This is a genomic window from Mesorhizobium sp. Primo-A (assembly GCF_003997175.1).
Taxonomy (GTDB): domain Bacteria; phylum Pseudomonadota; class Alphaproteobacteria; order Rhizobiales; family Rhizobiaceae; genus Mesorhizobium; species Mesorhizobium ciceri.
The window spans coordinates 101,260-216,172 of sequence record NZ_RZTG01000013.1 but is presented as its reverse complement, the minus strand read 5'-3'; the positions used below and the strand labels follow the sequence as shown (position 1 = coordinate 216,172).

At 61.0% G+C, this 114,913-nt stretch carries 107 protein-coding genes, 4 tRNA genes and 1 pseudogene (1 of these 112 cut by a window edge); 57 read left to right on the top strand and 55 right to left on the bottom strand.

The features are described from left to right. The 9 genes from EOC83_RS24295 to EOC83_RS24255 form a co-directional block, all read right to left on the bottom strand. Positions 1–54 carry the beginning of a tetratricopeptide repeat protein gene (locus tag EOC83_RS24295; RefSeq protein WP_013531284.1) on the bottom strand. The gene continues 786 nt to the left of window position 1, outside the view, so 54 of the gene's 840 nt are visible here — the first part of the coding sequence; its start codon is at positions 52–54; its stop codon lies off the left edge, out of view. After that, the gene (ilvD, locus tag EOC83_RS24290) at positions 41–1,765 is read right to left on the bottom strand and encodes a dihydroxy-acid dehydratase (RefSeq protein WP_024503842.1); all 1,725 of its coding nucleotides are present in this window, start codon (positions 1,763–1,765) and stop codon (positions 41–43) included. The genes EOC83_RS24295 and ilvD overlap by 14 nt, the downstream gene beginning before the upstream one ends. 306 nt (positions 1,766–2,071) lie before the next feature. Then, positions 2,072–3,292 carry an OmpP1/FadL family transporter gene (locus tag EOC83_RS24285; protein ID WP_013531282.1) on the bottom strand — a complete coding sequence of 407 codons (1,221 nt, stop codon included), beginning with the start codon at positions 3,290–3,292 and terminating at the stop codon, positions 2,072–2,074. A 358-nt stretch (positions 3,293–3,650) separates the two neighbouring features. Continuing rightward, a complete protein-coding gene (locus tag EOC83_RS24280) occupies positions 3,651–6,434 on the bottom strand; it encodes a valine--tRNA ligase (protein ID WP_013531281.1) in 2,784 nt (927 codons plus the stop codon). A gap of 218 nt (positions 6,435–6,652) precedes the next feature. Continuing rightward, entirely contained in the window at positions 6,653–7,471 is an 819-nt protein-coding gene (locus EOC83_RS24275) for a PopZ family protein (protein WP_013531280.1), read from the bottom strand. 215 nt (positions 7,472–7,686) lie between these two features. Next, a complete protein-coding gene (locus tag EOC83_RS24270) occupies positions 7,687–9,078 on the bottom strand; it encodes a TolC family outer membrane protein (protein ID WP_063168121.1) in 1,392 nt (463 codons plus the stop codon). 181 nt (positions 9,079–9,259) lie between these two features. Next, positions 9,260–9,928: a protein-L-isoaspartate O-methyltransferase gene (locus tag EOC83_RS24265; RefSeq protein WP_024503837.1), complete on the bottom strand. Its 669-nt coding sequence runs from the start codon at positions 9,926–9,928 to the stop codon at positions 9,260–9,262. Positions 9,929–10,018: 90 nt separating this feature from the next. Then, a tRNA-Cys gene (locus EOC83_RS24260) sits at positions 10,019–10,092 on the bottom strand. 288 nt (positions 10,093–10,380) lie between these two features. Beyond that, positions 10,381–10,638, bottom strand: coding sequence for a hypothetical protein (locus EOC83_RS24255; protein ID WP_024503836.1), 258 nt, complete (start codon positions 10,636–10,638; stop codon positions 10,381–10,383). 224 nt (positions 10,639–10,862) lie between these two features. Between EOC83_RS24255 and EOC83_RS24250 the strand changes: the two genes are divergently transcribed. Both EOC83_RS24250 and EOC83_RS24245 read left to right on the top strand, forming a co-directional pair. Continuing rightward, a tRNA-Asn gene (locus tag EOC83_RS24250) sits at positions 10,863–10,937 on the top strand. Positions 10,938–11,095: 158 nt separating this feature from the next. Then, the gene (locus EOC83_RS24245) at positions 11,096–12,364 is read left to right on the top strand and encodes a DUF6538 domain-containing protein (protein WP_063168122.1); all 1,269 of its coding nucleotides are present in this window, start codon (positions 11,096–11,098) and stop codon (positions 12,362–12,364) included. On the opposite strand, the gene EOC83_RS32880 is transcribed toward EOC83_RS24245, so the two are convergent. Both EOC83_RS32880 and EOC83_RS24240 read right to left on the bottom strand, forming a co-directional pair. Further along, positions 12,346–12,519, bottom strand: coding sequence for a hypothetical protein (locus tag EOC83_RS32880; protein WP_158515785.1), 174 nt, complete (start codon positions 12,517–12,519; stop codon positions 12,346–12,348). The genes EOC83_RS24245 and EOC83_RS32880 overlap by 19 nt on opposite strands. A gap of 73 nt (positions 12,520–12,592) precedes the next feature. Next, positions 12,593–12,814, bottom strand: coding sequence for a hypothetical protein (locus tag EOC83_RS24240; protein ID WP_063168124.1), 222 nt, complete (start codon positions 12,812–12,814; stop codon positions 12,593–12,595). A gap of 317 nt (positions 12,815–13,131) precedes the next feature. Here EOC83_RS24240 and EOC83_RS24235 point away from each other — a divergent pair, with 317 nt between their 5' ends. Beyond that, positions 13,132–14,292: a hypothetical protein gene (locus tag EOC83_RS24235; RefSeq protein ID WP_063168125.1), complete on the top strand. Its 1,161-nt coding sequence runs from the start codon at positions 13,132–13,134 to the stop codon at positions 14,290–14,292. 149 nt (positions 14,293–14,441) lie between these two features. Here the strand turns inward: EOC83_RS24235 and EOC83_RS24230 are convergent, their stop codons facing one another. The 10 genes from EOC83_RS24230 to EOC83_RS32875 all read right to left on the bottom strand — a co-directional run bounded on the left by EOC83_RS24230 (position 14,442) and on the right by EOC83_RS32875 (position 28,291). Further along, the gene (locus EOC83_RS24230) at positions 14,442–15,056 is read right to left on the bottom strand and encodes a recombinase family protein (protein WP_063168126.1); all 615 of its coding nucleotides are present in this window, start codon (positions 15,054–15,056) and stop codon (positions 14,442–14,444) included. 216 nt (positions 15,057–15,272) lie between these two features. Next, on the bottom strand, positions 15,273–16,124 hold the full coding sequence (locus tag EOC83_RS24225) for a DUF3037 domain-containing protein (RefSeq protein ID WP_063168127.1): 852 nt from the start codon (positions 16,122–16,124) through the stop codon (positions 15,273–15,275). Beyond that, positions 16,121–16,912, bottom strand: a complete 792-nt coding sequence (locus EOC83_RS24220) for a HipA family kinase (RefSeq protein ID WP_206617027.1) — start codon at positions 16,910–16,912, stop codon at positions 16,121–16,123. The genes EOC83_RS24225 and EOC83_RS24220 overlap by 4 nt, the downstream gene beginning before the upstream one ends. A 206-nt stretch (positions 16,913–17,118) precedes the next feature. After that, positions 17,119–19,017, bottom strand: coding sequence for a DUF262 domain-containing protein (locus tag EOC83_RS24215; protein WP_063168129.1), 1,899 nt, complete (start codon positions 19,015–19,017; stop codon positions 17,119–17,121). Positions 19,018–19,129: 112 nt separating this feature from the next. After that, entirely contained in the window at positions 19,130–19,654 is a 525-nt protein-coding gene (locus EOC83_RS24210) for a hypothetical protein (RefSeq protein ID WP_127224114.1), read from the bottom strand. Between the two features lie 45 nt (positions 19,655–19,699). Beyond that, entirely contained in the window at positions 19,700–22,390 is a 2,691-nt protein-coding gene (locus EOC83_RS24205) for a DEAD/DEAH box helicase family protein (RefSeq protein ID WP_063168131.1), read from the bottom strand. Next, positions 22,387–24,066, bottom strand: a complete 1,680-nt coding sequence (locus EOC83_RS24200) for a site-specific DNA-methyltransferase (RefSeq protein WP_063168132.1) — start codon at positions 24,064–24,066, stop codon at positions 22,387–22,389. The genes EOC83_RS24205 and EOC83_RS24200 overlap by 4 nt, the downstream gene beginning before the upstream one ends. 13 nt (positions 24,067–24,079) lie before the next feature. After that, complete coding sequence (locus EOC83_RS24195) at positions 24,080–25,135, bottom strand: phospholipase D-like domain-containing protein (protein WP_082826468.1); 1,056 nt, start codon at positions 25,133–25,135, stop codon at positions 24,080–24,082. Next, a complete protein-coding gene (locus EOC83_RS24190; protein ID WP_063168134.1) occupies positions 25,123–28,035 on the bottom strand; it encodes an SNF2-related protein in 2,913 nt (970 codons plus the stop codon). The genes EOC83_RS24195 and EOC83_RS24190 overlap by 13 nt, the downstream gene beginning before the upstream one ends. Before the next feature lie 82 nt (positions 28,036–28,117). Further along, positions 28,118–28,291: a hypothetical protein gene (locus EOC83_RS32875; RefSeq protein ID WP_158515786.1), complete on the bottom strand. Its 174-nt coding sequence runs from the start codon at positions 28,289–28,291 to the stop codon at positions 28,118–28,120. Between the two features lie 826 nt (positions 28,292–29,117). On the opposite strand from EOC83_RS32875, the gene EOC83_RS24185 reads away from it, so the two are divergent. Beyond that, entirely contained in the window at positions 29,118–30,497 is a 1,380-nt protein-coding gene (locus tag EOC83_RS24185; RefSeq protein ID WP_063168136.1) for a tyrosine-type recombinase/integrase, read from the top strand. Positions 30,498–30,738: 241 nt separating this feature from the next. On the opposite strand, the gene EOC83_RS24180 is transcribed toward EOC83_RS24185, so the two are convergent. Continuing rightward, on the bottom strand, positions 30,739–31,773 hold the full coding sequence (locus EOC83_RS24180) for a hypothetical protein (RefSeq protein ID WP_127224115.1): 1,035 nt from the start codon (positions 31,771–31,773) through the stop codon (positions 30,739–30,741). Positions 31,774–32,375: 602 nt separating this feature from the next. Here EOC83_RS24180 and EOC83_RS24175 point away from each other — a divergent pair. Both EOC83_RS24175 and EOC83_RS24170 read left to right on the top strand, forming a co-directional pair. Further along, positions 32,376–33,149, top strand: a complete 774-nt coding sequence (locus EOC83_RS24175; RefSeq protein WP_342030137.1) for a hypothetical protein — start codon at positions 32,376–32,378, stop codon at positions 33,147–33,149. 49 nt (positions 33,150–33,198) lie between these two features. Then, complete coding sequence (locus EOC83_RS24170) at positions 33,199–34,626, top strand: hypothetical protein (protein ID WP_127224116.1); 1,428 nt, start codon at positions 33,199–33,201, stop codon at positions 34,624–34,626. 205 nt (positions 34,627–34,831) lie between these two features. Here the strand turns inward: EOC83_RS24170 and EOC83_RS24165 are convergent, their stop codons facing one another. Beyond that, positions 34,832–35,641 (bottom strand): thermonuclease family protein, encoded by an 810-nt coding sequence (locus EOC83_RS24165; protein ID WP_181172675.1) that lies wholly within the window; start codon positions 35,639–35,641, stop codon positions 34,832–34,834. A 244-nt stretch (positions 35,642–35,885) separates the two neighbouring features. On the opposite strand from EOC83_RS24165, the gene EOC83_RS24160 reads away from it, so the two are divergent. Continuing rightward, a complete protein-coding gene (locus EOC83_RS24160; protein ID WP_063168140.1) occupies positions 35,886–36,695 on the top strand; it encodes a sulfite exporter TauE/SafE family protein in 810 nt (269 codons plus the stop codon). Here the strand turns inward: EOC83_RS24160 and EOC83_RS24155 are convergent. Together EOC83_RS24155 and EOC83_RS24150 are read right to left on the bottom strand one after the other, a co-directional pair. After that, the gene (locus EOC83_RS24155; protein WP_063168141.1) at positions 36,689–36,931 is read right to left on the bottom strand and encodes a DUF982 domain-containing protein; all 243 of its coding nucleotides are present in this window, start codon (positions 36,929–36,931) and stop codon (positions 36,689–36,691) included. The two genes, EOC83_RS24160 and EOC83_RS24155, sit on opposite strands and share 7 nt — an antisense overlap. Further along, entirely contained in the window at positions 36,931–37,122 is a 192-nt protein-coding gene (locus EOC83_RS24150) for a hypothetical protein (protein WP_063170253.1), read from the bottom strand. Before EOC83_RS24150 ends, EOC83_RS24155 begins: the two co-directional genes overlap by 1 nt. 953 nt (positions 37,123–38,075) lie before the next feature. On the opposite strand from EOC83_RS24150, the gene EOC83_RS24145 reads away from it, so the two are divergent. The 8 genes from EOC83_RS24145 to EOC83_RS24110 all read left to right on the top strand — a co-directional run bounded on the left by EOC83_RS24145 (position 38,076) and on the right by EOC83_RS24110 (position 44,454). Further along, positions 38,076–38,639, top strand: a complete 564-nt coding sequence (locus EOC83_RS24145; protein WP_063168142.1) for a recombinase family protein — start codon at positions 38,076–38,078, stop codon at positions 38,637–38,639. A gap of 486 nt (positions 38,640–39,125) precedes the next feature. Beyond that, a complete protein-coding gene (locus tag EOC83_RS24140) occupies positions 39,126–39,746 on the top strand; it encodes a sigma factor-like helix-turn-helix DNA-binding protein (protein ID WP_063168143.1) in 621 nt (206 codons plus the stop codon). A 701-nt stretch (positions 39,747–40,447) separates the two neighbouring features. Continuing rightward, positions 40,448–40,864, top strand: coding sequence for a hypothetical protein (locus EOC83_RS24135; protein ID WP_063168144.1), 417 nt, complete (start codon positions 40,448–40,450; stop codon positions 40,862–40,864). Positions 40,865–41,329: 465 nt separating this feature from the next. Continuing rightward, entirely contained in the window at positions 41,330–41,794 is a 465-nt protein-coding gene (locus tag EOC83_RS24130) for a hypothetical protein (protein ID WP_127224117.1), read from the top strand. Positions 41,795–41,883: 89 nt separating this feature from the next. Beyond that, positions 41,884–42,273, top strand: coding sequence for a hypothetical protein (locus tag EOC83_RS24125; protein WP_127224118.1), 390 nt, complete (start codon positions 41,884–41,886; stop codon positions 42,271–42,273). Positions 42,274–42,611: 338 nt separating this feature from the next. Beyond that, positions 42,612–43,079: a hypothetical protein gene (locus EOC83_RS24120; protein WP_063168148.1), complete on the top strand. Its 468-nt coding sequence runs from the start codon at positions 42,612–42,614 to the stop codon at positions 43,077–43,079. Further along, the gene (locus tag EOC83_RS24115; protein WP_063168149.1) at positions 43,066–43,602 is read left to right on the top strand and encodes a hypothetical protein; all 537 of its coding nucleotides are present in this window, start codon (positions 43,066–43,068) and stop codon (positions 43,600–43,602) included. The genes EOC83_RS24120 and EOC83_RS24115 overlap by 14 nt, the downstream gene beginning before the upstream one ends. 606 nt (positions 43,603–44,208) lie before the next feature. Beyond that, positions 44,209–44,454 carry a hypothetical protein gene (locus EOC83_RS24110; protein WP_063168150.1) on the top strand — a complete coding sequence of 82 codons (246 nt, stop codon included), beginning with the start codon at positions 44,209–44,211 and terminating at the stop codon, positions 44,452–44,454. A 505-nt stretch (positions 44,455–44,959) separates the two neighbouring features. Here the strand turns inward: EOC83_RS24110 and EOC83_RS24105 are convergent. The 3 genes from EOC83_RS24105 to EOC83_RS24095 all read right to left on the bottom strand — a co-directional run bounded on the left by EOC83_RS24105 (position 44,960) and on the right by EOC83_RS24095 (position 46,315). Continuing rightward, a complete protein-coding gene (locus EOC83_RS24105) occupies positions 44,960–45,259 on the bottom strand; it encodes a DUF982 domain-containing protein (RefSeq protein ID WP_063168151.1) in 300 nt (99 codons plus the stop codon). 43 nt (positions 45,260–45,302) lie between these two features. Beyond that, complete coding sequence (locus EOC83_RS24100; protein ID WP_063168152.1) at positions 45,303–45,758, bottom strand: hypothetical protein; 456 nt, start codon at positions 45,756–45,758, stop codon at positions 45,303–45,305. 68 nt (positions 45,759–45,826) lie between these two features. Continuing rightward, positions 45,827–46,315: an Hsp20 family protein gene (locus EOC83_RS24095; protein ID WP_013531273.1), complete on the bottom strand. Its 489-nt coding sequence runs from the start codon at positions 46,313–46,315 to the stop codon at positions 45,827–45,829. Positions 46,316–46,538: 223 nt separating this feature from the next. On the opposite strand from EOC83_RS24095, the gene EOC83_RS24090 reads away from it, so the two are divergent. The 3 genes from EOC83_RS24090 to EOC83_RS24080 all read left to right on the top strand — a co-directional run bounded on the left by EOC83_RS24090 (position 46,539) and on the right by EOC83_RS24080 (position 48,320). After that, the gene (locus EOC83_RS24090) at positions 46,539–46,970 is read left to right on the top strand and encodes a cupin domain-containing protein (RefSeq protein ID WP_024503833.1); all 432 of its coding nucleotides are present in this window, start codon (positions 46,539–46,541) and stop codon (positions 46,968–46,970) included. An 85-nt stretch (positions 46,971–47,055) separates the two neighbouring features. Then, positions 47,056–47,826 carry a copper homeostasis protein CutC gene (locus tag EOC83_RS24085; protein ID WP_063168153.1) on the top strand — a complete coding sequence of 257 codons (771 nt, stop codon included), beginning with the start codon at positions 47,056–47,058 and terminating at the stop codon, positions 47,824–47,826. Further along, positions 47,823–48,320, top strand: a complete 498-nt coding sequence (locus tag EOC83_RS24080) for a GNAT family N-acetyltransferase (RefSeq protein WP_063168154.1) — start codon at positions 47,823–47,825, stop codon at positions 48,318–48,320. The genes EOC83_RS24085 and EOC83_RS24080 overlap by 4 nt, the downstream gene beginning before the upstream one ends. Before the next feature lie 260 nt (positions 48,321–48,580). Here the strand turns inward: EOC83_RS24080 and EOC83_RS24070 are convergent, their stop codons facing one another. The 5 genes from EOC83_RS24070 to EOC83_RS24050 all read right to left on the bottom strand — a co-directional run bounded on the left by EOC83_RS24070 (position 48,581) and on the right by EOC83_RS24050 (position 55,506). After that, positions 48,581–49,960, bottom strand: a complete 1,380-nt coding sequence (locus EOC83_RS24070; RefSeq protein ID WP_013531269.1) for an OFA family MFS transporter — start codon at positions 49,958–49,960, stop codon at positions 48,581–48,583. A gap of 247 nt (positions 49,961–50,207) precedes the next feature. Further along, complete coding sequence (locus EOC83_RS24065) at positions 50,208–51,230, bottom strand: acyltransferase (protein WP_013531268.1); 1,023 nt, start codon at positions 51,228–51,230, stop codon at positions 50,208–50,210. Between the two features lie 405 nt (positions 51,231–51,635). Continuing rightward, positions 51,636–52,433, bottom strand: coding sequence for a xanthine dehydrogenase family protein subunit M (locus EOC83_RS24060; protein WP_063168155.1), 798 nt, complete (start codon positions 52,431–52,433; stop codon positions 51,636–51,638). Positions 52,434–52,546: 113 nt separating this feature from the next. Beyond that, positions 52,547–54,895, bottom strand: a complete 2,349-nt coding sequence (locus EOC83_RS24055) for a xanthine dehydrogenase family protein molybdopterin-binding subunit (protein WP_027160446.1) — start codon at positions 54,893–54,895, stop codon at positions 52,547–52,549. Between the two features lie 113 nt (positions 54,896–55,008). Further along, positions 55,009–55,506, bottom strand: coding sequence for a (2Fe-2S)-binding protein (locus tag EOC83_RS24050; protein ID WP_013531265.1), 498 nt, complete (start codon positions 55,504–55,506; stop codon positions 55,009–55,011). A gap of 263 nt (positions 55,507–55,769) precedes the next feature. Here EOC83_RS24050 and EOC83_RS24045 point away from each other — a divergent pair, with 263 nt between their 5' ends. The 7 genes from EOC83_RS24045 (at position 55,770) to EOC83_RS33320 (ending at position 63,448) form a co-directional block, all read left to right on the top strand. After that, positions 55,770–56,954, top strand: a complete 1,185-nt coding sequence (locus tag EOC83_RS24045) for an FIST signal transduction protein (RefSeq protein ID WP_050580471.1) — start codon at positions 55,770–55,772, stop codon at positions 56,952–56,954. A 14-nt stretch (positions 56,955–56,968) separates the two neighbouring features. Beyond that, a complete protein-coding gene (locus EOC83_RS24040) occupies positions 56,969–58,309 on the top strand; it encodes a hybrid sensor histidine kinase/response regulator (RefSeq protein WP_013531263.1) in 1,341 nt (446 codons plus the stop codon). A 99-nt stretch (positions 58,310–58,408) separates the two neighbouring features. Beyond that, the gene (locus tag EOC83_RS24035) at positions 58,409–61,039 is read left to right on the top strand and encodes an RHS repeat-associated core domain-containing protein (RefSeq protein WP_063168156.1); all 2,631 of its coding nucleotides are present in this window, start codon (positions 58,409–58,411) and stop codon (positions 61,037–61,039) included. Between the two features lie 109 nt (positions 61,040–61,148). Then, positions 61,149–61,658, top strand: a complete 510-nt coding sequence (locus EOC83_RS24030; RefSeq protein WP_063168157.1) for a sel1 repeat family protein — start codon at positions 61,149–61,151, stop codon at positions 61,656–61,658. Between the two features lie 62 nt (positions 61,659–61,720). Beyond that, entirely contained in the window at positions 61,721–62,242 is a 522-nt protein-coding gene (locus EOC83_RS24025; RefSeq protein WP_127224119.1) for a hypothetical protein, read from the top strand. Next, positions 62,239–62,727 (top strand): hypothetical protein, encoded by a 489-nt coding sequence (locus EOC83_RS24020; RefSeq protein WP_127224120.1) that lies wholly within the window; start codon positions 62,239–62,241, stop codon positions 62,725–62,727. Before EOC83_RS24025 ends, EOC83_RS24020 begins: the two co-directional genes overlap by 4 nt. A 550-nt stretch (positions 62,728–63,277) precedes the next feature. Further along, positions 63,278–63,448, top strand: coding sequence for a hypothetical protein (locus EOC83_RS33320; RefSeq protein ID WP_206521361.1), 171 nt, complete (start codon positions 63,278–63,280; stop codon positions 63,446–63,448). Between the two features lie 156 nt (positions 63,449–63,604). Here the strand turns inward: EOC83_RS33320 and EOC83_RS24010 are convergent, their stop codons facing one another. Continuing rightward, entirely contained in the window at positions 63,605–64,288 is a 684-nt protein-coding gene (locus EOC83_RS24010; RefSeq protein WP_024503826.1) for a response regulator transcription factor, read from the bottom strand. A 175-nt stretch (positions 64,289–64,463) separates the two neighbouring features. Between EOC83_RS24010 and EOC83_RS24005 the strand changes: the two genes are divergently transcribed. The 3 genes from EOC83_RS24005 to EOC83_RS23995 all read left to right on the top strand — a co-directional run bounded on the left by EOC83_RS24005 (position 64,464) and on the right by EOC83_RS23995 (position 66,973). Next, a complete protein-coding gene (locus tag EOC83_RS24005) occupies positions 64,464–65,159 on the top strand; it encodes a fumarylacetoacetate hydrolase family protein (protein WP_024503825.1) in 696 nt (231 codons plus the stop codon). A gap of 4 nt (positions 65,160–65,163) precedes the next feature. Continuing rightward, a complete protein-coding gene (maiA, locus tag EOC83_RS24000; protein ID WP_024503824.1) occupies positions 65,164–65,814 on the top strand; it encodes a maleylacetoacetate isomerase in 651 nt (216 codons plus the stop codon). A gap of 118 nt (positions 65,815–65,932) precedes the next feature. After that, positions 65,933–66,973, top strand: a complete 1,041-nt coding sequence (locus tag EOC83_RS23995; protein ID WP_063168158.1) for a zinc-dependent alcohol dehydrogenase family protein — start codon at positions 65,933–65,935, stop codon at positions 66,971–66,973. An 18-nt stretch (positions 66,974–66,991) separates the two neighbouring features. Here the strand turns inward: EOC83_RS23995 and EOC83_RS23990 are convergent, their stop codons facing one another. After that, positions 66,992–67,882 carry a DMT family transporter gene (locus tag EOC83_RS23990; RefSeq protein ID WP_063168159.1) on the bottom strand — a complete coding sequence of 297 codons (891 nt, stop codon included), beginning with the start codon at positions 67,880–67,882 and terminating at the stop codon, positions 66,992–66,994. Between the two features lie 104 nt (positions 67,883–67,986). On the opposite strand from EOC83_RS23990, the gene EOC83_RS23985 reads away from it, so the two are divergent. Both EOC83_RS23985 and cml read left to right on the top strand, forming a co-directional pair. After that, complete coding sequence (locus tag EOC83_RS23985; RefSeq protein ID WP_063168160.1) at positions 67,987–69,390, top strand: PLP-dependent aminotransferase family protein; 1,404 nt, start codon at positions 67,987–67,989, stop codon at positions 69,388–69,390. A 234-nt stretch (positions 69,391–69,624) separates the two neighbouring features. Beyond that, positions 69,625–70,821: a CmlA/FloR family chloramphenicol efflux MFS transporter gene (cml, locus tag EOC83_RS23980; protein ID WP_063168161.1), complete on the top strand. Its 1,197-nt coding sequence runs from the start codon at positions 69,625–69,627 to the stop codon at positions 70,819–70,821. A 49-nt stretch (positions 70,822–70,870) separates the two neighbouring features. Here cml and EOC83_RS23975 read toward each other — a convergent pair whose 3' ends face one another. Then, on the bottom strand, positions 70,871–71,764 hold the full coding sequence (locus EOC83_RS23975; protein ID WP_063170254.1) for a LysR family transcriptional regulator: 894 nt from the start codon (positions 71,762–71,764) through the stop codon (positions 70,871–70,873). Positions 71,765–71,892: 128 nt separating this feature from the next. Between EOC83_RS23975 and EOC83_RS23970 the strand changes: the two genes are divergently transcribed. After that, on the top strand, positions 71,893–73,347 hold the full coding sequence (locus EOC83_RS23970; RefSeq protein ID WP_063168162.1) for an MFS transporter: 1,455 nt from the start codon (positions 71,893–71,895) through the stop codon (positions 73,345–73,347). A gap of 37 nt (positions 73,348–73,384) precedes the next feature. Here the strand turns inward: EOC83_RS23970 and EOC83_RS23965 are convergent, their stop codons facing one another. From EOC83_RS23965 to EOC83_RS23955, 3 genes are all read right to left on the bottom strand, one after another. Next, complete coding sequence (locus EOC83_RS23965; protein WP_013531248.1) at positions 73,385–73,882, bottom strand: MaoC family dehydratase; 498 nt, start codon at positions 73,880–73,882, stop codon at positions 73,385–73,387. 190 nt (positions 73,883–74,072) lie between these two features. After that, positions 74,073–74,501, bottom strand: a complete 429-nt coding sequence (locus EOC83_RS23960) for a phasin family protein (RefSeq protein WP_024503818.1) — start codon at positions 74,499–74,501, stop codon at positions 74,073–74,075. A 111-nt stretch (positions 74,502–74,612) separates the two neighbouring features. Then, positions 74,613–75,908, bottom strand: coding sequence for a DUF445 domain-containing protein (locus EOC83_RS23955; protein WP_063168163.1), 1,296 nt, complete (start codon positions 75,906–75,908; stop codon positions 74,613–74,615). Between the two features lie 276 nt (positions 75,909–76,184). On the opposite strand from EOC83_RS23955, the gene rirA reads away from it, so the two are divergent. After that, on the top strand, positions 76,185–76,649 hold the full coding sequence (rirA, locus tag EOC83_RS23950) for an iron-responsive transcriptional regulator RirA (protein WP_013531245.1): 465 nt from the start codon (positions 76,185–76,187) through the stop codon (positions 76,647–76,649). Positions 76,650–76,772: 123 nt separating this feature from the next. On the opposite strand, the gene EOC83_RS23945 is transcribed toward rirA, so the two are convergent. From EOC83_RS23945 to hemP, 5 genes are read right to left on the bottom strand one after another with little or no spacing between them, the layout of a single operon-like run. Beyond that, on the bottom strand, positions 76,773–77,564 hold the full coding sequence (locus EOC83_RS23945) for a heme ABC transporter ATP-binding protein (protein WP_063168164.1): 792 nt from the start codon (positions 77,562–77,564) through the stop codon (positions 76,773–76,775). 6 nt (positions 77,565–77,570) lie between these two features. Further along, on the bottom strand, positions 77,571–78,668 hold the full coding sequence (locus EOC83_RS23940; protein WP_063168165.1) for an iron ABC transporter permease: 1,098 nt from the start codon (positions 78,666–78,668) through the stop codon (positions 77,571–77,573). A gap of 11 nt (positions 78,669–78,679) precedes the next feature. Further along, a complete protein-coding gene (locus EOC83_RS23935; protein ID WP_063168166.1) occupies positions 78,680–79,588 on the bottom strand; it encodes a hemin ABC transporter substrate-binding protein in 909 nt (302 codons plus the stop codon). Between the two features lie 11 nt (positions 79,589–79,599). After that, positions 79,600–80,661: a hemin-degrading factor gene (locus EOC83_RS23930; protein ID WP_063168167.1), complete on the bottom strand. Its 1,062-nt coding sequence runs from the start codon at positions 80,659–80,661 to the stop codon at positions 79,600–79,602. A gap of 23 nt (positions 80,662–80,684) precedes the next feature. After that, positions 80,685–80,891, bottom strand: a complete 207-nt coding sequence (gene hemP, locus EOC83_RS23925) for a hemin uptake protein HemP (protein WP_063168168.1) — start codon at positions 80,889–80,891, stop codon at positions 80,685–80,687. A gap of 198 nt (positions 80,892–81,089) precedes the next feature. Here hemP and EOC83_RS23920 point away from each other — a divergent pair, with 198 nt between their 5' ends. From EOC83_RS23920 to EOC83_RS23905, 4 genes are all read left to right on the top strand, one after another. Continuing rightward, positions 81,090–83,288 carry a TonB-dependent hemoglobin/transferrin/lactoferrin family receptor gene (locus EOC83_RS23920; RefSeq protein ID WP_082826469.1) on the top strand — a complete coding sequence of 733 codons (2,199 nt, stop codon included), beginning with the start codon at positions 81,090–81,092 and terminating at the stop codon, positions 83,286–83,288. A 5-nt stretch (positions 83,289–83,293) separates the two neighbouring features. Further along, entirely contained in the window at positions 83,294–83,737 is a 444-nt protein-coding gene (locus EOC83_RS23915) for a hypothetical protein (protein WP_063168170.1), read from the top strand. Between the two features lie 91 nt (positions 83,738–83,828). Continuing rightward, on the top strand, positions 83,829–84,845 hold the full coding sequence (locus tag EOC83_RS23910; protein WP_342030138.1) for a TonB family protein: 1,017 nt from the start codon (positions 83,829–83,831) through the stop codon (positions 84,843–84,845). A gap of 62 nt (positions 84,846–84,907) precedes the next feature. Next, entirely contained in the window at positions 84,908–85,222 is a 315-nt protein-coding gene (locus EOC83_RS23905) for an antibiotic biosynthesis monooxygenase (protein ID WP_027039045.1), read from the top strand. Positions 85,223–85,337: 115 nt separating this feature from the next. Here EOC83_RS23905 and putA read toward each other — a convergent pair whose 3' ends face one another. Continuing rightward, positions 85,338–88,952: a bifunctional proline dehydrogenase/L-glutamate gamma-semialdehyde dehydrogenase PutA gene (putA, locus tag EOC83_RS23895; RefSeq protein WP_063168171.1), complete on the bottom strand. Its 3,615-nt coding sequence runs from the start codon at positions 88,950–88,952 to the stop codon at positions 85,338–85,340. A gap of 163 nt (positions 88,953–89,115) precedes the next feature. Between putA and EOC83_RS23890 the strand changes: the two genes are divergently transcribed. Continuing rightward, entirely contained in the window at positions 89,116–89,568 is a 453-nt protein-coding gene (locus tag EOC83_RS23890) for an Lrp/AsnC ligand binding domain-containing protein (RefSeq protein ID WP_013531233.1), read from the top strand. 1 nt (position 89,569) lies between these two features. Here EOC83_RS23890 and EOC83_RS23885 read toward each other — a convergent pair whose 3' ends face one another. Together EOC83_RS23885 and EOC83_RS23880 are read right to left on the bottom strand one after the other, a co-directional pair. Further along, on the bottom strand, positions 89,570–90,769 hold the full coding sequence (locus EOC83_RS23885; RefSeq protein ID WP_063168172.1) for a cytochrome c peroxidase: 1,200 nt from the start codon (positions 90,767–90,769) through the stop codon (positions 89,570–89,572). Positions 90,770–90,776: 7 nt separating this feature from the next. Then, the gene (locus EOC83_RS23880; protein WP_024503807.1) at positions 90,777–91,226 is read right to left on the bottom strand and encodes a FixH family protein; all 450 of its coding nucleotides are present in this window, start codon (positions 91,224–91,226) and stop codon (positions 90,777–90,779) included. Between the two features lie 152 nt (positions 91,227–91,378). Here EOC83_RS23880 and EOC83_RS23875 point away from each other — a divergent pair, with 152 nt between their 5' ends. After that, complete coding sequence (locus EOC83_RS23875) at positions 91,379–92,299, top strand: sugar kinase (protein ID WP_063168173.1); 921 nt, start codon at positions 91,379–91,381, stop codon at positions 92,297–92,299. A gap of 11 nt (positions 92,300–92,310) precedes the next feature. On the opposite strand, the gene EOC83_RS23870 is transcribed toward EOC83_RS23875, so the two are convergent. From EOC83_RS23870 to EOC83_RS32870, 4 genes are all read right to left on the bottom strand, one after another. Further along, complete coding sequence (locus tag EOC83_RS23870) at positions 92,311–93,333, bottom strand: aldose epimerase family protein (protein WP_063168174.1); 1,023 nt, start codon at positions 93,331–93,333, stop codon at positions 92,311–92,313. Between the two features lie 92 nt (positions 93,334–93,425). Further along, positions 93,426–94,883, bottom strand: coding sequence for an NAD-dependent succinate-semialdehyde dehydrogenase (locus EOC83_RS23865; RefSeq protein ID WP_013531228.1), 1,458 nt, complete (start codon positions 94,881–94,883; stop codon positions 93,426–93,428). Positions 94,884–95,073: 190 nt separating this feature from the next. Next, positions 95,074–96,024, bottom strand: coding sequence for an AEC family transporter (locus tag EOC83_RS23860; RefSeq protein ID WP_063168175.1), 951 nt, complete (start codon positions 96,022–96,024; stop codon positions 95,074–95,076). Positions 96,025–96,094: 70 nt separating this feature from the next. Then, positions 96,095–96,328 carry a hypothetical protein gene (locus EOC83_RS32870; protein ID WP_032898557.1) on the bottom strand — a complete coding sequence of 78 codons (234 nt, stop codon included), beginning with the start codon at positions 96,326–96,328 and terminating at the stop codon, positions 96,095–96,097. A gap of 20 nt (positions 96,329–96,348) precedes the next feature. On the opposite strand from EOC83_RS32870, the gene EOC83_RS33315 reads away from it, so the two are divergent. The 10 genes from EOC83_RS33315 (at position 96,349) to EOC83_RS23810 (ending at position 104,203) form a co-directional block, all read left to right on the top strand. Beyond that, a complete protein-coding gene (locus EOC83_RS33315) occupies positions 96,349–96,651 on the top strand; it encodes a hypothetical protein (RefSeq protein ID WP_244514304.1) in 303 nt (100 codons plus the stop codon). Continuing rightward, complete coding sequence (locus EOC83_RS23850; RefSeq protein ID WP_063168176.1) at positions 96,648–97,196, top strand: histidine phosphatase family protein; 549 nt, start codon at positions 96,648–96,650, stop codon at positions 97,194–97,196. The genes EOC83_RS33315 and EOC83_RS23850 overlap by 4 nt, the downstream gene beginning before the upstream one ends. Before the next feature lie 227 nt (positions 97,197–97,423). After that, positions 97,424–97,497, top strand: a tRNA-Tyr gene (locus EOC83_RS23845). Between the two features lie 2 nt (positions 97,498–97,499). After that, positions 97,500–97,569 (top strand) — tRNA-Asn (locus tag EOC83_RS23840). 352 nt (positions 97,570–97,921) lie between these two features. Continuing rightward, a complete protein-coding gene (locus tag EOC83_RS23835; RefSeq protein ID WP_063168177.1) occupies positions 97,922–99,064 on the top strand; it encodes a slipin family protein in 1,143 nt (380 codons plus the stop codon). Between the two features lie 230 nt (positions 99,065–99,294). Beyond that, positions 99,295–99,576 carry an acyl carrier protein gene (locus tag EOC83_RS23830; RefSeq protein ID WP_010909964.1) on the top strand — a complete coding sequence of 94 codons (282 nt, stop codon included), beginning with the start codon at positions 99,295–99,297 and terminating at the stop codon, positions 99,574–99,576. Between the two features lie 56 nt (positions 99,577–99,632). Then, on the top strand, positions 99,633–100,823 hold the full coding sequence (locus EOC83_RS23825; protein WP_063168178.1) for a beta-ketoacyl-ACP synthase: 1,191 nt from the start codon (positions 99,633–99,635) through the stop codon (positions 100,821–100,823). Between the two features lie 43 nt (positions 100,824–100,866). Next, positions 100,867–102,144, top strand: coding sequence for a beta-ketoacyl-ACP synthase (locus EOC83_RS23820; RefSeq protein WP_013531223.1), 1,278 nt, complete (start codon positions 100,867–100,869; stop codon positions 102,142–102,144). A gap of 36 nt (positions 102,145–102,180) precedes the next feature. Beyond that, entirely contained in the window at positions 102,181–103,209 is a 1,029-nt protein-coding gene (locus EOC83_RS23815; protein WP_013531222.1) for a zinc-binding dehydrogenase, read from the top strand. 4 nt (positions 103,210–103,213) lie between these two features. Continuing rightward, positions 103,214–104,203 (top strand): lipid A biosynthesis lauroyl acyltransferase, encoded by a 990-nt coding sequence (locus tag EOC83_RS23810; RefSeq protein WP_027160475.1) that lies wholly within the window; start codon positions 103,214–103,216, stop codon positions 104,201–104,203. A 61-nt stretch (positions 104,204–104,264) separates the two neighbouring features. On the opposite strand, the gene EOC83_RS23805 is transcribed toward EOC83_RS23810, so the two are convergent. Together EOC83_RS23805 and EOC83_RS23800 are read right to left on the bottom strand one after the other, a co-directional pair. After that, the gene (locus tag EOC83_RS23805) at positions 104,265–104,693 is read right to left on the bottom strand and encodes a L,D-transpeptidase (RefSeq protein WP_013531220.1); all 429 of its coding nucleotides are present in this window, start codon (positions 104,691–104,693) and stop codon (positions 104,265–104,267) included. A gap of 4 nt (positions 104,694–104,697) precedes the next feature. Then, positions 104,698–104,904, bottom strand: a complete 207-nt coding sequence (locus EOC83_RS23800) for a hypothetical protein (protein ID WP_127224121.1) — start codon at positions 104,902–104,904, stop codon at positions 104,698–104,700. Between the two features lie 8 nt (positions 104,905–104,912). Between EOC83_RS23800 and EOC83_RS23795 the strand changes: the two genes are divergently transcribed. The 5 genes from EOC83_RS23795 (at position 104,913) to EOC83_RS23775 (ending at position 111,279) form a co-directional block, all read left to right on the top strand. Next, positions 104,913–106,193 carry an acetylornithine deacetylase/succinyl-diaminopimelate desuccinylase family protein gene (locus EOC83_RS23795; protein ID WP_063168179.1) on the top strand — a complete coding sequence of 427 codons (1,281 nt, stop codon included), beginning with the start codon at positions 104,913–104,915 and terminating at the stop codon, positions 106,191–106,193. A 161-nt stretch (positions 106,194–106,354) separates the two neighbouring features. Then, positions 106,355–107,833 (top strand): ABC transporter substrate-binding protein, encoded by a 1,479-nt coding sequence (locus EOC83_RS23790; protein ID WP_063168180.1) that lies wholly within the window; start codon positions 106,355–106,357, stop codon positions 107,831–107,833. A 13-nt stretch (positions 107,834–107,846) separates the two neighbouring features. Beyond that, entirely contained in the window at positions 107,847–108,794 is a 948-nt protein-coding gene (locus tag EOC83_RS23785; protein WP_063168181.1) for an ABC transporter permease, read from the top strand. Continuing rightward, positions 108,791–109,660, top strand: coding sequence for an ABC transporter permease (locus EOC83_RS23780; RefSeq protein WP_063168182.1), 870 nt, complete (start codon positions 108,791–108,793; stop codon positions 109,658–109,660). Before EOC83_RS23785 ends, EOC83_RS23780 begins: the two co-directional genes overlap by 4 nt. Continuing rightward, a complete protein-coding gene (locus tag EOC83_RS23775) occupies positions 109,657–111,279 on the top strand; it encodes a dipeptide ABC transporter ATP-binding protein (RefSeq protein WP_013531215.1) in 1,623 nt (540 codons plus the stop codon). The genes EOC83_RS23780 and EOC83_RS23775 overlap by 4 nt, the downstream gene beginning before the upstream one ends. Positions 111,280–111,300: 21 nt before the next feature. Here EOC83_RS23775 and EOC83_RS23770 read toward each other — a convergent pair whose 3' ends face one another. Then, a complete protein-coding gene (locus EOC83_RS23770; RefSeq protein WP_063168183.1) occupies positions 111,301–111,732 on the bottom strand; it encodes a TerB family tellurite resistance protein in 432 nt (143 codons plus the stop codon). Positions 111,733–111,879: 147 nt separating this feature from the next. On the opposite strand from EOC83_RS23770, the gene EOC83_RS23765 reads away from it, so the two are divergent. The 4 genes from EOC83_RS23765 (at position 111,880) to EOC83_RS23750 (ending at position 114,311) form a co-directional block, all read left to right on the top strand. Beyond that, the gene (locus tag EOC83_RS23765; RefSeq protein ID WP_013531213.1) at positions 111,880–112,665 is read left to right on the top strand and encodes a TSUP family transporter; all 786 of its coding nucleotides are present in this window, start codon (positions 111,880–111,882) and stop codon (positions 112,663–112,665) included. A gap of 51 nt (positions 112,666–112,716) precedes the next feature. Continuing rightward, the gene (locus EOC83_RS23760) at positions 112,717–112,887 is read left to right on the top strand and encodes a hypothetical protein (RefSeq protein WP_082826471.1); all 171 of its coding nucleotides are present in this window, start codon (positions 112,717–112,719) and stop codon (positions 112,885–112,887) included. Between the two features lie 101 nt (positions 112,888–112,988). Next, positions 112,989–113,819, top strand: a complete 831-nt coding sequence (locus EOC83_RS23755) for an AraC family transcriptional regulator (RefSeq protein ID WP_063168184.1) — start codon at positions 112,989–112,991, stop codon at positions 113,817–113,819. 72 nt (positions 113,820–113,891) lie between these two features. Further along, on the top strand, positions 113,892–114,311 hold the full coding sequence (locus EOC83_RS23750) for a VOC family protein (RefSeq protein WP_063168185.1): 420 nt from the start codon (positions 113,892–113,894) through the stop codon (positions 114,309–114,311). A 12-nt stretch (positions 114,312–114,323) separates the two neighbouring features. Here EOC83_RS23750 and EOC83_RS33310 read toward each other — a convergent pair. Beyond that, positions 114,324–114,913, bottom strand: a pseudogene (locus EOC83_RS33310) (cobyric acid synthase CobQ); the annotation flags it as partial.

The following is a 114,913-nucleotide window of genomic DNA, read 5'->3' as shown; positions in this document are numbered from 1 at the left end:
GGCCACGACCAGTGCCGAAAAGACAGATGACCTCAACAACTCAGATGTCCGCATAACAGTGTGTTTCTTTCGCACCGCCCGGATGGGTCACCGCGCCATCGCGCGCTGGCCCCACCGTCTGTGCATATTTCCATATCGCGCCCGACTGATAATCGGTCGCGCGCGCCTTCCATGTCTTTGCCCTCGCCGCCAGTTCGCTATCGGACAACGCCACGTCGATCGTGCCGTTCACCGCGTCGATCGAGATCACGTCACCATCCCTGAGCAGTCCGATCGGGCCACCCACGGCTGCTTCGGGGCCGACATGGCCGATGCAGAAACCGCGCGTCGCGCCCGAGAAGCGCCCGTCGGTGATCAGAGCCACCTTGCCGCCCATGCCCTGGCCGTAGAGTGCTGCCGTCGTCGACAGCATCTCGCGCATGCCGGGGCCGCCGCGCGGTCCTTCGTAGCGAATGACGAGAACCTCGCCTTCCCTGTAGTTGCGATGCGTCACCGCCTCGAAACATTCCTCTTCTGAATCGAAGCAGCGTGCCGGCCCGGAGAATTTCAACTCCGCCATGCCCGCGACCTTCACGATCGCGCCTTCGGGGGCCAGGTTTCCCTTCAAGCCCACGACACCGCCGGTTTGGGTAATGGGTCTGTTGGCCGGGCGGACCACATCCTGATGCTCATTCCAGACAACGTGCTGCATGTTTTCGGCCAAAGTGCGGCCAGTCACCGTCATGCAGTCGCCATGCAGATAGCCGTGGTCGAGCAGGGTCTTCATCAGCAGCGGAATGCCGCCGGCCTCGAACATGTCCTTGGCGACATATTTGCCGCCCGGCTTGAGGTCGGCGATGTAAGGCGTCTTCTCGAAGATCTTGGCCACGTCGAACAGGTCGAACTTGATGCCGGCCTCGTGCGCGATCGCCGGCAGATGCAGTGCCGCGTTGGTCGAACCGCCGGTAGCCGAGACCACGGTCGCCGCATTCTCCAGCGCCTTCAGCGTGACGATGTCGCGCGGCCGGATATTTCTGGCGATCAGCTCCATGATCTTTTCGCCCGAGGCGAAATTGAACCGGTCGCGCATTTCATAGGGTGCCGGCGCGCCGCAGGAATAGGGCAGCGCCAGGCCGATCGCCTCGGCGACGGTCGCCATGGTGTTGGCGGTGAACTGGGCGCCGCAGGAACCGGCCGAGGGACACGCGACCTGTTCGATCTCAAGCAGTTCGTCATCGCTGATCGTGCCGACCGAGTGCTGGCCGACCGCCTCGAAAACATCCTGCACGGTGATCTGGCGGCCGCGATAGCTGCCGGGCAGGATCGAACCGCCATAGATGAAGATCGACGGCACATTGAGCCGCACCATGGCCATCATCATGCCGGGCAGCGACTTGTCGCAGCCGGCGAGCCCAACCAGCGCGTCGTAGCAATGGCCGCGCATGGTGAGCTCGACCGAATCGGCGATGACCTCGCGCGACACCAGGGACGACTTCATGCCCTGGTGACCCATGGCGATGCCATCGGTGACGGTGATGGTGCAGAATTCGCGCGGCGTGCCGCTGGCGGCCGCGACGCCCTTCTTGACCACCTGCGCCTGGCGCATCAGCGAAATGTTGCAGGGCGCCGCCTCGTTCCAGCAGGAGGCGACCCCGACCAGCGGCTGCGCAATCTCGGCCGCCGACAAACCCATGGCATAGAGATAGGAACGATGCGGCGCACGCGCCGGACCGACGGTCACATAGCGGCTAGGGAGCTTAGCCTTGGAGATGACTTTGGCGTCCATACTCTTCCTTGCCCCATCTTCCCTGCAAATGGGGCGGAGCGGCCTGCCCCCTCGCCGAGCCTTTTGGCGCGTGTCCCGAGACAAGATCGAGGTGCGCCGGGTTTATGGCGGGAAATGGGCAATTTCCTCAGCCTGACCTCTACCGCAGGGGTTGTTCAGAAAGTGTTGCCAAAACGTCACAATAGCAGGAGGGCGACAACAGCGCGGCTTATGTGCACGCGGCCTATATGAATGGCGCACGGGCAAGAGCCGCCCAAATGAAAAAGGCCGGGTATTGCCCGGCCTTTTTGTAAAATTCTCAACAGGTTAGAACTTGATCTTGATACCGCCGGAAAATGCCGTGACCAGATCGTTGCCAAAATCGTAGGTGGCGTCGTCACCAATAATTTTTCCGTTCTCGCCAATCACTATGCCGGAATGACCACTGGTGAGCACACCGACTGCACCGGCCAGGCGAACCTCAATGTTGGGCTTCGGCGTATAAGCGACGCCGCCACCCAGCGTCCAGGTGTCGGTCTGCGCGCCGAAGCCATGCGAGGTGCCGCGATCCCAAGTCAACTGACCGGCTCCACTCCACTGATCGTTGAACTTGTGGCCGATACCACCTGATACGGTCCAGCCATCACGATACATCAGGTCAAGGGAGGTTGCCTCTGCCGGGCCGTTGGTGAAGCAAAGTGAGGACGGAGCCCCCACCGGGCAGATAGGAACGCTCTGCAGCAAACTCCAGTTCACCCACTTGATCGAACCGAAGGCAAGCCAGCCGGGAGCGATACCCGACTGCAACTTCAGCTCCACGGAATCAGGCATGTACTGTGTTGATCCGTAAATATCGGTAACGCCTCTGCCAATACTGGTGAGGTCGAGCGCACCCGAGATATTGTCGAGCTTGACTTTCGAATTGTAGACAAGGCTCGCGCGCAACGCGATGTCGGGGATTTCATAAGCGACGCCTGCGCGCCAACCCCAGCCACTGGCCTCGAGATCGACACGGCCTGTCAATGCTGGGAGTACGTTTACCAAGCTTTCTTTGAATCCCGAGATGTCTTGGTAAAACAGCCCGCCGATAAAACGAAGTTGGCCCTTGCCCGCATCAAATTTATAAGAGCATGTACCAGCGTAGTTGTTGCTCTTGATATCGGTTTCCGTATTGGAAAGCGCACCATTCCACATGCCAGGTGCGGTATGCGCGCCCCAGGGCTGCGAATAATCGACCATACAATCCACGCCTTGCACGACCTGGACCTTCATTCCCACGCGCGGAACCCAATAGCCCTCGGCTCCGTCGGCCGAGGTGCCCAAGCCGAGATCGGCTCCGCCTGGACCGCGCGCATTCTCGTACTTGCGGTCCGGCATCACATAGGTCGCTTCCGCTTCGGTCGCGAACGGAGCCGGATCGAACAGCAGATCGATATCGTAGCCGCCACGCTCCAGGCCGCCGGCATGTGCCGGATTCATCGCCGTCCCGATCAAAGCCAGCGAAAAGCAGCCCGCCCCCAGCAGCGCCTTCAGTCGCAGAATAGTCATGAAATGTCCTCCCCGAATTCGAGTGCACCAAGCTAGAACCAATTCAGGTTAACGGTGCAACAACGAATTCGCGGGCGTACATGTACACACTGGCCAGCCGCATTTTCGAGGAAATGCAACCGGGTGCGGCAAGGCCGAAAAATGGTCTGTGAAGGCTGAGCGGCTCTCAAAAAACAGGGAGAACCATCCAAAAAGGCTCGAAAACAGGCCTTTTTTGGGCTCCAGGAGCCCCATTGTTACATTATGGCAACAATGGGGCTAAAACTTCCGTTTACGTCAATATTAACGCAACGGAATGCTGATTTTCCAGGCGGAAAACCAGCATTTTAGAGGGGTCTAAAGTCTCCCGAATCTACCCTCAGCCGGCGTCGCGAACCCTGGCCAGCGCGATCGACAGCTTGTCCTGTGCATCGCGGTATTCGGCGAGCTTTTCACGCTCGGCATCGACGATCTCGGCCGGCGCGCTGGCCACGAACCTCTCGTTCGACAGTTTCTTGTGCAGGCGCGCGATCTCCTCGGTCACCTTGGCCAGTTCCTTCTGCAACCGTGCAGCCTCGGCGGCGAGGTCGATCAGGCTGCCAAGCGGCAGGCAGATCGTCGCCTCGTTGAGCACGATCTGCGCCGAACCCTTGGGCGCGATATCGGCAAGCGAGATGTCGCCGACCCGCGCCAGCCGCTTGATCGCCGACTCCTCGCGAACGAGGCGCTCGCGTGTCACATCGTTGGCGCCGACCACGACGAGCGGTGCGATGGCTGCCGGCGGCACGTTCATCTCCGAACGCACGGAGCGGATGCCGGAGACGAGGTCGACCAGCCAATTGATGTCGGCTGCAGCCTCGGCGTCTTCGAAGTCCGGTGACGGCCACGTGGCATGGCACAGCAGCGAGGGGCGTTGCTTGCCTTCGCCAGCGGTCTGCGCCCACAGTTCCTCGGTCATGAACGGCATCATCGGATGCAGCAGCTTGTAGATCTCGTCGAGCACGAAGGCGACGCAGGCTCGGCTTTCGGCTTTGGCCGCCTCGTCGGTTCCCATGAACACCGGCTTCAGCAGTTCCAGGTACCAGTCGCAGAACAGGTTCCAGACGAAGCGGTAGGCGGCGCCCGCCGCCTCGTTGAAGCGGTATGAGGTGATGCCGTCGGTGATCTCGCGCGCCGCCCGCGTCAGCTCGGTGAGGATCCAGCGGTTGACCGCCAGCTTGGCGTCGTTCAGCCAGAAATCGTCATTGCGCGCGACCTCGTTCATCTCGGCAAAACGCGTCGCGTTCCACAGCTTGGTGCCGAAATTGCGATAGCCGGCGATGCGCGCCGGATCGAGCTTCACGTCGCGGCCTTGTGCCGCCATCACCGTCAGGGTGAAGCGCAGCGCATCGGCGCCGTATTCGTCGATCAGGTCGAGCGGATCGATGACGTTGCCTTTCGACTTCGACATCTTGGCGCCGTTCTTGTCGCGCACCAGCGCATGGACATAGACGGTGTGGAACGGCTCCTCGTCCATGAAGTGCAGGCCCATCATCATCATGCGGGCGACCCAGAAGAAGATGATATCGAAGCCTGTCACCAGCACGTCGGTCTGGTAGTAGGTCTTCAGCTCGGGAGTCTCATCAGGCCAACCCAGCGTCGAGAACGGCCACAGCGCCGACGAGAACCAGGTGTCCAGCACGTCCTCGTCGCGGGTCAGGATCTCGCCCGGCTTGAAGTTCTCCAGCTTGTCCTCGACCCAGGCCTTCCACGGTCCTTCCAGCGCCAGATAGAATTCGATCGCGGCGCTCAGCGCCTCTTCCTCGGTCTTCTCGACGAAGACGCGCCCATCCGGCCCGTACCAGGCCGGAATCTGGTGGCCCCACCAGAGCTGGCGCGAGATGCACCAGGGCTGGATGTTCTCCATCCAGTCGAAATAGGTCTTTTCCCAGTTCTTCGGCACGAAGTTCGTGCGACCTTCGCGCACTGAAGCGATTGCCGGTTTGGCCAGCTCCGCCGCATTGGCATACCATTGCTCGGTCAGGAACGGCTCGATCGGCACGCCTCCGCGATCGCCATGCGGCACCGCATGGCGATGCGGCTCGACCTTTTCGAGGAAGCCGCCCTCTTCCATCAGCTCGACGATCTTCTTACGCGCGACGAAGCGATCGAGGCCGTCGAGTTCGTCCCAGACCGCCTGGCGCTCCGGCGTCACCTCGAGGCCGGCAAGGAAATCCTCATTGTCCCTGAGACTTACCGCCGCCTCCGTGGTCAGGATATTGATCGCCGGCAGCTTGTGGCGCTTGCCGACCTCGAAATCGTTGAAGTCGTGCGCCGGCGTGATCTTGACCGCGCCCGAACCTTTTTCCGGATCGGAATACTCATCCGCCACCACGGGAATCCTGCGGCCGACGATCGGCAGGACGATGTTCTTGCCGACCAGATGCCGGAAGCGCTCGTCGTCGGGATGCACCGCGACGGCCGTATCGCCCAGCATCGTCTCCGGGCGCGTCGTCGCCACGGTGATGAAGGTTTTCGGGTTTTCCGGGTCGAAGACCTTGCCTTCGACGGGGTAGCGGAAGTGCCAGAGATTGCCATTGACCTCCTGCTGCTCGACCTCGAGATCGGAGATCGCGGTGAGCAGCTTGGGGTCCCAGTTCACAAGACGCTTGTCCTTGTAGATCAGCCCTTCCTTGTAGAGCGTGACGAACACTTCGAGCACCGCCTTGGACAGGCCTTCGTCCATGGTGAAGCGTTCGCGTGACCAGTCGGCCGAGGCGCCGAGCCGCTTCAGCTGGTTGAAGATGGCACCGCCGGATTCGGCCTTCCACTCCCACACTTTCTCGATGAACTGTTCGCGGGTCAGGTCGCGGCGATGGATCTGCTTTTCCATCAGCTGCCGCTCGACCACCATCTGCGTGGCAATGCCGGCATGGTCCATGCCCGGCTGCCACAGGACGTTCTTGCCGCGCATGCGCTCGAAGCGCACCAATATATCCTGCAGCGTGTTGTTGAGCGCGTGTCCCATATGCAGCGAGCCGGTGACGTTCGGCGGCGGGATGACGATGGTGAAGGCCTCCGCCCCCTCCTCGGCCCCGGCACCGGCGCGAAACGCGTCGGCCTCTTCCCAGACTTTGGCGATCTTCGGCTCGACGGTTTTGGCGTCGTAGGTCTTTTCAAGCATGGGAAAATGGTCCGCGCTGTCGGGAGTTTGCTGGTCCGGTGTAAATCGGAAGGTTTTGGCCAAGTCAACCGCAAGGGCTGTCTCGGACCCTCACAACCAGATAGGCGCGGCCTCAGTCATTTCAACGGAACGCGATCCGTCGTCCTGCCGACAACGACTTCACCAAAAGAAACGGCGCCACGAAGGCGCCGTTTCCTCTGGGCAATCGGCATGGGGAACTACTGCGCCCCGCGCGCCACGCGCTCGATCTCCTCGCGCACCAGCCTTTCGACCAGTGTCGGCAGATTGTTGTCGAGCCAATCCTGCAGCATCGGCCGCAGCATCTCTTCGGCCATCTCGTCGAATGTCTTCTTGCTGCGGCTGGCAAACGCGTCGGAAAGCTCGCCAAAGGCAGCCGCGACCTGACGGCCGGTGTGCTCGGAAACGATCGCCGGACGCGGCGCGTCGCTGGCCGCCACCGGCCGCACCACGCTTGCATCCGGACGAGACGGCTCGGTAGCCGGTTTCGCGGCCGGTTCATCCCCTGGAGCCTCCACGGACGGCTGGGCAGCCGTCTTGCGTGCCTCGCTCCGGTCCGACACCGCCCTGGCCTGCTCGCCAACCGCGGCGATCTCGCGACGCCAATCGGCGATGGAAGCGTCGGCGACAGGACGCGATATTGGCGCTTCAGCCGTGATTGGCTCCGCTGCAACGCGGGCGCTGACCTCGGCGAGTGTCATCGATGGCCTTGCCGGGCTGGGATCGGGGCGCACCGGCGTTTCCATGCGCGCCACCACCGGCTCGGCCGGCGGCAGCTGTGACTGGACTTCCGCCAGCGTGACAGGCTTCCTGCCCTCGGGGGCGGCATGCAGGTCGGCACGAAAAGCTTCCACGTCGGGGGCTGCATAGGCGCTCGACGCGCGCTCCAGATCCTGGCTCAGCTCATCGGCGTCGCCCGGCTGCTTGCGGCCGCCGTCGCTGTCCTCGATGATCCGCCTGATGGAAGCCAGTATCTCTTCCATGGAAGGTTCGCGCTGTGCGCTGCTTGCCGTTGCCATCGTCACATCCGCCGCCCTTGTGACCCCTGTTGGGTTTTCCGCTCCGGCAGAGCCGGATCGAATCATGGCCACAGCGTAACCGACGGATCGCCGCACGAGAATCCCCAATCTGGGGACTTGTGGGATTTCAACAGATTAGCGCCATCTGAACCCGAGAGCCGCAGCGCGAAAGATCCTGCTCAAGCAGGGAACACGGCCAGTTCAGGCCGAACGCCTCAGCGGCCGTCCGGCGTGCGCAGTCCGTACCACTTGTCCTTGACCGCGTTGTAGTGCTCTTCAGGCTTGTATTTCGCTACCTGCAAGCCAAGGCGGTCGACGGACAGACGGCCGGTCGCCTGCAGGATGGCGTAGCTCGCCACCACCACATCGTGTTCGTAACCGGCCTGGTTGATCTGGGCGGTGATGACCGTCGCCTGCGCATTGAGGACGTCGAGCGTGGTGCGCTGGCCGACATTGCGCTCTTCGATGACACCGTTCAGTGCCAGCTTCGCGGCTTCGATCACTTGCCTGTTGGCCGTCAGCTGCTGCTGCGCGGCGGTGTACTCGGTCCAGGCGGCGGTGACGGCCTGGCGCACCTGGTCGCGGCTGACATCGACCTGGATGCGGGCCTGGCTGAGCGATTCCTTGTCCTGGCGCACGATCGCCGAGGTGCGGCCACCCGAATAGATCGGGATGGTCAGCGTTGCCCCGACACTGGCCGAATTGGTCGTGCCATCCTGCGAACCGACACCCGGCAAAGGCGAGGTATTGCGATAGGCGCTCGAAACGCCGGCGGAAGCCGACAGCTGCGGCAACAGCGCACCTTCGGCCGACTTCACCGAAAACGCCGCGGCATCGACCAGATGCTGCGTGGCAAGGATGGCCGGATGCTCGTTCGAGGCCACCCCGACGGCGGCGGCGAGGCTCGACGGCAACAGCTTTGCCACCGGCGAAGCGCCCTTGAGTTTGCCCGGCTCGTCGCCAACGATCTGGCGATAGAGCGCCGCACTTGCCAGCGCCTGCGCCCGGGCAGCACTCAGCGACGCCACCGCGGCGGCGCGCGAAGCGTCGGCCTGGGCGACATCGGTGCGCGTGCCTTCGCCAACTTCGAAGCGCGAACGCGCCGCGCGCGCCGTTTCGGTCAGGAACTGCAGGTTCTGCTCGGTCAGCACGGCGACCTGCCGGTCGCGAATCACGTTCATATACGCTTGCGCCGCGCTGAACAGGATGCCCTCTTCAGTGTTGCGCAGGCTTTCGACCGAGGCCCGGACCTGCGCTTCGGCGGCAGCGACATTGTTCCTGGTCTGAAAGCCGTCGAACAGCGTCTGGTTGATCTGAACGCCAAAATTGCCGGTGGTCAGCCGCACGCTTGAATTGGTGCCGTTGAGATGGCTGCTCGAATAATCGATATCCGCCGAGCCGGTGACAACCGGGCGGTAGCCCGACTTGGCGATGGCGACACCCTCGTCGGTGACGCGAACGCCGGCACGGGCCGAATTCAGTGAAGAATTGTACTGGTAGGCCTTTGCAAGCGCGCCGGAGATGGTTTCGGCTGAAGCGGCCAGTGGGGACAGCATGGTCGCCGAAACGAGGACGGCGGTGAAAAGTGACTTGCGTAAAGACGGCACGGTTAAACCCTCATTCGTTTTCCATGGGAACCGCGCCGCGCCTGCTTCTCTCATAGATCAGCCGGCGCCGCGTGTTCGTGTTCCCTGCTGCTCACCCCCAAAGTGCCCCCAGTTTGGCATCAGCAGCGATCGTTCAAATGCAAGCGACCATGACAAAGCCTCTGCTGCAAGGCCAAATCATTCAGAATTCGAAAGCACGAATGCGTTCAAACCCCGGTAGTGGCTTAATTGCCGCATTAAATGCACGTCTTCCGGTTACAACCCCCCCGGCCTTGAAAAAGAGACGGGCCACGCCGGAATTGCCCTGCCCTTCGACGGCGACGAGTCGGCCGCCTTCGGCAAGCTGGTCGAGCAACGGGGCCGGCACTTCCGCGACACTGCCACCGATAAAGATAACATCATAAGGCGCCTTGGCGGCATGCCCCTGCGGCAACGCGCCCTGGACGACGGTCACATTGCCGCAGCCAAGCGACGAAAGCGTCGATCTGGCGGTTTCCGCCAGCGCCGAATCGTTTTCGAGCGCCACTACGGACCCGGCCAGCCGCGACAGGATGGCCGAGGCGTAGCCCGTTCCGCAACCGACATCGAGCACCGAATCGGTCGGGTTGATCTCGGCCAGCTGGATAAGCTTGGCCAACGGCGACGCTTCCATCAGGTAGCGCGAACCGTCCGCGCCGGCTGCAATGCGGATGTCCTCGTCGATATAGGCGAGATCGCGCTGGGCGGCGCCGACAAACATCTCTCTTGGGACGACAAGCATTGCATCGAGTAGCGGCGCGCTGGTCACATCTGTGGTGCGGACCTGGCCGTCGACCATCTTGACGCGTAGTTCGGAGAAATCAGCGCTCATGTCCCAACCAGTCCGCTTGCCGCGCCAGAACCGCGGTCCATTGTGTCAGGAACTTCAGGCCCCTGCGCTGCCGCGCGGGGGCCCGGGCATTGGAGGCCTCGCCCGGAATCGAACCGGGGTGCAAGGATTTGCAGTCCTCTGCGTAACCACTCCGCCACGAGGCCTCATTGCTCCCGGCGTTCCACCCGGTTCCAATAGGTTGCGGCGAAAATGCCGTCAAGCGGCCACCTTGCATTCCGAACGGTTTCCTCGCGTCAGTCCGGACGGCGTCCGGCAAATCATCGGACCGCTTTATTAGCGGACAGTTAAGCATAGCCTGATGGGAGAAGAAACGCATCCTGTCGCCGCATGACAGGGCAAGGCTTGCCTCGGCCGCGGCTGTTCTCAAGCAGATCCGTGAGGCACTGGAAGAGCAGGCCGCCCACTGAAACACCACCTTGCGCTATCGGCGGTCAATCGGGCCGGCGACGCCGTTCCCACCAGACGACAAAGCGACGCCGGTGACGGCGGACCATGGCGAATTCATAGGACAGCACCAGCAATCCGAGCGGAACCATCCAGAAGCCGAGGATCGGCAGGAAACCGAGGATGCCACCGATGGTCAGCAGGATGCCGATCGTGATTCTGAGCCCGCGCGAGCGCGGCATTTTGAACTCGCGCCCGAAAACAGAGATTTTGCGCGCCGGCATCTGGTTGTCTTGTGCTGTCATCGTCTCGAAAGATTGACCCGTTTCGATCGTTCGCAAGCATGCTCAAACCAAAGCCGCCGCCGCGCTTTCGGTTCCATATCCCTGCCAAGACGGCTAATATGAGGGCATCCTTCGACGATTGCGAGAAAGGCCTATGCGAAAAAGCCTCGGAAAAATGTGAAAAGCTTCTTTGCAAAGCCGAAAAGGGCAGCTATAGGCTGCGCCACTCACATAAGAGCCTCCGTTCCCCGGTAGCTCAGTGGTAGAGCAACCGGCTGTTAACCGGTTGGTCGCTGGTTCGAATCCGGCCCGGGGAGCCAATTTCTGTGCTTTCAGCGCATTGCCAGACTTTCCAACGCTTTGGTTTAATTGAATAATCCGCGCCGACAGCGTCAGGTGATCAATCGGCACGCGGAATTTTGCTAAACATCCTGCTGCACATATTGCCATACACAGGCGCAGCGCGCATGGTAGCGGTATGAACGTCAAGCGCCGCAATAAGACCTTCCACATCGTCCGCCGAGTGCCTAAGCGCTATGCTGCAATCGAGCCGCGCACTCAAATCTGGATCAGCCTTCACACGGACTCCGAAACGGTTGCGCGACAGAAGGCTCCAACCGCATGGGCGCATATGGTCGAGGGCTGGGAAGCTACCCTTGCCGGCGCAACCGACGATGCCGAGCGACGGTTTGCAGCGGCGAAGGAACTGGCCGCCGTGCGCGGCTACAACTACCTGCCCGCTGATCGCATCGCCCAACTCCCCCGCGAAAAGCTGCTCGAACGTGTCGAGTCCGCCCTGAAGCTCAATGGCGATGCTGCCAAGATCGAGGCGCGCGCCGTGCTGGGCGGCGCTCCCGAACCGGGGATCAAAATCAGCAAGGCACTGGAGTTGTATTGGGGCTTTGCCAAGCAGGACACGATAGGCAAGAGCGAGGATCAGCTTCGCCGCTGGGAGCACCCCCGCAAACGTGCCATCGCCAACTTGATTGAAGAGATCGGCGACAAGGAGCTTTCAGAGATCACCGGAGACGACATGCTCGACTTCCGCGAAACATGGATGGAGCGGATAGCGGCCGGCGATGCCAAGCCCGACACTGCTAACAAGGATTTCCAGCACATCGGCAATATCCTTCGCACCGTGGTCAAGATGAAGCGGCTAGGGCTGGTCCTGCCGCTGGACGGCCTCACCTTCAAAGCCGACAAGGAGCGGACCCGCCCGCCTTTCTCGGTCGACTGGATCAAGACCAAGCTGCTTGCCCCCGGCGCGCTGGACAGCTTGAACACGGAAGCCCGGTGCATCCTGCTTGGCATGATCAACACCGGCTATCGCCCCGGCGAAGCGGCCGGGCTCATGCCGCACCACATCCGCCTGGATGTTGACGTGCCATATATCAGCATTGAGCCGGAAGGCCGGCAGCTAAAGAACAAGGTGAGCGAGCGTGTCATTCCGCTGGTAGGCGTGTCGCTCGAAGCCTTCAAGCACTGCCCGCAAGGCTTTCCGACCTATCGTTTCAAGGACAAGATCAGCGACACGGTGAACAAGTACCTTCGGGAACACGACCTGTTAGAGACACCGGAACATGTTCTCTACAGCCTGCGGCATTCTTTTGAAGACCGGATGATTGCCGCCAAGGTAGATGAGCGTATCCGGCGCGACCTGTTCGGCCATGCGCTGGGCAGGGAACGCTACGGCGAAGGCGCGACGTTGGCGCACAAGCGCGACATCCTTCAGAGCTTCGCCCTTTGAGCAGCGACGATTGCCCGCGCCCGGGCGATGGGGTCTCCCCTCGCCTCTTCGGCCGCGATTTCCGCCTCTAGCCGCGTGAAGATCGGCGCATAGATCGCATCTTCGACCACAAGCGACGCAACGAACGCGTGGGCGGCTTTGAGCCGGGCCAGCATGGACCCGTGATCGTCGGCTATGGTCGAAGAATGCAGCATGGCTTGGGCAACTTTTTTGAAACCGGGTGCAAACTCAGCGGCGCACGATATGCGCACCGATCCAGATGGCGGGCCAGGCAACCAAGAAGAGCGCCGCCGCGACCAACGCGGCCGGCCGGAGCCGCAAGAGATCGTCGACCACGGCGCGAGAGTTCGCCGCCACTGCCGGGCTGGCGTCGCGATTGGTGACGATGCCCTGAAGGAAGAGAACGCCCCCGGCTACCCAAAGCGCCGCGACCGGAAAAATGATGTCCATGAAAATTCACGCCCGTTTTGACCACGACCGGGAGTCTGGCACAGTTCGCCCGAATAGCAACACGAGCGCACGTCTGGCCCAGAAGCTTTCGCACTGCCATACGAAGTCTTCGTCAACACATTGCTTTGATTTTGCAACTTGTTGCAAACTTTTCCTGCCGATTACACTTCAGAAGCACTGTCGATTTGACCACGCTCATGGTAGATATGGGGTGCGCTGGTTCACGCTGCGCCGCGTGGACTGTCAACAGGGGCGGTGCCGCATTTTTCCTTGGTCGGATGGCGGTGCCGCCCCTCTCAGACCAAGGAATAGACCAAATGTCCCCTCACCTAGCCTATTCACGCCCTCAATCCGCCGATGCCACCACCGACGCGGACAACACCAACAATCCCCCAGACATCGACACGACAGAGCCAGTGCAGCAGCCGGACCAAAAGGAATGGCGGATGCACAGCCACTACAGGCCGGAGAATTGGCCATTGTCTCGCACGATTTCCCAACAGGGCATCATGCGGCAATACATCCGCGTCTGGCGTCACTACATACCGGTGGGCACGCGAGACACGATCCTGATCATCATCGACAAAACCGTGAACTGGGGCGTGAGCACGTGCTGGCTCACCTACAGGCAGATAATGCAGGCGAGCGGGCCGAAGGAAACGCAAGCCCGAGGGCATATCCAGTGGTTAGAGGCCGAGGGTTTCATCACGGTAGAGCACTCCCCCGGCAATGCCAAAGGTATGCGCATTACTCTCAACCTCGACTGGGAACCGTCCGACCCACCAGTGTCGCAAAAGGCACTCCCACGGAAAAGTGTGGGGGCAACTCCCACGGAAAACCGAGGGGGCAGGAAGGTGACCCCCACGGAACACCAAGGGGCTACCCCCACGAAAAGCCAAGGGACTACCCCAACGGAAAACCGAGGGGCATTTAGAGAGAACGTTTCAGAAGGAACCGCAGAAGGAAATTCAAAGCTCAGAGGGAATGATTACTCGCCGCCTGCCGGCAACGAGGGGTCGGCCCCGAAAACCGAAACGTCTCATCCTATCCGGCAACGCGTTCGCCCGGTCGTTCAAGGCGCTTCCGGGGAAAAGACGCCTCCGGCGAAAGAGAACCCCCCGGTTCCGGCCGCCCCCCTTTCCGGCCCTAATCAGTCCCCCCTTGACCAGACGGTTGTCCGGCTCACGCTGGAGGCAATCGAGGAGACGTTACACCGGTCTGCCGAACAGCATTGGCCGAACATTGCGGCACCGTGGCCGGATGACCAGCGCCGGGCGGTTGCGCAGTGTATAGCGACGAACTGGCGGGGGGCGCCCGGTGAGGCACACAGGTTCGCCGATTGGGTGGTGGCCACATGGTCCAACATCGAATTGACCTACGCTGGGCCGGAATACCCCGAAGCCGGCTTCATCCATCGGCACAACGTGTCGCTCTGTCGGACTTTCATGGCTCACCTCGGTAGATCGAACACTCAATGAAGCCAATGCACACTAGCCGCGATGCTCCCAGAAACTGCCGTCTTTGGAGCTACAAAAGCCGCAACGGCCCTTCGCATGAGTCTGCCACCGGGAGACTTTGCAACCGGGTGCAAAATGTCGCGGCCGAAAATTTCGGGCATCCGGCAGTCTTACCCCGCCACTCCCTTTGCCAACCTCGCCAGCGTTGACCGAGAGCATCCCGTTGCCGAAATGATGGTGCTCCAGCTTTGCCCGCTGGTGAGCATGCTTTGGATCGCTTTATTGCGGGCCTTGTCCTCAGGCCGGCCACGATATTTTCCCTCGCTCTTGGCTTTCGCGATACCCTGCGTCTGCCTACGCCGACGATCCTCGTAGTCTTTCCTAGCGACTGCCGCGATCACATCGAGCATCATGTTGTTGATTGCGTCTGCCATGCGGGACATGAACTCATCGGCATTCCCCGATGCCATGCCCCATGATGTCGGTAGGTCGAGGGCGACAACCTTGATGTGTCGATCTCTAATTTCGTCCTTTAGCTTATTCCAATCTGCACCGTTCAGCCTGCTGAGGCGATCCACCTGCTCGATCAGCAGGATGTCTCCTGGTTGGCAATCCGAGAGGAGTCGGAAGAGTTCCGGTCGTGCGAGGGAGGCCCCGCTTTCATTCTCCACATAGGTAGCGGCGATTTGCAGTCCACGTTCCTTGGCAAACGTGAGGAGGTCACCTTTGGCTCGGTTGGCATCCTGCTCTTTCGTTGAGGCTCGGAGATAGGCGCGGACGAACATATGAGGCCCCGGTTCGATATGAATGGTCTCATATTGTCTGGTACGATTAGGGTGGTCAAACGTTATTATCGAACCACCTAAAAACGCGGTCCGCTAAAGGCATACTCAAATGATTTTCGACGAGACAGAGTTGTGTGCCTAATCCTCGCCCCTCACGATCGTGAGCCGTTCCGACATGGCTGCTGATTAGCCATGCGGAGGCTGCACCATCACGGATCAAATCCGCTGATTGTGCGACCGAACTTCATCCTCGATTTCATCGACCAATGAGGCGATCTGCGTTTCCTCAACGATCTCCGGTGCGAATGGAGAGCCACGTAAGATCTCAAGCGCGTTTTTGTAGACAGGCATAAGCTGACGGTTCTCTGGCGCACCCACAATGAAATGCAGCTTCAACGGCTCTTGCGCGTCATCTGCGACAGCAGCAAGATGCCCACGCCAGCGACGGACCTTGTCCTTAATCCCATCAGCATCCGCCAAGTCTAACGACAACGGTTCATAGGCATGCCAACTGCCGTTCTTCCATGCGTGCTTGAACTCGATACTATCCGCTTTGCTGGATAAGACCTTCTTTTCCAGTTCCACGTTCAGATTCCGCTCGGCTAGCATGGTACGGACGGGCCGCCAGATATCCTCGTCAGTCTTCCTGGCCTTCACGGTCACATCGTAGCGGCCAACAAATCGCTCATAGAGACGCTCGAAGGTCTTCGATGGATCGTTGGTCACACCGGAGCTGACAGGTGACCATTGTAGGGAACTGTCGTCATTCGGTACGATTGACTTGGCGTAGGAGTCCAGTCCGCGATCTTGCCTGAACAGACCCTCCTTGGGCAGCATCTTGGAAGCGCCACGCATACCCCGCTCGACACTCCGCATAGCAGCCACGAAGGCCTCGCGATCGAGATCCGGGAACACGCTTTTGATACGGCCTATGGTCTTTCGCGTGCGCCACCTCAGGATGCCCTCACGTGAGACATGCAAGATCACGCCAACGTTCACGAACTCCCCGGTTACGATGTCGTGGACATAACGCAGGACAATGAAGTTGTAGGGATGGCGATCGCTCATTTCAGTATCCTCCGCACTTCATCCAAACACCCGTCGATGTTGTCTCGTGCATCTCGAATTAGCTTAAGCGCTGCGTGAACGGCGGCCTCCGAGCCAGCCCACTCGTCCGGAACTGCGGTCTGATAGCTCGCAATCACCTCATCTGACAAGTTAACCCAGCGATCCTTGATGAGATCATAATCAACATCCCGCCCCTTCAATCCCCCAACGAAAATATGGGCTCCTGGCACTCCGACCCAACTCAGGCCACCTAGTGTCCAGGGCGGCTTCCAGAACAGGAGTTGCTCAGTCATGAAAGCCAGCTCGTGATCGAATATCCGCAGATTGTCGCCCTTCACCAAGCAGTTGGGATTCCCGTCGCGTCGATCCGGATTCTGGATGATCGCATCGAAGATCAGAATACCAGTTGCGTCAGGCATCATTGTGTCAGTAATCAAATTGCCTTTCGCCCATGCTGCAAACTGGTTGGGAACACGCAGTGATCCGAATCCGACAGGTGAGCTCACGCCAAGCTTCTGGCGAACAGTCTCGTCTGAAACAGACTCTATGAACTCAGGGGGCAGCCGAACCCAATAGGGACGGGGAACAGGCAATCCGAGGTCCGCAGCCAAGCAGGCACCTATGCTCTCCCGAGACAAGCTCGACACCCCGGCATCGCATCCGCTGGATAGCTTGCAGAAAACCTCGACGGTCTCTCCTGCCGCATCCTCGCACATCAAAAGGATCGGAGCGGTGCGACCCTGAGAGGCCGGGCGCAGAAACTCTGTTGCCGTTACACTCTCCAGCAATTCACCCCCCCACAGGGACGGCGCTGTTGGCCATCCCTCTCCCTCAAAAAACTATGATCAGTCACACCAACTCCGCGGCCTGCGCGTACGCCGACACCAGCGTCGAGCTCGGCTTCACGGCATCATGCGGCACAAGCACATAGGACGACGGTTTCCGCCCATTCCCTAGCATGCTCGTTCGCATGGTGAACCCATTTCCGCGCCGCCTATTCCGCAGCGTCGGCCTGCTGCGTCAACGCGTGCCCTGCGCCTGCGTTCTGATTATTCTGCTCAGCAATCGTCGGGCCGGACCATATCGAAAGCGCCGTATCGAACAGCGCGCTTCCACGGTGTGAGACGGTCTCCTCATCCCATGCCTGGTACTGATGGAGTTCCCGGTTCAGCGCGAGCGCCGTGTGTGCTCTCACAGCAGGCATCTTGGTCGAGAACGATCCGTTCGAAGCCGACGTGTTCAGCTTCTGGGTCAGCAGTGTGAGGTTGCCGAGCTTGTTTATGATCTTGTCGCGGTCAACCTCGCGAGCAACCTGGTCAATATCCACCTCGCCGGCCGCAACGTGATCAAAACCCGGAACGGGCCAATTCTCGCGCCATTTTTGCGGCATGATGTGTTCGAGCGTCAAATCGCTCCGGATGGCGACGACTTCGCTGCGATCGTTCCTTTTCTGGTGTTCAAGCGCCTCGAACAGATACCGAAGGCGCGGCTGACGACTCCCTTTGTATTGGTCGCGACCAAGCCATTGCGCCTTCCATTCGCTGTCTGGCGGGAAACGGATCGCATCCGCCTGACTCGCGGACAGCAATTGATGAACACGCGCGACTGACACTTGGCCGCCCGCGCGAAGCTTTGCGATCATATCGACAAAGAACTTGTTGTAATTGGCGGTCGTGAGGCCGCAGATATCGCGCCTGACGATATAGGATTCGATCAGCCGGAGAGCATCGGGCAGCTCGCCTTCGTCCAGCGCGCTTTCGCCCGCTAGATAGAGCACGAGAGGCATGGCCGTTGACACGTCGAACGCCTTGGTAAAGCGCCCGAAGCGTCCCAAAGGATCATCGGTCGACTGATCCGATAGCCGTCGATGAACTGCCGCGCTTGCTGCGATCGATTCGAGCTCAGCTTTGATGGAGGTGAACGGCGTGAGGTCCAAAATCCATCTGCGATAGGATTCAAAGAGATCGTCGACCGAAACGGTCTCCGCTTTCTTCATTGTAAGGTGGTCGACAAGCAGCCAATCCAGGCGGGACTTCGTCTGACGACCGCGTGTATCCCCTTCCTTCCAGAACCAACCGTCGAGCGGGAGCCAGAAATCCTGGTACAGGCGGTCTACATTCAGAGAACCCTTGGTCTGTCCCAACCCTTTCGCTCGCTGAAAGATGAAGTTACGCATGAGATCACCGGCGGTCAGATCGACTCCCCGGCTGTTAAGCGTTTCGAAGATCGTCTGAGCGTCATCGCCACCTTCAAGTTCGATTGATACTGCTGCCAACCCGACGCGTAACGCCTCAAACAACTTCTCCATGCGAAAGGCATCATATTCACCATTCGGCCGGACGTGCTTTTCGATGCGATCCTTGAAGAACGCATGCGCCGCTACCGACGGGCGAACCACACCCTGCTCATCATCCAAACGGAAGGTTGCCGCATCCGACTTGTCCTCAGCGTCAACCACTCCGATGAAAGAAGCACGGTCGGTGAGTGACGGCCAAAGCTTGAACCGCTCGACTTCTGGCTGCTCCATTACACCATCGTTGAAGATGTACTTGGCTACCTCGTCCGCATATTCGGGTGAGTGGCAGGCTGCCACGTCCCTTAGGGCGGTCAGGAGCAACTGGAAGGTCGTAAGGCGCTGTTGGCCATCAATGACCTCAAACGCCTGCACCTGCTTGCCGAACGTTTTCACCTGCGAGATCACGATCGCTCCCATGAAGTGGGGCGCAGATAACACGCCTTCCGCCTCAAGCTTTGCCGCAGCCCGCTGAATATCCTCCCAAAGCAACTCCAGTTGGGGGGTCACTTTCCAGGCGTATTGCCGCTGATACAGCGGAATCAGGTAGCGTCTCTTACCGTCAAAAAGCTCTATGATCGATCTTGTAAATGGTCGCATTAGCCCTATTCGCCCCTAATCGAGTGTGCTTATAATTCGCTGAGCCAAACTACACTTATAGTTTTAAGCTATCCTCGCGCCTTCACCTGCGTGTCCCAATCAGCCGCTTTATCTACGAGAGAAGGATTGGATCAACAACATCGCTGGGCGATGGCTTGTCTGCCCGTTCGGTCGCCCTGTCGACGAGTTTTTCTAGTTCTCGGGCGAAATTGAACGGCCGCTGCTTTGTGAAAATCGGCGTGAGCGTCCAGAAGGGATTTTGAACCGCCGAAGGACGATCAAAATTCTTGTCCTTGCATAGAGAGAATTTTCCGGTGCCGTCCGTGTCGACCCTTCCATAACGGCGAAACCATTCGCTGATCGCCGATTTGTAAACTTCCTTTTCGACGGCATTCAGCAGAGAGTGAATGACCCGAACATCGTTGTGCCGCTTCACATGATCGAAAATTCCTAGCGCCACTTCATGGATGATCTTTTTCTCCGAAGATCCTCTTAGCTTGGTGCCATCGTTGCTCTGCAAGGTCGAAGAATATTTCTTTTCCAGTTTTAATAAGCTCTCTGGCGGCGTTCTGCTCTTGTCGCGTTTGAGGTCAGCCAGGAGTTTGAAGATCGGTCTTTCATGATTCATTCTGGTCACTGGACCGATGCCCCCTCGGGCCTTTTCAAAACCTTGGTCACGCCCTCAAACAAGCTCCCCTGCCTGCGAATAGGCCGAAACCAGCGAGGCCAGCGTCGCGCTTGGCTTCACCGCGTCATGTGGCACGAGCACATAAGTCCACGGCTTTCCGCCCGTATCCCTGGCGTGCTCATTTGCGTGATGCACCCATTTCCGGGCAGCCTTGGCCTTCGCCTGAACAATCGGGTCGGCCATCTCATTCTTCGCCTTGATCTCAATGATGAACTTGTCCTTGGTAGTCTCGACCACGAAATCCGGCTCGTATGACTGCCCGGACGCGTATTCGATCCTGAACTGACCGATTGCGGGTTTCATCCAGCGCAACACTCCGGCTTCGCTGGCAGCCTCCACGATGACCGCGAATTCCCGCTCTGTGTCGGAGTCGAATTTCTGGTACGGATAGCAGCACTTGGCGAAACCTTCGAAGACATATTTTGGTGTAAGGTTGAGCGGGCTGACTGGCGTTCGGAAATCCCGAACGAATGCCTCGCTGGGGACGTTGTAGGCCTGGGGCTTCATCACGACGAAACCCCTTGAGACGCTAGCTCGGTAATCGGTCGGGGTCTCCCAATAGTGCGTCATCATCTGCTGGAAAATGAACCTGGCGAGATCTTTGCCGTGCGTCAAAAGGACGTTCTCCACGTCCTCGGAGGTCGCAAGGTATGATTGAAGCCGCGCCACCATCTGCCCCGCCAGCTTGAACAGAAGCTCGCTCTGCGTGTCGTAATCGACCTCTGGCATGTCCATGAGATGGCGGACAACATAGCTCTCTAAGCGTTCTTCCTTCGAGCCTTCCACCGTGCGAGCAAGGAAGGCGCGCGTCTCGTCGCGGAGTCGTTGGACCATGATCTGATCGGAGAGCGGCTGCCTGGCGATTGTTTCGAGATTCGAAAGGTCGAAATCCTTGAATCCAAAATTTACCTGCGTCGTCGGCAGCACGACGATTTCGGGAATCGAAATCGTGTGCATGACGATCTGTTTCGTGACTTTAGCGACGGTCGCTGCGACATCGGTTTTTCGTTCGAAACTTTCGAACCATCGCTGTTCAGGTGCCATGACCGCCTTCACGATGCTGGTGATTTCAGCCTGTATCTCTGGCGTGTCGAGTTTTTCGATCCCGGTCTTGATCCGGCGTTCGAACTCGCGCTGGATCACATCCCAAGCGACTTTCGCTACCTCACGCTCTTCCTGGGTCTCGAAGACGTAAGACGTTTGTTCGGATTCCTCAAACGCTCCCGCTTTTCCGGTAAGCATCGTTTCAACATTCGAAGGAGCTTCGACCACATGCGCGCCGAGATTCGACACGTCGCCGCTGCCGCCGACAATGACGGTCTTCCTAATCGAGATGAGCGAGTCCGGATCGCGCGCTGCCTTGATTACGTCGTCGAACCTGTCATGCGCGATGACGGTCAAGCGATCGACGGCTTCCACGCCCGTGCGCTGGCCATAAGGCAACCGCAGGCCACGTCCAAGCGTCTGCTCCGTCAGAATGTCGGAAGCCGATGCGCGCAATGGGACGATCGTGTAGAGGTTGGTTACGTCCCAGCCTTCCTTCAGTTTGTTGACGTGAATGACGATATCGGTCGTCGCATCATGCTCCAGTGCGACAAGCTTCTCGGTCGCCTCTTCAGTCTCCTCCGCGCGCGTTCCGGAATGAACCTCGATCACGCGACCCTGGTAGCGCCCCCGAAAGAAACCATCCGATTCCAGGTATCGCCGGATTTCGCTGGCGTGCGTGGTGTCTTGCGCCACGACCAACATGAAGGGATGGACAAGCTTGCGCCCGGTCTGTTGTGCATAGATCGCTAGCTCTGCCTTAGTGTTTTCATGGCAGTGAATCCCGTCCTCAAGCTTCATCCGTTCAAGCTGTTCCGGCGTGATGCTGTCGACGCGAAACCCTTCGCGAGTGGCGACGGCCGGGTCTTTCACATAGCCCTCGGCCATCGCCTGTCCAAGCGGGTAATCGAGAACCACGTTCTTGAACGCAACCGATTTGGCTCCAACCGAACGTGGTGTCGCCGTCAATTCGAGGCCGATAACAGGTTTCAGTTCGGCAATGGCGTTCATGCCCGCCTTGGCGCGATAGCGGTGCGCTTCGTCCATCAAGAGGACAAGGTCCGGAAGGGCCGACAGGTACTCGAAATAGGACTCGCCGATATATTCATGGAGCTTACGGATGCGCCCCTGCTCCTTGTTCACCTTGTCGATGTTGAAGATGAACACGATAGCGGTCTGGCCCAGAAGGTCGCCACGCACGGCGTAGCCGCGTTCCCAGTTGTCCCCGGTCTCGACTATGGGCGGAAGCTGCGCGAATTCAGCGATGCCCCGGAATACGTATTTTGAGGAGTTCTGCCGACTGAAATCGTCGACGAGCTTGTCGTAAATAGTGGTGTTCGGTGCGAGGATAAAGAAGTGCTTCGACCGTCCTGAGAGATAGAGATAGGCAATGAAAGCGCCCATGAGGCGCGTCTTGCCGACCCCTGTCGCAAGCGCGAAACAGAGCGACGGGAAATCGCGCTCGAAATCCGTCACCGTGGCATAGGTCGCCTTGATTGCGTCAAGTGCGACGACGGGATCAGCGCCCTTGGAAAATTCGATGGTGTTGAGCACGTCCGCCAAGATGTCGAGCGCCTCAGCCTGGGGCGTGCGCAGTGAAAGGCGAGCCTTTATCTGCTGAAGCAGCCGTTGGGAGGTCATGCCTCATCCTCCGCATTGTCAAAAAGCGGCAAGGCTGCCGCTGCGGCTTTGCCGCGCTTCGACGCGTCCGGCTCCGCCACCTCATCGAAATCCACCTTCTCCGGCAGGTTCGCAATTTTTAGCGAATAGTCGTCTCGACCCCATTCGCACTTCGCGAGGATTGAATGAGGAATCTTCTTCACCGTCAGGTTCGGAAAACTGTCTTCCTTCGCGTTAAAGGCCTTGCAGCAAACCAGCAGGCTGCGCTTGGATCCGACTTCCTCCGATAGCTTTTTCAGCGCGTCATAGGTCAGCGACTGGGTCGTCACGAATACGAAATCGCTTTCGGTCGAGTACCCGTGCCGCCAGTATTCGGCCGGGTCTTGGCTGGGCGCATAGGTGAAGCCTAGATGCTTGCAGAGCGCCTCGGCTAGCATGGCAGCATTGTATTCCTTGGATATAACCCAATTGCCGAAACGGTCTTTTTCCAGAAGCGACGGCGCAAGGCGATAGAACCGAAACCCGCCTCCGCCTTCCCATCCGGTCGCTGCCGTTATGCCGCCAGGATCATCGCCATCTATGACTTTCCTCAGCCTCGGGACAATGTGGGTGACAGCATGGTTGCCCAACTCGACCATGATCCAACGACGGCCCATTTTGTGCGCGACTGCCCCCGTGGTCCCGGACCCTGCGAATGAATCGAGGACGAGATCACCGGGACTAGTGGCAATGTGAAGAATCCGCTGAAGCAAGCGCTCGGGTTTTGGAGTGGCGAAGACATCATCCGGATTGAATGCCTTTACCTCGGTTTTGGCCTCATGATTATGCCCGACATCTGAACTTAGCCACACTGTCAGCGGTGGGGTTCCCGTATTCGACAACTCCGAAAGAAAGGTCTTTCGTGATGGCTGTGAAGTGCCGCCTTGTCCAAACCAAATCTCGCTGTTCTCGTCCATCCGTCGCAACGACTCTTCAGAGAATCTTGGAAAGGTTCCTGAAGGGGGCCGCCAAACGAACCCATTCTTGAACTGAAAGCTGAATCCTTTTGCCTTCGCGCTGCCGCTCTTCGCGTGCAGTGGTGTAGCCTTCCATGGACCTTTCGGATGATTGTCCGGATTTGAATATCGTGCATTCATTTCATCAGAGCGGGGCAGGCGATTGGGGGACCAACGTTCTCGCTCTTTTGCGTACACCAAAATATGATCGTGGTTGTCGCTGAAATACTTAGCGTCGTTGGAAACGGTATACTTTTTCTGCCAGACTACATTCGCGATAAAATTACCTCTACCAAACACCTCGTCGCACATAACTTTCAGATAATGCGCTTCGTTGTCATCAACGCTCACCCAGAAGGAACCGGTTGGCTCCAATAGATTGTAGAGAAGCTTAATTCGATCGTTTAGTAAATTTAGCCAAAGAGAATGCTCAACACCATCCTGGTATTGCTCAAATGCAGATCCGGTATTATACGGAGGGTCAATAAAAATGCACTTCACCATACCTCCGATCTCGTCTTGGAGGGATTTAAGCGCTAATAGATTATCGGCCTGAATCAGAGAGTTCGCATAAAGATCCCCAGTCTTCTTCTCGCTTGCGATATGCGAGAAATCATCATCTGGAACCAGAATACGTGGTTCGATCGAAGGCGATGAGCCTTTTCCAACCCAAGTTAGTTCTAGTTTTTTTGATCCGTTCATCATTTTTCCGACGTTAAAACCATCCGTATTGCCGCGCGATGGTGCTACCAGTCGCCCCATATCTTTCAGATTGACGTTTCAACCTAGAAAATTCTTTGGACTCCAAATGAAGGAACCCGAGTACGAAGGTGCCTCCAATTTTTGTCCGTTCAAATACGGCGACATACGGTGACCTGCCCAAACTGCCATCTGGATTTTTCGGTCTGAGCCCGACTTTCACCTCAGGAACTTCATCGTTCAGTTGAAGTCGCCACATGTGATTCTGCTGATACCGCATTTTGAGTTTAGCGACAGTCCCTGCCGAGGTTTTGAAATTGAAATATGAATCCTCTCCGCCGTTTGAGGAAAGCCCAAAGAAAAGCGCTTGCTCCGCTTTAAACTCAAGCTCCTTTCCCATCAACGTGATATTGCCACCCTCAATCCAGCACGTTGTGGCGAGCGCTGGATCTACTTCGGTTTGGTCGGAATCTAAAGCTTTCTTTACAGGAGGCTCTTTCTCATTCTTGCCTGTGGTCAGTCGCGCGATAGCGTCTCGGAGCGGTCGAATCTTTAGATAGGTTTGCTCGTATTCGCTCAATTTCTCCGCTGTAAGCTCCTCGCCGATGCTCCACAACTGCGACCAAGCCGCATCAAAGGCTTCAGTAGAATTCTTGCCTCCAGTGCCAATTGCGTTGGCCTCGCAATTCTTACGGAGAGCAGCACGAGTCAGATTGGCCGAACCGACAACTAGGAGGTTGGTCTCTTCCTTCGATGTTGACTTGAAAAAATACAGCTTGGGATGGAACCTCGCATCTTTGCTTGAGAGGCCTGCAACGCGAATTTGCGCTCCAGGAAGAGATTGAATCAACCTGAGAGCTCCGGGTTGGGTGATATAGTCATCTAGCCCCACGAGCCAATGCGTTTCAGGCGCATCCATCATCGTTAATGCGCCAAGCAATTCACGAACTCCCGAGACAGTGGCGTAGGCTGCGGCTACCCAGAACCCTGTACACGGGCGATGTTCACTCCATGCTCTGACTGCATTGCCAAGCGTTTCTGCCGTTCCAGCACTTTGGACTAAGACATCCATAGGCTGCTGCCCCCCGATAGCACCTCCCACCTCACCGTCAGCAATGGTGTTACCTTGGGCGTAATCGCCAGCTTCGCGGCGACCTCGTCGAGTTTGCTGTCGACCTCCTTCCGGATTTCGCGGAGCGTCTGGAAGGTCGACATTTTGAGGTCATCCCGCTCGCCTTCAAGCTTCTTGATCCGGCGTTCTTCCGCTACCTTCTCGACTAGCGGAATCGCCTGATTGGCCCGAAGTGCCCGCCGGGCGTTGCGCGCCTCCAGGTCCAGTTCCCTGACACGTATGTCATTCGATTTTTCGAGATCCTCGGCATAGGCTTCAAGCTTGACGGTTTCCTCTTCGAGCCATTTCCGGTTTTCGTCCTCGGCGGATTTTTGCGCAGCGCCCAACGCTTCCCTGTCGATCCCGGCCATGCGGTTGGCCGGATATTCGGCATCAATCGCCGCGATGGATGCGGGTATCTGGAACAAGCGCTCGGCCGTTTCGGAGGCCAGCACCTGCCCGTCGTCCGTCACGGCCGCAATGACAATGCTATCACGCGATCCCATTGCGGTCTCCGCCTTCAAAAGTGAAACCTTCAGCCAGCCACTCTTGCCGCCGACGTGCTCAAGGTCGGAAAGCCGGGGCTGGCCGTCGGCTCGGTAGACCTTGTAGTCGAAGGCAAGTTTCGTTTCCGGTAGGTCGCGTGTGCGGGCAACCTCGACCAGGCGATCGGCCAGTGTTCCGTCTCCCAAACGAAAAAATTGCCAACCTTGCTCGTCCGCTTGGGGCCAAGCGGTCGACCACGTTTTCCCGTCATGATCGAACCGGGCAATTCCGTCGGTGTGGAATTTCGCTTCCGGAAGCTCGGCGCGCGCCAGCAACCATAGGCGGCGCTCGAAATCGGACATGGTGCGTTCGATTTCCGTTCCCCGCTGCCGGAGCATGTCCACGATCGACGCGTCGAACAGGTCGAACAGTTGCTGGCGGGTCTCGGCCATATCGGCTTTGATCTGCTCTTCAAGCTCGGATTCGAGCTTCTTGAACGCCTCGTCTACCTGCGCTTCTGTCCGGCAACTTTGGACTACGGCCAAGACCTTCCTTTCGAAATCGATGCCAGATTCGATAGAGCCGAGAACCTGATCGCTCGCCCCGAACAGGCCGTCGAACAGGTTGAACTTGAATTTTAGAAGATCGTGAATCCGTTTTTCCGCCTGGTTTTTCAGGTTCAGCATGTTCACGACTGTTACGTCGATCTTCTGGCCGTAACGATGACAACGGCCAATGCGCTGCTCTATGCGCTGGGGATTCCAAGGCAGGTCGAAGTTGATGATCAGGGAACAGAATTGCAGGTTGATGCCTTCCGCGCCGGATTCCGTCGCGATGAGAATCGACTTGTCGTCCGACTTGAAGGCGCTCACGATGGCCGACTTCATGTCCGCGCTTTTCGAACCGGAGACAGCGTCCGTGCCTTCCTTCTCCTTCTTCCAGGCCGCGTAAACCTTCTGGCTCTCCTTGTCGCTGTTGCTACCATTCATCAGCACGATCTGCCCGTCATACCCGCTCTGCGACAGGATTTCAGCAAGGTAGCGCTGTGTACGGACGGACTCGGTGAAGATGACAGCTTTTCGCTTGCCGCCACGCGCGACCACTTCGTCGAGCACGCCCGGAAGCTGGCTAAGAAGCTTGTCGCCTTTCGAGTTAGAGCCGATGGAACGAGCAAGGGCAAGGTAGCCGTCAAGCTCTGCTATCTCGGCGGCCAGTTTCTTCGGATCGATGGCATCGGACGATGCGTCGCCCTCGTCGTCTTTTTCGCCCTGACCATTCTCCGCAGCCAACATAGCGTCGTCCGCGATTTCCTCGCCGACCTCCGCCGTGTCGTCGATGTCTTCAACGACGCTCTCATCGGCCACTTGGTTCTTCCGAAGCCTGCCAATGACATTTTCCAGAAACATGGTGATGGCAGCGACGGACGAACCGAGCGTCTTGCGCGCGCCGATCAAAACGAGTTGGTTCGGCTTGGAGCCGAACGCGATGGATTCCGGATTCTGGAGGTAAGCGGAAACACCCTCGTACAGCCGCGCTTCGGTGTCATGCGGTTCGAAATCGAATGTGACCGCGAGTCGGTTGGTATAGTTTACATGTCCTGCCGCCTGCACGTCGCGGCGCAAGTGCCGCTTGTAGAGCGGAGCCAATCGTCGCCGTAGGCTCTGCAAGGCGATCCGGTCGGCCGCTCGGCCGTACATCGTCCGGAACGCATGCTCGTCGCCAAAGAAATTGTCGTCGATGACGGAAACTAGCCCGAATAGTTCCATCAAGGAGTTTTGCAACGGCGTGGCCGTCAACAAGACCTTCAGCCGCGACGCAAGAGCATCCCGCAGCTTCTTCGCCTGCGCCGAACCACCTTTCTTGTAAACGTTGCGGAGCCTGTGAGCCTCATCGATGATAACCACATCCCAACCGACCCGGTGAACGTCATCTGATTTGCTAGCGGCGTACTGATACGACGTGATTACGATCGCAGCGGGATTTTCAAAAGGATGGTGGTGTCCAGCTTTGACCGTTTCCTTGTAGGTCTTCGAGTCCAGGATGACGCTCGGGAGCGAGAACTTTTCCTGAAGCTCCTGCTGCCACTGGGTGCGCAGCGATGCGGGGACGATGAGTAGGATGCTGCGGCGGCGCTCGGCCCATTTCTGCGCGATGACCAAACAGGCTTCGATCGTTTTGCCAAGCCCGACCTCATCGGCAAGGATCACCCCTTTTGACAGCGGAGAATGCAGCGCGAAGCGTGCGGCTTCGACCTGATGCGGCTTCATGTCGACGCGAGCGGTGGAAAGAGACTTGGCGAAGGCTTCGTCGGATCGGCCCTCCAGCATGATACGGTTGGCGAAATATTTGCTGTGATAGTGTGTATAGTTGGTCATTGGGTGCCCACCCGAGAATCGCGGGCCATATGAACAGGATGGATTGATTCAGACAAGCGCCGGGTTGATCACTGGAGTCGGTTCACTCCGAATGCCACAGAATGATTGCAGCGGCGCTAGCAAGGGCAAAAAAGTCGCCTAAGTCCTCGGCAGCGATCAGCCATTCTTTGCAGACATCGAAAGCGGCGAGCGCCGCGTCAATCTCGTTGAACTCATGGATACCGCCAAGATCTTTGCGCTGGTGCGCGATCTCCAAGACAGCCGGATTGACGCTGACAGCGAGCGAGCAACGTGCATGAGATGAATTTCTTAGACCCTTGTGAATCTTAGTAGGCACAAACTATTTGCATACCAACCCCACGCTTCGCGATAGGGTCGTGGCCGGCCGTGTTAGCTGCGCTGGACACCGGCAATATTGTTCGGAGGGAAAGGCGCTCTTCGGAAAACGTCGACGATATGAGCCCCCTGCTGGGCACGTAGCATCGCGGCCAAGTCAAATGGCTGCGTGGCGAGGGCACAAAACCACTCCTCTCCAGTTACGGCGTATCTATCTACGATCCGGTTCCAAGGATCAGGTTGCCGGAACCGGCGATGCAAGGCCGTGTGAATTGGCCGGCTAATCGGATATGGCGACCATGGAGAATAGTAGTTCTCGCAGTGGGTTTGAAGGCTCTCTGTGGAGCCCGAGATCGAGCAACGCTGGGGCTTTTGCAGCAAGCCCTTGTCGGTGAAGTGGTGTATCAATTGCCAGCCGCGAACTCGCTCCTCATGAGTGAAGCCATTGTAGGCAGGCATCTGGGGCCACCTCCAATCCGGAAGGCCAACGGGCTCAAACAGGCCCATAGAGTTTGCAACTGGATTCAAAATCTAACCCTGAGAGAGACCGAACTTTGCTAACCATATTGCTATACAAATTGCGATACAGAAACCCGTTAAATTACTGATTTTATCTAATATTATATTTGACATGGCTCCGGCCCGGGGAGCCACTTAATCCAGAAAAGTCTTGAAACCCAAGGACTACAAGGGTTTCCGCTTCCCCAGAGATACACCGCGCGATACACTGCGGGGTACACTGAGCTATGAAGATTGACGTGAAGCACATACAGAAACGAGGCGTCGCCGGCTGGCGTTATCGGCGGAAAATTCCGAAGAAGCTCCAGGCCGCTGCGGGCAAGTTGGAAATCCTGGTCCCGCTCGGGGCGACCGAACATCAAGCACTGAAGGCCTACCCCAAGGTGCATGCCCAGGCAGAGCAGCAGTTGCGCCTTTGGTCGCGGCCGCACGATGCGCAAACCCTAGGCAGCTTGGTTGGCACCCCCACCTTGACCGACTTTGAGCACCATAGGCTGAACCGCACACGCCTTCGCGCGCTCAGTCTCGACCCCGAATGGACCGGTCCAGAGGACGAGGATGACCCCGAGGCGCTAGCTCGGGAGCTGATCGCGGAGCAGATTGCTGAGAAATATCCAGTGGACGACCGAGGCAATCCCGTTGGCATAGAGTCGGCGGACCGCGCCCTGATCCACGCCCTTGTCCTTGGTCAAAATCAACAGCGCCATGCCCCGACCTTGGAAGATGCCAGGAGGCTGTACCTCAAAGAGAAGGTTGGCACCGACGAAACAAAGAAGATGGAGCTTGAGCGAGTGTTCAAGCTCGTCAGCGCGGCGCTTGGCAAGGACAGGACACTAAGCAACCTCAAGCGGGAAGACGCCAAAGAGGTCAGGGACCACATGCTCGATGGCCGCAAAGCGTCGTCCGTGGACCGCTACTTGAATGTGGTCCGTGCGATGATCAACCACGCCATCAGAGAATTTGACCTCACCGGGGTCACCAATCCCTTCATGAACTTGGAGGCCGCGCCCAAGGACAAGGCAGAGCCTGATAAAGACAAACGCCGGCCCTTCACCCTTGATGAGGCTGCCGCCATCTCGGGCCGCCTTGTGTCACACGCCAAGACCGACCTCCAGCACATCTGGCGCATTCTTAAAGGGACTGGATGTCGCCTCGCCGAGGTCTCGGGTCTGCGGGTCGCAGACGTGCATCTCGAACATGCCATCCCGCACATCACGGTCGAGTGGCATGACGACCGCCGCATTAAGAATGCAGTGTCGCGCCGTAACGTGCCCTTGATCGGGGACGCATTGGACGCTGCAACAGAAGCCAAAGCTGCGGCGGGCAACGCGGCGATGCTGTTCCCAACCTACGGCAGGCCCAAGGGTGCGTCCTCAGCGTCTGCTGCTTTGGGAAAGCACGTTCGGGCTTGTGTAACGGACCCGAAGGCTACCACCCACTCGCTTCGCCACCTCATGAAGGATCGCCTACGCTTGGCCGGCGTCACGAAGTCGGACCAAGACATTGTTCTGGGCCATTCCTCAGGCAGCGTTGGGGAGGACTACGGTGGCGACGAGGCAAGACTTGAGATGGCCAGACGGGCGCTTGAGAAGGCTAACTCGCTCTGATCCAGTCCGGTTCTGCCTGGGGCCGCTCACTCGTTGCGCCACCGAATGGAGGACTTGCTGGTGATCGCTTGGGTCCCCGAGAAGCTCAAGCGGTCGATCATGGGCCACTCAGGGGGCGGCGCTGGGGACAACTACGGTGGCGAAGAGGGGCGGCTTAGGGTTGCAACTGAGGCGACGGAGAAGGCCTTCGCTGCGGTTGGCTAAGATAGTCGTCGCTTCCCCTCGCGGACGTTGTACTGCGCTAGCGCATAACTTTGCTGGTCTCAGCGATGATCTTGGGGATCTGCCCAATCGCAATCGTGTAGCTGAACCGCGCCACACCTTTTGCCTGCTTGTGCCTTGGCAGGCTGCGGACGACCCAGTCGTAAGTGCCCGACACCATGCATCGCTCATTGGCACAGGTGACTATGACGCTCTCGTCGTGGAGATTGTATCCCCGTTCCGGCCATCGTTGGAAATAGCTTCTCTTGTCGGCGATGATCGAGCTTAGGTCCGTTGGCTTTCCGTAATAATCGACGATGCCAGCATACGAATTTTGAACCTGAGCGATCGCCAAATCTGCGTTGTCGCCATGGTGCTCGATGAGCCCCTTGATAAATGCTACCGCCGCGCTCTCTAGCTGCCGCTCGTCTGCGCTGGCTTCAGCCGGGGCCGGAGTGGGCATTGGCGACACACGCGACGTGTCAACGGACGGCGGCGTGGTGGAAATGTTGGTTACGCGCAGTTCAGCCATCTCACTGGCGGAGAGATATCGCATATCAGACCTGTCGTAACTCAATGCTACGGCCATCAACTTGGGGTCCACGCCCATCTCGGACATGTAGGACATGATATCGGCAGTTACGGCTTGAACGTTCGCCACAGCCTCGTCGGTAGACATCCCGCTCTCTGGGGCGAAGGATGAGCGGTGAACACCAATAGAGCCCGGATCGGCAACACGGCGAACGCCACCCATGAAAGCCAAGGAGCAAGCCGACGCGCACTGCAACTGCCGGACTTGAAGCGTGTCAAGGCCGGCTGCCCGGATCATACGTCCAAGTTGCATTGCACTTCCGATACTACCCCCCTGCGAGTCGAATACGACCACTCTAGCCCCACTGCTTGTGACAGCGCGGCTAAACTCATTCAGAGGTTCGTTGACCCCAAATTCACCGGAGACGATGAGAAACGGAAGTTCGCCCGACGACGATACCGGCTTGTATTCCAGAGCCTTGGCCGACCATGTTGCGGCCGCGATAATTGACGCAACAGCTAAAACTCTCAAAACTGAACGCATAACTGGCTACCCTACCCTGCCCGTCACAAGTAAGATCCAGTTGAAGCGCCATTTCAAGCGCCAACTGTGAAAGGTTCGATTTATGGTCAAAGAACTGATTGACGCCTCAATGATCTGGCACGGGTATTAGAAACTATGTGCAACCTCTACAATATCGCCACGTCGCAAGAGGCCATCCGAGCCGGCTTTGCGGGACATGTTGGGGAACTTTGAGCCGTCCATAGACTTCGATCCCGGCGGTTCGACCCGGTGGTTCGCTATCCCATACCCCTCCGCTCCTGCCTTAGGCCGCCCTCAGGAACGGGACGGTAATGGCAGCGGCGAGGCGCGGCCTGAGGTGAAGCGGAGAATATCGTCGGCTTTCGTAAAGGTACGCGGACCGTCGCCTTGTATGCAAGGAGCTGGAGGACTAACGTTCCAATCCTTGAAAATCATCAACGTGGACGCGACATTTGGATGCTTACCTAGCGATCGCTGAGTCTATCCTTCGGATCGAACGGAGACCCTTGAGTCCCCGCGCGATGTTGGCTGCTGCCTATCGCCTCGGCTACGTGCCAACCCACTTGCACGGACGGACGCAGCATAAGACGCTCGGAGCTAGGTTGAGCGAAGACATCATCTCTCATCGCGACAACAGCCTTTTCTTTAGGACAAAGCCAGGGCGCTTTTTCCTTAGGGAGTTCCTCACTGACGACACCATTCCCGAGGACCACAGGCAACCGATCGCTACTCGACGCCGCATGCGCGAACTATTGCGCGGGCCTGCTCTCGCAGTTGACGTTAGCGACCTTGCCCTGATCGCGGAAGTCGGCAGACCAATTGAACCGGAAATAGTATTCGGCCTGCTACGCTCGAACCGCTACCGTTACGACAATCCAAAGGCAAAGCGACCCAGCAGCGTCTTTCTTTGGTCTTTTGTGTCGGTGCGCCGCGACCGCGAGGTCCTGAGCTACAGGCTCGGCCGCTACCGCGATGACCGTGATGCATTCATGGCGAGACGTTCAGTTGGATTTTCGACTCTCGTTCATCTTGAGCAACGGACATTGTTCAATGACGACTTCGGAATTGTGGACTCGGGTGTCCAAGCAGCAAAAGTTGACCTCGATGTTCCCGAGATTAGAACGCCGGCCAGTGTCAACCGGCTTGCTGCTCACCTAAGGTATTTTATGTGGGTTTCGCATGGTGAGGGGCAGAATGAACTGCTCGCGATTATTTCGTTCGAATGCCCACACTGGTTTCATCCTGAACGGCGGCGACTGGCGTTGAACGACCTGACTTGGCTCGACTTGCGCACTCCTGTGAATAACGTCGATGATTTCGACCCATGGTCACGATACGTGTTACTGACAACGGATCGAAACCTGTCAGCCGGCTGAAAACTTGGCATCATCGTCGCTCATCTTATCGGGGCCAAGCGTTGCGTATGTGAAGTCGCAGCTGGAAACGTCAGACTCTGCGCGAACGAAGCGTGCACTACAATATATTTGCCGAATATACAGACTTGGCTATCGGATCGTCCAAAGCGAACTTCTTGGCGTTCAGCAATCAATCGTCGGCATTCTTTACACCCGAAAATCGGACGAAAAGCTGAGGCGTTGGGCCTTGAATGCATTGGCGAGATGCGGAACGGCGGCTGTCAGCCTCGAATGTGTGATGGGAGTTTTCAAGGAATTTAGTTCCGACCCGCAGACTGCAGCGGCAGCCATCGCCGCGATTTACAGGATGAAGCGAGACGCGACCAAAGCGATAGACGATCTCGATCTCTTCGACCCGCAAATGCGAGTCCTTGCGGCCCTGCAGCATGTGGAACATACAAAACTGGACCTGACGGGCATTCCGGTCGACATTGAGAAGGCGTCGGCGGACGTCCTCAAACTTGGCTTAATCGTTGTCGGCTTGAACAGAGCCCCTCACAATCTCTTTCATCCACGGCACAGTAATTCCGAAATCGTCAAAGCGCTCGGCGCTTACGACGACGATATTGTCGTCCAGTATACCGTTTGGGCCGTGGCCGAGAACGACAACCTATCTATTGACGATCTGGGTATCCCGCTCAGTTCGGTGGAGAGCAGGCCACCAAATGTACGTGGCTGGATGTATCGCGCGATCGCCATGCACGCTAACGCTGCCGATCACCAGGATTACATTGCCAACGGCGCCGGCGACGATGAGGCTGAGGTCCGCCTCGCTTTGGCTATCGGGCTAAAGGATACCTATTACGACGGGCTCGAGGCTTTGGCGCACGATTGGTTCATGACCGAGGCGGACAGTGAGATTGCTCATACACTCATGGACCACATGGTGCGCCATGCGGATCGGTCGCCAACATATGAATGTACTGTGCTCGACTTCTACGAAAGAGAGGCGCAAAACTCTCTCCTGCGTCGGAGGATCGAAGGACACGCCGCCAAGACCGAACTCTACAGCAAGCTCATGCGTATATCATTCGACGGTTCCGACGACTTATTCAGGAGCATTAACGTGACCAACAATACCACGAATATATCTGGCGGCATTAATGCCGGAGCTGTTTCAATGGGTGGCGATGCGACGAACACGGGGGAGATCAATGTTAATTACCAGCCGCAAACGATAGAGCTGATCCAGGCCGAGCTTTCCAAGGCGATCAAAGCCATACACGACTCCGGCGTTGCCCCCGAGCTTAAGGAGCATGCGCTTGAACACGTGAAGGCGGCCCAAATAGAGCCCACACCCGATAAATTGAAGAAAGCGGTCGACGTCCTTGGCAAAGTCGAGGACGGGGCGAAGAAGATATCGGGAATTTCGACAGCAGCAGTTGCCATCGGAACTACCGCTATCGCGCTTGCCAAACTCATGGGCTATGTGCCCTGAGCTTCGTGAGCTCATCGTCCTTTCATTGATAGAGCCGCATCACTGCTCATGATCGCTGCCAAATCCTCAGCGTACGGGTGGTCGAGGTGTTCAGCCGGCCACCTCCATGCATCAGCAGGCTGCCCGGTGACAGGCCGTTCTCAGGATCAAGGAAGATCGGCGGGTGCCGAGAAGGCGTTGGCAGTGTGGGGGTTTTAAGCGCAGCCTACCCACACCAAGGGCGTGGCGTCGGCGGACAGCTTGTAGAGCCACAGACGAACGGTACAGCCAGCCCCTCTGACACCAATATGTCGCCCACATCCTGGCCATCGGCAAAGAGAGAGCCGCAACTTCGCCCGTAGTTGCACTTGCCGGTGCCCTCAGTGCCTGCCGGGCAGGAACATGGAACCATCTTCAGCTCCAGCTTCGCCGCAGCCACCAACTCTTTGAGGCGCGCCTTTGCTCGCTGACCAAGGTCTGCCTCAGCGTCGCACCTCGGCTGGATGCTCTCAGGCGCATTGAAGCCCACCAGCCGGGTCCCCTTGTCGGAACCGTTGAGGCGAATGGTGTCGCCGTCGGTGATAGTGAACTGCGAGCTTGCGAGCGGCGCCCGGTCTCCCGTGCCTGATCTCGCGAAGGACGGCATGGTGGGCCAAGAGATGTGCTCGCCCTTCTCGACGTATGAGTAGATCAGCGAACCGACGATCAGCGCCAGCGCGAAACCGAAGGCTCTGGTGAACCGCGCCGCCAAGTATCTCACCTCCCTAGCGACCCGGCTGCCTGGTCGCCGTGGCTCCCAATGCGGCGACGAAGTGGGACGGTATGGGGCTGTTTGGCTCCGCTCGAAGTTGCTCGATGGCGCGGAGCCTATTATCTCATAGAGCTTCGCAAACTGCTTTGGGCTTAGCCGTGTGCGTGGGCCGTACTTCGCCAGCCGGACGTGCATGTCGAGCAGGAATTGCCGCTGCCATAGGGTAAGACGGCCGCGAGTAAGCACAGCCTCGACACGGGACTTCAGGTCGTCCTCGGTCTCCAATCCGATACCTCACGCCTGCCTTACAATACTGCGCAGGCGGTTGGGTGTGAATAGGCGTACGCACCGGGCGGAAAGTTGCACCTCGGAGAGGCCTATCTGGAACACCGACGACCTAATCGCCTTCCGTCAAGGCTCCCCTCTAGGCCCCCCCTGACGTTCTCCCAGGTGTGGCTTAGGGGGATCAGGTACCTAGTAGTCCAAGCCAAGATGGCCTACAGCGTTGTTTCCCACGGAGTACAACGCAATGACCGATGAGCCGCTGCCAATCGCCCAGGCGTCACCCAGCAAGCCGCTCGCGTTCGGAGGCGGAATGGTTATCGGGGCGCTTGGCGGTCTCGTAGGTCTCGGCGGCGCTGAGTTCAGATTGCCGCTGCTGATCGGCCTGTTCAACTTTGGTGCGCTGGAGGCCGTGATCCTGAACAAGGCCATGAGCCTGATCGTGGTGGCAACCGCGTTGCCGTTCAGGGCTCAGACAGTCCCGTTCGGGGAGATCGCTTCACATTGGCCGATCATAGCGAACCTCCTGGCTGGAAGCCTAATAGGTGCCTGGCTCGGGGCCGGATGGGCGACCCGCCTTCGAGCTGAGACCCTCTACAAGACCATCTCGATCATACTCTTCCTCATCGCAGGGGTGCTGTTGTTCGGCCATAACGCTCATGCCAACAGTGCCTTGCTCAGCGGTCCAGCACAGTTGATCGCAGGGGTCTTCGCTGGGTTCATCATAGGCATCGTTGCGGCGCTGCTCGGGGTCGCTGGTGGCGAACTGCTGATCCCAACGCTGATACTGTTGTTCGGGGCCGACATTAAGCTCGCCGGCAGTCTCTCGCTTGCCGTGAGCTTGCCGACCATGATTGTCGGGTTCGCTCGCTACAGCCGCGACCAGAGCTTCTCAGTCATCCGACGCAACATCGCGTTCGTATTGGTCATGGCCTGCGGCTCGGTTGTCGGGACGTTCCTGGGCGGGCAGATGCTTGGATTTGTGCCGAGCGGTGTGCTGCTGCCCCTGCTGGCTGCCATCTTGGTGATTTCAGCGGTCAAGGTCTGGCGTCACTGACGACGCAACATCCCTTCTTCCTCGGCAGCTTCCTCGAATGCTTGCCGAACGTCCTCTGGTGACGCCCGGTCCTCGAACGCGTCGATGCAGGCCTGCACCGCCTTGTTCCACTTCGGCCCCTTCCTGGGCCACTTCATGAGTTCCTCGGCCGCCCCCTCAACGTGACTGATGCCTGCCGTGATGCCGACCCTATCGGACCTCACGTAGACCGGAGGGTTGAACCAATGGAGAGCCATCAGAAGTCACCTCGGTCGACCCTACGTTTCAGGTCTGCAGCATTCAAAAGGTCGACCAGATCGTCGGCATACTCCATGTCGAGACCTGTGGCTGGATGACCATCAGGCTCAGCCGGCTGCCCGGTGAACACGTCGAACACCGTCCAGGTCCCATTCGGTTCCTTCTTGAGGTCGTACCGCTGCTGGGCCATCTGGGACCTCTTGGGTGGCAGCCTTTTGGGCTTGATCGATTGCATCAAGAAGCGAGGCTAGTGTTGGGGGTAGCTCAGGGTCAACCGTCAGGCCGAAGGCCTTCTGTATGTCTCGACGATTGTCCCCGTTGCGTATCGATTCACGAAGGTGGTCGGCCACGGTCTTGTGACCGGCTTTGTCGCGCTTGGCCATGAAGCTGTCCCCTAAACCCCTAAATTATTGTGTGACAAAAGCTCCGTTTAACGGCGCTCAACGTATTGTCAGACAATTGGTTCCATTAGGAGGTCGGAATATTTGATAGTAAAATGTGAGCGGGTGATCGGACAACTGGCACGCGCGCCGTCCCCCCGTGGGGGTGCCTCCCGGCCGTCATTGATCCGCGCCCGCGTGGGACGTGATGCGCGCGTGATCGCGGGCGTTCTCCCACACAATTCCCCACATGCAACGCGCAACACCATGCAATCCAAGGCTTGCCAAAGGATATGATATCCCTTCGATGCATTGGGAGGGTGCCAAGGGTGCGCCAAAGGGCGCCGACAGGTAGCCGGAAGGGTGCGCTATGTTTCGCCACTTGTCCGGCAATCGGTGTATTTGTCGGACACAAGGGTGTAGGGTGCCCGATGATCGCTGACCCATGCTTCCAAATCGTCTTATCCGGCGCGCTTCGCCACACCCTCGTTGAGACCCGTGTTAACATGGTTCGAGCGCGCGCCGCTCTTGCCGAAGCTCGCATGATCGTGAGGGATGACACTGCGCGCCGCTACCATGTGCGCCTAGGTCTCACCCTAAAGAAACCCTTTCGGCACCCTTGATCGGCCCCTAGCTCCGCGCGTTACGGCGGCGACCCATTCTTTTCCGTCCACAAACCTATACCTTTGTGAACATGCCGCTTGACATGTACACTTATCGTCCACTAAGTGATGTTCACCAACACTCTTAGAGGAAAGTGCACATGATCATCGGATACGCCCGTGTTAGCTCGACCGGACAAGACCTCGACACCCAGCTTGAGAAGCTCACGTCTGCCGGGGCCGAGAAGGTCTTCAGCGAGAAGAGGTCCGGCTTGGACGAGACGAGGCCGGAGCTTGAGAAGGCGCTGGAGTTTGCCCGTGACGGTGACGTGTTTGTGGTGACCAAGGTGGACCGGCTGGCAAGATCGGCGGCACACCTCCACCAGATCGTCAGGGACCTCGATAAGAAGGGTGTCGGCTTCAAGGTGTTAGATGACGCCTCGCTGGACACGACCACCCGAACTGGCAAGCTCGTGTTCGGCATCCTCGCCAGCATTGCAGAGTTTGAGACGGCGCTTCGTAAGGAGCGGCAGATGGAAGGCATCGCCAAGGCGAAGGCCAAGGCAGAAGCCCAAGGCGAGCCGTGGAAGACTGGCAGGCCCGTGACGCTCGACCATGATCGGATCAAGGCCCTGAAGGCCGAGGGGCGCTCTGTGAGGCAGATTGCCAAGGAAGCCGGGTGTTCACCTTCAGCGGTCCAGAAGGTGCTGGCCGTGTTGGCCTGACGTTTCCATAAAGTATGGAGCGAGTGCTGAATAGGGAGGCGATTACCCCACCCACTAGCACAGGAGGGTGGCAGTCAGCCCACTAGCCCTACGAAGGCGCAAATAGGGTGACCACTAGCACTACGAGGGCGATAAGGCCCCCACTAGCACTGTGAAAGCGGCCCCATAGGGACACCACTAGCACTATGAAGGCGATAGGGTGACCACTAGGACCACGGGGCGATTAGACCCCATACCCCCACCACTAGCACGGTGAAGGCGAATACCCCCTCCACTAGCACTACCCAACGCTCTTCACCCAAGCTGCCCCGTGCAGTTCTCCCCTGTTGCGACCGCCTGTTGCCCTGTTCGGCTCTTCCGGGAGACAGGATGTGGCGCTTGTCGGGGCAGCTTTGGTGAGGCGCGTGTGTCCCTCTATCTGTCCTCCGATTTTGTATGAAATCACCCGTCAATTATTTTGTATGAAGCACCACGAAAGGAGCCAACATGACCGTCTTCCGTCCCGTCGAGGCGGATTTCTCCGAGGTCTCGGATCACTGGACTGCCGAGGTTGAGGCATTTCAAAGGAAAGGCCCCCGGTGGACAACCCAACGCTACCAAGAGGCCACCCGCAAGGACACTGAACGTGCGCCAGAGTTCAACCATAAGGCCACCCTCGTCCTATGTGCTGAGGGCTTCTCACAGCCCGCATCAGCGAAGGTGCTGGGGATCACCGACCGTGCTGTTCGGTCTCACCTGTCGCGCCCATGCGAGGCTCTGGAAGCTGAACGCGAGCGGATGGCTTGGCGGGGCCGTGTACAGCACCATGAGGTGACCAAGCGCGGGCGCGCTCCGTTCGATGTCTGGGCTCACCTGAAGGCGGGTAAGGCTCCCGTGGTCGCTGATCTTCTCGGCTTCGATCCGTGGACAGCCGAGGGCATCGGGGCAAGCACCCGCGAGAGGGTCGCTTTCTACATCGTGGACGGATGGTCACAGGCTGAGATTGCCAGACTGCTGGGCATCTCCAAGCAGGCGGTATCGAAGCATGCTGCCGCTATCAGGAGATTGTTCAAACCGAAACGAACCCGGAAGTTAGGAAGTCGGCCAAACCTGATTTCACAACGCTAACAATGACATGAATGGTTGACTACCTACTATAGGGCTTCCACTCAGGGACCTTCACTTCGGGTGTTACCTTGGTCAGCCCCTTCGGGTTCCTATCGTCGATAGGTTTATCCGAAGATAACACCAAGGTTCTCCTGAGTTGCTCAGGGACATAAGACACACCCTCTAGAAAACCCTCTGTAACAGAGAAACCCTAGAGACACCCTTATATCAGGATGTCATTGGTCGCTTCGCTCCGAAGACCATGGAATATGTCTCCTGAGTACCTGATCACCCTCAGTACTGCTTCGCTCACAGCTTTGGTCTATTCTCTGGGTTTCCCTTGTTCCAAGGCCATAGCCAGAGGGAACTCCAAAGGACGCATGAAGTCTGTCCACCTGATGCTTGGATGACTGATGATCTCCCTCCACAGGTCTTCACCCTTCCACGTCAACCTGAGGCGTCCCTTTAAGGGAGGCCTTCGAATGTCACCACCAACACTTACCCGAAAGGATCACAATGAACATCACCACAGGAGCCGACCCCTATCATGTCGACTGAGGCCGACCGCATTGCATGGCGAATACACGGTCGAGAATGGCGAGCAGCGAACCCAGAGCGCGCTAAGCAGATCAGCCGGGAATGGTATCACCGCAACAAGGCTCGCGTTGCCGAGGTGCGGAAGATGAAGCGAGAGGCCGCCCGTCTGGTGAAGGGGACAGCCAATGGCTGAGACAACCCGCCAGATCACCCCGGCAATCCGCGTTGTCGAGACCGACCGTGAATGGATCATTCAGGCAGCTGAAATAAAACGAACCCGGAGGCGGGGAGCGGAGCCGACCGGCAAATGGATCGACCGCGCATACATCACCAGTCGGTCAATGCTGAACTTGGAACTGAGGCGGATGGTCGGGGCGAAAGGGAGCCTTCTCGGACATGTTGAGCAAGGCGTGCTGGACTGGCTCAACAGGCTGCCGGTTCGGCATCCGGCACGAGACCGGGAGTCCAGCGTCATTGATATGCTGGAGGCGTCTACGCCAGGTAGCGAGCATGGGGAGACCTTCCATGACCACCTGCCGCTGATCGTGAAGCACGGCCCGCTTAGGTGGCGCAACGACCGGAATGCCCGCTTTGAGCCCTGACCAAATCAAGCGGGATTGGGTTTCGACCTACCCGAACCGTGAGGCAGCCCTTGCCTTGGTCGAGTGGCTGAAGGCAGACAACTGGGAGCGCGTCTCAGAGCTTGACCGGAGGCTGACAGAAGTCGGCATCGACTGGACGGGCAGTTTCCAAGAGGCTGCCGAGCGGTGCTTTGAGGTCTACGGCTACCCCGATTTGGAAGCCGTGGCGGTTGCCCGGAGGGTCGCCGAGGTGTCGCTGCGGCCGACCCGCTCAGCGCCACGGGGAGGGCCCACCGGAGTCAGCGCCGGCCGTTCCCGTCCAGTCACCCCAGCCACACCTAGCGCGCGTCCTGAAGGCGCGCAGACGATGACCTACGGCTTCACGCCACGGCGCTGATCCACCCAGCATCATCAAGCCCAACCCGCACCCGGAGCACTGACGCGCCGGGTCGATCAACCACGACCAGATTTGAAGGAATGAACGACATGAACGATTTCAACAAGGCCAGCGGCCTCATCACCACCGGCTCAACTGACATCCGCGCTCAGGAAGCGCGAGACCGACAGACCCTTGAAAACCGGGTGGCTCAGATGCGGCGTGATCATGCGCAATCCGAGAAGGACCGGCAGGAGGCGGCTCTCCAAGAGCGTATCGCCCAGCAGACGGAAGCCGGCTTGCGGGCCAATCAACAGCTTCAGGCAAAGCGAATGGGGATCGTCAATACCGGGCAGGCCATGACCGATGGCCAGAAGGCGCAGATTGCGGCAGCAAAGCCCATGAACGGCTCCGCACCGCAGGCCCTTGTGGATCAGCTTGCGGTGACCGTTGGCGGCATCCAGTTAGGACCCCAGCAAGCCAAGGACATGGCGGCTCGCGGGGAGATCAGCCAGGGCGATTACGTCGCCGCAGTGAACGCGGCTCTGGTCCCATACGGCTATTCTTTCAGGTAGCCACGGAGGCCGAGAGTGACGGGGCGGTTGATGCCGCTCCGTTGCCTACCGTGGATGGGAAGACCGACGAGACCAACGACACTGAGGAATTGACCGACGACGAGAAGGAAGAGAAGCAACATGCCGAGTTTGTGCGCATGGCCGATCAGAGCCTTGATCGCTTCAGGGACACCCATAGCGAGGCCCAGCAGCAATTCATCGTGGACGCCTATGTCGAGACCGGAGAAATCCTTACCGGCGAAGGCTACGGCATTGACGAGGTGGAAGCGGCTGTTGTCGAAACTGCATTTACTCAGCACCTCGATAGGAACGTGCTGCGGCAGCATGGGCTGACACTGGCGACGTACTTCGAGCATGTCGATGAGGCCGACTACCCGGCACTGCGCAGGGCTGCGGCCAAAGGTGAATGGCACGTCTTCCACGGGCATGCCCAAGCCATAGCAGCGGCCCGCAGAGACGGTTCGGCTTACAGCGAGTAACCATAGCAGCACCTTTCCTACCCCCGATGCATCGCCCCAAGAGGTGTGTCGGGGTTGGGATTTTCAGAGCCCAAGCCCGCCGCGCCGCGCGCGTCTCCACAACCAATCGCCCAGGGGCCTTGCGTCTCCTCGCCGACAGCCCCCGGCATCTACGCTAGCAACCGGAGGGGTCAGCTCGCCATTGCGGGGAGCCCAAGCCACTCAGGGCTTGTGTATTCATGAATGTGGTTGCTTGTTCGGTCCGCACCCGGGTCCGAATGGTATTGCGATGTATTACCTCGGACCTGACTATCCATCTCAACGCTCCTTGAGGTAGGGTATCCGTTGGGAGGCGGGAAATGTGCAAATGGCTCAAGACCAACAGTGACGCTATTCAAGCAGGATCGGCGATCCTAGGTGTCGCAGTGGCCGTCATCGGATTTTGGCTGACGATCTACCAGTTGTCCTCAGCAAACCATTCGCTGCAAGCCTCAAACACGTACACCATCCAGCATGATGCCCGGGAGATTATTAGTGAAATCATCTCGCGAGGAAATGTTCGGCCCCTGATTATGGGCACATTGCCCGCAGGGAAGAAGGAGGAAGCCAAAACCGACCTCTGGCAAATGCTGAATTTCTATCTATCGGTCTTCAGGCAACTTCACGCTGGCGGAATCAACCAGAAGATAGGCGCTGCTTTCGGCAAGGATTTTTGCGATTTGCTCGACAAGGCTCCGGTGGCTACCGCATGGGACGAGCTTCTTAAGGAGAAGAGAATAACAGACGACTATGAGGAAATGAGAAGGACATGGTGTGGCAAAAAATAGGCTCATAGCTCTGGTGCTAATCTATCTGGCACTCTGTGCAGGGGTGCACGCCGGAGAGTTCGGCAACGTCCTCGTCGGCAGCGCCGAAGCGACACAACGGTCCCGGGAAGCAAGTGCCACTGCACTCGACGGCGTTGCGAAGGTCATCGAAGGGCTTCGAGAGAGAGAGGGGGCCGCCGGTCTTGGGGCTGGTAGAGAGCAGTTCCAACAAGCCGCCCAGCTATTTGCAGACGCAGCCAACAAAATGGAAGCTGTGCTTCCCTTTCTCCCTAATGAGGAACTCTCGCAGCAGCAATTTGCATACCTGACTGAACTCAGGGGACCAGGTGGCCTCTCTGCAGTGATCCCCGAATCAAAGAGCCTGAAGGATGTCTACAGGAGTTTCGCCAACGTGACACGGCAGATGTCGAGTGTGGTCGAGGGCCTTGCTGGACAAGCGAACGCCTTCCGGACCATCTCTCCCCTGCTGACAACGTACTTCCGGGTAGCTGACGGCGTAGTGGCCCTGCAGGAGCGACGTTGATTTGCAATCTCAGTAATCACCAAGGAACGTCATTCCGCTTGACTGAGAGATACACCGCTGCTACCCCTTGAGATACACCAAGGCGGTCGACGCTTTGGGGAAGAAGTCGCATAAGCGATTGCAGTTAAAGGGTTTTCTGGCTTATTTTTTCCCGGTTCGATTTAACGAACTTGTCCGGCCCGGGGAGCCAAATTCTTCAAAGCGTTGAGACGGTCAGGTCGCCCATAGGGGCTGATCTATGGCATGTCTGGAAAACCGCAGGCAGCCGCAGGTTGATCCTCAACTTGACCTGGCGCCGCTATGCAGCGCGCTTCGATCACGGCGATCTCTTCACGGCGATCTCATCAGGATTTCATCTCTTGTCACCGTTCGGGTTGGGTGCCGGTGCCTCTCGCACATCTCGTGGTGGCGGGTCGACATGTTCAAGCTCTGGCGGGGCTTCTTTGTCCCGACGTCGGACAGGTAGCTTCTCCGGTTCGGGCTTCGATGGTGGTTCTTTGATCTTGCTCGGCATAATCGAGTTAACCGCACTGCCGGTCCCTTGTTCCCGCAGCAAGCCGAAAACCTGAATGGGGGAACCGGGAGCGCCAAAGAGCGTTTTCTCGCATGCTCAAGAAGATCGCCCTTGCCGCCGTGCTGGTTCAGGTTGCCGCGGTTTCGGCTCTCATCACTCAGACGGTCCTCTTCGCGTCCACGGCCACACAGGCCGCCAACGCGCAGCCCGGCGACGCAGTCGCTGTCACTGCCGACAAGGAACCGGACAAGGCGGCGCAGCCTGCTGGTGCCGACCAATGCCCAACCCGGCTTGTGACGAGCAAGATTTTCACGAGCAACTCAATTACGGCGCAATGATAGTTCGCCATCGATGCCGGCCATCCGTCGATCCCCCCAATTTAAGTCAGGGCAATGTGCTTGAAAGCGCAATGATTCCTGTTACTTGCGGCATGGGGCGAGTGCGTTTGGGTTGGGCAAGAATTGGTATGATTTCATCGAATATGGAATGCCCGCGCTGTCATGGCAGCGGCAGGGTTTTCGACTGCTCCAAATGGTATGCGTCAAACGGGCACTGCTGCCCGCAGGGAACCCATCGGGGTGGCTGCCCCGGAAAGACGGGGCCTGCACGGAATGCGACGGCCTAGGGACAATGGCGGAGCCTCCGCTGAGGGCCGTGGCATAATCTGCGATAGTGTCGCATGCCGCTGATGGCGACGCGGACGCGCCCGCCAAAAAACCGTACTAACGGCGCGAACAACAACCGCCCGCCAAAGGTGAGCTGGCAGGGCAGCTCACCTTGTAGCGATGCGGAAACGACGACCATGCAGCCGGACCATCCTGATGGCGCCGCCCCTTATCAAGGCTAAGCGATTACCCCACCACGACCTGACCTTGTGCCGTCCATCCAAGGGAATTGGGCAAGCGGGTCCTGCAAGATTTTGACGGATCTTGCGAAGCCGGCGACGGCATCGCGCGCCACTGTCAGCGGAACCTGGCCGTCGTGAGCACGCTGGCAAGCTCGAAAGGCCGTTTCGAAAATCGGACCCCGCCGCTCCCTTGGCCACTCGTCAAAGAAGTCGAACGCATCGTCGAGGCACCCTATTTCTTGAATGAACTCGCCATTCTTGACAAGAACCGGTCGGTCGAACGTCCTGTAACTCATGTGATCCTCCATTCCGCACGTGGGTTGTTGTTGGTTCGGGTCATCATGCGATTGCATGCTCCGGCTCGGCCAACATGCCGCCGCCTCCACGCCCGGGCGGCACCGTTGCAAAGGCCGGGATTGGCGGCGGATCATCATCGTCATCTCGCCAGGGGCGCCGCATCCAACCGAGCCGGCTCTTCTTGCGGCGCCGGTCGAAAGACAGGCTGACGGTTCCCGACTCCTTTGAAACACGCGGTTCCCGCCCGGTTTCGTCCAGAAGGCGGAGTGCGCGAAGTATGTCGCTGACTTCCACGATGGCGCCGTTGTCCAATTGCCGCAACGCGGGATTGTCAGGAACCGCATGAACGTCGGAAGCCCAGAAAGCGAGCAAAGCCCGCTTTGCACCGATCGTCATCGTCTCCTCGTTCAGCACATCATCTGGCGTCCGCAATCCGGCGGATTCCGCGGCAAGATTTTTCGGTTCAGGTTGGTGAAAACTGTAAGTTCCGGTTCTCATCTCCATTCTCCGCGATCTGTGCCTCCCGGCCGAACCGGGAGGCGGACCGTAGATTTAGGTCCAGGGAATCAGGCGACCTCGCGTTGAGGCTCCGCATCCGAGTCGATCAACTGCTTCTTGCCGGGTTGCTCGAGCGAAACCGCTTTGGCTTCGGACCCTATCTCAATGCGCCGAGGCTTGAGTTCCTCGGGCACTTCGCGGACCAGGTCCACTGACAGCAAGCCATTCTCGAGGTTGGCCGCCTTGACCTTTACGTGGTCGGCAAGTTTGAACACCTGCTTGAAGTTGCCCGTCGCCAAGCCGCGATGAAGGACCTCCCGATTTTCCTGGTCGGGTTTCCTTTGGCCGACGACAGACAATTCGGGGCCGTTCTGCATGAGTTCGACCTCATCGAGAGCGAAGCCGGCGATAGCCATCGTAATGCGATAGTCGTTCTCGCCGGTCTTCTCGATATTGTAGGGAGGCCAGTCGGAGCGTACGCTTTTTTCGAGCATATCGAAGAGACGGTCGAAGCCGACCGTTGTGCGGTAAAGAGGGGTATAATCAGAGCTTCTCATAGCCATATCCTCCGTGAAGCAACATGGATTACGAGGCTGTCGCAGCGTCGCTGCGACGCCAGTATGTCGAGCCGAAGCCTCGACGGAAAACGATCTGGTAATCGTGTTTTTTTCCTTCAAGAGGGCGACAAAAATATTTTTGGCCGGCAGGCAGGTGCCCAAGGCGCTGCCTTGCGTGCTGGTGGCCACTGCGCGATGTTGACGCCAGGGGTGGATGCGAATCATGCGAAAAATTTTGATGTCAGGACTGCTGCTCGCGGCAGCCTTTTCCGCGAACCCGGCCCACGCGCTGGACAGCAGCGGCACGCCTGTCGTCGTGACCCCTCTTGCGTCGCGCACGACGACCGCGTCCGGCCAACCGATCACGCTGCCGCAGAAGAACGTGCAGGTGCTGGTCTCGACCTACGACATCGCGCCGGGCGCGACCTTGCCGGTCCACAGGCACCCTTTCCCGCGCTATGCCTATGTCCAGGCCGGCACGCTGAAGGTCACCAATGTCGAGACCGGCGACAGCAACACCTACAAGGCCGGCGATTTCATCATCGAAATGATCGGCCAGTGGCATCAGGCCACCAATATCGGTGATATCGAGGTGAAGCTTCTGGTGATCGATCAGGTCGAGCAAGGCGCCAAGAACACGGAATTGCGCCAATAACCGCGAAGTCCGTGCCCGGCGCGAAAGTCTGTTCGCGCTTTCGCAGCAACCGGCGCGGTGGTAGGGCTGGCCGGGAAATCATGGAATGGATCGCCCCTTGACCAAAGCTCTCCGCCTGCCGCTGATCGAAATCTGTGTCGAAGGCATTGACGGCCTTCTCGCGGCGCAAGCCGCCGGCGCCGACCGGATCGAACTGTGCGCCAGCCTCGTCGAAGGCGGCATCACGCCAAGCCTCGGCACGATCCGCGCCGCCATCGAGCAGGCAAACGTGCCGTTTCACGTCATGGTGCGGCCGCGCGGCGGCGATTTTCTCTACAGTGCGACGGAATATGCCTCGATGCTGGCAGATGTCTCGGCACTGCGCGAACTCGGCGTGCCCGGCGTGGTGTTTGGCTGCCTGAACGCCGATGGCACCATGGACGAGGCGCGCATGAGCGAACTGACGCAGGCCGCCGGCCCCTTGAACGTCACCTGCCATCGCGCCTTCGACATGACGCGCGAGCCGGCCGAGGCGCTCGAATCGCTGATCCGCAGCAAGGTCGGCCGCGTGCTGACCAGCGGCCAGCGTGACACTGCCATCGAAGGCTTGCCGCTGTTGGCGGATCTGGTGCGGCAGGCCGGCGACCGCATCGTCATCCTCGGCTGCGGCGGACTGGATTTGCACAACATTGCCGAAGTGCGCAGCAGAACCGGCCTGTCCGAAATGCATTTTGCCGCCCTCAAGGATGTGCCGAGTGCCATGGACTACCGCAATCCCCATGTCGGCATGGGTGGTTCCGATCTCGATCGCGAGTACCGCAACACGCTGACCGACACAGCGCTGGTGGCGGCAACGATCGCGGCAGCCAAGGCATGACCTCGAGCCCTGCCCCGATAGCCCGTGTATCGGCCCAAGACGAAGCGGCGATCCTGGCGCTCAACAACGAGCATGCCGCCGAACTGTCGTGGCTGGAGGCTGAGCGGCTGTCCTTCCTGCTTGGCGAAGCATTTTACACCAGGCGCATCGGCGATCTCGAAGCCTTCATCATGACCTTCGACCAGGATGCCCGCTACGACAGCCCGAATTTCCTGTGGTTCCGCGAGCGCTATGAGCGCTTCGTCTATGTCGACCGGGTCGTCGTGGCGGCGCACGCACGCGGCCGCGGCCACGCCCGCCGGCTCTATCAGGACCTGTTCGGCCATGTTGAGCGCGCCGGCCACACGCTGGTCACCTGCGAAGTCAACACCGCCCCGCCGAACCCCGCCTCGGATGCCTTTCACGCTGCGCTCGGCTTCGTCGAGGCCGGCGACGCCGTTATCCATGGCGGCAAGAAAGCGGTGCGCTATTACGTCAGGCAGATCAGCGCCTGACAGACCAGGCAGATCCGCGCACGAAGATGAGGACTACTGGAACAGGGCTGTCGCACTCACCAGCGTCATCCAGAACCCCCAGACCAACGGGATGCCGACCAGCAGCCAGGCCAGCGTGAGTTTGATCGAATTCTCGTTGTCTTGCGCCATGGTCGGTCTCCTCAGAGCTGATCCCGAAAAGTGGACTCCGGTTTTCGGAAAAGATCATGCTCAAACAATAAGATAGAGCCCATCCCGATTCTATCGGGATGGAACTGACTCTAAGCCACCGCTGGTTCGGTCTTCATGTGGAAGCGCGCATTGACGGGCCGCATCATCAGGTTGAGCAGGAGGCCGACAACCAGCAGGCCGGCCATGATGTACATGGTGACCGTGTAGGCGTCGGCCTTCGCAACGCCGCTGTCGATCTGGTACTGCCGGATATAATTCACCAGCACCGGGCCAAGCACGCCCGCCACCGACCACGCGGTCAGCAATCGGCCGTGGATGGCGCCGACGTAACGCACGCCGAAGACGTCGCGCAGGTAAGCGGGAATGGTGGCGAAGCCGCCGCCATACATGCTGAGGATGATCCCGTAGAACAGCACGAACAGGAAAACGCTGCCGGTCTGGCCGGTCCACGGCACCGCCGCATAGAGGACGACACCCAGCGCGAAGAAGATGGCATAAGTTGTCTTGCGGCCGATATAATCGCTGGTCGAGGCCCAGAAGAAGCGGCCGAGCATGTTGAAGATCGACAGCAGGCCGACGAAGCCGGCGGCAGCGGCAGGCGTGATGCGTCCCGGAAACATCTCCTGGCTCATCGCCGAGGCCTGGCCGAGCACGCCGATCCCTGCCGTCACATTAAGGCACAGCACGCCCCACAGCAGCCAGAACTGCGGCGTCTTCAACGCATCGTCGAGATGGACATTGGACGTCGTCACCATCGCATTCTGTGCCGCCGGCGGCGTCCATCCGGCAGGCCTCCAGCCCTCCGGCGGCACCCTGACGATAACGGCGCCGATCAGCATGAAGACGAAATAGACGATGCCCAGCACCAGGAAGGTTTCGGCGACGCCGATGTGCTCAGGCGTCGAAAACAGCTTCATCAGATAAACCGACAGCGGCGAGGCGATGAAGGCGCCGCCGCCGAAGCCCATGATCGCCATGCCGGTTGCCATGCCCGGCCGGTCCGGAAACCAGGTGATCAGCGTCTTGACCGGCGAGATATAGCCGAGGCCGAGACCGATGCCGCCCAGCACGCCGTAGCCGAGATAGATGATCCACAATTGGTGCAGATAGACGCCGAGCGCCGAGACAATGAAGCCGCCGCCGAAACAACAGGCAGAAGCGACCATGGCTTTGCGCGGACCGACGCGATCCAGCCAGCCGCCGCCGAACGCCGCCGCAATGCCCAGGAACAGGATCGCGATCGAGAAAATCCAGCCGAGGCCGGTCAATTTCCAGTCGTCGGGCGCCGAGTCGGTGATGCCGATCAGCTTAGACATCGGCAAGTTGAAAACGCTGAACGCATAGGCCTGGCCGATGCAAAGGTGGATGCAGAGCGCCGCCGGCGGCACCATCCACCTGCTGAAGCCAGGCTCGGCGACGGTGCGTGAGCGGTCGAGCCAGCCGCCCGCCCTTTCCCCAGTCGTATCCATTCCATCCTCCCAGATGCGTCTTCGAACCATCTTCTCAGATGTGTCCTGCGAACAAACTAGGCGGGTAAGCCGGCGAGGCAATAAGGAATGCCTGCCATACGACCAATGTCTAATGAGACTGGCCCATATCGCAAAGCAGGTCATTGCTTTCCCGAAAGTTAGATTAGAAACAATTGATTGACTGTCTGCTTATGAAGCGCGATCCCTCCACCTGCACTCACGATCATCTGGCCGGGCACGACGGCATTCACCAGTTGCGGTTGAGCCATTCGCGCGCCGGGCGCTCTATGAGGTAGTAGCTGCAGGCCGCGCAAGCGAAGACTGCGGCCAGCATCGGTATCGGCGCGCTGCCTTGCTCATAGACGAATTTGTAGAACGGCTGCTGCCATAAATAGAGCGAGTACGACCACAGCCCCAGCGTCGCCATCGGCCAGGACGACAGCAATCCGGAAAAATACCGTGGGCTGAAATCGAGTGCGTTGACGGCCAGAGCCAGCAGCGGCACCGCGAAGAGATAGTGCATCGGCGTCGGCACCCGATCCAGGAACAGGACAACGGCACAGACCGTTGCCACCAGGGCCACATGCTTGCCTCTCAAAAACGCCGGCAGCCTGCCGTCGGCCTTGAGCAGGCAGATCGAAGCCGACAGGAGGATCGACGCGATGTGCACATCCGTGCGCCAATAAGTGGTTTCGTAGTCCATCCCCAAGACCCAGTACGAAACCGCGCCATTGGCCATGGCCAGCAAGGCCAGCGCCAGGAGCAGCACGACCACGCGAGAGCGACTTGAGACGATGACGCTGATCAGCGCCAGGATGATGTAGGCGTGCTCCTCGATGCAGAGCGACCAGATATGGTCGAGCGCCCCTGCCCGAGCCACGAGAATGCCGGCATAATTGTAGGTGAATGTCAGCGCCGTCAGCGCGGCCTTCCATTTGAAGGCGAGGAACGTGCCGGAGAGCGCGATCATCGCGACGACTACGAAGACCAGAAGAGCCGGATAGATGCGGGAGAAGCGGCGTTTGAAGAATTTTTTCAGCGGGTAGCGTTCGATGAACAGGATCTCGCCCATCAGCCGGCCGCTGAGCACGAAGAAGAATTCGACGCCCAGCACGCCAAGATTGATTCCCGGAACCGGAAAGAAATGGCCGATCAGAACCAGCGCGATCGAAAGCCCGCGCCAGCCGTCGAGATAGGCCAGTCTTGTTCTGGTTGATCTGTCGGCGGCGGATCGGGACGGAACGACATGCGTCGCGGAAATGTCGGTCATGCCGATCCTCTCGCAATAGGCATGCGAAGGGTACGATGGTACAATTCGAACCCAGCTCGCATTCCCGCCCTAGTTCATATTGCAGTGCAATATGGATTTGTGCAAGTGCGAGATTGCTGCCGGATCAGGTCCGGCCTCCGGCTCGGCGGGGATTTGCTTCAAGCAGTGCGGCAGCGATTCCATCAGCAACTGAACGGATGCAGGCCGCCGCACGAGAAAAGGGGCCACGGAGGCCCCTTTCCTTGTCTGCGACTGATCGTATTAGAAACTGTTTCGAAACTCGCCCTGGCGAGTCATAGGTGGTGGTTTCGAGAACCGGAGCGGAGCGTACTTTTGGTACGTGAGCACCGGAAGCACAGAAAACGCCATCAGATGGCCGCCGGAGTAGAGTTTCCAAACAGTTTCTCAGGCGTTGGCTGCCGCAACCGCGCGCTTGGCCATCACCGCGATCAGATTGGCGCGATAATCGGCCGAGGCATGGATGTCGGTCATCAGATTCTTCGCCGGCACTTTCACACCTTCCAGTGCCGAGGCCGCGAAATTCTTGGCCAATGCTGCCTCGATCTCCTTCGAGCGGAAGACGCCGTCATCGCCGGCTCCAGTGACGGCGACGCTGACGCCATCCTTGCCCTTGGCAACGAACACGCCGACGATGGCGTAGCGCGATGCCGGATTGCGGAACTTTTCATAGGCCGCCTTGGCCGGCGCGGTGAAGGTGACGGCGGTGACGATCTCGCCTTCCTTCAACGAGGTCTCGAACAGACCCTTGAAGAACTTGTCGGCAGCGATCTCGCGCTTGTTGGTGATAATGGTGGCGCCCAGCGCCAGGAGCGCCGCCGGATAATCGGCCGCCGGGTCGTTGTTGGCGATCGAGCCGCCGATCGTCCCCTTATGGCGCACCGCCGGATCGCCGATCAGTGACGCCAGATGGGCAAGCGCCGGACAGGCCTTCTTCAGCTTCTCGTCATTGGCAACGGCGTGATGCGTGGTCGCGGCGCCGATGGTGACGGTCTTGCCCGAGACCTTGACGCCCTGCAGCTCCGTGATCCGCGACAGGTCGACAAGGTCTGACGGCGCGGCAAGCCGCGTCTTCATCGCCGGGATCAGCGTCATACCGCCCGAAAGCAGCTTGGCGTCGCCTGTCTTGACCAGCTTGGCAGCATCGGCGACCGAGGCGGCGCGGTGATAGTTGACTGCGTACATGGAATTCTCCCTTGGGTGAATGGGCGAATAGGGAGTAGCGAATAGCGAATAGGAACTATCCAGTCGCACCGCCTTCTCTTCCCTATTCGCTACTCCCTATTCGCTATTCGCTTTCAGTGTTTCGTTGCGCGGATCGCGGCCCAGACGGTGGACGGCGAAGCCGGCATGGCAAGATCGTTGCTGCCGATGGCGTCGGTGAGGGCGTTGATCACCGCCGGCGGCGAGCCGATGGCGCCGGCCTCGCCGCAGCCCTTGATCCCCAACGGATTGCCCGGGCATGGCGTGTTCGAGGTCGAGACCTTGAACGACGGTAGATCGCCGGCGCGCGGCATGGTGTAGTCCATGTAGCTCGCGGTCAAAAGCTGGCCGCTATTGTCATAATGGGCGCCTTCGAGCAGCGCCTGGCCGATGCCTTGCGCCAGCCCGCCATGCACCTGGCCTTCGACGATCATCGGGTTGATGATGTTGCCGAAATCGTCGGCAGCGACGAACTGGACGATCTCGGTGACGCCGGTTTCCGGGTCGACCTCGACCTCGCAGATATAGCAGCCCGCCGGGAAGGTGAAATTCGACGGATCGTAGAACGCCGTCTCCTTCAGCCCGGGCTCCATGCCGCCCGGCAGGTTGTGGGCAGTGTAGGCGGCCAGCGCCATCTGGAACCACGGCACGTTCTTGTCGGTGCCGGCGACCTTCAGCGCGCCATTCTCGATGACGATATCGCCTTCGTCGGCTTCGAGCAGGTGTGCCGCGATCTTCTTGGCCTTGGCCTCGACCTTGTCGAGGGCCTTGACGATGGCCGACATGCCGACTGCACCCGAGCGCGAGCCATAGGTGCCCATGCCCATCTGCACCTTGTCGGTGTCGCCATGCACGATCGAGACCGAATCGAGCGGCACGCCGAAGCGCTCGTTGACCAGTTGCGCGAAGGTCGTCTCATGGCCCTGGCCGTGGCTGTGCGAGCCAGTCAGCACCTCGATCGTGCCGACCGCGTTGACGCGCACTTCCGCCGATTCCCAAAGGCCGACACCGGCGCCGAGCGAGCCGACGGCAGCAGACGGGGCGATGCCGCAGGCTTCGATGTAGCAGCTCATGCCAATGCCGCGCAGCAGCCCCTTCTTGGCGGCGGCGGCCTTGCGCTTGGCAAAGCCGGCATAATCCGACGCCTTCATTGCCGCATCGAGCGAAGCGGCATAGTCGCCGGCGTCATAGCACATGATGACCGGCGTCTGATGCGGAAACGCTGTGACGAAGTTCTTGCGCCGCAGCTCGGCCGGCGAGACGCCGAACTGGCGGGCCGCCGTCTCCATCATGCGCTCCATGACGAAGGTCGCTTCCGGCCGCCCTGCCCCGCGATACGCATCGACGGGCGCGGTGTTGGTATAGATCGCCTTCACATTGGCGTGGATGGCCGGGATATTGTACTGGCCCGACAGCAGCGTCGCATAGAGGTAGGTAGGCGTCGCCGACGAAAACAGCGACATATAGGCGCCAAGATTGGCCTGGGTTTCGACCTTCAGGCCGAGGATCCTGTGGTCCTTGTCGAAGGCCATTTCAGCATGGGTGTGATGGTCGCGGCCATGCGCGTCGGTCAGAAAACTCTCGGTCCGGTCAGCCACCCATTTGACCGGCACCCCGGTCTTCTTCGACGCCCACAGGCAGACGATCTCTTCGGGATAGATGTAGATCTTCGAGCCGAAACCGCCGCCGACATCGGGCGCGATCACGCGCAGCTTGTTTTCCGGCGCGACATTGTAGAAGGCGCTCATCACCAGCCGCGCCACATGCGGGTTCTGCGAGGTCGTCCAGCAGGTGTAGTGATCCTCGGCCTTGTCGTAATGGCCAAGTGCGGCGCGCGGCTCCATGGCGTTAGGCACCAGCCGATTGTTGATGATGTCCATCTTGACGACATGGGCTGCCTTCCCGAAGGCCGCATCCGTGTCGTCGGCATTGCCGATGTCCCAGTCGAAGATCAGATTGTTGTCCGCTTCGGGGTGGATCTGCGGCGCACCCTTGTCCATCGCCTTGGAGGCGTCGACGACGGCCTTCAACTCCTTGTAGGTGATCTCGACCGCCTCGGCGGCGTCACGCGCTTGCCCCTTGGTCTCGGCGACGACAATGACGACGGCGTCACCGACATAACGGACCCGGTCGAAGGCGAGTGGCGACCATGCCCCCATCTTCATCGGCGAGCCGTCCTTGGAGTGGATCATCCAGCCGCAGATGAGATTGCCGATGCCATCGGCCTTGAGTTCCTTGCCGGTCAGCACGCCGATGACGCCGGGCATGCCTTGGGCCTTCTTCACATCGATCTTCTTGATCTGCGCATGCGCGTGCGGACTGCGCACGAAGGCGGCGTGCTTCATGCCGGGAACCACCATGTCGTCGACATAGCGGCCGGCGCCCGTGATGAATCGTTTGTCTTCCTTGCGCGCGACCCGAGCGCCAACACCTTCAATGCCCATCAGAAATTCCTCCCGAGATTGTAGGGGAGTAGGTGAGTAGGGCAGTACGGCAGTAGGGAAAAATTGGCTCCGATTCCCTACTGCCCTACTGCCTTATTGCCCTACTGCCTCGTTCAAGCCGCTTGTTTCGCCTTACCCTTCGACCCCTTCATCGTCGTCGATGCGGCGAGGATCGCCTTGACGATGTTGTGGTAGCCGGTGCAGCGGCAGATGTTGCCGTCGAGCTCGGCACGCACCGTCGCCTCGTCGAGCCCTTCGGGGTGGCGGCCGATCATGTCGGTCGCCGTCATGATCATGCCCGGCGTGCAGAAGCCGCACTGCAGCCCGTGATGTTCCTTGAAGGCGGCCTGCACCGGATGCAGGTCGGCGCCATTTGCCAGGCCCTCGATCGTCAACACGGTCGAGCCGGAGGCCTGCACCGCGAGCATCGTACAGGATTTGACCGCCTTGCCGTCGACGTGGACGACGCAGGCACCGCATTGCGAGGTGTCGCAACCGACATGCGTGCCGGTAAGGCCGAGATTTTCCCGCAGGAAGTGAACCAGAAGTGTTCGGTCCTCGGCAGCACCGCTGACCCGCTTTCCGTTCACCATCAACGAAACGTCCGACATGGTCCCTCCCTGGGTATCAACCTTGGTCATCACGTTGCCAACGCGGCGTTGGCGCATCGGCCATGCGTTATTGGTACACCGCACATCGGACAAAAAACAGCACGTCGCAAACGCGGCACATTGTACTTTCGGTCATGGCCGCCCCCAAACATGCGGTGCCGGTGGCCCCATTGCCAAACCGCCGATTGAAGGCAACAATGTCGGTCGACGCCCGCGCGCCAGAAGCATTTAAAACAGCCGCGCACAAAAAAGCGTCGGAGGAAATGCGGAGAACATCGCTGGCCAATTCACAGACGCGCTATGCATGCGGCCTGTCGGCGCTCACCACGGACGAGCCCGACATGGAGGCGTTCGCCAAGGCGATCGCACTGGAAGCAGCCGCCATCGACGCGGGCTTTGCCCTGCTGTTCTTTTCCCAGAGCCTGGTCGAAGCCAGCGCCCTTTCCCAGGCGCTCATGACCCACGCGCCGGCGCTCCACCACGCCGGCTGCTCGACTGCCGGCGAGATCACGCCGCAAGGTCTCGAGGATGGTCATGTGCTGGCCATGCTGCTTCCGTCCCCCGCGTTTACCGCCGTCAGCGTGATGGTCGAAAATCTGTCCTCGTCGGGTATGGACAGGATCACCGGCGAGGTCGAGACCCTGCGGCGATCGCTGCGCGCGCGCCTCGGTTGCGATCGGACCAAAGGCACTTTCGCGCTCTGCTTCATCGACGGGCTCTCCTATGCCGAAGAAGCGGTGAGTTCAGCCATCCACTGGGGTCTCGATGACATTCCGCTGCTTGGCGGCTCCGCCGGCGACGATCTGAAATTCGAGACGACGCGCCTGATCTCGAACGGCAAGGTCACCTCCGACAGCGCCATCATCGTGCTGATATCGACCGAAATTCCCTTCCATGTCTTCAAGACCGACAATTTCGTTCCCACCGATGAGAAACTGGTGGTGACGGCTTCCGATCCAGATCACCGCATCGTGCGCGAGTTCAACGCCACCAATGCGGCGCAGGAATATGCCGCGTCCGTCGGTATCGTCGCGCAGATGCTGACGCCACTGAGCTTCGCCTCGCATCCCGTGGTGGTGAAGGTGGGCGGACAATATTATTGCCGGTCGATCCAGAAGATGCATGCCGACGGCTCGCTGTCGTTCTTCTGCGCCATAGACGATGGCGTCGTGCTGTCGATCGCTCAGCCCAAGGACATGGTCGAATCGACGCGCGCCGCCCTGCGCGACGTCGAGGAGAGGCTTGGCGGTATCGACATGATCCTCGGCTTCGACTGCGTGCTGCGCCGGCTGGACGCACGCAATCGGCAGGTGTTTCGCGAAATCTCGGAACTCTACCGGGTCAACAATGTCATCGGTTTCGGCACCTATGGCGAACAGTACCGGTCGATGCATCTGAACCAGACTTTCACCGGCATCGCCTTCGGCGAGCGCCAGGCGGCGGAATAGGACGGCGCAACAAGATGCCGCTGAGGGACATAAACGATCTTGAAAAGCTGAAGAAGATCAACGCGGCACTGGTCAGCCGCGTCGAGCGCTCGATGGACCAGCAAGGCAACGCCTTTTCGCTGTTCCAGACCACGATCTCGCTGGAAAACCGGGTGCGTACACGTACCGAGGAACTTCACTCGACCTTGCGGCGGCTGGAGCAGTCGAACATTGACCTCAGTGCCGCCAAGGAAAACGCCGAACTGGCGAACCTGTCAAAAACCCGTTTCCTCGCCGCTGCCAGTCACGACGTGCTGCAGCCGCTGAATGCCGCCCACCTTTCGGTTTCGGCGCTCGCCGAAGTTCAGACCAGCGACGAGGGCAAGAAACTGGTGCGGCAGGTCGAGCGCTCGCTGGAGACGATGGAGGACCTGCTGCGAACCCTGCTCGACATCTCCAAGCTCGATGCCGGCGTGGTGCAGCCCGACATAAGCGACGTCAGCCTGGAGGCGCTGTTCTCGTCGCTCCGCTCGGATTTCCTGCCGGTGGCGGAGATGAAAGGCCTGTCGCTGAAATTCCGGCCGGTCCATGCCGTGGTCCGCTCCGACCGCACGCTGCTGCGCCGTATCCTGCAGAACATTCTCTCCAACGCGCTGGGCTATACACGCTCGGGCGGCGTGCTTGTCGGCACCAGGCATCGCGGCGACACCATCCGCATCGACGTCGCCGACACGGGCTGCGGCATTCCCGACGACCAGCGCGAGGCGGTGTTCGAGGAGTTCCACCGCGGCACCTCGCCGGCCAATGCCGAACTGGACGGTGGCGGTCTCGGGCTCGGGCTCGCCATCGTGCGCCGCATGGCCAGCGCGCTCGGTCATCCCGTGACATTCTCGTCGAAGGTCGGACGCGGCACGATCTTCCACATCGATGTACCCGTCGGCATCGGTGCGCCAGCCGATGCCATCGCCAGCGTTGCCGACATGGAACGGCCGCGCGGCTATGGCCTGTTCGGCACCAAGGTGCTGCTGGTCGAGAACGATATCGAAGTGCTGCAAGCCATGACCTTCCTGCTCGAACGCTGGCAATGCCTGGTGCGGGCCGCGACCTCGACCGACGATGCGCTCGACATGCTTGGCGACACCGACTGGGTGCCCGACATCGTCATTGCCGACCAGCATCTCGACGGCGGCGATCTCGGCACCACGACCATCGCCGAAGTCCGCGACTATCTCGGCCGCGCCGTGCCGGCGCTGATCGTCACCGCCGACAGTTCGGAAGCCGTCGCCAAGGCCGCCCGCTCCGGCGGCATCGAACTGATGCGCAAGCCGCTGAAGCCGGCCCAACTAAGGGCGCTGCTGGCGCATTTGCTGGCCTGATCACTTCTCACGCGCTATTCCGATCGTCTTGAAAGGAGCGCGTCCTCCCGCGGACAGGTCGCCGACGCGCGCTTTGTTTCGACCGCCACCTACAATGCCGTGTGCGGCCTGCCGGCAACGAAGACAGACCCGAATGGTCTCGTCAAAACCTTTACTTATGACGCCTTCTGCCGGCCCTATCAGGTCTCTCAGAGCGTCACCGGCGCCTATACCAAGACGCGCTTCGAGAACGAGGGCAATCCGGCGACACAGGCGCTGGTCAAGTACACCCCGCTGCCCAATGGCGCGAGTGGGGGCGCCGGCGAGGATTTTACCCGCTCCTTCTATGACGGGCTTGGCCGGGTCTATCGCGTGGAAACCCCCGGAGAGACGGCGGCCAGTGCAAGACGCATTGCCGAGACCGACTACGATCTTCGCGGCAATGTGCTGCGTACCGCCTTCCCGAGGTTCGTCGGTGAGACGGCACAGTGGACCACCAACAGCTACGACTGGGCCGACCGGCTGGTGAAGACGGTCAATCCGGATTCAAGCCAGCGCACTTACTTGAACGAACTGGCCACGGGAACCGGCGTCAACCCACGGCTGAATGCGGTGACGATGACGGACGAGCTTGGCCATCCGACTAAGACAGCATGGACGACACACGGCGATATCGCCGCCATTGTCCGCGACGTCGGTGGCCTCAATCTGCCGGAGGGCCGCAGCTACGACCTGCTCGGCCGGCTGATCGGCGTCACCGATCCCGGCGGTTCGAGCTGGAGCTACAGCTACGATCTGCTCGGCAACCGGCTGTCGGCGTCAGATCCCGATCTCGGCACCTGGACCTATGTCTATGACGCCGCCAACCGCCTTATCAGCCAGACCGACGCCCGAGGCACGGTCACAACGCTCGCCTACGACCAGATGGACCGGCTGACGCTGAAGACGGCAACGGCAGCAGGCGGCAGCCCGGTGACGCTGACCCAGAACACCTACGACCAGGCGGCGTCGGGTTACTACAACATCGGCCAGCTGACCCGCTCGGAAAACGCGGCTGCCGTCCAGCTCTACAATTATGACGGCCTCGGCAAGGTTGCTCGCCAGGATGCCACGATCGCGGGGATCACCAACTATACGTTCAACGTCCACGACGGCTCCGGCCAGAACGTATATGTCCAGTACTTTCCTGTTCAGCTCGACTTCGGTTCGAACGCGAACCGCCTGCAATACACCGCCGGCAACAAGCTCGCCTCCGCCCCCGGCTTCATCACCTCGACCATTTACGAGGCCGATGGCCAGACCAAGGAGATCACCTATTCGAACGGTGTGAAGACCTCGTTCACCTATTCGCCGACGCGGCGCTGGCTGACGCGTGTCACCACGGCACGAGGCGCCACCATCCTGCTCGACGATCAGTACGCGCGTGACAGCCTTGGCCGCATCACCGGCACCACGGGGCTGACGGCTTCGGACAGCTGGACCTATGGCTATGACAATGCCGACCGGCTGACGGCAAGCAGCAATCTGGGCAACACCGCGCTCAGCGAAAGCTTTGTCTATGCCGCCAACGACAATCTGACCTCGCGTACCCGTGTCGCCGGCACCTATATCTATCCCGCGGCAAGTGCTGCTCGTCCGCATGCGCCAACCTCGGTCGGCGCCAATGCTATGGCCTATGATGCCAATGGCAACCTCACCTCCGATGGCAGCCGCACACTGGTCTGGGACGAGGCCAACCGGCTGAAGACGGTCACGCTGGCCTCCAACACTGTCAATCTCGCTTATGGACCCGACGGAGCGCGCGCGAAAAAATCCTCGAGCTTCGCCACCACACTCTATCCCGATGCCAATGTCGAGATCGACCCGGCGACCCCGGGCGCGGAGATCTACACCAGGTATCCGCATCCCGACATCAAAGTGACGGGCACGACAAAGGCCTTCCTGCATCGTGATCACCTGGCCTCGGTGCGCATGGTCACCGACAGCACCAGCGCCATCGTCGAGCAGACCAACTACGCCACCTATGGCGAGCGCCTCAACACAGGCTTCCAGACCCAGAAGAGCTACATCGGCGAACGCTTCGATCCCGAGACCGGGCTGCTGTATCTCAATGCGCGGTACATGGATCCCGTGCTGGGAAGGTTCATCTCGCCAGATGATTGGGATCCGACAAAGCAGGGCGTGGGGACCAACCGCTATGTATATGCCCAGAACGATCCGGTGAATAAAGCAGACAACAATGGACATTCGGCGCGGTCAGCCGACGACAGCGCGGCCGGATTGGCCAATGCTGCCAGAGAAGGTGGCGGCTCGGTTGGCACCGCTGAAGCGTCTGGCAGCCACGCCATCTCCCAATCAGCGGGGCCGGCGGTAAAGGAGTTGGGCCTTTCTGTTGACAAGAAAAAGTGCGATGGGTGTAAGCAAATAGCCGCCAGTAAATTCGATTTTGTTCGAAACCTCGTCGGCTTTGCCATGGATGTTATGACTAGCTTTACGGATCCAAACAAAGCGCCGTCGGTTAACGATCCCAAACCTCCAGTGAGGCAGATGGAGTCTGTAAAGAAGGCTCCAACCCCAACTGATCCGCCAAGTGCATCACCACCAGATGATCTGCCGCCAGGTCCGCCGACAAAGCCATCGAAGCCGCCGGGTGCTCCTCTTGGAACTCCTGTTATCGGGATCCCAATGGGGATTGTGCATGACTTTATGAGGGACCCGCGCGGGCTTACAGATCGAGATTTCAGGTTATGATGATAGAGTGAGTGATTGACTTTAGAATGGACCGGCTCTCGAAAAGAGCCCATGTGCCGAGGACTAGGCGCACCAGTCGTCGGATGGATGCATAGACGGGAAACGTCACATGGACCAAGTCACTGCTGAAGAGCGACAGAGATGGATTGAGTACTTCATCCCATTGGCCGAGCAAGGAGATCCAGATGCGCAGTTAGCCGTTGGTATTGGCTATGCTAACGGGGTGATGGTAGAAAAAGACCTAATGTTAGCGGAGCTCTGGCTCCGTCGCGCTGAAGAGAAAAAGGGCGAAGAAGCGACCTTCGTTCTCATAAAAACATTTTCCAGGGAAGAATCGCCCAAGACTCTCGATATTTTTGCAGAAAAAGCGGAGTGGGAGCTTGGCGCAATTTACCTTATATGTGGAAGATATTTAATGAGAAACGGCGATGTGAAACGGGGAAGGCTTCTTTTGAAGAAAGGATGGGAAAAAGGAAATATTATTGCCGGTATTTCATTTATTTCGTCGGGCTACGGCAAGCCTTGGAGATTTTTTTTGCTGCCTGTGGTGCTACCACTTTTGATTGAAAGCGTAATAGTAAAAGCTAAAGATCAGGCGGACGAGAGGATTTTGGAGTGATGCAAGGCTAATAGTTATCTAGGCTATATTGGCACGGGGCGATCAATGTGTAGAGCCAGCCATTGTGCTTAATTCCTATATTTGTACAGGGAACGGTCTCTCATGGCTCGTTTTCCGCTATTGTTAATCCTGCTTGCGCAGCCATCTGCCAAGACATTGTTAGGCCTCACACAAGTTCTCCTGTAGAGAACCGCTACTCCAGTTACGATGGATCAAAGGGCGTTCATTGGACACACACCGATCCAAAAACTGGGAAGAAGCAAGAAATCGCGATAGGCATCGGGGAAGACATCAACGCCGATTTTGATCTTTCCCCAGAAGGTAAATCCAAGCCTGGCGCTAAGGATTTTGAAAAGGCTGCCCAAGAGGCAAAGCAATACCTAGGGACCGTTCCGGGCCTCAAGGACGTGGCGAAACAAGCGGGTTTTCTTTTAGACAATCCGCGGAATGACGCCTTAGGAAAAAAATGGCGTGAAAGAATTGAAAGTGTGAAAAAGAGTGCTGAAAAGAAAATTGAAAAAGCAGAGAAAAAGACTGGCGGCGACGGCGGACAAGACAAAAAACCAGCAGGAAAGAAGCCATGACTGATGTGACGTTCGACATATTTTCTGTTGCCGAAGCGGGAGGAATAGGGGCAGTGCGGGTTGGGGAAAATTTGAATGAGATTGCGGAGCTCGTGGGGCCTCCAGACTATTGGGGCTTTGGTCCCGACGAAATTTTCAATGGTTACATGGGATTTGGACCAATTGAATTATATGTAAGATCGAGATTTGATATGCCGTTTGTGTCAATGATAAAAATCGATTTGATGGTAAGAAAGACTTTTTTCCGCCTAAAGAGTAAGTCACAGTCAGATCGTTACGCTGTTACGTTACCAAAAATTGAAATGAGAACATTCGACGATACTTTAAACGAAGTTAGGCGTAGAAAAATTCCATTTTCAACAAAACTTGGCGAAGGAATTGGTCCAGACACGTCAATAGTAATAGATTTTCTAAATGGATCTCGGTTTTATTTTGTGAATTTTGAGAATCCTGTCCTATTTTCTTTAGAAATAATCGATCAGTAACGAAGAAGATCACGGTGACAGTGTATTTTTGTATACTGGATCGACCTTCATTTACTGTAGACTAGCAGAATGGCTCGGCTTGCCCGTATTGTAGTCCCCGGTCTGCCGCACCATGTCACCCAGCGAGGCAACGGGCGCGCCAAAGCGTTTTTAACGCCGTAAAACTATGCGCTCTACAAAAACCTCCTGATCGAGCATTGCCGCTCCGCCGATGTCGGCCTCTGGGCGTGGTGCCTGATGCCGAACCATGTGCACCTGATCCTGATGCCTGCCGGCGCGGATGGCCTGCGGTGCGCGCTCGCGAAGGTGCACCGCGCGTATGCCGGGACCATCAATGCGCGATAAAACAAAACCGGGCATTTCTGGCAGGGTCGCTTCGGCGCCATCGCGATGGACGAGGACACCTCTTGTCGGCTGTGCGTTATGTCGGGTTGAATCCGGTGCGCGCGGGACTGGTGAAGCAGGCGGCGGATTGGTCCTGGTCAAACGCTCGGGCGCATCCGACTGATAAGCCCGATGGCGTCACGGAATTGGGGCCGATGAAACACAGTTGCCGTCGTCGGTCGGGCGGTTCGATTTGATCGAGATGGATGCCGCGGCTTTCGACGCACTGCGCAAGGCCGAGAGCATCGGCTGGCCGGTGGGCAACGAGGCATTTCTGGGTAGGATTTTCGGGCAAACCGGAACCGCGGAAGCGGGGCAGGCGGCCGAAGCGAAATAGTGCACTGTGACCGTAATTCTTGAGCGCGGCGCATGATGGGTTACCCTCCCCTCGATGGGGAGGGTCGGCGCGGAGCGCCGGGGTGGGGTGCGGCGCAGACCCCCACCCCGCTCCGCTTCGCGGATCGACCCTCCCCACAAGGAGGAGGGTAAAAGCTCAAAACCCAGCCTGATCGCGAAACAACTCCGCATTGTCCAGCTTCGACACCTCGATCACCGCTTGCGTGCGGCTGTAGACATTGAGTTTGCGCAGGATCTCCGAGACATGCGCCTTCACCGTGGTCTCTCCCACCTGCAGCTCGTAGGCGATCTGCTTGTTGAGCAGGCCCTGGCGCAGCATCTGCAGCACGCGCAGTTGCTGCGGCGTTAGCGTCGACAGGCGCTGCACCATGTCGGCGCGGTCGGCGCTGTCGGCGTCCGGCGGCCGGCCTTCGTAGGTCTCCGGCACATAGATCGCGCCTTCCATCACCGAGCGGATGGCTGCGGCGAGGTCGCTCTTGCGCGCCGATTTCGGGATGAAGCCGGCAGCGCCATAGGACAGCGCTTCGGAAATGATCTTCGGCTCCTCGTAACCAGAGACGATCACCACGGGCAGGCGCGGATAGCGGGTCCGGAGTTGCAGCAGGCCGTCAAAACCGTGCACGTCGGGCATCGAGAGGTCGAGAAGCGCGAGGTCGAACGGCTTGGCATCGGCCAGAAGATCGAGCGCCTCGGTGATCGAGCGCGCCTCCACCGTGTCGACTTCCGGATAGGCCATCTGCACGGCGCTGTGCAGCGCCTCACGAAACAGCGGATGGTCGTCGATGATCAGAAACCGGGCGCGATCGTGGGTTGCGGTCATGGGGTTCATTTCAGTTCGTGAGCGATTAGAATAACCTCTCCACCATGGCCAGATTATTGCCAAATAGTATATCGCCATCTCCGGCGGAAAGTGCCGCCGGCACTTTCTCGACCAAATCGCCTTGTCCAGGCCCCCAAATCGGTCGAATGTTCCGGCAACCAAGCAGAGACCCTTGATGACAGAATTCGTCCTTCCCCTGCCCGCAACCGCATCGGTGGCCGTTGCCGGCTCGTCCGATCGTTTTGCGGTGCGCCGTATCTACTGCGTCGGCCGCAACTACGCGGCGCATGCCCGCGAATTCGGCAATGACGAGCGTGATCCGCCCTTCTTCTTCACCAAGCCGGCCGACGCGGTGGTCGATTCCGGCACCGCTATCCCCTACCCGCCGCTGACGGCCAATCTGCACCACGAGATCGAACTGGTGGCCGCGATCGGCAAAGCCGGCTTCCGCATTCCCCGCGACAAGGCGCTGGACCATGTCTGGGGCTACGGCGTCGGCATCGACCTCACCCGCCGCGACCTGCAGGACGAGGCCAAGAAGGCCGCCCGGCCCTGGGACTGGTCGAAGGCCTTCGACCGCTCCGCCCCTTGCAGCCCGTTGGTGCAAGCGCACGAATCCGGCCACCCACAGAAGGGCCGCATCTGGCTCGCCGTCAACGGCAAGGTCAGGCAGGATGCCGACCTCGCCGAACTGATCTGGCCGATACCGGATATCGTGTCGATCTGCAGCGAGGCGATGGAGCTCGAGCCCGGCGACCTGATCTTCACCGGTACGCCAGCAGGCGTCGGCGCGGTTGGCCCCGGCGACACGATGACCGGCGGCGTCGACGGCATCGGCACCATCGAAATAACCATCGGCCAGCCGAAGTGAGCGCATGAGCAAACTCGTCCTGCACAACTACTATCGCTCCTCCACCTCCTACCGGGTGCGGATCGCGCTGGAGATGAAGGGGCTGAGCTACGACTATATCCCGCATCATCTGCGCCATGGCGAGCACCTCGAACCAGCCTATCTCGCGGTCAATCCGCAAGGGCTGGTGCCGGCGCTGGTGCTCGGCGACGGCACGCTGCTGACGCAATCGCTGGCGATCATCGAATTCCTCGACGAGACCAGCCCGGAACCACCGCTATTGCCAGGGGATGCGGCCGGTCGGGCACGGGTCAGAATGCTGGCGCAGATGATCGCCTGCGACATCCACCCGGTGAACAATCTGCGCGTGCTGACCTCGCTGCGCACGCTGTTCGGCGCCGGCGACGAGGACGTCGTCAACTGGTTCCGCCACTGGGTGAACGAGGGCTTTCAGCCGCTTGAAAAGATCCTGGCCTTGTCGGCGGAGACCGGAACATTCTGCCATGGCGACGCGCCGGGTCTGGCTGACATCTGCCTCGCCGCACAGATTGCCAGCAATGCCCGCTTTGGCGTCGATCTGACGCCCTACCCGACGATCGCGCGCATCAACGCCGCCTGCATGGCGCTGCCGGCCTTCCAGAAAGCGGCGCCCCAGAACCAGATCGACGCGGAATAAGGCGTCATCTGCGTAGCGTCGGCACCGGAACAGTATGGCTGGCGGAATCGATTTTCGCTTGACCGGATAGGGAATCGGCTATCGTTTCCCGCAGGCCGTGTGAAAGGTGGTGTTGCCGATGAAAGCCGTCGTCTTCGAGAAATTCGGCGAAGCGCCGAGGATCCAGACCGTTCCTGATCCGAAGCCGGCAGCCGATGGCGTCGTCATCAAGGTCGAGGCGACCGGTCTGTGCCGCAGCGACTGGCATGGCTGGATGGGTCATGACGAAGGCATCACGCTGCCGCACGTGCCGGGCCATGAACTTGCCGGCATCGTCGTCGCCGCGGGCAAGCAGGTCACACGCTGGAAGGCCGGCGAGCGCGTCACAGTGCCGTTCGCCGTCGGCTGCGGCCGCTGCTTCGAGTGTAATTCGGGCAATCACCAGGTCTGCGAGCACCAGACACAGCCTGGCTTCACCGGCTGGGGCTCGTTTGCCGAATATGTCGCCATCGAACATGCCGACACCAATCTTGTGCGCCTGCCCGACGAGATGGAATTCGCCACCGCCGCCAGCCTCGGCTGCCGCTTCGTCACTTCGTTTCGAGCCATTGTCGACCAGGGCCGGGTGAAGCCGGGCGAATGGGTCGCGGTGCATGGCTGCGGCGGCGTCGGCCTGTCGGCGATTATGATTGCCAGCGCCATGGGCGCCAATGTCATCGCCATCGATCTCACCGACGAGAAACTGGATTTCGCCAAAAAGATCGGCGCCGTCGCCACCATCAATGCATCTACGACGCCGAACGTGGTCAAGGCGGTCAAGCAGATCACCAATGGCGGCGCGCATATGTCGATGGACGCGCTCGGCCACCCCACCACCTCGTTCAATTCGATATCCAATCTGCGCCGGCGCGGCCGCCATGTGCAGGTCGGCCTGATGCTGGGCGAGCATGCCCGGCCGCAGGTGCCGATGGACAAGGTGATCGCCTTCGAGCTCGAAATCCTCGGCAGCCACGGCATGCAGGCCTACCGCTACCAGGCGATGATGGACATGATCCGCAACGGCAAGCTGAAGCCCGAACTGCTGGTCGGCAAGAGGATCAGTCTCGACGAGGCGCCTGCGGCCCTGATGGCGATGGGCGGCTTCGAGGGCATTGGGATTGGGGTGGTGACGAAGTTTTAGGCGAGGACGGCACCGTCGTCAGGCGATCGCGCGTCGTGGCAATTCCTGCTTCGCGAATCGCTTGGCGCCTACGACGCAAAGCACCACGCCAAGCGTGACGACCACCATCAACGAACTGACCTGTTCGTGCAGCAGCGTCGCTGCCAGTGCCAGTCCGAAGAATGGCTGCAGCAGCTGCAACTGTCCGACCGCGGCGATGCCGCCTTGCGCCAGGCCGCGATACCAGAACACGAAGCCGATCAGCATGCTGAACAGCGAGACATAGGCAAGCCCCATCCACGCACTGACGCCGACGCCGTCGAACGACGGCGGCATGGTCAGCAGCGTCAGCACCAGCATGATCGGCAGCGACAGCACCAGCGCCCAGCAGATCACTTGCCAGCCGCCGAGCCTGCGCGACAGCGCGGCGCCCTCGGCATAGCCGAGGCCGCAAGCGATGATGGCAGCCAGCATCAGACCGTCGCCGACCGGCGAGGCAGTCACGCCCTGCGTCAGCGCAAAGCCCGCGACCAGCGCACTGCCTATGCATGAAAACAACCAGAACGCCGGGCGCGGCCGATCGCCGCCGCGCAGCACGCCGAATATCGCAGTGGCCAGCGGCAGCAGGCCGACGAAGATAATGGAATGGGCCGTGGTGACGTGCTTCAGCGCCAGCGCGGTCAGCAAGGGAAAGCCGACAACCACGCCAAGTGCCACGATCACCAGCGACAGCAGATCGCCGCGCTCCGGGCGTTTCTGCCGAAACAGGAGCAGCAGCGCAAGGCCAAGCAGTCCGGCAATCGCCGCCCGGGCCGAGGTCAGGAATGTCGGATCGAATTCCCTGACCGCCACGCGCGTCGCCGGCAGCGAGCCGCTGAAGATCAACACGCCGATGAATCCATTCATCCAGCCACTCGCGGTCTTGTCCATCGTATGCTCCGTTTGTCGGCTCCGTATCGCGCGGAGCCGGTAGTATCGCCAGAGACAATGCGGTACAATTATGCAAAACTGTCATAGTCAGCAGAGCAGTACGGATGGACAAGCAGACTACAGGAAGCGAGAGCGGCGGTACGCTGGTCGAAGGCGTCATGGCGACGATCCGCCAGCGGATCGCGGCGCGCAGCCTGACGCCGGGAGCGCAATTGCCGTCGATCCGCGCCTTTGCCAAATCCATGCGAGTGTCCAAATCCACCGTGGTCGAAGCCTATGAGCGGCTCGCCGCCGAAGGCGCGATCCGCTCGCGGCCGGGCTCCGGCTTCTATGCCGCCGGATCGCTGGCGCCGCTGTCGCTGGCCGAAATCGGCCCCCGCCTCGACCGCGCCGTCGATCCGCTCTGGATCTCGCGACAGTCCCTGGAGGCCGGCGATGGCATGCTGAAGCCCGGCTGTGGCTGGCTGCCCGCTTCATGGATGCCACAGGCAGGGCTGCGCCGGGCGCTGCGCACGGTGGCGCGTGCCGACGATGTCGCACTGGCCGATTACGGCACGCCGCTCGGCCTGCCACCGCTGCGGCAATTGCTGGCGCGGCGCATGGCCGGGCATGGCATCGAGGCCTCGCCCGAGCAGATCATGCTGACGGAATCAGGTACGCAGGCCATCGACCTCCTGTGCCGGTTCCTGATCGAGCCCGGCGACACCGTGCTGGTCGACGACCCCTGCTACTTCAACTTCCACGCCCTGTTGCGCGCTCACCGGGCCAAGGTCGTCAGCGTTCCCTACACGCCGTCGGGGCCGGATATCGATCTGTTCGCGCAGGCGTTGGCCGAGCATCGGCCACGCCTCTACATCACCAATTCCGGCATCCACAATCCGACCGGCGCGGTGCTGTCGCCAGTCACCGCGCACCGGCTGCTGAAACTCGCCGACCAATCGCAATTGACCATCGTCGAGGACGACATCTTCGCCGATTTCGAACATGCGCCCGCCCCCAGGCTGGCGGCGTTCGATGGCCTCAACCGCGTTGTCCATATCGGCAGCTTCTCCAAGACGCTGTCGGCATCGGTTCGCTGCGGCTTCATCGCCGCACCGCGCGACTGGATCGAGCCCCTGACCGACCTCAAAATCGCCACGACCTTCGGCGGCGGGCGGCTCGCGGCCGAACTGGTGCTGACGTTGCTGAAGGACGGCAGCTACCGCAAGCACATGGATTTGCTGCGCGCGAAGCTTGCGCGCGCCATGGGCGAGACGGCCGCCCACCTGAAAGCGATCGGCATCACGCCGTGGATCGACCAGCCGGCTGGCCTCTTCCTGTGGTGCAGTCTGCCGGACGGCGTCGATGCGGCCGAAGTCGCCCGCCGCTCTCTGGCCGACAACATCGTGCTGGCGCCCGGCAACGCATTCAGCCTGTCCGGAACGGCTGGCCGTTTCCTGCGCTTCAACGTTGCCCAATGCGCGGACGAGCGGATTTTCAGGGTGCTCGAGGCGGCGATGGCGCGTTGACGCGCATCAAGCTGATCCTGTTGCCTGGGCAACCTTCGGCTGCTAGGGAAACGCGAGCGCACTCGAGAGAATGTCTGCGCCGTCATTTTCCGGGATAGCGTTTATGGGAACCAGCAAGTCAGCAGACAAGTAGGCCGCAACAGCACTTCGTTGTTGCGGCGGCCCGTCATTTCCCATCTTCATTGAGAACGGCAGATCGCCGCCAAATGTAGCCATTTGAGCGGATGTTCAATCATGCCTTTTCCAAAAAACCCGACATGGACCACTTCCCTGCCAGCAGCCATGGTGCTGATGGCGCCCTTCGACATCCTGGCCTCGCTGGCCATGGACATCTACCTCCCGATTGTCCCGGCGATGCCGGGGATCCTCGAGACATCGCCTGATGTCATCCAGCTGACGCTGAGCCTCTACATGATCTGTCTTGGGCTCGGCCAAGTCGTCTTCGGCCCGATTTCCGACAGGATCGGCAGGCGCCCGGTGCTGATCGGTGGCGCGCTTTTGTTTTCAGGCGCTTCCTTTCTGCTCGCCAGCACCTCACTGGCCGCTGTCTTCGTCGTCCTGCGCGTCATGCAGTCCATTGGTGCGTCCGCCATTCTCGTTGCAACCTTCGCAACGGTTCGCGACGTCTATGCGCAAAGACCCGAAAGTGCCGTCATTTACGGCCTGTTCAGCTCGATGTTGGCTTTCGTGCCGGCGTTGGGGCCGGTTGCCGGTGCGTTGATTGCCGACAATTTCGGCTGGCGGGCGATCTTCCTGACGCTCGGAGTCCTGGCCACGGCAGCTACCCTCAACGCATGGCCGAAATGGCACGAAACCCGCCCCTCGAATGGCGATACCAGGCGAATGGCGCTTCGACCCATTCTCTCCAGTCTTGCCTTCTGGACCTACACGCTTGCATTCAGTGCCGCCATGGGCGCCTTCTTCGTGTTCTTTTCGACTGCGCCACGGGTGCTCATGGATCGCGCCGGCTTTTCACAGTTCGGCTTCAGTCTAGCCTTCGCCACCGCGGCGCTGGTGATGATCGTCACCACCCGTTTCGCCAGAAGGTTCATTGCAAGCTGGGGCATCGCCGGCAGTGCCATCAGGGGCATGGCGATGCTGCTGTTCGGCGCGGCGCTATTGGCAGTGGGGCAACTGTTCGCACAGCCCTCCTTCGCGACATTTATCTTGCCGATGTGGGTCGTTGCCGTGGGTATCGTCTTCATTGTCTCAGTCACCGCAAACGGTGCACTCGAGGCGTTTGGCGATGTCGCGGGAACCGCAGTCGCACTCTACTTCTGCATCCAGAGCCTTGTCGTCGGCATCTTCGGCACGTTGTTCGTCGTCCTGCTCGGCGGAGACACGGCGTGGCCGCTGGTCGCCTACTGTTCGGTCATGGCGACGCTCACACTAAGCGCACTGAGGCATTTGCAGAAACGCCAAACCGAATAGACTGGACAGATGAGAAGCCTGGGCGGTTGGCGCAGGCTTCTCATCGTTGTCAGCGCGACGCCGCACACACCTCCCGCACACAGTCGCGCAACCAGCGTTGCGCCGGATCGGCATCGAGGCGCGGATGCCAGAGCATGGAGATAGTGACTTCCGCGGTGGCAACCGGCAGGGGAAAACTGCGCATGCCGGCGCGTGCGCCCTCGGTATGCCGCTCCGGAACGCTGGCGATCAGGTCTGATGTGCGGGCCATGGCAAGGGCTGCCGAGAAACCGGAAACCATGCACACGACGGTCCGCCGCAGCCCGAGCCGGTTCAAAGCCTCGTCGATCGGCCCTTTCTCGCGGCCACGCCGTGAAACGCTGATGTGTCGGCCTGCGGCATAGCGCTCAGGCGTCACCGCGCCCTCGGTCAAGGGATGGCCCGTTCGCACGGCGCCGATGAAGCGGTCGCGAAGCAGCGCCTGGATGCGCACCTCCGGGCCGGTCTCGCCAGCGACGCCTATGTCCAGATCGATCGCCGCGTCGCGCAGCGACATGACGTCCCGGTCGGACTTCGGTGCAAAGCGCAGCCGCACGCCGGGCGCATCGGCCTGGATACGGGCAACGAGACGAGGTGCGAACTCTTCGACGAAGCTCTCATTGGTGCGCAGCGTGAAGACCCTGTCCAGGTTCGGGAGATCGAGCAAGGTGGCAGGGCGCAGGATCGCCTCCGCATCCTGGACGACAGGGCCTACCTGCTGTCGCAGTTCTTCCGCACGCGGCGTAGCCACAAGGCCTCGACCGGCGCGAACCAGCAGCGGATCGCCCGTCGCCTGGCGCAGTCGCGCCAGCGTGCGGCTCATCGCCGAAGGGCTGAGGCGTAGGCGGCTGGCGGCGCGCGCCACGCTGCCTTCGGTCAGCAGGACGTCGAGAGCGAACAGTAAGTTGAGATCGGGTGATGTCATCGGCAGATCATGACATGATATGGCGCCAAACGCACGAATAAGATGCAAATGCTGCGCCTTCCGCCACATTGGCCAAGGAACTAGATCTCCAGCAGTTCCGGTTGTGGGACTGATGGAAGGAGATCGCCGTGGCAATCGCTGAGCAAAATCCGGACGCGCTGACATCGGCGCCACCACGGATGCAATCCGCCGGCTGGGCGTTGGCAAGCCTGTCGCTCGCCACACTGCTGTCGTCGCTGGGAACCAGCATTGCCAGCGTCGGGCTGCCGTCGCTGATGCAGAATTTCGGCGCGACGTTCCAGGCCGTGCAATGGGTTGTTCTGGCCTATCTCCTCGCCATCACCACACTGATCGTCAGCGCCGGCCGGCTGGCCGACATGTTCGGGCGCCGACCGTTGCTGCTTGGGGGCATCGCGCTGTTCACGTCCGCATCGGTGCTCTGCGGCCTGGCGCCGACACTCTGGCTGCTGATTGCCGCACGCGCCGTGCAGGGACTTGGCGCAGCGCTGATGATGGCGCTGACGCTGGCCTTCGTCGCCGAAACCGTGACCAAAGACAGAATCGGCGGCGCCATGGGCCTGCTCGGCGCCATGTCCGCGATCGGCACGACACTTGGCCCCTCGCTCGGCGGCCTTTTGATCACCGGCTTCGGCTGGCGGGCGATCTTCCTCGTCAATGTCCCGCTGGGAGTGCTCACCTTCGCTCTTGCCTGGCGTGCCCTGCCGGCACGCAATAAAACCGCGCGGCTCGACCGAGGCACGTTCGATGTCGTGGGCACCGCCCTGCTGGCCCTGACGTTGGCCGCCTATGCGCTGGCGATGACGCTGGGCAGAGGCAATTTCGGCACGCTCAACATCGGCCTGCTGATCGCCGCAGGCACCGGCGTTTTTCTTTTCGCCGCCGCGCAGGCGAGAGTGAAAAACCCCTTGATCCGGCTTGCCAGCTTCCGCGATCTCCAGCTGAGTGCCAGTCTCGCCATGAGCCTCGTCGTCGCCACGGTGATGATGGCGACGCTGGTTGTGGCTCCGTTCTACCTGTCGCGCGGGCTCGGGCTGGATGCTGCAATGGTGGGTGTGGTGCTGTCGACCGGCCCGCTCGTCTCGACCTTGTCGGCGCTGGTGGCCGGACGCCTGACCGACCGCTTCGGCGCTCATAGGATGATGGTCGCAGGCCTGCTCAGCCTCACGACAGGCACGTTCCTGCTGTCGCTCGCCGTGACCAGATTCGGCATTGCCGGCTATGTCGTTGCGATCACCGTCACCTGCATCGGCTACGCGCTGTTCCAGACGTCGAACAATGCAGCCGTCATGACCGGCGTTGACGCGGGTCAGCGCGGCGTCGTCTCCGGTCTGCTCAACCTTTCGCGCAATCTCGGGCTCATCACCGGCGCCTCGTTGATGGGCGCCATATTCGCCGTCGCATCGGCCGAAGGGCACGAAGGCATTGGTCTTCTGAGTTCCGAGGCCGCCGCCCGGGGAATGCAGGTCACCTTTCAGACGGCGACGGTGCTGGCGCTGGCTGCGCTGTTCCTCGCACTGCTCTCGGCCCGCGCCACAGGCCGCGCAGAATCCAGGGCTTCGTGACGCGCACACCGCTCAGAGAGTAGAATTCCAAACAGGCTCAGGCACCTGCCCGCTTGCGGCGTTCATAGAGCATGACCAGCGTTTCCGCCGTCAAGGCAGGCTTTTCCTCGCCTTCGATCTCGACCGTGTTGGCCGCCTTCATCAGATACTGGCCCGGGCCCCTGTCCTCCATGGACAGCAGCGTGATGCGCAGTCTGATGCGGGCGCCGACCCTGACCGGCGCCAGGAAGCGTACTTTGTCGAAGCCATAATTGAAGGCGGCCTGCGTATTCTCGGGCACGATGCCCATGCCGAGCGCCAGCGCGCCGATGATCGACAGCGTCAGATAGCCATGCGCGATCGTCGTGCGGAACGGGCTTTGCCGCCGCGCCCTTTCAGGGTCGACATGAATCCATTGATGGTCGCCGGTGCATTCAGCGAACTGATCGATGCGGTTCTGGTCGACCGTCGTCCACTCCGACACGCCGAGTTCCAGCCCGGCCATCGTCCTCAACTGCTCGTAGGTAGGCGGCGTTTTAGGCCGTATTTCGTTCATTCCTGGTTTCCCGATCGCTTCCAGAGCCTCCGGACCACGAACTGACGGCCTCTGTCAATTCGCTCTACACGAATCCGTTCCGTCGATTTCGGCCGCAATCGTGCCACGCCGCCGGCGCAGTCGCAGGCCAACTCGGGCTTTCCGGTCTTCAGGGCGGCCGGCAGCCATGAACCGGTCCCGGCCACATCCGCTACTTCTTCTCGTAGCCGGCGCGGATTTCCTCCATCGCCTCCTTGATGCGGGTGCGCAGGATGTCGACCGATTCGGCACCGGATTTCTTGACCAGTTCAGCCACTTCGCCGGCATTTTTCAACGCGGCCTCGAAGGACTTTCTGGCAAACTCCGTCTGTTTGGCCATCAGTTCCTGCGGATTGCCCGGCGCCCTGTAGCTTTGCGCCATATCGGTGACCTCGCGCAGCGTATCCTGCAGCATCTCGCGCTGCCGGGACAACAGCGAGGTGGCGCCGGCGGCACCGGCTCGTGCCGATTTCTCCAGCGCTTCGAGGTTCTTGCGATGATGGGCGAGGATCGCCTCGACATCGACATTCGGCACCTTCAGGTCGCGGCCGAACCTGCCGAACATGTCCATGAAGGAATCGGATTCCGGTTGTTTTGCCATGCTTGTTTGCTCCCCTTTGCCGCGGATGCGGGCACCCTCGGATGGAGAATAACACTCGCGTGCCGTGAGTCCATTCGGACGCGGAGGAATGAGCGCCAGTCTGGCCGCGCATCAATTCACGAGGAACAGCCGCTCGGCCACATAGAGCACGACACCGGCGAGGCCGCCGATGATCATGCCGTTGAAGCGGATGTACTGCAGGTCCCGGCCGATGTTCATCTCGATCAGCCGCGTCAGTTGCGCGAGGTCCCAGCGTTTGACCTGGTCGGCGATGAATGTCGACACGCCGGCCTTCTGGCTCTCCACGAACGACGCCAGCGCCACCACGAACCCCTGGTTCATGTCGGCCCGGATCTGCGCATCGCCGGCAAGATGCCGGCCGACCTCGACGAACATGTTGGCGAGGTGCGCACGGATGACCGAATTCGGCGCCTTGGCATCCTGCTCGATGAACTGGCTGAGGCTTGCCCACATGTCGCCGGCCAATCCCTTGACCTCCGGCCGGCCCAGGAAGTCGCGCTTCAGCTTTTCGGCCCGTTTGGCGTATTGTTTCGATGTCCTCAGCTTATCGATGAAGCCTTGGGCGAAGCTGTCGAATTCGGCGCGCAGCGGGTGGTCGGGATCGGCCCTCACTTCGTCGAGCAGCGAGCCCGCCGAGGCGACGATCTTCTTCAGGAGATAGGCGTCGGCGCGGAACAGGTTGAACAGCGACGGCAGTTCCTCGCGGATTTTTTCGCGCATCGTTGCCAGCGCTTTTTCGTCATTGAGGAACCGCCCGATCACCTTGGTGAATTCGTCGAACAATTTCTGATGGCGGCGATCATCGGTAAGCGCCGAGAGCAGTTCGGCGGCCAGCGGCGCCAGCGGCACCTTTTCGATCTGTTCGAGCATGCGGCTGGTGACGAAGCCGCGCAGGCCGGATTGCTCTATCGCCGCAAGCGTCTGCGGCACCAGCCGCACGATGAAGCGCGACAGGCCGGCGGCGCGCTCCGTATCGGCCAGCCAATCGGCGACCAGCGCCGAAAAATCGACCTCGGCAAGCTTTTCACGCACCGGTTCGGGCGCCAGAAAGTTGACCTCGATGAAGCGGCCGAGATTGTCGGCGATGCGGTTCTGGTTCTCGGGGATAATGGCGGTGTGCGGGATCGGCAGCCCCAGCGGCCTTCGAAACAGCGCCACCACCGCGTACCAGTCGGCGAGGCCGCCGATGGTCGCCGCCTCGGCAAAGGCAGCGACGAAGCCGAGCCACGCATGGATGTGCTCGAACGATTTGGCGAGCGCAAACACCAGTACGCAAAGCGCCAGCGCGGCCGCCGCGAGGAATTTCGTCCGCCGCAACGCGGAAAGCTTCGCATCCGCTTCGGCATCGAAACGGACCGGCGTCAAGGGCGAAGCCGATTGTGACATGGGTGAGCCGCTCCTCGTCGATCTCAGCCTATCTAGTGTTCCGACGGCCGAAATACCCGCGACAGCCGGTTTCGCCCGGCATCTTGCCCGGCTGCGCACACAAAGTTGAGGAGAAAATTCATCTATCGCGCCAAGCTAGTCTGGAATTATTCCAAGGTATAGGCCATATTCCGCCTGGGCCAATGTGGCGAATCCGGAATTTCGGGTCAAAGCCGCATCAGCAAAATTTCCAGATCTGGCGTGGGTTGCACCGCCCCAGTGCCTTGTGAGGACAATATGCGGCTTACGCGCCAGACCAACTATGCCATGCGCATCTTGATGTATTGCGCGGCAAATGACGACCGATTGAGCCGTATTCCCGAGATCGCGGCCGCCTATTCTGTGTCGGAGCTTTTCCTGTTCAAGATCCTGCAGCCGCTGGTCGAGCACGGCCTCGTCCAGACCGTGCGTGGCAGGAATGGCGGCGTCAAGCTTGGCCGGGCGGCCGAAGCCATCAGCCTGTTCGATGTCGTGCGCGTGACGGAAGAGAGCTTCGCCATGGCCGAATGCTTCGAGAACGATGCCGCCGAATGCCCGCTCGTCGACAGCTGCGCGCTGAACTCGGCGCTGCGCGAGGCCCTGAATGCGTTTTTCGCAGTGCTCGCCCGCTATACGATCGCCGATCTGGTAGCGGCGCGGCCGAATGTACGCAACCTGCTCGGCATCGACATGCTGATGGAGCGCCGCGCCCCGGCTGCCTAGCGTATTTCTCCCCGTTCTGCGGAGAGAAATGCCCGGCAGGGCAATGAGGGGCGGCGCCGACTTCGACAATTGGCGGGAGAAGCGCAGGAAACCGCCATTCGCAGGCCCGGCCTCACCTGAATATCAATAGACCGCCGACTGCGGCAGCACGAACGGCATATTGCCCGCCGGCAGCACGCCGACCTTGAGCCGGCAGTCGAACACTTTCTCGATCAGATCATCGCTCAGCACGTCCCGCGGCGATCCGGCGGCGGCCAGCCGGCCGCGATGCATGACGAAGATCCGCTCCGCATACATGGCCGTCAGATTGAGGTCATGCAGGATGGCGACCACGCCACCGCCCCTTCTGGCGAAGTCGCGGGCAATGTTCATGATGATCAGCTGGTGCTTGATGTCGAGGCTGGACACTGGCTCGTCGAGGAACAGAAAGCGCGGCTTGCCGTCGAGCACCGGCGCCCAGACCTGGCATAGCACGCGCGCCAACTGAACGCGCTGTTGCTCCCCGCCGGAAAGCTCCTGGTAGAAACGGCCGGCAAAGCCGTCGAGATCGACACGCGCCAGCGCCCGTTCCGGCAGCCGCGCATCCTCGCCCGGCAAGGCGCCCGAACGGCCGCCGACAAGACCAAGCTTGACCACTTCCCGCACGGTGAACGGGAACGACAGCGTCGTCGCCTGCGGCAGCACCGCGCGATGGACGGCTGCCTCGGCCGGCTTCATCGTCGAGAGATCTCGGCCGTTGAGGGCAACGCGGCCGGTATAGGCGAGCTCGCCGGAGAGCGCTTTGAGGAAGGTCGTCTTGCCCGAACCATTGGGGCCGACGACGGCGGCGATCTCGCCGGGCCGCGCGTGGAAATCGACACCACTGACGATAGGCTTGCCGGCGATATCAACCGAAACATCCTTTGCCTCGATCATCAAGCCTCACAAATCAACCACGCCGCGCTTGCGCAGCAGGATCCAAAGGAAGAACGGCGCGCCCGCTATCGCGGTGACGATGCCTATCGGCAGTTCGGCCGGCGCAACGATGGTGCGTGCGACCGCATCGGCCAGAAGCAGCAGCGAGGCGCCGAGCAGCGCCGACGCCGGCAGCAGATAGCGATTGTCCGGACCAATCAGCAGGCGCAGCAGATGCGGCACCACGATGCCGACGAAGCCGATGCCGCCGCTGACGGCGACGGATGCGCCGACCGCGGCGGAGACGCCGACGATGGCCGTGTATTTCAGCCGCTGCACCGGAATGCCGAGATGGCCGGCGGTCGCCTCGCCAAGCGCCAGCGCGTTGAGGCCGCGTGCCAGGAACGGCATCGCCGCCAGCGCCAGGACGATGATCGGCCCTACCGACGCGATCTTCGCCCAGGTCGCACCACCGAGCGATCCGAGTTGCCAGAAGGTCAGGTCGCGCAACTGGCGATCGTCGGCCATGAAGATAAGGATGCCGGTCAGCGCCATGGCGAGCGCCGCCAGCGCGATGCCCGCGAGCAGCATTGTGGCAACCGAGGTTTGCCCCCGCCGCGTCGCGACCTGATAGAGCATCAGCGTGGTGGCGAGCCCGCCACAGAAGGCCGCCAGCGGCAGGGCAAGCGTGCCGAGCAAGACTGTCACCGGAGCCAATATCGTCGCGCCGAGCACGATGACGGCAACCGCGCCGAGGCTGGAGCCGGCCGAGACGCCGATCAGGCCGGGGTCCGCCAGCGGATTGCGGAACAGCCCCTGCATGACCGCGCCGGAGACGGCGAGCGCCGCGCCGACCAGCATGCCGAGGATGACGCGCGGCAGGCGGATGTCATAGACGATCAGGCTGTCGCGGGCGCTCAACGCGGCGTCGTCAGGCACTGCGCCGAACAGCCAGCCCCCGATGACGTTGGCGGCCGATGCGTCCGAAGCCCCCGATGTCAGCGACAGAAAAACGGCAGCCGCGAGCCCCAGGCACAGCAGAAGGATGACGATGCGGGCGCGGCCCGACCGGTCGCCTTCGGATACGCTTGCCATCACCGGGCCGGCGATCGATTGATCGACCATGATCTGCCTGCTCAGTCCGTGACCTGCCCGCCATAAAGCGAGACAGCGAGGTCGTGGATGGCATCAGCCGTGCGCGGCCCGAAGCCGAGCAGATAGGCGCCGTCGATGCGGATCAGCTTGTGCGCCGTTCCGGCCGGCGTGGAGGCGATCGACGGATTGACGAACAGTTCGTCGTCCGAAACCGGAGGCCCGGCATTGCTCATCATCAGGATCACGTCAGGCCTGGCGGTTATGATCGCCTCGTCGGACATCTGCTTGTAGCCGGAAAAGCCCTCGACCGCGTTGACGCCGCCGGCCAGCTTGACCATGCCGTCGGCGGCGGTCTCGCTGCCGGCCGCCAGAATCTTGCCACCCTGTATCGACAGCACGAACAGGATGCGCTTGCGCTCCTTGATCGAAGCCGTCTGCTTCTCGGCGGCCGTGAGCTTGGCATCGAGCTCCTTGGCCAGCACCTCGGCCTTGGCGTCGACGCCGAGCGCCTTGCCGACGATGCGGACCTTCTCGAGAATGCCTTCGTGGCTGTAGTGCTCGGGCACCTCGATGAACGGCACGCTCGTCTTCTTCAAGACATCGACTGCTTCCTTGGGGCCGCTGCCATGCAGCGCCAGGATGCCGGTCGGGTCGACCGACAGCACACCCTCCGGCGACAGCGCGCGCATATAGCCGACATCGGGCAGCTCAAGCGCCGCCTTTGGGAACCGGCTGGTGGAATCGCGTGCCACCAGATGCTTTTCCTGGCCGAGAGCATAGACGATCTCGGTGATCGAGCCGCCAATGGCCACGATCTTTGAAGGATCGGCAAACACGGCCGTGCCTTCCGCGGCGCTGGCGGGTTGCAGTGCGATAACAGCCATGGAGAGACCGATCACCGGCCCCAAAATAGATCCGCGCACAGCCGACAATCTTGGGAAAACACTCATAGCATTTTTTCTCAGGCTGCAGTCGGGCTTGGGATGCGCGGCAGGTTTTCCGCCAGGAAGCGCCAGTCGTCTCGCTCGCTTTCGCCTTCATGACGCTTGCCGAAGAACTGGATGATCATCTTGCCGTCGGCGTCATAGACCTCGAGCGAGGTGACATGACCGTCCTTGGTCGGCTTGCGCACGGCCCAGACCTCGTGGATGTGGTCGGTGCGCAGATGCAGGTGGAAGGTTTCGTCCAGCACGTTGATCCATGGTCCCATCGGCTTGATCGACTTGATCGGACCGGAATGGATCTGGATGCAGCCGCGGTTTCCCACAAAGCACATGATCGGCATCTCGCCCTCCGCGGCATGATGAAACATGGCCCGGACCGCCTCATTGTCGAGCTGCCAGGCATAGTCCTGCCCAACCAGGCGCACCGCCTGCCGGCGGCTTAGTTTCAGCGTCTTCAGCATACCAAAGAACTGGTGCACGTCGGTCAGCCGGCTCCAGCGGTCACGCAGATCGTCGAGATTGGCGGCCGCTTCGTCGCCATGGATCTCGTCATCGGGGAGTGGCCCCGAGATGTCGACCGTCGGTTCCTGGTTGGACGATTCGAGCGCGGCGACCAGCTTCTGATAGGCATAGAGGCTGGAGGCCGGCCGCAGATGCACCTTGTGCACGGCCTCGCCTGCCGCATCGAAGAACTGGAGGCTGCGGCGGATTTCGTCGCCGTCGCGCTTCTCGATGGCAAAGCCGTGCGCCCAGACCTTCGGGAAGATGCGCAAGTCGATGTTTTCGCCAAGCACCATGGCATTGTGGGTGCCGGTGACGACCTTGTCATAGACGCCGATCTTCTCGTGCACCGCGCTGTCATTGCGGGTCAGCGCCATGACCTCGCCGACGGCCTCGAGGCCGGTCAGAAGATCGTTGACGCGCGGCTCGATGCGGACGACGCCGTCGCCGCAATGCGCCGCGACCAGTTCGGCTTCCGAAATGCCGAGATGGGCAGCCAGATCACGCTCGCGCGTCTTCGGATTGTCTGTCCGTGCCCGCCGGATTTCATGCGGGGCGGGTTTTACGCGCTGATCCATGTCTCGGTCCCTGTTGCCTTGTCTTACTTGTTGAGAATGAGCTTGCCCTGGCGGGTGATTTTCAGCCGGTAGAGTGCACCGTGATGCTCGATGCCTATCTCGTGCTCGCCCTGGAACAGGGTGTTGCTGGAAAGGGTTCGTACCGCCAGCGGAACCCGGTCGAAATGGGGGGAGGCATCGTCGGGACGGCGGACGCGATAGCGAAAATCGTTGGGATTGTGGGTGTTCATCTGGATGGATCCCTTTCCTGTGCCGGGCGTCTGGCTAGGCGTTGCGTAATCCGATTCATTTCTTGACTTGAATAATCATGTTTACTAGTCAGTGCAATACCGGATTAAATGAGTCAACATTTAAGACGTCGGCGACGATCAAAAATGCCAGCCAGCCCCGGGCCAGCCAGCATGAAACCTGGACTTTGGAGTTGGGGCATGGGGTTTGTGACTTGGGAATGGCGCGGCCGGTCGGCGGCGAACGGCGCGGCGGCATTGCTGGCAAGCGTGGCGGCGATTGCCTTATCGGCGCAACTGGCCAACGCCCAGCAGGCGGCGCAGACGACAGATCAAACGAAGAAGGCTGAAGAGGAAAAGGCAGCACCAGCGGGAGCAACGCTGCTCGACAAGATCCTCGTCATCAGCCGCACCGGCGAGACGGCGATCGAATCGCTGGCATCGGCCAGCCATATCGGCCAGGAACAGCTCGACCGCCGCATGGCGACGACGCCCAATGAGATGCTGCTCGGCGTGCCCGGTGTCGCGGCGCAGGCCGACGCCAGGCGCGTCAGCACCAGCATCAACATCCGCGGCCTGCAGGATTTCGGTCGCGTCGCAGTCATCGTCGACGGCGCACGACAGAATTTCCAGCGCTCCGACCACGGCACGCAGTCGACCTTCTACATCGACCCCGAACTCGTCAAATCCGTGGATGTTATCCGTGGTCCTGTAGCCAACACCTACGGCTCGGGCGCCATCGGCGGCGTCGTCTTCTTCGACACCAAGGATGCCGAGGATTTCCTCAAGCCTGACGAGACATGGGCCGGTTCCGTCACGGGACGCTATGAGAGCAACGGCAAGGGCTGGACCACAAGTGCATCCGGCGCCTACCGCATTAACGAGAATTGGGACGTGCTGGGCAACATCGTCTACCGCGACTATGACGACTACAAGGATGGCGGCGGCGACACCGTCAAGGGCACCGGCTTCGACGTGCTGAGCGGACTGCTCAAGACCAGCATACGCCCGACCGACAACAGCGAACTGAAGCTCGGCTGGGTCGGCTCAAGCGATGGCTGGAACGAGATCAGCGGCGGTGCGCCGGTCAATGACGTCGACCTGAAGTCGAACACCTTCACGGCGCGCTACAACATCACGGATGAGGACAAGAGCTGGCTCGATCTCCACATCAACACCTCCTACAACAAGACCAACCTCGATCTGACCAGCCTTGTCCCGCAAAACCGCTTTGATCCGGTCACCGGCCTTCCCGTTGTCTTGCCGGCGGGATCGCAGTCGACATTCGACGTCGGCACCACCGGCATCGACATCTGGAACACGTCCCGGTTCGAGACGAGTGGGATCGCGCACGAGCTGACCTATGGCGGCGACTGGGTCGGCGATAACGTCGAGACCGGCGGCGCGGCTGGTGGCGACAGTTTCTACACGCCTTCGGGCAAGCGCAACGTTTCGGGCGCCTATGTCCAGGACAAGCTCACCTGGGAGTGGCTCGAAGTCATCGCCGGGCTGCGTTACGACAACTACAGTCTCAAAGATGACACCCACGACATTTCCGGCGACAGGGTATCGCCGCGCATCACCGTCGGCGTCTCCCCGTTCGAATCCGCAGGCCTTGCCGGCCTTCAGTTTTATGGCACCTATGCCGAGGGCTATCGCTCGCCATCGATCGCCGAGACGCTGATCAGCGGCAATCATCCGGCAGGCGTCAGCTTTCCGTTCCTGCCCAATCCCAATCTGCGGCCGGAGACTGGAAAGACCGTCGAATTCGGCGTCAACTACAAGCAGAACGACATCCTCGAAGCCGGCGATGCGCTGCGCATCAAGGCAGCGTATTTCAACAATGATGTCGAAGATTACATCGATGGCGTTACCCTGTCGCGGTTTGACCCGACAGCCGGTTGCCCGAGCGGACCCGGTATCCCGATATGCTTCCAGTACCAGAATTTTGCCAAGGCCAAGATCGACGGCTTCGAACTGGAGGGCGTCTATGATGCCGGATGGGGCTATGCCGGCCTCTCGGCTTCAATCACCAATGGTCACACCATTTCCTACAAGGGTGTGGAAGCGGATCTCGCCACGATCCCATCATCCCAGGTCACCGCGCAGCTCGGCTTGCGCTTCCTCGAGGACAAGCTGACCGTCGGCGGCGAAGTGCAATACAATGGCAAGCCCAAGGGCAATCCGATCGCCGAGGACTACACGCTGGTCAATGCCTTTGCCAGCTACCAGGCGACGGACAATTTGAAGATTGATTTCCGCGCCGACAATCTGTTCGATGTCAAATACGCCAACCCGCTTAACCTGACCACGGCTGGCCAGCCGCCGCAGCCGGTTTTCGCGGCCTACGAGCCCGGCATAACGCTGAAGCTGGCGGCAACGATGCGGTTTGGAGGCTGATTGCCATGACGAGCTTGACGACACCCCTTCGTCTGCTGACCTCGATGCTGGCGATGTCGCTTGCGATGGTTTCGGCGTGGGCGCAAGAGTCCGCGCCGGCCCCCACGCTCACCCTGGAACTCAATGGCGCGCAACCTTCCGACAAGGGTTGCCGCCTGAGGTTCGTGGTCAACAACAATCTCGGCGCCGACCTGTCCAAGGCTGCCTTCGAGATCGCCTTGTTCAACGAGGCAGGCGTCGTCGACCGGCTGACCGTGCTCGATTTCAAGGAATTGCCGGCCGGCAAGACCAAGGTGACGCGTTTCGATCTGGCCGGCACCGAGTGCTCGAAAGTCAGCCGCGTGCTGATCAACAGCGCGACCGAATGCACCGGTACCGGCGTCGAACCGAACGCCTGCATGCGCAAGCTGAAGACGGACACCAAGACCGGTATCGCCTTCGGCGTCTGAGGTGGGACTGCATCCCGCATTCCTGCAAAACAAAACGGTGTGGCCAGCTGCCGGCCACTGCCGACTGCCGCTGCGAGCGAACGATCTTGATTTGACAATTCTGCTCTTGTCGCTGCAGGTCTCGCGGCGAGACATGCAGGATATCAGCCCCCTTTCCGAAGCCGGCGCCGAGCTGGCGATAGAGCCAACCGAGCCGCTCGCGCTGCCGCGGCCGTCGGCCTGGAACCGCAAATGGACGGCGGCGATCGTCGTCTCCTGCGCGCTCCATGCCGCCGTGGCGGCGGCTTTTCTGATCTCGCCTTCGGGGATTTCGAGTTCCCAGAATGCCGAGCAGCCGGAAGGCAGTGATCAGTCGGGCACCAACGTGGTCGGCAGCGCGCTGGACAAGGACCCGACGGCAATAAACGTTGCACTGGTGCCCAGCCCGCAACCGGCCAAACCACAGCCGGCAACGCCGCCCAAGCCGTCGCAGCCAACGGAGGCCTCCCAACCTGCCGCGGAAGCGGCAAAGCCGCCGCTCAAGCCTTTGCCGGAACCTGTCAAACCGCAGGCGGTCACCCCGGACATACTGGTGGCCGGCGCCCCTCGCCCCGATGATCAGAGCGTGGCTCCCAAGACCGAAGCGCCGGCACAGCCGACCGTTCAGCCCAGGAGCACCGAGACGCCTGTCGCCGTTCCAGAACAGCCGCCGATCCCCAGCGCGAGGCCCAGTCCGGCAGCTGCCCAGTCAAAGACGGCGGATGAGAAGCGCGGCACGGCGGATGGCCAGGACCTGTCGGCGCAAGCGGCCAGCAAGGGCAAAAGGCAAAACGAGGCAGGCACTGCCGCGGAAGATAACTACCGCGGCGATGTCTTTAGAAAGCTCGGCAGCGTCAATCGCACTCTGCCGCCGTCCCTACAACTGGCGGCACGCAACAATGCGGTTGTTAAATTCGTCATAGGCAGGAAGGGCAACATAAATAAGTTGCGCATCCTGGAGACCTCAGGGTCGGCGGCTTTCGATCAGGCGGCGCTTGGCATTATCCGCAAAGCAGCCCCCTTCCCTTCGATTCCACCACAGGCAGCAAGCGCAAGTTTGGAGTTCGAGACCGAAATCGGCCCATTTTGAATGTGCGCAGAACAAAACGCTGCGGCCGCAAATCATCAACATCCCTGTGAGAGGAAACCACCATGTACATCGCCATGAACCGCTTCAAGGTGCAGACCGGCTCGGAGAACGATTTCGAAGCCGTGTGGAAGAACCGCGATTCCAGCCTTGCGGAGATGAAGGGGTTCCGCGAATTCCACCTGCTGCGAGGCCCGGTCAACGAGACCGAAGGCTACACGCTGTTTGCATCGCACACCGTGTGGGCGAGCCACGATGATTTCATCGCCTGGACCAAGTCCGAGAATTTCCGCGCTGCCCACAGGAATGTCGGCACGACGAAGGTCCACTATCTCGGCCACCCCCAGTTCGAGGGTTTTTCGGTCGTCGAAGGCGCGTAATGCATGTCGCTCAAAAGTGGTCCCGGTTTTGGGACAACGACATGCATAAACCGAAAGAGATAGAGCCATTCACCGTTTCCACGAAACGGTGAATGGCTCTATCGACCGGCCGGAGTCAGGCTCCGGCCAGCAAGGTCGCATTGCCGCCCGCGGCGGTGGTGTCGACGCAGACGGCCCGCTCATGTGCATAAGCCGCCGGGTTCAACACTTCGCTGACCAGCGGCACGATCGGGCCTGAGCGATCAGCGATAACCCTGCGCACGATGCGCGCGGCCTCTGGCGTGCCGGAAAAAGCAACGATATCGACGCGCAGCGAGCGTGCCTCGACCGGATCAGGCCGCCCGTCGATGACGGCCAGTGGGAGGCCCTTGCCGGTCAGAGCGGAAAGGGCCGCCGGTGCACCCGGTGCAACGGCCAGCACGGCGTTGCCGGCGGCGAGCGCCTGGATCGTCTGCGCCAGCAGCGTATCACCATCGGGACCAAGGCACAGCACCCGTCCACGTGGCGACAGCGAGAGCGTGTTGGCTTCGCCGGTCGGCCCGGGCAGGTCGACCTGGCCGAAATCGATGCCGGCGGCCGCACCAATGGCCGCAGCACCCTTGCCGCGCAGATGCTTCCTCAGAATGGCGATCCGGTCCGGACGCGTCGACCAGCCGCCAAGTGTGGGATCAGGCAGATTGTCGGCAAGCTCGGTCGCCGTGACCTTGTGGCCATCCTGCACATGGGTGCCGGCCTCCGGCCCCTTGCGGAAGCGGCGGAGATAGTGCGGACCGCCGGCCTTCGGCCCGGTGCCGGAAAGCCCCTCGCCGCCAAACGGCTGCGAACCGACGACGGCGCCGATCTGGTTGCGGTTGACATAGATGTTGCCGGCATGGATGCCATCGACGAAATGCTGCACGCGGCCCTCGATGCGGGTGTGCAGGCCGAAGGTCAGGCCATAACCCTTGCGGTTGATGGCGGCGATGACGGCGTCGATCTGGTCGGCGTCGAAACTGGCGACATGCAGCACCGGCCCGAACACCTCGCGCTCCATGTCCTCGATACCCTTGACCCGGAAGACATGCGGCGCGACGAAGCGACCTTCCCTGGGCGCCTCGAGCTTGGCGATCAGCCTGCCCTGCAGGCCCATCTTCGTGCAATACTCGCGGATCGAGCTTTGCGCCTCGTCGTCGATAACCGGGCCGACATCGGTCGAAATCCGCCAGGGATCGCCGACGTTGAGCGCCTCCATGGCGCCCTTCAGCATCTCCAGCATCTTCTTCTCGACGTCCTTCTGCACGTAGAGTACGCGCAGCGCCGAGCAGCGCTGGCCGGCACTCTGGAAGGCGGAGGCGAGGATATCGCGCACCGCCTGTTCGGGCAGCGCGGTGGAATCGACGATCATGGCGTTGAGGCCGCCGGTCTCGGCGATCAGCATGGCGTCGGGCGCGGCCGTCCCGGCCAGCTGCTTCTCGATCAGCTTGGCAACCTCGGTCGAACCTGTGAAGCAGACGCCAGCGATGCGCGGATCGGCGGTGAGCGGCCCGCCGACCGATGGGCCGTCGCCAGGGAGCAACTGGATGACGTCTTCCGGCACGCCGGCCTCGCGCAGCAGTTCGACGGCGCGGAAGGCGATCAGCGGCGTCTGCTCGGCCGGCTTGGCGATCACCGAATTGCCGGTAACGAGCGCTGCCGCGATCTGGCCGGTGAAGATGGCGAGCGGGAAATTCCACGGCGAAATGCAGACGATGGCGCCGCGCGCTTGCGTGCCCACCTCGGCATTGGCCGCCTCGGTGGCGTAGTAGCGCAGGAAGTCGACCGCTTCGCGCACCTCGGCGACGCCGTCGGCCAGCGATTTGCCGGCCTCGCGGGTGGCGAGTGCAAAGAACTCGACGGCATTGGCCTCATAGAGATCGGCGGCCCGGTTGAGGATGGCGGCGCGCTCGGCGACGGGACGCTTCGCCCAGGCCGGTTGCGCTTCCACCGCGAAGCGCACGGCGGTCGCGACTTGCTTGGCAGCTGCTTCGCTGACCGTGCCGACCACTTCGGAAGGCTTTGCCGGGTTGACGATCGGACGCTGCTTGCCATAGCCGGCGGCCCGCGTAATCGGCTTGGCATGCCAGCGATCCGGCCCGGCGAAGGCCGCCCTGGCCTTGTCGATCGCCGCCAGCGTCACCGTGTCGGTGATGTCGAATCCTTTCGAATTGCGACGCCCGGCTCCAAAAATCTGGGAAGGCCGGGCAATCGCCGGATTGGCTGCCGGACCCTGGCTTTCGACCGTCTCGAGCGGATCGCGCGCAATGTCCTCCGGCTCGACATCCTCATCGGTCAGCTGGTGCACGAAGGAGGAGTTGGCGCCGTTCTCCAGCAGCCGGCGCACCAGATAGGCCAGCAGATCGGAATGCGCTCCGACCGGTGCATAGATACGGCAGCGCGTGCCTTCGGACCGTCGCACCGTCTCGTGCAGCGCCTCGCCCATGCCGTGCAGGCGCTGGAACTCGAAGGAATCGCGGTTATTATCAGCCATCGACAGGATGGCGGCGACGGTGTGGGCATTGTGGGTGGCGTACTGCGGGTAGATGCGGTCGGTCATGCCAAGCAGCTTCTTGGCGCAAGCCATGTAGGAGACGTCGGTGTTGGCCTTGCGGGTGAAGACGGGATAGCCGGTGAGTCCCAACGTCTGCCCCCGCTTGATCTCGGTGTCCCAATAGGCGCCCTTGACCAGCCGAACCATGATGTTGCGGTCGTATTTCTTGGCCAGCGCATAGAGCCAGTCGATGGCGAAGGCCGCGCGTGGCCCATACGCCTGCACCACCACGCCAAACCCGTTCCAGCCGGCAAGTTCCGGCTCGGCCAGCACCCGCTCGATGACGTCGAGCGATAGATCGAGGCGGTCGGCCTCCTCGGCATCGATGTTGAGACCCATGCGCGAATGGCGCGCGGCCAGCGCCAGCGACAAAAGCCGCTCGGCCATCACAGGCAGCATCTCGTCCTTCTGCGCCACCTCGTAACGCGGATGCAGCGCCGAAAGCTTGACCGAGATGCCGTGGTTCTGCCTGATGTCAGGACCGTTGGAGCCGGAATCGAGCGACGAAATCGCGTCAGCATAGGCCTTGTGATAGCGCAAGGCGTCGGCCTCGGTGCGGGCCGCCTCGCCCAGCATGTCGAAAGAATAGAGATAACCCTTCTGGGTCATCGGCCGGCCGCGCTTGACGGCTTCAGTGATGGTGCGGCCGAGCACGAACTGCTCGCCCATCTCGCGCATGGCGGCGGCCACCGCCTTGCGGATGACCGGCTCGCCCAGCCGCCGCACCATAGAACGCAGCGTGCCCTCGATGCCGCCCTCGCCTTCGTCGAGGACGCGGCCGGTCAGCATCAGCGCCCAGGTCGAGGCGTTGACGAAGATGGAGCTCGAACCGCCCGAATGCGCCGACCAGTCGTGCGGCGCGATCTTGTCGGCGATGAGGTCGTCCATCGTCTCGGTATCGGGCACGCGCAGCAGTGCCTCGGCCAGGCACATCAGCGCCACGCCTTCCTTGGTGGAGAGACCGTACGCGGAGAGGAAGACTTCCATCAGCCTTGGATCCGACGAGCCGCGCACCGCGCGCACCAGATCGGCGGCGCGAGCCGAGATCGCCTTGCGGTCTTTCCCGGAGAGCCCCGTCGCCTCGGCAAGCCGCTTCACGGCCTCGTCTTCGTCGGGCAGGTAGTTGGCGCGGATCTGCTGGCGGATGGCATCGAGCGCTGGCATGGCGGTCCCGTGGATCGAGCAAAGGGGATCGGGCCGGCGGTCACCGGACCGAATGGCGCAAGCTAGCACAAGTGCAAAATTTCGGCCGGTCCAAAGAAATCGACATTGCAGGTCATTCGATCTATCCTAGCGGCATATAATTGACATTTGGACTGCGATTTCGATGACAGAAGACCAATTGGACCGCATAGATCGGAATATCCTGGCCGCACTTGCAAGCGATGGCCGGCTTTCCATGTCAGAACTAGCCGCAAAGGTCGGCCTGTCGAAGACGCCGGTGCAGGCGCGGGTGAAGCGGCTTGAGAAGGACGGCTATATCAGAGGCTACCAGGCGATCGTCGACCGCGAGCGCATGGGCGAAGGCCATGTCGCATTCGTCCAGGTGAAATTGTCCGACACCAGATCCGCCGCGCTCGACGCCTTCAACCGGTCCGTACAGGCTGTGCCGGAGATCGAACAGTGCCACATGATGGCATCGAGCTTCGATTATCTGCTGAAAGTCCGCACCAGGGACATCGCCGCCTACCGCCGCGTCCTCGGCGAGCGCATCTCGGCCCTGCCCCATGTCGCCCAGACCTCGACCTTTGTGGCGATGGAGACCGTGAAGGATCGGTAGATCACTCCGAAAGCGTCTTCAAGAACGCCACCAGAGCAGCGCGTTCTCGGTCTGAAAGCTCCAACGGGTGAACCTCTGATACCCCTTCGACGCTGGGCGCGGCCTTCGCATAGTGCGCCACGACCTCGTCGAGCGACGAAAACTGCCCGGCATGCATATAGGGCGGTCGCGTTGCCGCACCGCGCAGAGACGGCGTCTTGTAGGCGCGGATGAGTTGTGGCGCATTCTTGACCATGAAGCGCAGTTCGCCGCAGGCGGCAACCTCGCCGTCCCGATAGGCGCCAAGGCAGTTGAACGGGTCGGCCTCGACTTGGTGCACGGCATCGATGCGGCCGCGATCCGGCGGCAGGCCCGCAACAGGCGGCACGCCGGTGTTGTGAAAGCTGTTGTCGGTGAAGCGCGGGCCGTTGTGACAGGTCACGCAATTGGCCTTGCCGATGAACAGTTTAAGCCCAAGGATTTCTTGTTTGGAAAAGACAGCATCGCCCTTCGGCTCGGCACCGGTGGCGAGGTCCAGCGCAAAGCGGTCGAAGCGCGCTGGCGTGGGCGCGATCGAGCGTTCGAAGGCGGCAATCGCCTTGCCGATATTGACGAAGACACCGTTGATGGCGTCGCGCTGCGCGCTGCTCATGGCATTCCAGGCTGCTTTCTCGGCATCGTTTCCAAGTGGGCTGGCATTCAACGGCATGCCGGAAAAATCGGGCAGCGGCCCAAAAATGCGCTCATAGCGCTCGCCGAAGCGCGCCTTGATGTAATGCGCGTAGGCAGCGCGGTTTCCCGCCTGCTCCAGTGGATTTTCGAGCGGCGTCAACGCTTGCGCCCACAGGCTGTCGCGACGGCCATCCCAGAAGAACCAGGGATCGTGCGCCACGCCGGCCAGCGGCATGGTGCGCCGGTTGGTGTGGCCGACGCCGACCGCCTGCGGCAGGTCGTCCTGGAACTGGCGGTCGATCTTGTGGCAGGTCGAACAGGATACCGACCCGTCACCGCTCATGCCCTGATCGAAGAACAGCGTCGAGCCGAGTGCGGCGGCGGCCGGCACGTCGGCAAAACGATTGGTGGTGTCGGCCTTGAGCGCCGGCAGCGACGACAGCGCCAGCGAAGCGATAGTCTTCTTTTCTGCGTCGGAAAAATCAGGCTTGCCGCAGCCCACGAGGACGACGGCGACCATCAGCGCCAGAAAGCGGAAAAGGCGCTTCATCGATCGCTCACAGCACCACGTTGAACAGTACGGTATCGGAGCCGGCGCCGGATGAGATGGCGAAACGAAGTTGCCACCAGCCGCTCATGGTGAATTTCAGCCCCTCGATGCGGTAACGGCCTTCGCCCAGGTAATCGGTGACCTGCGGGCTGGTCGGCAGGCCGTGATTGTGTTGCGGCATGCCGCCGGAGATGGCGATCGCGGCGCGCTCCACCGAAGCCCCTGTCTTTGTCTTCAGGGTCAGCAGCCAGGATTCCAGTTCGCCCTGCCGCACCACGCCCCGTTCCGGCACGAAACTCGCCACGTACAGCCCGTTGTCGGTTTTCTTCGTCCGCGCGACATCCGGGCCGGCTGGCAGCGACGAACGCGGCGCCGTCAGGAAGACGACCGCGAGAATGCCGACCAGCAAGGCAGCCAGACCAAGACCCGCCAGAAGATAACGCCATATCGATGCCAAACCGGTTCCTCTTCTGCAGACAACGCTCTGCCGAACGGATCGCATCCCGCCAGCCTGTGGGAAAACGCTGTGGCGGAAAAAACCCTGCTTGCCAAGCATGGCGCTGCCGATGGCAAAAAGCTACAGCACCGGGAAGCACTGGAGGATTGTAGATGGCGGGAACCGGCGTCGCCTCGATCGGCGAATGCATGCTCGAACTGTCGGGCCAGACCGGACCGAACTGGCGCATGGGCTTTGCCGGCGACACGTTCAACACGCTGTGGGCGCTGCACGCGCTGAGCACTGAGCGGCCGGCAACCTATGTCTCGGCCTTCGGCGACGATCCGTTCTCGCAAGCCCAGATCGATTTCTTAGGCCAGAACGGCATCGGCATCGGCTCCAGCCCGATCATAGCGGGCGCACGGCCTGGCCTCTATGCCATCACGCTGACCGGGGCCGAGCGTTCCTTCACCTACTGGCGCGGCGACGCCGCCGCGCGGCAGCTCGCCTCAGACCCGGTTGCATTGTCGGAAAACCTGGTAAATCAGGCGCTTGTCTATTTTTCCGGAATCACTTTGGCAATTCTGGATGAGGCCGCGCGCGCCGTATTGCTGGCGGCTGTCGCCAAGGCGCGCTCGGCCGGTTCACTTGTCGCCTTCGATCCCAACTACCGGCCGCGGCTTTGGCGCAATCGCGAGGATGCACAGGCAGCGATCGTCGAAGCCCTTGCCGCCACCGACATCGCATTGCCGACTTTCCCCGACGAGCAGATGCTGTTTGGCGATGCAACACCGCAAGCGACCGCAAAGCGACTCAGGCAACTGGTTAGCGAGGTCGTCGTCAAGAACGGCGAGCAGCCCGCCCTGATTGCCCAAGGAGAAACACTACGCGAAGTCCCGGCGATCCATGTCGCCGCCCCCGCCGATACGACCGGCGCCGGCGATTCGTTCAACGGCGGCTATCTTGCGGCTCGTCTTGCCGGCCACGACCCGCAGGAAGCCGCGCGCCGTGCGCATCGTGTCGCCGCCGCCGTGGTGCAAGTGCGCGGCGCGCTGGCGCCGTTCGAGACGCTGCGGGCGGCTTTCGAAGGCTAAGGTCGGAAAAACTAGGGCAGGCGGAACCTGTATTCCGTGACGTGGTGGTAGATCGCGCCCGGCCACAGCGTTGCTTGCGGGAAATAAGGCCGGTTCGGCGCGTCCGGCCAAATCTGCGGCTCCAGGCAGAAGCCGCAAAAGGCCTTGTAGTTCCGCCCTTCCAGCCCGGTGCGCGGCGTCACATACTGGCCGGTATAGAGCTGGACGCCGGGCTCGGTGGTCCAGACCTCCATCTCGACACCGGAACTGGCGCCTTGCGTCCATGCCGCCTGCTTGAGCGGCCCGCGTGCCGAAGCAAGGCAGAAATTCTGGTCGTAGGGCAGTTGATCACCCTCGGTTTCCATGCGCAGCGGCCGCGCCTGGCGGAAATCGAATGGCGTGCCGTCAACCGGCTTGACCACGCCTGTGGGGATCATGTCGCCATCGACCGGCAGGTAGGCGCCGGCATTCAGCATCATCCTGTGGTCGAGAATGTCGCCTGCGCCGCCATCATCCAGGTTGAAATAGGAATGCTGGGTGAGATTGCACAGCGTCGGCTCCTCGCAGGTGGCGGTCAGCTCGACGCTGAGCGTGCCGGGGATCTTCAGCCGGTAGGTGCAGGTGACGTCGAGCGCGCCGGGAAAACCCATCGTGCCGTCGGGATCGTGCAGCGTCAGCGTGACGAAATCCCTGCCATGCAAGGAAACCGTCCACGGCCGGTGGGAGTAACCTTGCGAGCCGCCATGCAGCGTATGCTTGTCGAGGAAGTTTTGCTCGGTCTGGTAGCGGCTGCCGCCAATGGTGAAGCGGCCGTCGCGGATGCGGTTGGCATAGCGGCCGACGACCGCACCGAAGAAGGCCGTATCCGTCTCGTAGCCTTCCAGACTGTCATAGCCGAGCACCAGCGGAGCATCGTGCCCGGTCAGGCGCAAATCCTGGATGATCGCGCCCAGACCGATGATGTTGGCTGTGATGCCGCCGCCCCTGATCGTGAAGCGACGCACCTGCTCGCCAGCCTGCGTCGTGCCGAAAACCTCGCCGTCCTTCATCGCCATGCCCGTAAATGCCAGTTGATCCAGAAGACTTCGGCTGGTTTTTCCATGAGAGATGGGCAGGCCATCGGCCTCCCCATCCCAGGGATAGCCTATCAGAGGCCGAGGCCGCCGATGCAGACATATTTGGTGTCGAGATAATCCTCGATGCCCTGATGCCCGCCTTCCTTGCCGAGGCCGGATTCCTTGACGCCGCCGAACGGCGCCTCCGGCGTGGTGATGAGGCCTTCATTGACCCCGACCATGCCGTATTTCAGCCCTTCCATCACTCGGAAGGCGCGGCCGAGGTCACCGGTGTAGAAGTAGCAGGCAAGGCCGAATTCGGTGTCGTTGGCGAGGGCGACGGCTTCCTCTTCGGTCTCGAACTTGAACACCGGTGCGACCGGGCCAAAGATCTCTTCCTTCATGAAGCGCATCTTGGGTGTCGCGTTGGCGATGACCGTCGGCTGGAAGAACGAACCGCCGAGCGCATGGCGCTTGCCGCCGGCAACGATCTTGCCGCCCTTTGATGTGGCGTCGGCGATCAGTTCCTCGACCTTCTCGACCGCCTTCTCGTCGATCAGCGGCCCCTGCTGCACGCCGTCCTCGAGGCCGGAGCCGACCTTCAGCGCGTTGCTGGCGGCAGCGAGCTTCTCGACGAACTTGTCATAGACACCTGCCTGGACAAGGAAGCGGTTGGTGCAAACGCAGGTCTGGCCGGAATTGCGGTACTTGGCGGTGATGGCGCCGGCGACGGCACGCTCGAGGTCGGCGTCGTCGAAAACGATGAACGGCGCGTTGCCGCCGAGTTCCATCGACACCTTCTTGACGGTGACCGACGACTTCTGGATGAGAAGCTTGCCGACCTCGGTCGAGCCGGTGAAAGTGATCTTCGACACCAGCGGATTGGCGCAGATCTCGTCGCCGATCTCGCTGGCCGAACCGGTCAGGATGTTGACGACGCCCTTGGGGAAACCGACTTCCTCTGCGAGCGCGCCCCAGGCGAGACCCGAATACGGCGTCTGCGACGCAGGCTTGACCACGGCGGTGCAGCCGGCGGCGAGCGCCGGGCCGAGCTTGCGGGCCAGCATCGAGGACGGAAAATTCCACGGCGTGATGGCGGCGATGACGCCAACCGGCTCCTTGGTCACCAGGATGCGGCGGTCCGCCCATGGCGAGGGCACGACGTCGCCATAGGTGCGGCGACCTTCCTCGGCGAACCACAATATGTAGGACGCGGCCGAGCCGATCTCCCCCTTCGATTCGAACAGCGACTTGCCCTGCTCGATGGTCAGCAGTTCGGCCAGTACGTCCTGATTGTCCATCATCGCGTCGTGCAGCTTGCGCAGCAGCTTCGAGCGCTCGAGCGCGGTCGTCTTGCGCCAGGTCTTGAAAGCTTCCGCGGCGGCTTCGATGGCGCGGCGGGTCTCGGCCTTGCCCGACTTCGGCACGGTGCCGATCTTGAGACCGGTGGCAGGGTTGTTGACGTCGACCGTCTGGCCGCTGTCGGCCTGCACCCATTCGCCATTGATGAGATTGGCCTGCCGCATGAAATGGCTGGTTTTCTGAAGCATGCTATCCTCCGTTCGGCGCCCTGACGGGCGGGTCTGTGAAATCTTCGGTGCGCGTGCGCCATGGACTGAGGCCGGCACGCCGGAGCCACTGCTCTTTACCGAGGGCAAGGCACGCAAGCAATCGCAAGATGGCATATAGGGCTTGGGCCAGAGCGAGACGAGAGCAGGCTGACGTGCTTACACCGATGCCTTACCCGAAAACGTACAAGACAACAGTCAGCCAGAACGCGGTGGTGACGGCGGCGCAGGCCGTGGCGAGGGTCATCTGGTTCGACGCCAGCGCCTGGCCGGTGTTGAACTGCACCGCGATCAGATAGGAATTGACGCCGGATGGCATCGCGGCCACCATCACCGCCACCTTGGCCGTCAAGGGCGGCATGCCGAGCAACCAGACGAAGACCAGCACCAGCGCCGGCATCAGGAACAGCTTCAGCACCGAAAGCGCCAACGCCGGCCGGACATTGCCCGATATGCCGAAACGGCGCAGGCTGAGCCCCATGGCGAACAGCGCCACTGGCCCGGCAGTGCCAGCCAGCGTATCGACCAGCCGCGTGGCAAGGTTCGGCAGCGGCGCGCCGGTTAGGCGCCAGGCCAGCCCGGCCAGGATACCGATGATCAGGGGATTGGTGAACAGTCTTCTCAGAAAGCTCTGGACGATGCGCAGCAGGTGTACGGGCTCACTGCCACCGCGGCCAAATATCTCGAACATGATGATCGAAGCCATCATCATGGTCGGCAGATGCACGGAAACGAGCAGCGACAGCACTTCGAATCCCCTCGACCCGAATACGCCGAGAACGAAGGGAATGCCCAGCAGCACCACATTCGAGAAGGACGACGACACTCCACCGACGATGCCTGCGCGTGCGTCCCGCCCGAAGATCCGCGTCGTCACCAGATGGCCGGCAGCCCATGTCATTGCAACCGCCGTGAAGTAAGCGCCCCACAGCGGCCAAGGCGCCACGCCATGGAAGTCGGACTTCACCATCGTCTGGAACAGCAGCAGCGGCATCGCCACGTTGATGGCAAATTCCGAAATCCCCTCGCCGCTCGCCGGCTTCAGATAGCCGGTGAGCCCGGCGAGGTAGCCGAGCGCGACAAGGCTGAAGACGAAAAGAACGGTTTCGGTGAGCGGAGACATTTTTACCGTGAGGGGCGGGTTCCCCGTGATAGGCGAGCCAGGACCGCGACGCAATCGCGCCTGAATTTGATCATCGTCGGCTGGCAGCGTTATAGAGGGCTTGGATCATCAGGGCGGACACGAACGACAAATGGCCTTTGTCCGACTCTCGAACCTCAGTCTTTTGCAGCGGGCATGGCTGACGGCTTTCGTCGCCGCACTGCTTTGTCTTGCCGCGACCGCGCTTGCAGTTGCCGAGACGAAAAGCGACGCGCGCAGCGTCACCGATCGAGGCCGCATTCACGGCGACGCTGAAGGTATTCACCAGGGAAGCCTTCCGATGCAATGGCCTTCGCGCAGAACAATCTCGGGGATGTCAGCTGGAATCGGGCCAGCTATGGCGGCGGCAAGGCCGAATATCAAAAGGCGATCGGATTCTTCGAGAACGCCAAGCAGCGCTTTAGCGAAGCCGGCTACACCAGCCATCCCTCTCACCGACCAGAAGGTCGATCTGGTGAAGAAGCAGATGGCGAAGAAGTAGGTCTACGCTTCCCGCCGACCGCGCCTTGTCTTTCGGCCGGCTTTACCGTCCCTATATGTCCTGCCACCGGAACCCCTTGCCGGGAACCGCAGAAGGATAGCGGATGATTCGATTTGCCTTGGCGTTGTTCCTGCTTGTTGTTCCCAGCGTGGCGCACGCCACGGATGCAGGCTGGGCGCTGCTGCGCGACGGCGGACACGTCGTGCTGCTGCGCCATGCCATGGTCACCGGCACCACCGATCCGGCCAATTTCGACATCGACAGCTGCGCCACCCAGATGAACCTGTCGGCGCGCGGCAAGCAGCAGGCGAGCAAGATCGGCGCTCTGTTTGCCGCTCGGGCGGCACCGATCGAGCGCGTGCTGTCCAGCCGCTATTGCCGCTGCCTCGACACCGCCCGCATCGCCTTCGAGACCGACCCGGAACTCTTTGCACCGCTCGATCTCCTGAAAGGCGACGAGACGCAGAAGGCCGCGCAGATCGCTGCGATCCTGAAGGAAATCCGCGTCTATTCCGGCTCCGACAATCTGGTCATGGTCACCCATCTGGAAGACATCGTGGCACTGACCGGCATCTCACCGCGCGAAGGTGAGGCCGTCGTCGTCGAGCCGCAAGGCGATGGCCTGCGCGTGCTCGGCCGCGTCACCTTCTGAGCGTGCTGCGCGATCGCTGACGCCGAAAGCGGTGTTGCTGAAATGCCACCGTTGAAAGAAGCCGCAAATTCGCCGTGACAATGCCGCTTGCGACAACCCGTCGCAGGGGCTATAGGCGCGCTCCCGGTCACGAGAACCGAAGCGAGCACAACGGTTGGAGCTTTCGTCTCCGCCCGTGCAGGCGGCATTGCCGCCCTGTATACGGCGCCGCTTTGGGGATTGGGATCGCGGATGTAGCTCAACTGGGAGAGCGCCGGACATAATCCGGAGGTTGTGGGTTCGAGTCCCTTCATCTGCACCACGGATAGCTCAGTTTGGTTAGAGCATCAGATTGTTAATCTGACTGTCGAAGGTTCGATTCCTTCTCCATTGGCCTTGAAAAGCCATCCGAAAAACGGTCCGGGGACTGGAATGCGAAAGACTGGACGGGTGACCCAAGCCTTCGGGCGCGGATCATCTCAAGCGTCTTTCGCCATCGGCTCGCGGCCAGGCCCGCGGTGACGATCAAGGCGCGGTGTCGCCGGCAAGGGAGGCTAAGGCCTCCTGCGCCCGCTTCGCTGCCCCGCGATCCGCTCCCGAAGGCCCGCCACGGCTCGATGCCACCAGTCCCCGGATCATTCGTGCCCGGGCTACGACGCAAGAGACGACGTGAAACGAGAAACGAAGGGAAGATCGACGCATGACGTGACGCCTCGCATGGGGCCATGCCCGACAGGAGTAAGACAATGACCATTCTCGACAAGGTTCTTGGACGCGAGCGCGTCCTCGTAAAGGAAAACGAACGTGCCCTCGCCCTCCACAAGGGGGAGATCAAGGCTGTCCTGCTGCCGGGCGAGCACTGGCTCGCCAACCGGCGCGGCAGCCTCGAAGTGTCTCGGCACGATCTGAAGAACCCGGAATTCGTTTCGGCATACGAGAAGGCGTTGTTCGACAAGCTTCCGGATGTGGCCGCGCGTCATTTCACCGTCGTTCGCACCGGGCGCACGGATGTCGCCGTCATCGAGCGTGACGGCAATCTGCACGCCGTGCTGGCACCGGACCGCAAGCTCGTGCTGTGGACGGATGCCGGCCCGTGGAAGGTGACGCTGATCGACACGTCAGTCGATCTCGCCATCGATGCGGCGATCATGCGCCGGCTCGGCCAGGCCCGGAAGGCGGAATTGATGTCCGTCCATCCGGTCGTCGATGGTCAGGCCGGACTGCTGTTCATCGACGGTGTCCTGGTCAGGACGCTGACGGCGGGCGTGCATGGCTTCTGGAACGTCGGACGCATGGTGCAGATCAAGGTCGTCGACCTCAAGCGCCAGTCGCTCGACGTTGCCGGGCAGGAAGTGCTGACCAAGGATCGCGTGACGATCCGCGTCAACATCGCAGCCGAATACCGGGTCGTCGATCCGGTCAAGGCGGTCAGCATGGTGAAGGACTTCTCCGAAGCCCTCTACCGCGCCCTGCAATATGCCTTCCGCAAGACGCTTGGCGCGCTGACACTCGATCAGATCCTCGAAAAGAAGGTGACGATCGATGAGGAAGCGGCAGCCAAGGTCCGCGCCGACATGGCCGAGATCGGCGTGGAGGTCAGCGATATCGCGCTCAAGGATGTCATCCTGCCGGGCGAGATGCGCGAGATCCTCAACCAGGTGGTGTCGGCCGAAAAGCAGGCCGAGGCCAACATCATCCGTCGCCGCGAGGAGACGAACGCGACCCGTTCCCTCCTCAACACGGCCAGGGTGATGGCGGAAAACCCGGTGATGCTGCGGCTGAAGGAGCTCGAGGCGCTGGAAACCATCGCCGGCAAGGTCGAGCGGCTGACCGTCCACAACGGAACGGGCGGGCTGCTGAACGATCTGGTCAAGCTTCGCGACAGCTGATGCATGTCGCCAAAAGTGTTCCGCTTTTGGAAAAACGACACGCATCGAAATAAGGCTGACGTTGCGTCAACAGAAGGGCCGCCGGGTAAACCGGCGGCCCTTCTTGCGTTTCGAAGGAAACCTACCCATCTGCGCCCGGCGTATCAGGCCTTTTCCTGCCGGAAAAAACCGATTAGACAGCGCCCAAACAAGATGCGGACAGATTCCGCCCGCAACCGAAGGAAAAGCCCTTGTCCACCACGTTCGACAAAGTCGCCAAGATCATTGCCGACACCAGCGAGATCGATATCGACACCATCACGCCCGAGAGCCACACGATTGACGATCTCGGCATAGACAGCCTCGATTTTCTCGACATCGTCTTTGCCATCGACAAGGAATTCGGCATCAAGGTGCCGCTGGAAAAGTGGACCCAGGAGGTCAATGACGGCAAGGCTTCGACCGACGATTACTTCGTCATGAAGAACCTGTGCGCCAAGATCGACGCGCTGGTCGCCGCCAAGACCGCCTGACGTCAGTTGAGCGCACGATCTTGACGCGCTCTGCCGCCTGACCCACAAAGCCGCACATGAGCAGCCCCCGCGACGTCGTCATATCAGGTATCGGCCTTGTCTCCTCGCTGGGGGAAGGTCCTGACGCCCACTGGCAGAAGCTCGCGCAACCGGGCCCGCAGCCGGTGCTCGAAGCGACGCGCTTTGCACCCTATACTGTCCATCCGCTGCCTGAGATCGACTGGAACCTGCAGATCGCCAAGCGTGGCGATCAGCGCCAGATGGAAACCTGGCAGAGGCTCGGCACCTATGCTGCCGGCCTTGCACTGGACGACGCCGGCATCAAGGGCAATGACGAACTCTGCGCGACCATGGACATGGTTGTGGCGGCGGGCGGTGGCGAGCGCGACGAGGCGGTCGATGCCGCCATTCTCGCCGCTTCGGAAAGCCGCAATGACCGCGATGTACTGCTCAACGAGAAATTGACCACCGAATTGCGCCCGACACTGTTTCTGGCCCAATTGTCCAACCTGCTCGCCGGCAACATCTCCATCGTCCACAAGGTCACCGGTTCGTCCAGAACCTTCATGGGCGAGGAAGGTGCCGGTGTCGCCGCGGTTGAAACGGCCGCCGCACGCATCCGCTCGGGTCAGTCGACGCATATCCTGGTCGGCGGTGCCTTCCAGACCGAACATCCCGATATGCTGCTCGGCTATGAACTCGCCGGCTATCTGCATCGCGGCCCATGGAAGCCGGTTTGGCAAAGACAGGGCACTGAGGGCGGTGGCGTCGTGACCGGCTCCGGCGGCGCCTTCCTGGTGCTGGAGCAGCGCGAACACGCGATGAGCCGCGGCCGCAAGATCTATGCAGAACTTGGACCGGTCGTCTCCGGCCGCGCCCGGCGGCCACGGGGAGAACTCGACGCCGAGATCGCCGCACTGCTCAAGCAGGCTGCATTGCCGAACGGCAAATTGCTGACCCTGTCGGGCGCATCGGGGGCGCATGCGGCGACAACAGCCGAGAAGGCAGCGCTCGATGCCAATCCGGCGATCGCCGCGCGTGGCTTCTCGACGCTGACCGGGCACATGAAGGAAGCACAGTTTCCTTTCGCTGTGGCACTGGCGGCACTCGCTGTCGACCGCAAGGCCGCCTATCCTGTTTTTGATGCCGCAGCCGAGACGCCGTTCGAAGGCGTTCCCCAATCCGTCCTTGCAACGGCGATCGGCTATCACCAATTCGAGGGCATGGCGCTGGTCAATGCCGCGTAACGCGGCTCCACGACCCATGCTGCAACGATAAGAGGGCTCCCGGATGGCCAATCTCAGAGATCACATGGGCAGGCCGATCGTCGCCGTCACCGGCATCGGCGTGGTGACCTCGCTTGGCGTCGGCAAATCAGACAATTGGGCGGCACTGACCTCCGGCAAGTCGGGCATTCACCCGATCACCCGCTTTCCCATCGATCAATTGAACACCCGCATCTCCGGCATGGTCGATTTCCTGCCGTCGAGCTCGAAAGGCGCCAGCCCACTCACCTATGAGCTAGCCGAGCTTGCGGGCTTAGAAGCGGTGAGCGAAGCCGGTCTTGATTCCAGCGATTTCGGCGGACCGCTCTTCCTCGCATCGCCGCCAGTCGAACTCGACTGGGCCGAGCGCTTCTCGCTCTACAATTCTGACAAGGACAAGGATGACACCGCCGCCGAAAGACTGCTTCGGGTCGCGCGTAGCTTGAAAGAGCTGGATATTTTCGAGACCACCCAGTTCGGTTCGATCGCCGGCCGCCTTGCCGATCGCCTTGGCACGCGTGGTCTGCCGATCACGCTGTCGACGGCTTGCGCTTCAGGCGCCACCGCGATTCAGCTCGGTGTCGAGGCGATCCGACGCGGCGAATGCGACCGTGCGCTGTCGATCGGCGCGGACGGTTCCGCGACCGCCGAGGCATTGATCCGTTTCTCATTGCTTTCGGCGCTCTCCACGCACAACGACATCCCCGAAAAGGCGTCGAAACCCTTCTCCAGGGATCGCGACGGCTTCGTGTTGGCCGAGGGATCCGGGGCGCTGGTGTTGGAATCGCTTGAGACGGCATTGGCTCGCGGCGCGACTATTCTCGGCGTCCTGGGCGGTTGCGGCGAGAAGGCCGACGACTTCCACCGCACCCGCTCCAAACCGGACGCTTCACCGGCCATCGCCGCGGTCCGCGCCGCCCTCGTCGATGCCGGACTGGGTGAAGACGAGATCGACTACGTCAATGCCCACGGCACCTCGACGCCCGAAAACGACAAGATGGAGCATCTGGCGCTGTCGACGGTGTTCGGCGAGCGGATCGGCTCTATGCCGGTCTCGTCGAACAAATCGATGATCGGTCACACGCTGTCGGCGGCGGGCGCTGTCGAGGCGGCTTTCTCGCTGATGACGATGCGCGAAAGCGTCATTCCGCCGACCATCAACTATGACAATCCCGACCCCGCGATCGTGCTCGACGTGGTGCCGAACAAGAAGCGCAACGCCGAGGTCCGCACCGTTCTGTCGAGCTCCTTCGGCTTCGGCGGCCAGAACACTTGCCTTGTCATGGCGCGGGAACCGGTCTAAGCGACCTTTTTCAGCCAGACTGAACCGACAGGCCCCATGCGCGCATTGCAACTTATAGAGGACCGCCGTCTTGAGACGGTGGACCTGCCGCCTCCTCCACCGCCGGCACTCGGCGAAGTCACGCTGCGCATCAAGGCAGTAGCGCTGAACCATATCGACGTCTGGGGCTGGCGCGGCATGGCCTTCGCCAAGCGCAAGCTGCCGCTGGTCGTCGGCGCGGAGGCCTCCGGCGAGGTCGAGGCGGTTGGCCCCGGCGTTTCCAGCCTGCTGCCCGGACAATTGGTGTCGATCTATGGCGCGCGCACCTGCGGCCTCTGCCGAGCCTGCCGCGAAGGCCGCGACAACCTCTGCGAACATGTTTCGGGCGTGCACGGTTTCCATCTCGACGGTTTCGCGCAGGAGAAGATCAACCTGCCGGCCCGCCTGCTGGTCCCTGCCCCGCCCGGCGTGACCGACATCGGGGCGGCGGTGGCGCCCGTCACCTTCGGCACCGTCGAGCACATGCTGTTCGACAACGCCAGGCTTCAACCCGGCGAAACCATCCTTATCCATGCCGGCGGATCCGGCATCGGCTCGGCGGCCATCCAGTTGGCCAAGCGGATGGGTTGCACGATCATCACTACGGTCGGCTCCAACGACAAGATCGACAAGGCCAAGGCGCTCGGCGCCGACCATGTCATCAACTACCGCGACGACCGTTTCGAGGGCGTCGTGCGCAAGCTGACCAAGAAGAAGGGCGTCGACGTCGTCTTTGAACATGTCGGCGCCGACACATTCGCCGCCTCGATGCTGTGCCTGAAGCGTGGCGGCCGCCTGGTGACCTGCGGTTCGACCTCCGGCGTGTCGACGCAGATCAATTTGATGCAGCTGTTCCAGCAGCAATTGAAACTGCTTGGCTCCTTTGGCTGCCGCATGGAAAACATGGCCAACGCCATGCAGAAAATGGCGGCGGGACAGGTCGCACCCGTCATCGACACCGAAGTCGGCTTCGACGGTATCGACGCCGCGCTGAAGCGCATGGAAGGCCGCGACGTTTTCGGCAAGATCATCCTGCGCGTCGGCTAGAGCCTTGACCTCTGTATTCAAGAAGTTCCGCCGGGACCTCAAATTTCGTTACGGCAGGCAACTGCGCCAGCTCAATTACTGGCTGGTGGCGCGGGCAGCGATGATGATCATCTCGGTCCTGCGCCTGCTGCCGGCCGACAGTGCGCTGAATTTCGCCGACCGCGTCGCACGCCTGGTCGGCCCCCGGGTGGGACGCCATCAGGTCGCCGTCGACAATCTGCGCAAGGCCTATCCGGAAAAGAGCGAAGCCGAAATCCAGGCGATCGCCTCCGACATGTGGGGCAACATGGCTCGCCTTGCCGCCGAATACATCTTTCTCGACGCCCTCTTCGACTACGACCCCGCAGCCAGCGAGCCCGGCCGCGTCGAGGTCAAGGGAGCTGACCACTTCGTCGAAATAGCCAGCGAAGAGAAGCCGCACATCGTCTTCACCGGTCATCTCGGCAATTTCGAATTGCTGCCGGTGGCGGCCGCGACTTTCGGCATGAACATCACTGCGCTGTTTCGCCCGCCTAACAATCCCTATCTCGCCGACTACATCCTCTCGACGCGCCGCTCGACCATGGGCTCGTTGCTGCCATCCATGGCGGGCGCGTCATTCGCCCTGGCCGGGGTTCTGGAGAACGGCGGCAACATCGGCATCCTTGTCGACCAGAAATTCTCCAATGGACTGGAGACGACATTCTTCGGCCGTCCCTGCCAGAGCAATCGCGTGCTGGCCACCCTTGCCCGCCACTACGATTGCGACGTCTATCCGGCGCGCTGCGTCAGGCTGCCGGGCAACCGCTTCCGGCTCGAAATCGAGGACAAGTTGACCTTGCCGCGCACCGCTGACGGCAGCGTCGATGTCCGTGCCACCACCCAGCGTCTCAACGACGTCGTCGAGCGCTGGGTGCGAGAAGATCCCGGCCAGTGGATGTGGTTCCACAAAAGGTGGGAGATCAGCGGCGGGCGTCGAAAGCGACCGCAGGCAAAGGCGGTCCCAAACGCTTAGGCAGAGCTGCTGGCGTGGGGTTAGCCCAGCGCCAGCAGACAACAGCGAACCTGAACCCGCCTTAGTTGGTGACGACAATGCGCGTGTTGCCGAAACCCACTTCCCGCACCATCGAATAGAACGTGGCGGCATTGGCCGTGTGCAGCCTCACGCAGCCATGCGACGCCGGGCGGCCGAGCTGCCTGACGGCGCCGGTTCCATGGATGGCATAGCCGCCATGGAAGAACACCGAATAGGGCATCGGCGACATATGGTATTTGCGCGAATACCACATCCTGGCCGTGCGCTGCGGCCGATAGGTGCCGCGCGGCGTGAAATAGCCGGTGCGGGCGGTGGAGACACTCCACCGGTAAACCGACGCGCCATATCTGACGGTCATCGTCTGCGACGACACGTCTATATTTGCAACGAGGCTGGCTGCCCAGCCCTGCCCCGAAGCACCGAACAGCATTGCAACAAACATGGTTGCCATGAGAACTGTCTTTTTCATGCGATCAAACCCCTTTGATTGCCCCTAACCTGCCTGCCTGATTGTTTTTCATCTTTTTAATGGCAGATGCACGGGCTAACACACACACCTTGACCAATTCGCCAATCCAAAGCAGCGAATTTGAACGATTTCCCGCAATAGTTGCCGCAACGACACGCCGCACCGGCTTGATCGCCGGCGGGCTTGCAAAACCGCTGGGATCGCTGCTCAACTCTGCGCATGAACCAGCGACTCCTCCAGGCAATCGATGACAGGCGCGACGACGTCGTCGCGCTGACCGCCGAACTGATCCGTTTTCCGACTATCAATCCACCCGGCGAGGCCTACCGGCCATGCGCCGAATATCTCGGCGCGCGGCTGAAGAAGAGCGGTTTCGAGACCGAGTTCATCCGCGCCGAAGGCACGCCCGGCGACACCGACCGCTACCCGCGCGTCAATGTCGTTGCCCGTTCCGAAGGCAGGTCGCCGGGCGCCTGCGTCCACTTCAACTCGCATATCGACGTGGTCGAAGCCGGTGATGGCTGGACCGTCGATCCCTTCGCCGGCATCGTCAGGGACGGCAGGGTCTATGGCCGCGGCGCCTGCGACATGAAGGGCGGCCTTGCCGCCTCTATCATCGCAGCCGAGGCCTTCCTGGAAGTCTTCCCCGATTTTCCCGGCGCCATCGAAATATCCGGCACCGTCGACGAGGAATCCGGCGGCTTCGGCGGCGTCGCGCATCTGGCCAGGCTCGGCTATTTCTCAAAACCCAGGGTCGACCATGTCATCATTCCCGAGCCGCTGAACAAGGACCGCATCTGCCTCGGCCATCGTGGCGTCTGGTGGGCGGAGATCGAGACCAAGGGGGAGATCGCGCACGGCTCGATGCCGTTTCTCGGCGACAATGCGGTGCGCCACATGGGCGCCGTGCTGCGGGCTTTCGAGGACGAACTGTTTCCCGCGCTCGACCGCAAGATGACGCGCATGCCGGTCGTGCCCGAAGGAGCAAAACGCTCGACCATGAACATCAATTCGATCCATGGCGGCCAGACCGAGGATTTCCGGCCCGGCCTGCCGTCGCCCAACGTGCCCGACTCCTGCCGGATGACCATCGACCGCCGTTTCCTGCTCGAGGAAGATCTCGACACCGTCAAAGGTGAAGTGACCGGCATTCTCGACCGGTTGAAACGCGAGCGGACAAAATTCGACTATGAAATCCGCGACCTGATGGAAGTGCTGCCGCTGATGACCGAGCGCGACGCGCCGGTGGTCAAGGCGGTTGCGCAAGGCATCATGGCGATCTTCGACCGCGAACCCGATTATGTCATTTCGCCCGGCACCTATGACCAGAAGCACATAGCTCGCATCGGCCATATCTATGATTGCATCGCTTATGGGCCTGGCATTCTCGACCTCGCCCACCGGCCGGACGAATGGGTCGGCATATCGGACATGGTGGAATCGGCCAAGGTGATGGCGATAGGGCTCAACGTGCTGCTGCGCGGCACAGCCACGGGATAAGGTGTGCACCGCGACAAGCTTCGACTGCCGATGCGGTCGCCAGGACAAAAACATTCCCGGCCACGCCAAGGGGCAGAACGAAACGCAATTTACTCCGTGGCGAAATCACGCTTCTATCACTCGGGTTCGAGCACGTGTCTGAACGCATGGGGAGTTGCACGATGAAATTGTGGAAAACCATTCTGGCGGCCGCGGTGCTGTCGCTGGCCGCCGGCACCTCTGCGTTCGCCGCGCGAACCGACCTGGTCATCGGCATTCCGCTCGAACCCCCGCATCTCGATCCGACCGCCGGTGCCGCCGCAGCGATCGACGAGGTTCTCTATGCCAATGTGTTCGAAGGCCTGACGCGCATCGGGCCGAATGGCGAGGTGCTCCCGGATCTGGCCGAAAGCTGGACCATTTCCGATGACGGCAAGGTCTACACCTTCAAGCTGCACACCGGCGTGAAATTCCATGACGGCACCGACTTCGATGCCGCCGACGTGAAATTCTCGCTCGACCGGGCGCGAGCCGACAACTCCGTCAACGCGCAAAAGGGCCTGTTCGCCGCCATCGACAAGGTCGACGTCGTCGATCCGGCAACCGTCAAGGTCACGCTGAAGAACCCGCAGGGCTCGTTCCTCTACAATATGGGCTGGGGCGACGCGGTGATCGTGGCGCCGGAATCTGCCGACACCAACAAGGAGAAACCGATCGGCACCGGCCCGTTCAAGTTCCAGAGCTGGGCCAAGGGATCGTCGATCACGCTGGTCAAATCGGACAATTACTGGGGCACGCCGGCGTCGCTCGACAAGGCCGAGTTTCGCATCGTGCCGGATGCCGCGGCCTATGTGCCGGCGCTGCTCTCGGGCGACATCCAGGCTTTCCCGTTCTTCGATGCCGACAGCGTCGCCCAGGTCAAGGACGACCCGCGCTTCAAGGTGGTGATCGGCGCGACCGAGGGTGAGACCATCCTGTCGATCAACAACAAGAAGCCGCCTTTCGACAAGCTGCAGGTGAGGCAGGCGATCTCTTACGCGCTCGACCGCAAGGCCATCATCGACGGCGCCTCGGCCGGCCTCGGCCAGCCGATCGGCTCGCATATGTCGCCGGCCAACAAGGACTATGTCGACCTCACCGGCCGCTACCCGCATGATGTCGCCAAGGCCAAGGAATTGCTGAAAGAGGCAGGCCTCGAGAACGGCTTCAAGGCGACGCTGAAACTGCCGCCGCCCACCTATGCCCGTCTCGGTGGCGAAATCATCGCCTCGCAGCTTCGCGACGTTGGCATCGATCTGGAAATCATTCCGGTCGAATGGGCACAGTGGCTGGACCAGGTGTTCACCAAGAAGGATTACGACCTGACGATCGTCTCCCACACCGAGCCCAACGACATCGATATCTATTCGCGCAAGGATTATTACTTCAACTACGACAACCCGGCCTTCGACAACGTGATTGCCGATCTCGGCGTCACCTCCGACGAAGCCAAGCGCAAGGAATTGCTGGGGCAAGCGCAGAAGATCCTGGCCGACGATGCGGTGGTCGGCTTCCTCTATGAATTGCCGAAGATCGGCGTCTGGGACGCCAAGCTGCAAGGGCTGTGGGAAAACGCCCCGATCCAGGCCAATGATTTGACCAAGGTGAAGTGGAGCGAATGATCCCCCACCTTCCATGACCGCCTACCTCCTAAAACGCCTCGCCATCGCCATCGCCACGCTGGTGCTGGCTTCCATGGTGGTGTTCGCCGTCCTGGAGGTCCTGCCCGGCGATCCGGCGCGGCTAATGCTGGGCCTGAATGCCAGTGCCGACCAGGTCGAGTTGCTGCGCAACCAGATGGGCCTCAACGCGCCGCTGGCTTGGCGCTATCTGCACTGGGCGGGCGGCCTGCTCAGCCTCGATTTCGGCCGCTCCTACACCTATTCGGTGCCGGTCATCGGTCTGGTTCGCGAGCGGCTGGCCGTCTCGCTGCCGCTGGCGCTGATTGCGCTTGCGCTCTCCACCCTCATCGCGATTCCCGTCGGCCTGTTTTCCGCCAGCCGGCGTGGACGGGCCGGTGATACGATTTCCATGGGCGCCGCACAGCTTGGCGTCGCCGTGCCCAATTTCTGGTTCGCGCTGATGCTGATCTATGTCTTCGCCGTCTGGCTGCGGCTGGTTCCTGCTGGCGGCTTTCCCGGCTGGAGTGCCGGCGTCTGGCCAGCCTTGAAGTCGCTGCTGCTGCCGGCGTTGGCGCTTGCCTTGCCGCAAGCCGCGATTCTGGCGCGCGTCACCCGCTCGGCGCTGATCGAGGTGCTGAACGAGGACTATATTCGTACCGCCCGCGCCAAGGGTCTGCCCTACCGAGCTGTGCTGTGGCGGCACGCGCTGCGCAACGCCATGATTCCGGTGCTGACCATTCTGGGCCTGCAGTTCGCCTTCCTGCTTGCCGGCACCATCATCATCGAGAATGTTTTCTATCTGCCCGGCCTCGGCAGGCTGGTGTTCCAGGCCATCACCCAGCGCGACCTGATCGTCGTCGAAAGCGTCGTCATGCTGCTGGTCGCCGCCGTCATCGCCGTCAATCTGCTGGTCGACCTTTCCTATGCGGTCGTCGATCCGCGCCTGAGAAGCCGGCAATGACACTGCACATCGACATATCAGAAGAGACGTTCGGCAGCATCCTGAGCAAGGCGTTCGGGAATACCGCCTTCGTTGCCGGTTTCGTCATCACCCTGCTGATCCTGGCAATGGCTGTCGTCTCCTATGCCTGGACGCCCTATGACGTCACGAAACTGGTGATATCGGATAAGACGCAAGCGCCCTCGCTGGCGCACTGGTTCGGCACCGACCATTTCGGCCGCGACATCCTGTCGATGGTCATGGTCGGCGCCCGCAATTCGATTGCCGTGGCGCTGGTCGCGGTCGGCATCGGCATGGGGGTCGGCGTGCCGCTCGGCGCCTTTGCCGCGGCACGCGGCGGCCCCGTCGACGAGGCGCTGATGCGGCTGAACGACCTCGTCTTCGCCTTCCCGGCTTTGCTGTCGGCGATCATGATCACCGCCATCTTCGGACCGGGCGCCGTCAACGCCATCATCGCCATCGGCATCTTCAACATCCCGGTCTTTGCGCGCGTCGCCCGGGCCGGCGCGCTGGCGATCTGGCCGCGCGAGTTCATTCTCGCCGCACGCGCCGCCGGCAAGAGCAGCACGCAGATCACAATCGAACATGTGCTGCCCAATATCGCCACGCTGCTTCTGGTGCAAGGCACCATCCAGTTCGCGCTGGGCATCCTGGCCGAGGCCGGGCTTTCCTATCTGGGCCTGGGTGCGCAACCGCCAATGCCGAGCTGGGGCCGCATGCTGTTCGACGCGCAGACCCGCATGGTGGTGGCGCCATGGATGGCGATCTTTCCGGGCATGGCGATCGTTGTCGCCGTGCTGGGGCTGAACCTCCTGGGCGACGGCATCGCCGACATCCTCGATCCGAAATCGCGGCGGCAGCGATGAGCCTGCTCGACATCGAGAACCTGTCGCTGACCATCGGCGACACGCAGATCCTCAAGGGTGTGGAGCTTTCCGTCGCGCCCGGTGAGGTGATGGGGCTGGTCGGCGAATCCGGTTCCGGCAAATCGATGACCGCGCTGACGGTGATGCAGCTTCTGCCCCATGCCGCGCGCGCCAGCGGACGTGTCACATTCGACGGCATCGACATCCTGGCAGCAACCGAGGACCAGATGTGTGCGCTGCGCGGCGACGACATCGGCATGGTGTTCCAGGAGCCGATGACCGCGCTCAATCCGGTCAAGACCATCGGCGAGCAGGTTGCCGAAGGCATACGCTGGCACACCAGGGCCAGCCGCGCCGAGGCCGAAGACCGGGCGCGAAAAATGCTCGACCGTGTCGGCTTGCCCGAAGCGAAATTCCCGCTGTCGCGCTATCCGCACGAACTGTCGGGCGGCCAGCGCCAGCGCGTCGTCATCGCCATCGCCTGCGCGCTGAAGCCGAAGCTGCTGATCGCCGACGAACCGACGACGGCGCTCGACGTGGTGCTGCAGGCACAAATCCTCGACCTTTTGCGCGACCTCGTCGCGGAGAGCCGCATGGGCCTGCTCCTGATCTCGCATGACCTCGCCGTGGTGACCGAGATGGCTGACCGCATCACCATCCTGCGCCGCGGCGAGGTGATGGAAGCCGGCGACACCGCACGCACGCTATCCGAACAGCTCCACCCCTACACGCGCCAGTTGGCGCAGGCCTCGATGCATGTGCCGGCGCGCGCCAGGCCGCATGGCATCGAGACGGGCCGCCCTTTGCTTCAGGTCGAGGGCGTGACCCGCGACTATCCCGGCCGGCGCACTTCGCTGTTCAAGCGCGCGCCTGGTATCCGCGCCGTCGACGACGTCTCGCTGTCGATGGCGCCGAGTCAGTCAGTGGCACTGGTTGGTCGCTCCGGCTGCGGCAAGTCGACGCTCGCCCGCATGATCCTGGCGCTGGATCGGCCGACATCGGGCTCGATCCGGTTCCGCGGCGGGACCATAACCGGCAAGAGCGAAGCCGAGCTGAAGCCGGCGCGACGCGATATGCAGGTCGTTTTTCAAGATCCCTATGGCTCCTTCGACCCGCGCCAGAAGGTGAAAAAGCTGGTTGCCGAACCCCTGCATGTGCTGGAGAAAAAGCCGACGCGCGCCGAGTGCCGCGAGATGGTGGCGCATGCCCTGCACGAAGTCGGCCTCGGCATCAGCGACATGGACAAATACCCCCATGAATTTTCCGGCGGCCAGCGCCAGCGCCTGTCGATCGCCCGCGCCATCATCACCCGCCCCAAGCTGGTCGTTGCCGACGAGCCGGTCTCGGCGCTCGATGTCTCGATCCGCGCCCAGATCCTCGATCTGTTCGCAGAGCTCAACCAGAAGCTCGGCATCGCCTACCTCTTCATCACCCACGACCTGACCGTGGCCCGCGCCATCACGGACGAGGTGCTGGTCATGCATGACGGCAAGATCGTCGAGCGCGGCAAGACGAGCGAAGTGCTCGACCACCCGCAGTCCGAGGCTGCCAAGGCGCTTGTCACCGCCGCCCCTGACTTGCACCGGGCGATCGCGGAGCGGCTGCGGGAGCAAGGCTGATCAGGAGAGAAGGCGGCCCGATCACTCCTGCGTCTTGACCACATCGACCGGGCTGATATCGAGCAGGTCGAGCGTGCGGCGCAGCAGGCGGATCTCGCTCTCGGCCAGTTGCGAATCCGCCTTGGCGATCTCCGCCATATGTTTGGCCAATTGCCGGCGCCGCTCGACGTCGAGATCGCGGAACAGTGCAATCGCCTGCGAGCCATTGGTCTCGTAGCCGAACTCGTTGAGATATTCGATGACGCTGTCGATGCTGCTTTCCTGAATGCCGAAGGCGTCCTTGCAGATGCGCCGGAAGGCAACCATTTCGCTCTCGCTGACCGACCCGTCGGCCAGGATCATGCGAAACAGCATCAGCAATTCCGCCGACAGGACCGGATCGTCCGCCACCTTGCGCACGCCGGGGTCGCCGTCGAATATCTGACGTATCTGGTCCAGCAATGCGAATGCCATCAGGAGCCTCTTTCCGGGTTAACTACACAAACACAATCCAGGCGCGATGCGCTGGGATAGAGGTAGCGCGGAATCGATCTTGCGCAAACAGGGCGGCCGTGGTCGAACGCTCGATATTTCAGCCGGCCGGACACCTCCATACATCAGATGATCGACCTTAGTATCCAGACCGTCGCCATGCTCGCTTTCGCCGCTTTTGCTGCGGGCTTTGTCGATTCGATCGCCGGCGGCGGCGGGCTGATCACAGTGCCGGCGCTGCTGCTTGCCGGCTTCACGCCGGTCCAGGCGCTCGCCACCAACAAACTGCAAGGCATGTTCGGCTCGGGCTCGGCGACCATCCACTACGCGTCGAAGGGTCATGTCGACCTGCGCCGGCAATTGCCGTCGGCGCTTCTGGCCCTTGTCGGCAGCGCCATCGGCGCCTTGCTGGCGACGATCGTGCCGGGTGACATACTGCGGGCTGCCCTGCCCATCGTGCTGATCGCCATCGCGCTCTACTTCGCGTTCAAGCCCAACATGAACGATGTCGACCGCGCCGAGCGCCTGTCGCCGTTCCTGTTTGGATTGACCTTGGTGCCCGCCATCGGCTTCTACGATGGCCTGTTCGGGCCAGGCGCCGGCTCCTTTTACATGCTGGCCTTCGTGGCACTTGCCGGCTACGGCGTGCTCAAGGCGACGGCGCATACCAAATTGCTCAACTTCGCCTCCAACATCGGCGGCTTCATCGTCTTCGCGGCCTTCGGCGTCGTCTACTGGAAGATCGGTCTGATGATGGGCGTCGCCCAGTTCCTCGGCGCTCGCGTCGGCGCCAGCCTGGCCATGCGCATCGGCGCAAGACTGATCAAGCCGCTGCTGGTGATCGTATGCCTGGCGCTTGCTGTGAAGCTGCTGGCTGACCCGGCGAACCCGCTGCGGGCCTTGATTGGTGTGTGATCCCGCGCCCTGATAGGATGCCGCTGTTCGAATCATGTTGGAGAGGCAGACATGAATCTTAGCGCACCTACCCAGATCGTTTTTATCATCTCCGTTGTTATCGCCATCATCGGCGTTCTCGCCGCGCTTGGCGTTCTCTCATTCATTCCACTCGCATCGGCGTGGATCGTGCTTATTGCTTTCATCGTGCTTGCCGGCGGCTGCTTGATGCGCGGCGCCTGACCATTTCCCTTGAAGTGGGGACGAGGAGCGCCCGGCCAAAAGCCGGGCGCTTTTGATTCCGGCCCTTGGTCTGTTAGATTTGACTGGCGCGAGGATGGCCGATGCCAGTCAAGATGCAACCCCAGCAAGAGCAGGACCGGTCCGTCGCCGGGCGGTTTGAGATGCGCCGGCGCCTGCCCGATCCTCGACTTCAGGGCATTGTGTCGGACATTTGCGGCTATCGCGAAATGGCGCCCGGCCATATGCGCAACGTCGAATATGCGTCGCTCACCGTACCGCTGGTCATCAGCTTCGCCGAACCCTTCGCCATCGGCCTCGGCAAGGCGCCCGGCGACAATGACCGCTTCGCCAGTTTCGCCGCCGGCCTCTTTGCCGGACCGGTGGTGATCGAATCCTTCGGCGGCGCCTGCTGCGTCCAGGTCAACTTCACGCCGCTTGGCGCACGCCGTTTCTTCCGCCTGCCGATGAGCGAACTGACAGACAGCATGGTCGTCCTCGACGACGTGCTTGGCGCTCAGGGCTTGGCGCTGCGTGAATGGCTGGGCAATGCGCCGGATTGGACGACGCGTTTCGACATGGCCGAAGCCTTCGTCACCGCCCGTCTCGAGAAGGCCGCCGAGACGCCACTTGAAATCGCCTGGGCCTATGACCGCATCATCACATCCGGCGGCCGGACCCGCATTGCATCGATCGCCGAAAGGCTGGGCTGGAGCCGCAAACATCTCGCCGGCAGTTTTTCCAACGCCATCGGCATGGGCCCCAAGACACTGTCGCGCATCGTCCGCTTCAACCGCGCGCTCGGCCTGTCGAGGCAGCAGGCCGTCGACTGGGCCGATATCGCAGCCGATTGCGGCTATGCCGACCAGGCGCATCTGGTACGCGAATTCCGCGACCTCGCCGGCGAGACACCAACCGGAATCTCGGCCAGGTAACATTTCTTCAAGACGCCGGAACGGCCTTTACCCACAGTGGGGCATCGACCAACCCCACTGAAGGAGATCGACATGACCACCACCACCGAAGCGCCCCGCCTCTACCCCGCCTTGCGCTACAGGAACGCGGCAAAGATGATCGACTGGCTGGGCGAAGCCTTCGGCTTCAGCGTCCGGGCCCGCTATGGCGAAGGCGACGTCGTGCACCATGCCGAACTGGTCTTCGGCTCCTCGATGATCATGCTGGGCACCGTGCGCGACGACGACTACGGCAAGATGGTCGGCGAACCCGGCTCAGGCGGCGGCAAGTCGATCTACATCGCCGTCGATGATGCCGATGCCGCCTATGCCAAGGGCAGGAAGGCTGGCGCCACGATCATCCAGGAATTGACCAACCGCGACTATGGCAGCCGCGAGTTCATCTGCCGCGACCCGGAAGGCAACGTCTGGTCCTTCGGTACCTACTGGCCGAAGGCAGGCGACAAGGGCTGAGCCAACCGCGAATTACCGCGCCAGTGCAAAGATCGCGTCGCAGTCGAGATGGGTCTCCAGCTCGGCTGCGACCTCGTCCAGCGCCCGCTCGACCTCGGCTCGGTAATCGATGCCGCCGCCCTTGATGCCGAGGCTTTCGAGGAATCTTCCGCGAAAGCCGTCGGCGCCAAACAGACCGTGCATATAGGTGCCGATCACCTTGCCATCGACCGACACTGCCCCGTCATCGATGCCATTGATGACTGCAGACGGCCTCAGCGTATCCGGCCCGGTGGTGCGGCCGAGATGGATTTCATAGCCTTCGAGCGGCAGGTCGAACGGCACCGAACGGGCGCTGACGTTGCGCACCGTCTTTTCCGGCTCCATCACCGTTTCGATGTCGAGCAGGCCGAGCCCTTCGGCTTCGGTGACGCTGCCTTCGATGCCGTCGGGATCGCGCACCATGCGGCCGAGCATCTGGAAGCCGCCGCAAATGCCCACGACATGGCCGCCGCGCTTGCGATGCGCAAGAAGGTCGCGATCCCAACCGTTCTCGCGGAATTTCAAGAGATCGCCGATTGTCGACTTCGAGCCTGGAATGACCACCAGCCCGGCATCGGCGG

Excerpts from the sequence above, each read along its gene's own strand:
- EOC83_RS24135 (WP_063168144.1), top strand. The coding sequence starts at position 40,448 with ATGGCTGAGACAACCCGCCAGATCACCCCGGCAATCCGCGTTGTCGAG.
- EOC83_RS24150 (WP_063170253.1), bottom strand. The coding sequence starts at position 37,122 with ATGGCCCAGCAGCGGTACGACCTCAAGAAGGAACCGAATGGGACCTGG.
- EOC83_RS23955 (WP_063168163.1), bottom strand. The coding sequence starts at position 75,908 with ATGTCACAATCGGCTTCGCCCTTGACGCCGGTCCGTTTCGATGCCGAA.
- EOC83_RS23905 (WP_027039045.1), top strand. The coding sequence starts at position 84,908 with ATGTACATCGCCATGAACCGCTTCAAGGTGCAGACCGGCTCGGAGAAC.
- EOC83_RS23825 (WP_063168178.1), top strand. The coding sequence starts at position 99,633 with ATGAGCAGCCCCCGCGACGTCGTCATATCAGGTATCGGCCTTGTCTCC.
- EOC83_RS24205 (WP_063168131.1), bottom strand. The coding sequence starts at position 22,390 with ATGACCTCCCAACGGCTGCTTCAGCAGATAAAGGCTCGCCTTTCACTG.
- cml (WP_063168161.1), top strand. The coding sequence starts at position 69,625 with ATGCCTTTTCCAAAAAACCCGACATGGACCACTTCCCTGCCAGCAGCC.
- EOC83_RS24105 (WP_063168151.1), bottom strand. The coding sequence starts at position 45,259 with ATGAGTTACAGGACGTTCGACCGACCGGTTCTTGTCAAGAATGGCGAG.
- EOC83_RS23940 (WP_063168165.1), bottom strand. The coding sequence starts at position 78,668 with ATGGTCGATCAATCGATCGCCGGCCCGGTGATGGCAAGCGTATCCGAA.
- putA (WP_063168171.1), bottom strand. The coding sequence starts at position 88,952 with ATGCCAGCGCTCGATGCCATCCGCCAGCAGATCCGCGCCAACTACCTG.
- EOC83_RS23975 (WP_063170254.1), bottom strand. The coding sequence starts at position 71,764 with ATGACATCACCCGATCTCAACTTACTGTTCGCTCTCGACGTCCTGCTG.
- EOC83_RS24005 (WP_024503825.1), top strand. The coding sequence starts at position 64,464 with ATGACAGAATTCGTCCTTCCCCTGCCCGCAACCGCATCGGTGGCCGTT.
- EOC83_RS23860 (WP_063168175.1), bottom strand. The coding sequence starts at position 96,024 with ATGTCTCCGCTCACCGAAACCGTTCTTTTCGTCTTCAGCCTTGTCGCG.
- EOC83_RS24275 (WP_013531280.1), bottom strand. The coding sequence starts at position 7,471 with ATGGCAACGGCAAGCAGCGCACAGCGCGAACCTTCCATGGAAGAGATA.
- EOC83_RS24130 (WP_127224117.1), top strand. The coding sequence starts at position 41,330 with ATGAACGATTTCAACAAGGCCAGCGGCCTCATCACCACCGGCTCAACT.
- EOC83_RS23835 (WP_063168177.1), top strand. The coding sequence starts at position 97,922 with ATGACCATTCTCGACAAGGTTCTTGGACGCGAGCGCGTCCTCGTAAAG.
- EOC83_RS23870 (WP_063168174.1), bottom strand. The coding sequence starts at position 93,333 with ATGGCGATGAAGGACGGCGAGGTTTTCGGCACGACGCAGGCTGGCGAG.
- EOC83_RS24230 (WP_063168126.1), bottom strand. The coding sequence starts at position 15,056 with ATGTTCGTCCGCGCCTATCTCCGAGCCTCAACGAAAGAGCAGGATGCC.
- EOC83_RS24090 (WP_024503833.1), top strand. The coding sequence starts at position 46,539 with ATGCGAAAAATTTTGATGTCAGGACTGCTGCTCGCGGCAGCCTTTTCC.
- EOC83_RS24145 (WP_063168142.1), top strand. The coding sequence starts at position 38,076 with ATGATCATCGGATACGCCCGTGTTAGCTCGACCGGACAAGACCTCGAC.
- EOC83_RS24160 (WP_063168140.1), top strand. The coding sequence starts at position 35,886 with ATGACCGATGAGCCGCTGCCAATCGCCCAGGCGTCACCCAGCAAGCCG.
- EOC83_RS24215 (WP_063168129.1), bottom strand. The coding sequence starts at position 19,017 with ATGCGACCATTTACAAGATCGATCATAGAGCTTTTTGACGGTAAGAGA.
- EOC83_RS23750 (WP_063168185.1), top strand. The coding sequence starts at position 113,892 with ATGACCACCACCACCGAAGCGCCCCGCCTCTACCCCGCCTTGCGCTAC.
- EOC83_RS24240 (WP_063168124.1), bottom strand. The coding sequence starts at position 12,814 with ATGGACATCATTTTTCCGGTCGCGGCGCTTTGGGTAGCCGGGGGCGTT.
- EOC83_RS24180 (WP_127224115.1), bottom strand. The coding sequence starts at position 31,773 with ATGCGTTCAGTTTTGAGAGTTTTAGCTGTTGCGTCAATTATCGCGGCC.
- EOC83_RS24045 (WP_050580471.1), top strand. The coding sequence starts at position 55,770 with ATGCGGAGAACATCGCTGGCCAATTCACAGACGCGCTATGCATGCGGC.
- EOC83_RS24255 (WP_024503836.1), bottom strand. The coding sequence starts at position 10,638 with ATGACAGCACAAGACAACCAGATGCCGGCGCGCAAAATCTCTGTTTTC.
- EOC83_RS24235 (WP_063168125.1), top strand. The coding sequence starts at position 13,132 with ATGTCCCCTCACCTAGCCTATTCACGCCCTCAATCCGCCGATGCCACC.
- EOC83_RS23920 (WP_082826469.1), top strand. The coding sequence starts at position 81,090 with ATGGGGTTTGTGACTTGGGAATGGCGCGGCCGGTCGGCGGCGAACGGC.
- EOC83_RS23785 (WP_063168181.1), top strand. The coding sequence starts at position 107,847 with ATGACCGCCTACCTCCTAAAACGCCTCGCCATCGCCATCGCCACGCTG.
- EOC83_RS23885 (WP_063168172.1), bottom strand. The coding sequence starts at position 90,769 with ATGAAGCGCCTTTTCCGCTTTCTGGCGCTGATGGTCGCCGTCGTCCTC.
- EOC83_RS24120 (WP_063168148.1), top strand. The coding sequence starts at position 42,612 with ATGTGCAAATGGCTCAAGACCAACAGTGACGCTATTCAAGCAGGATCG.
- EOC83_RS24285 (WP_013531282.1), bottom strand. The coding sequence starts at position 3,292 with ATGACTATTCTGCGACTGAAGGCGCTGCTGGGGGCGGGCTGCTTTTCG.
- EOC83_RS24245 (WP_063168122.1), top strand. The coding sequence starts at position 11,096 with ATGAACGTCAAGCGCCGCAATAAGACCTTCCACATCGTCCGCCGAGTG.
- EOC83_RS23985 (WP_063168160.1), top strand. The coding sequence starts at position 67,987 with ATGGACAAGCAGACTACAGGAAGCGAGAGCGGCGGTACGCTGGTCGAA.
- EOC83_RS23780 (WP_063168182.1), top strand. The coding sequence starts at position 108,791 with ATGACACTGCACATCGACATATCAGAAGAGACGTTCGGCAGCATCCTG.
- EOC83_RS23775 (WP_013531215.1), top strand. The coding sequence starts at position 109,657 with ATGAGCCTGCTCGACATCGAGAACCTGTCGCTGACCATCGGCGACACG.
- EOC83_RS23770 (WP_063168183.1), bottom strand. The coding sequence starts at position 111,732 with ATGGCATTCGCATTGCTGGACCAGATACGTCAGATATTCGACGGCGAC.
- EOC83_RS24080 (WP_063168154.1), top strand. The coding sequence starts at position 47,823 with ATGACCTCGAGCCCTGCCCCGATAGCCCGTGTATCGGCCCAAGACGAA.
- EOC83_RS23930 (WP_063168167.1), bottom strand. The coding sequence starts at position 80,661 with ATGGATCAGCGCGTAAAACCCGCCCCGCATGAAATCCGGCGGGCACGG.
- EOC83_RS24010 (WP_024503826.1), bottom strand. The coding sequence starts at position 64,288 with ATGACCGCAACCCACGATCGCGCCCGGTTTCTGATCATCGACGACCAT.
- EOC83_RS24065 (WP_013531268.1), bottom strand. The coding sequence starts at position 51,230 with ATGACCGACATTTCCGCGACGCATGTCGTTCCGTCCCGATCCGCCGCC.
- EOC83_RS23850 (WP_063168176.1), top strand. The coding sequence starts at position 96,648 with ATGATTCGATTTGCCTTGGCGTTGTTCCTGCTTGTTGTTCCCAGCGTG.
- EOC83_RS24060 (WP_063168155.1), bottom strand. The coding sequence starts at position 52,433 with ATGTACGCAGTCAACTATCACCGCGCCGCCTCGGTCGCCGATGCTGCC.
- EOC83_RS24070 (WP_013531269.1), bottom strand. The coding sequence starts at position 49,960 with ATGGATACGACTGGGGAAAGGGCGGGCGGCTGGCTCGACCGCTCACGC.
- EOC83_RS24095 (WP_013531273.1), bottom strand. The coding sequence starts at position 46,315 with ATGAGAAGCTCTGATTATACCCCTCTTTACCGCACAACGGTCGGCTTC.
- EOC83_RS24040 (WP_013531263.1), top strand. The coding sequence starts at position 56,969 with ATGCCGCTGAGGGACATAAACGATCTTGAAAAGCTGAAGAAGATCAAC.
- EOC83_RS23755 (WP_063168184.1), top strand. The coding sequence starts at position 112,989 with ATGCCAGTCAAGATGCAACCCCAGCAAGAGCAGGACCGGTCCGTCGCC.
- EOC83_RS24050 (WP_013531265.1), bottom strand. The coding sequence starts at position 55,506 with ATGTCGGACGTTTCGTTGATGGTGAACGGAAAGCGGGTCAGCGGTGCT.
- EOC83_RS24195 (WP_082826468.1), bottom strand. The coding sequence starts at position 25,135 with ATGGATGTCTTAGTCCAAAGTGCTGGAACGGCAGAAACGCTTGGCAAT.
- EOC83_RS23990 (WP_063168159.1), bottom strand. The coding sequence starts at position 67,882 with ATGGACAAGACCGCGAGTGGCTGGATGAATGGATTCATCGGCGTGTTG.
- EOC83_RS24020 (WP_127224120.1), top strand. The coding sequence starts at position 62,239 with ATGACTGATGTGACGTTCGACATATTTTCTGTTGCCGAAGCGGGAGGA.
- rirA (WP_013531245.1), top strand. The coding sequence starts at position 76,185 with ATGCGGCTTACGCGCCAGACCAACTATGCCATGCGCATCTTGATGTAT.
- EOC83_RS23765 (WP_013531213.1), top strand. The coding sequence starts at position 111,880 with ATGATCGACCTTAGTATCCAGACCGTCGCCATGCTCGCTTTCGCCGCT.
- EOC83_RS23965 (WP_013531248.1), bottom strand. The coding sequence starts at position 73,882 with ATGAACGAAATACGGCCTAAAACGCCGCCTACCTACGAGCAGTTGAGG.
- EOC83_RS24225 (WP_063168127.1), bottom strand. The coding sequence starts at position 16,124 with ATGAGCGATCGCCATCCCTACAACTTCATTGTCCTGCGTTATGTCCAC.
- EOC83_RS24100 (WP_063168152.1), bottom strand. The coding sequence starts at position 45,758 with ATGAGAACCGGAACTTACAGTTTTCACCAACCTGAACCGAAAAATCTT.
- EOC83_RS24030 (WP_063168157.1), top strand. The coding sequence starts at position 61,149 with ATGGACCAAGTCACTGCTGAAGAGCGACAGAGATGGATTGAGTACTTC.
- ilvD (WP_024503842.1), bottom strand. The coding sequence starts at position 1,765 with ATGGACGCCAAAGTCATCTCCAAGGCTAAGCTCCCTAGCCGCTATGTG.
- EOC83_RS32880 (WP_158515785.1), bottom strand. The coding sequence starts at position 12,519 with ATGCTGGCCCGGCTCAAAGCCGCCCACGCGTTCGTTGCGTCGCTTGTG.
- EOC83_RS24265 (WP_024503837.1), bottom strand. The coding sequence starts at position 9,928 with ATGAGCGCTGATTTCTCCGAACTACGCGTCAAGATGGTCGACGGCCAG.
- EOC83_RS24140 (WP_063168143.1), top strand. The coding sequence starts at position 39,126 with ATGACCGTCTTCCGTCCCGTCGAGGCGGATTTCTCCGAGGTCTCGGAT.
- EOC83_RS24185 (WP_063168136.1), top strand. The coding sequence starts at position 29,118 with ATGAAGATTGACGTGAAGCACATACAGAAACGAGGCGTCGCCGGCTGG.
- EOC83_RS23805 (WP_013531220.1), bottom strand. The coding sequence starts at position 104,693 with ATGAAAAAGACAGTTCTCATGGCAACCATGTTTGTTGCAATGCTGTTC.
- EOC83_RS23915 (WP_063168170.1), top strand. The coding sequence starts at position 83,294 with ATGACGAGCTTGACGACACCCCTTCGTCTGCTGACCTCGATGCTGGCG.
- EOC83_RS23890 (WP_013531233.1), top strand. The coding sequence starts at position 89,116 with ATGACAGAAGACCAATTGGACCGCATAGATCGGAATATCCTGGCCGCA.
- EOC83_RS23960 (WP_024503818.1), bottom strand. The coding sequence starts at position 74,501 with ATGGCAAAACAACCGGAATCCGATTCCTTCATGGACATGTTCGGCAGG.
- EOC83_RS23795 (WP_063168179.1), top strand. The coding sequence starts at position 104,913 with ATGAACCAGCGACTCCTCCAGGCAATCGATGACAGGCGCGACGACGTC.
- EOC83_RS24055 (WP_027160446.1), bottom strand. The coding sequence starts at position 54,895 with ATGGGCATTGAAGGTGTTGGCGCTCGGGTCGCGCGCAAGGAAGACAAA.
- EOC83_RS24110 (WP_063168150.1), top strand. The coding sequence starts at position 44,209 with ATGCTCAAGAAGATCGCCCTTGCCGCCGTGCTGGTTCAGGTTGCCGCG.
- EOC83_RS23935 (WP_063168166.1), bottom strand. The coding sequence starts at position 79,588 with ATGAGTGTTTTCCCAAGATTGTCGGCTGTGCGCGGATCTATTTTGGGG.
- EOC83_RS23865 (WP_013531228.1), bottom strand. The coding sequence starts at position 94,883 with ATGCTTCAGAAAACCAGCCATTTCATGCGGCAGGCCAATCTCATCAAT.
- EOC83_RS23760 (WP_082826471.1), top strand. The coding sequence starts at position 112,717 with ATGAATCTTAGCGCACCTACCCAGATCGTTTTTATCATCTCCGTTGTT.
- EOC83_RS23815 (WP_013531222.1), top strand. The coding sequence starts at position 102,181 with ATGCGCGCATTGCAACTTATAGAGGACCGCCGTCTTGAGACGGTGGAC.
- EOC83_RS23945 (WP_063168164.1), bottom strand. The coding sequence starts at position 77,564 with ATGATCGAGGCAAAGGATGTTTCGGTTGATATCGCCGGCAAGCCTATC.
- hemP (WP_063168168.1), bottom strand. The coding sequence starts at position 80,891 with ATGAACACCCACAATCCCAACGATTTTCGCTATCGCGTCCGCCGTCCC.
- EOC83_RS24200 (WP_063168132.1), bottom strand. The coding sequence starts at position 24,066 with ATGAACGGATCAAAAAAACTAGAACTAACTTGGGTTGGAAAAGGCTCA.
- EOC83_RS24280 (WP_013531281.1), bottom strand. The coding sequence starts at position 6,434 with ATGCTTGAAAAGACCTACGACGCCAAAACCGTCGAGCCGAAGATCGCC.
- EOC83_RS23995 (WP_063168158.1), top strand. The coding sequence starts at position 65,933 with ATGAAAGCCGTCGTCTTCGAGAAATTCGGCGAAGCGCCGAGGATCCAG.
- EOC83_RS23875 (WP_063168173.1), top strand. The coding sequence starts at position 91,379 with ATGGCGGGAACCGGCGTCGCCTCGATCGGCGAATGCATGCTCGAACTG.
- EOC83_RS24155 (WP_063168141.1), bottom strand. The coding sequence starts at position 36,931 with ATGGCTCTCCATTGGTTCAACCCTCCGGTCTACGTGAGGTCCGATAGG.
- EOC83_RS33315 (WP_244514304.1), top strand. The coding sequence starts at position 96,349 with ATGGCCTTCGCGCAGAACAATCTCGGGGATGTCAGCTGGAATCGGGCC.
- maiA (WP_024503824.1), top strand. The coding sequence starts at position 65,164 with ATGAGCAAACTCGTCCTGCACAACTACTATCGCTCCTCCACCTCCTAC.
- EOC83_RS23820 (WP_013531223.1), top strand. The coding sequence starts at position 100,867 with ATGGCCAATCTCAGAGATCACATGGGCAGGCCGATCGTCGCCGTCACC.
- EOC83_RS23790 (WP_063168180.1), top strand. The coding sequence starts at position 106,355 with ATGAAATTGTGGAAAACCATTCTGGCGGCCGCGGTGCTGTCGCTGGCC.
- EOC83_RS24190 (WP_063168134.1), bottom strand. The coding sequence starts at position 28,035 with ATGACCAACTATACACACTATCACAGCAAATATTTCGCCAACCGTATC.
- EOC83_RS24085 (WP_063168153.1), top strand. The coding sequence starts at position 47,056 with ATGGATCGCCCCTTGACCAAAGCTCTCCGCCTGCCGCTGATCGAAATC.